97 protein-coding genes (2 of these 97 only partly in view) are annotated in these 115343 nt (G+C 45.1%); 38 read left to right on the forward strand and 59 right to left on the reverse strand.

Going from position 1 to position 115343, the window contains the following annotated elements; translation table 11 throughout:
* Both gdhA and ACVBDU_RS14405 read right to left on the reverse strand, forming a co-directional pair.
* Positions 1-163, reverse strand: the start of a protein-coding gene (gene gdhA, locus ACVBDU_RS14400) for an NADP-specific glutamate dehydrogenase (RefSeq protein ID WP_447180433.1). The gene continues 1181 nt to the left of window position 1, outside the view; 163 of the gene's 1344 nt are visible here — the first part of the coding sequence; it begins with the start codon at positions 161-163; its stop codon lies off the left edge, out of view.
* Positions 164-275: 112 nt separating this feature from the next.
* On the reverse strand, positions 276-1415 hold the full coding sequence (locus tag ACVBDU_RS14405; protein ID WP_447180434.1) for a cystathionine gamma-synthase: 1140 nt from the start codon (positions 1413-1415) through the stop codon (positions 276-278).
* A gap of 260 nt (positions 1416-1675) precedes the next feature.
* On the opposite strand from ACVBDU_RS14405, the gene ACVBDU_RS14410 reads away from it, so the two are divergent.
* Positions 1676-2446: a PdaC/RsiV family protein gene (locus ACVBDU_RS14410; protein WP_447180435.1), complete on the forward strand. Its 771-nt coding sequence runs from the start codon at positions 1676-1678 to the stop codon at positions 2444-2446.
* Here ACVBDU_RS14410 and ACVBDU_RS14415 read toward each other — a convergent pair.
* Positions 2436-2903, reverse strand: coding sequence for a DinB family protein (locus ACVBDU_RS14415; RefSeq protein WP_447180436.1), 468 nt, complete (start codon positions 2901-2903; stop codon positions 2436-2438). The genes ACVBDU_RS14410 and ACVBDU_RS14415 overlap by 11 nt on opposite strands.
* Before the next feature lie 409 nt (positions 2904-3312).
* Here ACVBDU_RS14415 and ACVBDU_RS14420 point away from each other — a divergent pair, with 409 nt between their 5' ends.
* Positions 3313-3675: an arsenate reductase family protein gene (locus tag ACVBDU_RS14420; RefSeq protein WP_447180437.1), complete on the forward strand. Its 363-nt coding sequence runs from the start codon at positions 3313-3315 to the stop codon at positions 3673-3675.
* A 91-nt stretch (positions 3676-3766) separates the two neighbouring features.
* On the opposite strand, the gene odhB is transcribed toward ACVBDU_RS14420, so the two are convergent.
* The 6 genes from odhB to ACVBDU_RS14450 all read right to left on the reverse strand — a co-directional run bounded on the left by odhB (position 3767) and on the right by ACVBDU_RS14450 (position 12286).
* Positions 3767-5008, reverse strand: coding sequence for a 2-oxoglutarate dehydrogenase complex dihydrolipoyllysine-residue succinyltransferase (gene odhB, locus ACVBDU_RS14425; RefSeq protein WP_447180438.1), 1242 nt, complete (start codon positions 5006-5008; stop codon positions 3767-3769).
* Positions 5009-5072: 64 nt separating this feature from the next.
* Complete coding sequence (locus ACVBDU_RS14430; RefSeq protein ID WP_447180529.1) at positions 5073-7916, reverse strand: 2-oxoglutarate dehydrogenase E1 component; 2844 nt, start codon at positions 7914-7916, stop codon at positions 5073-5075.
* 256 nt (positions 7917-8172) lie between these two features.
* Positions 8173-8523, reverse strand: a complete 351-nt coding sequence (locus tag ACVBDU_RS14435; RefSeq protein WP_447180439.1) for a hypothetical protein — start codon at positions 8521-8523, stop codon at positions 8173-8175.
* A gap of 80 nt (positions 8524-8603) precedes the next feature.
* Positions 8604-9878: a metal-dependent hydrolase family protein gene (locus ACVBDU_RS14440; protein WP_447180440.1), complete on the reverse strand. Its 1275-nt coding sequence runs from the start codon at positions 9876-9878 to the stop codon at positions 8604-8606.
* A 215-nt stretch (positions 9879-10093) separates the two neighbouring features.
* Positions 10094-11122 (reverse strand): UDP-glucose 4-epimerase GalE, encoded by a 1029-nt coding sequence (galE, locus tag ACVBDU_RS14445; RefSeq protein ID WP_447180441.1) that lies wholly within the window; start codon positions 11120-11122, stop codon positions 10094-10096.
* 30 nt (positions 11123-11152) lie between these two features.
* On the reverse strand, positions 11153-12286 hold the full coding sequence (locus ACVBDU_RS14450; RefSeq protein ID WP_447180442.1) for a DegT/DnrJ/EryC1/StrS family aminotransferase: 1134 nt from the start codon (positions 12284-12286) through the stop codon (positions 11153-11155).
* A 282-nt stretch (positions 12287-12568) separates the two neighbouring features.
* Here ACVBDU_RS14450 and ACVBDU_RS14455 point away from each other — a divergent pair, with 282 nt between their 5' ends.
* From ACVBDU_RS14455 to ACVBDU_RS14465, 3 genes are all read left to right on the forward strand, one after another.
* The gene (locus ACVBDU_RS14455; RefSeq protein WP_447180443.1) at positions 12569-13810 is read left to right on the forward strand and encodes a 3-deoxy-D-manno-octulosonic acid transferase; all 1242 of its coding nucleotides are present in this window, start codon (positions 12569-12571) and stop codon (positions 13808-13810) included.
* A gap of 90 nt (positions 13811-13900) precedes the next feature.
* Entirely contained in the window at positions 13901-14203 is a 303-nt protein-coding gene (locus tag ACVBDU_RS14460; protein ID WP_447180444.1) for a hypothetical protein, read from the forward strand.
* A 548-nt stretch (positions 14204-14751) separates the two neighbouring features.
* Positions 14752-16236: a cellulose synthase family protein gene (locus tag ACVBDU_RS14465; RefSeq protein WP_447180445.1), complete on the forward strand. Its 1485-nt coding sequence runs from the start codon at positions 14752-14754 to the stop codon at positions 16234-16236.
* Between the two features lie 172 nt (positions 16237-16408).
* On the opposite strand, the gene ACVBDU_RS14470 is transcribed toward ACVBDU_RS14465, so the two are convergent.
* The 4 genes from ACVBDU_RS14470 to ACVBDU_RS14485 form a co-directional block, all read right to left on the reverse strand.
* On the reverse strand, positions 16409-17236 hold the full coding sequence (locus ACVBDU_RS14470; protein ID WP_447180446.1) for a pseudouridine synthase: 828 nt from the start codon (positions 17234-17236) through the stop codon (positions 16409-16411).
* Positions 17237-17322: 86 nt separating this feature from the next.
* A complete protein-coding gene (locus ACVBDU_RS14475) occupies positions 17323-18231 on the reverse strand; it encodes a geranylgeranylglycerol-phosphate geranylgeranyltransferase (protein WP_447180447.1) in 909 nt (302 codons plus the stop codon).
* Between the two features lie 370 nt (positions 18232-18601).
* On the reverse strand, positions 18602-19540 hold the full coding sequence (locus ACVBDU_RS14480; RefSeq protein WP_447180448.1) for a mevalonate kinase family protein: 939 nt from the start codon (positions 19538-19540) through the stop codon (positions 18602-18604).
* A gap of 129 nt (positions 19541-19669) precedes the next feature.
* Complete coding sequence (locus ACVBDU_RS14485; protein WP_447180449.1) at positions 19670-20752, reverse strand: diphosphomevalonate decarboxylase; 1083 nt, start codon at positions 20750-20752, stop codon at positions 19670-19672.
* 175 nt (positions 20753-20927) lie between these two features.
* Here ACVBDU_RS14485 and ACVBDU_RS14490 point away from each other — a divergent pair, with 175 nt between their 5' ends.
* The gene (locus tag ACVBDU_RS14490; RefSeq protein ID WP_447180450.1) at positions 20928-21392 is read left to right on the forward strand and encodes a DUF4168 domain-containing protein; all 465 of its coding nucleotides are present in this window, start codon (positions 20928-20930) and stop codon (positions 21390-21392) included.
* Positions 21393-21547: 155 nt separating this feature from the next.
* On the opposite strand, the gene ACVBDU_RS14495 is transcribed toward ACVBDU_RS14490, so the two are convergent.
* From ACVBDU_RS14495 to ACVBDU_RS14505, 3 genes are all read right to left on the reverse strand, one after another.
* Positions 21548-22792: a BaiN/RdsA family NAD(P)/FAD-dependent oxidoreductase gene (locus ACVBDU_RS14495; RefSeq protein ID WP_447180451.1), complete on the reverse strand. Its 1245-nt coding sequence runs from the start codon at positions 22790-22792 to the stop codon at positions 21548-21550.
* A gap of 20 nt (positions 22793-22812) precedes the next feature.
* On the reverse strand, positions 22813-27195 hold the full coding sequence (dnaE, locus tag ACVBDU_RS14500) for a DNA polymerase III subunit alpha (protein ID WP_447180452.1): 4383 nt from the start codon (positions 27193-27195) through the stop codon (positions 22813-22815).
* Positions 27196-27446: 251 nt separating this feature from the next.
* Positions 27447-28208 carry a lysophospholipid acyltransferase family protein gene (locus tag ACVBDU_RS14505; protein WP_447180453.1) on the reverse strand — a complete coding sequence of 254 codons (762 nt, stop codon included), beginning with the start codon at positions 28206-28208 and terminating at the stop codon, positions 27447-27449.
* 65 nt (positions 28209-28273) lie between these two features.
* Between ACVBDU_RS14505 and ACVBDU_RS14510 the strand changes: the two genes are divergently transcribed.
* Both ACVBDU_RS14510 and trpS read left to right on the forward strand, forming a co-directional pair.
* Positions 28274-28510 carry a GlsB/YeaQ/YmgE family stress response membrane protein gene (locus ACVBDU_RS14510; RefSeq protein WP_447180454.1) on the forward strand — a complete coding sequence of 79 codons (237 nt, stop codon included), beginning with the start codon at positions 28274-28276 and terminating at the stop codon, positions 28508-28510.
* Between the two features lie 335 nt (positions 28511-28845).
* Entirely contained in the window at positions 28846-29814 is a 969-nt protein-coding gene (trpS, locus tag ACVBDU_RS14515; RefSeq protein ID WP_447180455.1) for a tryptophan--tRNA ligase, read from the forward strand.
* 64 nt (positions 29815-29878) lie between these two features.
* Here the strand turns inward: trpS and dprA are convergent, their stop codons facing one another.
* Complete coding sequence (gene dprA / locus ACVBDU_RS14520) at positions 29879-31027, reverse strand: DNA-processing protein DprA (RefSeq protein WP_447180456.1); 1149 nt, start codon at positions 31025-31027, stop codon at positions 29879-29881.
* Positions 31028-31196: 169 nt separating this feature from the next.
* On the opposite strand from dprA, the gene ACVBDU_RS14525 reads away from it, so the two are divergent.
* The 3 genes from ACVBDU_RS14525 to ACVBDU_RS14535 all read left to right on the forward strand — a co-directional run bounded on the left by ACVBDU_RS14525 (position 31197) and on the right by ACVBDU_RS14535 (position 33404).
* A complete protein-coding gene (locus tag ACVBDU_RS14525; protein ID WP_447180457.1) occupies positions 31197-32135 on the forward strand; it encodes an HU domain-containing protein in 939 nt (312 codons plus the stop codon).
* 217 nt (positions 32136-32352) lie between these two features.
* Entirely contained in the window at positions 32353-32862 is a 510-nt protein-coding gene (locus tag ACVBDU_RS14530; protein ID WP_447180458.1) for an acyl-CoA thioesterase, read from the forward strand.
* 29 nt (positions 32863-32891) lie between these two features.
* Positions 32892-33404 carry a DUF1905 domain-containing protein gene (locus ACVBDU_RS14535; protein ID WP_447180459.1) on the forward strand — a complete coding sequence of 171 codons (513 nt, stop codon included), beginning with the start codon at positions 32892-32894 and terminating at the stop codon, positions 33402-33404.
* Here the strand turns inward: ACVBDU_RS14535 and ACVBDU_RS14540 are convergent.
* The 4 genes from ACVBDU_RS14540 to ACVBDU_RS14555 form a co-directional block, all read right to left on the reverse strand.
* Complete coding sequence (locus tag ACVBDU_RS14540; protein ID WP_447180460.1) at positions 33401-34129, reverse strand: metallophosphoesterase; 729 nt, start codon at positions 34127-34129, stop codon at positions 33401-33403. The genes ACVBDU_RS14535 and ACVBDU_RS14540 overlap by 4 nt on opposite strands.
* A gap of 64 nt (positions 34130-34193) precedes the next feature.
* Positions 34194-35351, reverse strand: coding sequence for an ATP-binding protein (locus ACVBDU_RS14545; RefSeq protein ID WP_447180461.1), 1158 nt, complete (start codon positions 35349-35351; stop codon positions 34194-34196).
* Between the two features lie 91 nt (positions 35352-35442).
* Entirely contained in the window at positions 35443-36231 is a 789-nt protein-coding gene (locus tag ACVBDU_RS14550) for an SDR family NAD(P)-dependent oxidoreductase (RefSeq protein ID WP_447180462.1), read from the reverse strand.
* A 123-nt stretch (positions 36232-36354) separates the two neighbouring features.
* On the reverse strand, positions 36355-37233 hold the full coding sequence (locus ACVBDU_RS14555) for an aldo/keto reductase (RefSeq protein ID WP_447180463.1): 879 nt from the start codon (positions 37231-37233) through the stop codon (positions 36355-36357).
* 415 nt (positions 37234-37648) lie between these two features.
* Between ACVBDU_RS14555 and ACVBDU_RS14560 the strand changes: the two genes are divergently transcribed.
* The 9 genes from ACVBDU_RS14560 (at position 37649) to ACVBDU_RS14600 (ending at position 48298) form a co-directional block, all read left to right on the forward strand.
* Positions 37649-38449 (forward strand): DUF4382 domain-containing protein, encoded by an 801-nt coding sequence (locus tag ACVBDU_RS14560; RefSeq protein ID WP_447180464.1) that lies wholly within the window; start codon positions 37649-37651, stop codon positions 38447-38449.
* 352 nt (positions 38450-38801) lie between these two features.
* Entirely contained in the window at positions 38802-39803 is a 1002-nt protein-coding gene (locus tag ACVBDU_RS14565) for an AAA family ATPase (protein WP_447180465.1), read from the forward strand.
* A gap of 130 nt (positions 39804-39933) precedes the next feature.
* A complete protein-coding gene (locus ACVBDU_RS14570) occupies positions 39934-40800 on the forward strand; it encodes a DUF58 domain-containing protein (RefSeq protein ID WP_447180466.1) in 867 nt (288 codons plus the stop codon).
* 38 nt (positions 40801-40838) lie between these two features.
* The gene (locus ACVBDU_RS14575; RefSeq protein ID WP_447180467.1) at positions 40839-42503 is read left to right on the forward strand and encodes a hypothetical protein; all 1665 of its coding nucleotides are present in this window, start codon (positions 40839-40841) and stop codon (positions 42501-42503) included.
* Between the two features lie 2 nt (positions 42504-42505).
* A complete protein-coding gene (locus tag ACVBDU_RS14580; protein WP_447180468.1) occupies positions 42506-43507 on the forward strand; it encodes a vWA domain-containing protein in 1002 nt (333 codons plus the stop codon).
* 106 nt (positions 43508-43613) lie between these two features.
* A complete protein-coding gene (locus ACVBDU_RS14585; protein ID WP_447180469.1) occupies positions 43614-44657 on the forward strand; it encodes a VWA domain-containing protein in 1044 nt (347 codons plus the stop codon).
* Positions 44658-44695: 38 nt separating this feature from the next.
* Positions 44696-45655 carry a tetratricopeptide repeat protein gene (locus tag ACVBDU_RS14590; RefSeq protein WP_447180470.1) on the forward strand — a complete coding sequence of 320 codons (960 nt, stop codon included), beginning with the start codon at positions 44696-44698 and terminating at the stop codon, positions 45653-45655.
* 51 nt (positions 45656-45706) lie between these two features.
* Positions 45707-47485: a BatD family protein gene (locus ACVBDU_RS14595; RefSeq protein ID WP_447180471.1), complete on the forward strand. Its 1779-nt coding sequence runs from the start codon at positions 45707-45709 to the stop codon at positions 47483-47485.
* A gap of 30 nt (positions 47486-47515) precedes the next feature.
* The gene (locus tag ACVBDU_RS14600) at positions 47516-48298 is read left to right on the forward strand and encodes a tetratricopeptide repeat protein (protein WP_447180472.1); all 783 of its coding nucleotides are present in this window, start codon (positions 47516-47518) and stop codon (positions 48296-48298) included.
* A 64-nt stretch (positions 48299-48362) separates the two neighbouring features.
* Here ACVBDU_RS14600 and ACVBDU_RS14605 read toward each other — a convergent pair whose 3' ends face one another.
* Positions 48363-49247: a cation diffusion facilitator family transporter gene (locus tag ACVBDU_RS14605; protein WP_447180473.1), complete on the reverse strand. Its 885-nt coding sequence runs from the start codon at positions 49245-49247 to the stop codon at positions 48363-48365.
* A gap of 291 nt (positions 49248-49538) precedes the next feature.
* Between ACVBDU_RS14605 and ACVBDU_RS14610 the strand changes: the two genes are divergently transcribed.
* The 3 genes from ACVBDU_RS14610 to ACVBDU_RS14620 all read left to right on the forward strand — a co-directional run bounded on the left by ACVBDU_RS14610 (position 49539) and on the right by ACVBDU_RS14620 (position 52389).
* A complete protein-coding gene (locus tag ACVBDU_RS14610) occupies positions 49539-49850 on the forward strand; it encodes a hypothetical protein (protein WP_447180474.1) in 312 nt (103 codons plus the stop codon).
* A gap of 216 nt (positions 49851-50066) precedes the next feature.
* A complete protein-coding gene (locus ACVBDU_RS14615; RefSeq protein WP_447180475.1) occupies positions 50067-51710 on the forward strand; it encodes a SulP family inorganic anion transporter in 1644 nt (547 codons plus the stop codon).
* Between the two features lie 40 nt (positions 51711-51750).
* Positions 51751-52389 (forward strand): carbonic anhydrase family protein, encoded by a 639-nt coding sequence (locus ACVBDU_RS14620; protein ID WP_447180476.1) that lies wholly within the window; start codon positions 51751-51753, stop codon positions 52387-52389.
* Between the two features lie 70 nt (positions 52390-52459).
* Here ACVBDU_RS14620 and ACVBDU_RS14625 read toward each other — a convergent pair whose 3' ends face one another.
* The 6 genes from ACVBDU_RS14625 to ACVBDU_RS14650 form a co-directional block, all read right to left on the reverse strand.
* A complete protein-coding gene (locus tag ACVBDU_RS14625) occupies positions 52460-53869 on the reverse strand; it encodes a DUF4403 family protein (RefSeq protein ID WP_447180477.1) in 1410 nt (469 codons plus the stop codon).
* 328 nt (positions 53870-54197) lie between these two features.
* Positions 54198-54785, reverse strand: a complete 588-nt coding sequence (locus ACVBDU_RS14630; protein WP_447180478.1) for a DUF6252 domain-containing protein — start codon at positions 54783-54785, stop codon at positions 54198-54200.
* 47 nt (positions 54786-54832) lie between these two features.
* A complete protein-coding gene (locus ACVBDU_RS14635; RefSeq protein WP_447180479.1) occupies positions 54833-56377 on the reverse strand; it encodes a hypothetical protein in 1545 nt (514 codons plus the stop codon).
* A 129-nt stretch (positions 56378-56506) separates the two neighbouring features.
* Positions 56507-57283, reverse strand: coding sequence for a LytR/AlgR family response regulator transcription factor (locus ACVBDU_RS14640; RefSeq protein WP_447180480.1), 777 nt, complete (start codon positions 57281-57283; stop codon positions 56507-56509).
* Between the two features lie 52 nt (positions 57284-57335).
* A complete protein-coding gene (locus tag ACVBDU_RS14645) occupies positions 57336-59147 on the reverse strand; it encodes a tetratricopeptide repeat-containing sensor histidine kinase (protein WP_447180481.1) in 1812 nt (603 codons plus the stop codon).
* A gap of 46 nt (positions 59148-59193) precedes the next feature.
* Positions 59194-59718 carry a CvpA family protein gene (locus tag ACVBDU_RS14650; RefSeq protein ID WP_447180482.1) on the reverse strand — a complete coding sequence of 175 codons (525 nt, stop codon included), beginning with the start codon at positions 59716-59718 and terminating at the stop codon, positions 59194-59196.
* Between the two features lie 358 nt (positions 59719-60076).
* Between ACVBDU_RS14650 and ACVBDU_RS14655 the strand changes: the two genes are divergently transcribed.
* The 3 genes from ACVBDU_RS14655 to ACVBDU_RS14665 all read left to right on the forward strand — a co-directional run bounded on the left by ACVBDU_RS14655 (position 60077) and on the right by ACVBDU_RS14665 (position 62064).
* Positions 60077-60433 carry a hypothetical protein gene (locus ACVBDU_RS14655; RefSeq protein WP_447180483.1) on the forward strand — a complete coding sequence of 119 codons (357 nt, stop codon included), beginning with the start codon at positions 60077-60079 and terminating at the stop codon, positions 60431-60433.
* 170 nt (positions 60434-60603) lie between these two features.
* Positions 60604-61623: a phenylalanine--tRNA ligase subunit alpha gene (gene pheS / locus ACVBDU_RS14660; RefSeq protein ID WP_447180484.1), complete on the forward strand. Its 1020-nt coding sequence runs from the start codon at positions 60604-60606 to the stop codon at positions 61621-61623.
* A 45-nt stretch (positions 61624-61668) separates the two neighbouring features.
* Positions 61669-62064: a hypothetical protein gene (locus ACVBDU_RS14665; RefSeq protein WP_447180485.1), complete on the forward strand. Its 396-nt coding sequence runs from the start codon at positions 61669-61671 to the stop codon at positions 62062-62064.
* 88 nt (positions 62065-62152) lie between these two features.
* Here the strand turns inward: ACVBDU_RS14665 and ACVBDU_RS14670 are convergent, their stop codons facing one another.
* From ACVBDU_RS14670 to ACVBDU_RS14760, 19 genes are all read right to left on the reverse strand, one after another.
* Positions 62153-62785: a LysE family translocator gene (locus ACVBDU_RS14670; protein WP_447180486.1), complete on the reverse strand. Its 633-nt coding sequence runs from the start codon at positions 62783-62785 to the stop codon at positions 62153-62155.
* A 28-nt stretch (positions 62786-62813) separates the two neighbouring features.
* Complete coding sequence (locus tag ACVBDU_RS14675; protein ID WP_447180487.1) at positions 62814-64028, reverse strand: murein hydrolase activator EnvC family protein; 1215 nt, start codon at positions 64026-64028, stop codon at positions 62814-62816.
* Positions 64029-64058: 30 nt separating this feature from the next.
* Complete coding sequence (lolB1, locus tag ACVBDU_RS14680; protein WP_447180488.1) at positions 64059-64847, reverse strand: lipoprotein insertase outer membrane protein LolB1; 789 nt, start codon at positions 64845-64847, stop codon at positions 64059-64061.
* Positions 64848-64870: 23 nt separating this feature from the next.
* Positions 64871-65809: a tetratricopeptide repeat protein gene (locus ACVBDU_RS14685; RefSeq protein ID WP_447180489.1), complete on the reverse strand. Its 939-nt coding sequence runs from the start codon at positions 65807-65809 to the stop codon at positions 64871-64873.
* Between the two features lie 50 nt (positions 65810-65859).
* On the reverse strand, positions 65860-66870 hold the full coding sequence (locus tag ACVBDU_RS14690) for a sugar phosphate nucleotidyltransferase (RefSeq protein WP_447180490.1): 1011 nt from the start codon (positions 66868-66870) through the stop codon (positions 65860-65862).
* Between the two features lie 284 nt (positions 66871-67154).
* Entirely contained in the window at positions 67155-67589 is a 435-nt protein-coding gene (gene dut / locus ACVBDU_RS14695; protein ID WP_447180491.1) for a dUTP diphosphatase, read from the reverse strand.
* A gap of 94 nt (positions 67590-67683) precedes the next feature.
* Positions 67684-69156: a lipopolysaccharide biosynthesis protein gene (locus ACVBDU_RS14700; protein ID WP_447180492.1), complete on the reverse strand. Its 1473-nt coding sequence runs from the start codon at positions 69154-69156 to the stop codon at positions 67684-67686.
* 108 nt (positions 69157-69264) lie between these two features.
* Positions 69265-69756, reverse strand: coding sequence for a hypothetical protein (locus tag ACVBDU_RS14705; protein ID WP_447180493.1), 492 nt, complete (start codon positions 69754-69756; stop codon positions 69265-69267).
* A 412-nt stretch (positions 69757-70168) separates the two neighbouring features.
* Positions 70169-71029: an ATP synthase F1 subunit gamma gene (atpG, locus tag ACVBDU_RS14710; RefSeq protein WP_447180494.1), complete on the reverse strand. Its 861-nt coding sequence runs from the start codon at positions 71027-71029 to the stop codon at positions 70169-70171.
* A 48-nt stretch (positions 71030-71077) separates the two neighbouring features.
* Positions 71078-72655, reverse strand: coding sequence for a F0F1 ATP synthase subunit alpha (gene atpA / locus ACVBDU_RS14715; protein ID WP_447180495.1), 1578 nt, complete (start codon positions 72653-72655; stop codon positions 71078-71080).
* Positions 72656-72745: 90 nt separating this feature from the next.
* Positions 72746-73282, reverse strand: a complete 537-nt coding sequence (gene atpH / locus ACVBDU_RS14720) for an ATP synthase F1 subunit delta (protein ID WP_447180496.1) — start codon at positions 73280-73282, stop codon at positions 72746-72748.
* Positions 73283-73289: 7 nt separating this feature from the next.
* A complete protein-coding gene (locus tag ACVBDU_RS14725) occupies positions 73290-73787 on the reverse strand; it encodes a F0F1 ATP synthase subunit B (protein ID WP_447180497.1) in 498 nt (165 codons plus the stop codon).
* Between the two features lie 84 nt (positions 73788-73871).
* Positions 73872-74072 carry an ATP synthase F0 subunit C gene (atpE, locus tag ACVBDU_RS14730; RefSeq protein ID WP_072316888.1) on the reverse strand — a complete coding sequence of 67 codons (201 nt, stop codon included), beginning with the start codon at positions 74070-74072 and terminating at the stop codon, positions 73872-73874.
* Between the two features lie 49 nt (positions 74073-74121).
* The gene (gene atpB, locus ACVBDU_RS14735) at positions 74122-75198 is read right to left on the reverse strand and encodes a F0F1 ATP synthase subunit A (protein WP_447180498.1); all 1077 of its coding nucleotides are present in this window, start codon (positions 75196-75198) and stop codon (positions 74122-74124) included.
* A 99-nt stretch (positions 75199-75297) separates the two neighbouring features.
* Positions 75298-75729, reverse strand: coding sequence for a hypothetical protein (locus tag ACVBDU_RS14740; RefSeq protein ID WP_447180499.1), 432 nt, complete (start codon positions 75727-75729; stop codon positions 75298-75300).
* 108 nt (positions 75730-75837) lie between these two features.
* Positions 75838-76257, reverse strand: coding sequence for a bactofilin family protein (locus ACVBDU_RS14745; protein ID WP_447180500.1), 420 nt, complete (start codon positions 76255-76257; stop codon positions 75838-75840).
* Between the two features lie 32 nt (positions 76258-76289).
* Complete coding sequence (gene porW / locus ACVBDU_RS14750) at positions 76290-78818, reverse strand: type IX secretion system periplasmic lipoprotein PorW/SprE (protein ID WP_447180501.1); 2529 nt, start codon at positions 78816-78818, stop codon at positions 76290-76292.
* A 258-nt stretch (positions 78819-79076) separates the two neighbouring features.
* Positions 79077-79772 (reverse strand): ABC transporter ATP-binding protein, encoded by a 696-nt coding sequence (locus ACVBDU_RS14755; protein WP_447180502.1) that lies wholly within the window; start codon positions 79770-79772, stop codon positions 79077-79079.
* Between the two features lie 22 nt (positions 79773-79794).
* On the reverse strand, positions 79795-81279 hold the full coding sequence (locus tag ACVBDU_RS14760; protein WP_447180503.1) for a DUF5687 family protein: 1485 nt from the start codon (positions 81277-81279) through the stop codon (positions 79795-79797).
* 361 nt (positions 81280-81640) lie between these two features.
* On the opposite strand from ACVBDU_RS14760, the gene ACVBDU_RS14765 reads away from it, so the two are divergent.
* A complete protein-coding gene (locus ACVBDU_RS14765; protein ID WP_447180504.1) occupies positions 81641-82693 on the forward strand; it encodes a 2Fe-2S iron-sulfur cluster-binding protein in 1053 nt (350 codons plus the stop codon).
* 400 nt (positions 82694-83093) lie between these two features.
* Here ACVBDU_RS14765 and ACVBDU_RS14770 read toward each other — a convergent pair whose 3' ends face one another.
* The 6 genes from ACVBDU_RS14770 to ACVBDU_RS14795 all read right to left on the reverse strand — a co-directional run bounded on the left by ACVBDU_RS14770 (position 83094) and on the right by ACVBDU_RS14795 (position 90448).
* A complete protein-coding gene (locus tag ACVBDU_RS14770) occupies positions 83094-84206 on the reverse strand; it encodes a glycosyltransferase family 9 protein (RefSeq protein WP_447180505.1) in 1113 nt (370 codons plus the stop codon).
* A gap of 37 nt (positions 84207-84243) precedes the next feature.
* A complete protein-coding gene (locus ACVBDU_RS14775; protein WP_447180506.1) occupies positions 84244-84849 on the reverse strand; it encodes a DUF4254 domain-containing protein in 606 nt (201 codons plus the stop codon).
* 263 nt (positions 84850-85112) lie between these two features.
* Positions 85113-86462 (reverse strand): undecaprenyl-phosphate glucose phosphotransferase, encoded by a 1350-nt coding sequence (locus ACVBDU_RS14780; RefSeq protein WP_447180507.1) that lies wholly within the window; start codon positions 86460-86462, stop codon positions 85113-85115.
* A gap of 282 nt (positions 86463-86744) precedes the next feature.
* On the reverse strand, positions 86745-87731 hold the full coding sequence (locus ACVBDU_RS14785) for a UDP-glucuronic acid decarboxylase family protein (protein WP_447180508.1): 987 nt from the start codon (positions 87729-87731) through the stop codon (positions 86745-86747).
* A gap of 265 nt (positions 87732-87996) precedes the next feature.
* Positions 87997-89103, reverse strand: coding sequence for an SGNH/GDSL hydrolase family protein (locus ACVBDU_RS14790; RefSeq protein ID WP_447180509.1), 1107 nt, complete (start codon positions 89101-89103; stop codon positions 87997-87999).
* 7 nt (positions 89104-89110) lie between these two features.
* Complete coding sequence (locus tag ACVBDU_RS14795; RefSeq protein ID WP_447180510.1) at positions 89111-90448, reverse strand: AGE family epimerase/isomerase; 1338 nt, start codon at positions 90446-90448, stop codon at positions 89111-89113.
* Positions 90449-90588: 140 nt separating this feature from the next.
* On the opposite strand from ACVBDU_RS14795, the gene ACVBDU_RS14800 reads away from it, so the two are divergent.
* The 4 genes from ACVBDU_RS14800 to ACVBDU_RS14815 all read left to right on the forward strand — a co-directional run bounded on the left by ACVBDU_RS14800 (position 90589) and on the right by ACVBDU_RS14815 (position 99201).
* Positions 90589-93069, forward strand: a complete 2481-nt coding sequence (locus ACVBDU_RS14800; RefSeq protein WP_447180511.1) for a glycoside hydrolase family 9 protein — start codon at positions 90589-90591, stop codon at positions 93067-93069.
* 5 nt (positions 93070-93074) lie between these two features.
* Positions 93075-94058, forward strand: coding sequence for a glycosyl hydrolase (locus ACVBDU_RS14805; protein WP_447180512.1), 984 nt, complete (start codon positions 93075-93077; stop codon positions 94056-94058).
* Positions 94059-94514: 456 nt separating this feature from the next.
* The gene (locus tag ACVBDU_RS14810) at positions 94515-97655 is read left to right on the forward strand and encodes a SusC/RagA family TonB-linked outer membrane protein (protein ID WP_447180513.1); all 3141 of its coding nucleotides are present in this window, start codon (positions 94515-94517) and stop codon (positions 97653-97655) included.
* A gap of 4 nt (positions 97656-97659) precedes the next feature.
* Positions 97660-99201, forward strand: coding sequence for a RagB/SusD family nutrient uptake outer membrane protein (locus ACVBDU_RS14815; protein ID WP_447180514.1), 1542 nt, complete (start codon positions 97660-97662; stop codon positions 99199-99201).
* 608 nt (positions 99202-99809) lie between these two features.
* Here ACVBDU_RS14815 and ACVBDU_RS14820 read toward each other — a convergent pair.
* From ACVBDU_RS14820 to ACVBDU_RS14835, 4 genes are read right to left on the reverse strand one after another with little or no spacing between them, the layout of a single operon-like run.
* Positions 99810-100994: an AGE family epimerase/isomerase gene (locus ACVBDU_RS14820; RefSeq protein ID WP_447180515.1), complete on the reverse strand. Its 1185-nt coding sequence runs from the start codon at positions 100992-100994 to the stop codon at positions 99810-99812.
* Positions 100973-102169 carry a glycoside hydrolase family 130 protein gene (locus ACVBDU_RS14825; RefSeq protein ID WP_447180516.1) on the reverse strand — a complete coding sequence of 399 codons (1197 nt, stop codon included), beginning with the start codon at positions 102167-102169 and terminating at the stop codon, positions 100973-100975. The genes ACVBDU_RS14820 and ACVBDU_RS14825 overlap by 22 nt, the downstream gene beginning before the upstream one ends.
* 28 nt (positions 102170-102197) lie before the next feature.
* Complete coding sequence (locus ACVBDU_RS14830; protein WP_447180517.1) at positions 102198-104024, reverse strand: sodium:solute symporter family protein; 1827 nt, start codon at positions 104022-104024, stop codon at positions 102198-102200.
* Between the two features lie 25 nt (positions 104025-104049).
* Positions 104050-105177 carry a glycoside hydrolase family 26 protein gene (locus tag ACVBDU_RS14835; protein ID WP_447180518.1) on the reverse strand — a complete coding sequence of 376 codons (1128 nt, stop codon included), beginning with the start codon at positions 105175-105177 and terminating at the stop codon, positions 104050-104052.
* 169 nt (positions 105178-105346) lie between these two features.
* On the opposite strand from ACVBDU_RS14835, the gene ACVBDU_RS14840 reads away from it, so the two are divergent.
* Complete coding sequence (locus tag ACVBDU_RS14840) at positions 105347-106228, forward strand: helix-turn-helix domain-containing protein (RefSeq protein WP_447180519.1); 882 nt, start codon at positions 105347-105349, stop codon at positions 106226-106228.
* 39 nt (positions 106229-106267) lie between these two features.
* Here the strand turns inward: ACVBDU_RS14840 and ACVBDU_RS14845 are convergent, their stop codons facing one another.
* Positions 106268-107794: a S41 family peptidase gene (locus ACVBDU_RS14845; protein WP_447180520.1), complete on the reverse strand. Its 1527-nt coding sequence runs from the start codon at positions 107792-107794 to the stop codon at positions 106268-106270.
* A 53-nt stretch (positions 107795-107847) separates the two neighbouring features.
* Entirely contained in the window at positions 107848-108615 is a 768-nt protein-coding gene (locus ACVBDU_RS14850; RefSeq protein WP_447180521.1) for an AraC family transcriptional regulator, read from the reverse strand.
* Between the two features lie 540 nt (positions 108616-109155).
* Between ACVBDU_RS14850 and ACVBDU_RS14855 the strand changes: the two genes are divergently transcribed.
* The 6 genes from ACVBDU_RS14855 to ACVBDU_RS14880 all read left to right on the forward strand — a co-directional run.
* The gene (locus tag ACVBDU_RS14855) at positions 109156-109506 is read left to right on the forward strand and encodes a hypothetical protein (RefSeq protein WP_447180522.1); all 351 of its coding nucleotides are present in this window, start codon (positions 109156-109158) and stop codon (positions 109504-109506) included.
* Between the two features lie 2 nt (positions 109507-109508).
* On the forward strand, positions 109509-110372 hold the full coding sequence (locus tag ACVBDU_RS14860; protein WP_447180523.1) for a hypothetical protein: 864 nt from the start codon (positions 109509-109511) through the stop codon (positions 110370-110372).
* Positions 110372-111505 carry an adenylosuccinate synthetase gene (locus tag ACVBDU_RS14865; protein WP_447180524.1) on the forward strand — a complete coding sequence of 378 codons (1134 nt, stop codon included), beginning with the start codon at positions 110372-110374 and terminating at the stop codon, positions 111503-111505. Before ACVBDU_RS14860 ends, ACVBDU_RS14865 begins: the two co-directional genes overlap by 1 nt.
* Before the next feature lie 112 nt (positions 111506-111617).
* Positions 111618-112265: an OmpW/AlkL family protein gene (locus ACVBDU_RS14870; RefSeq protein WP_447180525.1), complete on the forward strand. Its 648-nt coding sequence runs from the start codon at positions 111618-111620 to the stop codon at positions 112263-112265.
* Positions 112266-112939: 674 nt separating this feature from the next.
* Positions 112940-114652, forward strand: coding sequence for a helix-turn-helix domain-containing protein (locus tag ACVBDU_RS14875; RefSeq protein WP_447180526.1), 1713 nt, complete (start codon positions 112940-112942; stop codon positions 114650-114652).
* Between the two features lie 58 nt (positions 114653-114710).
* On the forward strand, positions 114711-115343 hold the 5' end (the start) of the coding sequence (locus ACVBDU_RS14880) for a helix-turn-helix domain-containing protein (protein WP_447180527.1). Its footprint extends 1083 nt past the window's final position; only the first 633 of its 1716 coding nucleotides appear in the window; its start codon is at positions 114711-114713; its stop codon lies off the right edge, out of view.

The raw sequence follows: 115343 nt of genomic DNA on the forward strand, positions 1-115343 counted from the left end.
GCTCTACCATTCGCAACAAGATATTTTTTCCGTTGTAAATCTGCTGTTTCTTTATATATGGGATCACTGTTTCTGCAACCTCCTTTACAGCTTGCATAAATTCCGGTTCGTGGCCGTTTCGTTCTTCCACGAGCGCTAAAAATTCTTCAATTGTTTGTTTCATAAGTGTGTTGTATCAAAAAATAGAGTCAAATTGGAAAATTCGTAAAATATCGATGCAAATATACGATATAGTCAAAATCAAGGTGTTATTTTTTCAAATTATTAACGATGTATTACCCCAGTGCCTGTTTCAGATCTTCTATAAGATCGCTCACATCTTCTATTCCCACACTAAGCCTTATCAGCGCATCCGATATGCCCAGTTTTATCCTTTCTTCTGCCGGTATGCTGGCATGGGTCATACTGGCCGGATGGCCTGCAAGCGACTCTACACCACCAAGGGATTCTGCCAGGGTAAACACTTTCAGTTTTTCAACTATGCGGATAGCCTTCTCCGCATTATTTCCCTTTACCACAAAAGAAACCATGCCGCCAAAATCGCGCATCTGTTTTTTCGCAACATTGTGGTTCGGGTGGTTTTCCAGCCCCGGCCAGTACACTTTTTCCACCCCGGGATGCCCTTTCAGAAAAAGGGCTGTATCCCTACCGTTCTCGCAATGGCGCTGCATTCTCACATGAAGGGTTTTTATCCCCCTCAGCACCAGGAAACTGTCCATAGGGCCGCAAACAGCCCCACTGGCATTCTGTATAAAATATAGCCTGTCTGCCAGGTTTTTGTCTCTTACAATCAACGCCCCCATTACAACATCACTGTGCCCTCCAAGGTATTTAGTCGCCGAATGCATAACAATGTCTGCCCCCAGATCCAGCGGTTGTTGCAGGTATGGCGTGGCGAAAGTATTGTCCACGGCAAGCAGCAACCCTTTTTTCCGGGCTATGGCCGAAACTTTTTCGATGTCTATAATATTCATCATGGGATTGGTAGGTGTTTCTACCCAGATGAGTTTTGTAGCAGGGGATACCAGTTCTTCTATTTTTTCGGCATCTGCCATACCCGTAAAACGGAACCGGATGCCGAGACCTTCATATATCCTGGTAAACAACCTGTAGGTACCTCCGTAAAGATCGCTGGTAGAGATAACTTCATCTCCCGGTTTTAACAGTTTCAGGACTGCGTCAATCGCTGCCAGCCCACTGGCGAATGCCAGGCCGTATTTCCCGTTTTCCAGACTGGCAAAACCCTTTTCCAGCGCTGACCTGGTTGGGTTGTGTGTCCTGGAATATTCGTATCCTTTATGTCCTCCGGGAGTGGTTTGCGCGTAGGTGGATGTCTGGTATATGGGAGGCATTACGGCGCCGTAAGCTCTATCGTGTTCCTGGCCTCCGTGAATGGTCTTGGTATTGAACTTCATATGTTCTCATTTAATCCGGAAACTATGGATGTCTGCAATGCATAACCGGTAGTGCTACACAATACAGATCTGCCGTTGCCGGTATCCGTTACACAAAAATAGTATTTACTTTTTCCTATTCATAATAAAGAAGTATCTTTAGCTTATTATTATCTCTTGCACGGAACAATGAATCCTTTTATAAGGTTTTTTTTTCGTAAACCACAGAATATAAACACATAACACCCGAACTGAAACGCTTAATAAATTTAACGGACACAATGAAAGTGAAAAATAAACATTATCGACTCGGCCCCCTACCTGTTTTCTTATTCCTCATTCTGGCAGGCTGTGTCAAGAGCGATGAACTTTCCTATTCCTCTCACAAAATCGCTACGGATTCCGGGGATTGTGAGCAAAATCCGTGTGCAAAAGTAAAAGTGAGTTTCCCTACGGCAGTGGCCTCTACGGCGATAGCCGATAAGATCAACACTATAATCGACAATAAAATCATAAGCTATTTTATCATTGACCCCGATGCCAAAAAGGAGGAATCCATAGAAAAAGCCGTGGAAAACTTCAAAAGTGAATATCTTAAAGACAAAAAAATGCAACCGGATTTTGCCTTCGGCTATGAAGCGGACATCCAGGGAGAAGTACTTTTTAAAGGAGAAAAACTGCACAGTATTGCATTCTCGGCATTTATGTACACCGGGGGTGCGCACGGATATTCCAGTCTTACTTATCTAAACCTGGACCCCCAAACCGGTAAGGAATACGACAACAAAGAACTCTTTACCGATATGGAATCATTCAAAAAGATAGCCGAAAAAAAATTCCGGAAACAGGAAAAAATTCCGGAAGGCAGCAACATTAACAGTACCGGATTCTGGTTTGAAGACGATACGTACCAACTTCCGGAAAATATCGGCTTTACCAAAGACAATATCATCCTTCACTACAACGCCTACGATATCAGTTCCTATGCGGAAGGTGGCAAAACACTGGAAATCCCCCTGGAGGAAGCAAAGCCACACCTTGCTATCTTATAGCCCGTTTTAAGGCCAGTATATACCCCAGGTGAAGACCTTCATGCATGTTATTATAGGCCATAGCCGCATCTATATCGGTAAGGGTTACATGCATACTTGTGGTGTACGTATTGTATTCCGTAAAGAGGCCTTTTTGGTAATCCTCCTTGAACTTATCCGCATTATTCAGAAATATTTCCCGGAAATAGCGCAACTCCTCCTCCGTAACCGGTTTTTCCGGGTCCGGCGCGGTACCTTTTCTGTACTTGTTTATAACTTCTTCGTTAACATTACACTCTAGTCCGGACAGCCTGTAACACAATATCTGCTGCGATACTACAAGATGAGCCAGGTTCCACGCTATATTGTTGTTAAACCCCTCGGGGATTTTATTGATCTGTTCCAGGGACAATCCTTCAATGGTACTTAGTACCAGGCTCCTGGTATTTTTTAAAATATCCAGCTGTTTTTCGTACATCACTTATTTTTTTCCAAAGCTAATCGAATTCGTTTAAACTTTTTCCGGTTTGTGCTAAAAAGTAAACGGGTAAACAAGTTAAAGAGCTAAAAAAACAAGTTGATGAAAAAGTTTAAATTATCTTATGATTCAGGAATATTCCCAGGGCAAACGCATTAAAAAAACCATAATTGCAACGTTTAGGGTTTAAAATTCCAAGTTACAGTTACAGGTTACAGTTGCAGGTCCCAGCGAAAGGCACCTGGTCTCCCGGTCATCCTGACAATCCCTGTCCCTTCATTTCCCGACACCTTTAACTCATGGTCGCATTCTCACATTCTCAACTACTGTGCACATGATGTATTTACCATGCATTCCCTTTTTTTTCGTATCGGAAAAGTTATGCTACTTTTGCACAAACCATTCTTTTATGAACAAGATATATCACCTCAGCACCTGCGACACCTGCAAACGTATTATAAAACAACTTCAACTTCCGGATTCGTTTGTCTTACAGGACATAAAATCCGAACCGATCACGGTAAAACAGCTGGAAGAAATGAAAGAACTGGCCGGTTCTTATGAAAGTCTTTTCAGCAGAAGGGCAAAACTGTACAAGGAAAGGAACCTGGCAGAAGAAAAACTGACCGAAGAGGATTATAAGCGTTTTATCCTGGAACATTATACTTTCCTGAAAAGACCGGTAATACTGGCCGGCGGAAAGATCTTCGTGGGAAACAGCAAAAAAACTGTCGAAGAGGCCGCAAAGACCATTGCAGGAATGCAGGGCTAAGCCGCTACGCAAAAAAGAAACCCGGATTTCCGCCTGCTTAAAAACAGTTTCGGAAATCCGGGCTTTTGAAAGTCTTCGCCTTTACTTTTTATTACAATTCCAGTGCTTTTTTAACATTTCCGTCCATGAGCAGTTCTTCCGGACTCTCCAGGGCTTCTTTTATAGCCACAAGGAAACCTACGGATTCCCGTCCGTCAATGATCCTGTGATCATAGGAAAGGGCAACATACATCATGGGATGTATTTCTACTTTTCCGTCTACGGCAATAGGGCGCTCTATGATGTTATGCATTCCCAGGATACCGGATTGCGGCGGGTTGATAATAGGTGTGGATAACATACTTCCGAATACCCCTCCGTTAGAAATGGTAAAGGTTCCCCCGGTCATCTCATCTACGGTGATCTGTCCGTCACGGGCACGGATAGCCAGACGTTTGATCTCTGATTCGATTCCCCTGAAGCTCAGATTTTCTGCATTTCTTACTATAGGTACCATTAGGCCTTTGGGGCCTGATACGGCTACGGAAATATCGCAGAAATCATAGCTTATTTTGTAATCTCCGTCAATCATGGAGTTTACATCCGGGTACAATTGTAATGCCCTTACTACCGCTTTGGTGAAGAAACTCATAAAGCCGAGACCAACCCCGTGCTTAGATTTGAATTCTTCTTTATACTGATTTCTCAGCTTAAAGATCGGTGTCATGTTCACCTCGTTAAAAGTGGTGAGCATAGCTGTTTCGTTCTTGCCCGAAACCAGGCGTTCTGCCACTTTTCTACGGAGCATGGAAAGCTTTTTGCGTTCCTGTCCCCTGCTTCCGGGTCCGGGGGTACCCATAGAAGGTACTGATTTTACAGCATCATCTTTGGTAATACGCCCGTCTTTGCCGGTTCCTTTAACCTCATTTGCGGAAATTCCTTTTTCCTCTAATATTTTTTTAGCTGCAGGAGAAGCTGTGCCCGAGGCATATGTTTCTTTCTTTTCGGGCTGTGCCGGTTGTGCTGCCGGTTTTGCCTCTTCTTTCGGAGCCTCTTTTTTCTCTTCTTTCGCTTCCGGTTTTTCTTTTTCGTCTGCAGAACCTCCTTCGGGTTTGGCAGCGCTGGTATCTATCAAACAAACCACTTCGCCTACGGCAACCGCATCGCCTTCTTCTGCTTTGAGCGTAATGATACCACTCGCCTCCGCAGGAAGTTCCAGGGTTGCTTTATCCGAATCCACTTCCGCAATGGCCTGGTCTTTCTCTACATAATCCCCGTCAGAAACCAGCCATTCGGCTATCTCTACTTCTGTAATAGATTCCCCCGGCGAAGGAACTTTCATTTCTAAAATCATTGTTCTATAATTTTATTGGTCGTGTTCTTATTTTTAATTTATTATGCCCTTTGAAGGGGTATTTTTAATGTCCGTAACTGTTTTTAGCCCGGTAATCCCTGATGTTGTTATCCTTGCTTTTGTCAAAGACGTACTCTATAATTTCCTGATGCCGTTTTTTAGACCTTACGGCGCTTCCGGCGGCAGGAGAGGAATAAAATCTTCTGGAACATACCCTGAACTCCCTGGCTTCTTCCAGATGCATCAGCAAGTGGCTCCAGGCTCCCATATTCCGGGGCTCTTCCTGTGCCCACACTACGTCTTTGGCATTCTTATATTTACTTATAATTTTTCTTATCTCATCCGAAGGCAGCGGGAACAACTGTTCCAGTCTCACCAGCGCCACATCTTTCTCCCTTCCCTTTTCCTCACGGGCTTCGAGCAGATCGTAATAGAATTTACCCGTACAGAAAACCAGGGTTTTCGCATCACCGGCTTTTACGACAGTATCATCAATTATCGGCTGGAAAGATCCGTTCACAAGATCTTCCACACTGGAAACCGCTTTCGGATGACGCAGTAAGCTTTTAGGTGTAAACACCACAAGAGGTTTACGGAAATTGACTTTCATCTGCCTGCGTAACAGGTGATAGAAGTTGGCCGGGGTAGTACAGTCTGCCACATACATATTGTCTTTAGCGCAAAGCTGCAGATATCTTTCCATACGTGCCGAGGAGTGCTCCGCCCCCTGTCCTTCATATCCGTGTGGTAACAGCATTACCAGACCGTTCTGTATTTTCCACTTGTCTTCTGCAGCAGAGATATACTGATCAATCATAATCTGGGCGCCGTTACTGAAATCTCCGAACTGGGCTTCCCAGATGGTCAGCGTTTTAGGGCTGGCCATGGCATAACCGTAATCAAAGCCCACTACTCCGTATTCCGAAAGTAATGAGTTATAGACATAGAAATTCCCTTGTTTTTCATTCAGTTCGTTCAGCAACACTACTTCCTCTTCGCTATCCTCTACCTTAAGAACGGCATGGCGATGCGAGAAGGTCCCCCGTTCCACATCCTGTCCGCTTAATCTTATATTAAAACCTTCATCGAGAAGTGTCCCGTACGCGAGAAGTTCTCCCATCGCCCAGTCCAGGGTATCGGTTTCAAAGAACATCTTGTTCCTGTCTCCTATAAGTCTTTCTATCTTCCTGAGGAACTTTTTATCTTCCGGGAGCCTGGTGATAACCTCCGCTATCCCGGTAAGTTTATCTTTGGGATAACTGGTATCTACCGGTTTCAGCATTGCGTCTTCCCTTACCAGCTCATATCCTTTCCATTCATCCTGCATAAAAGGGGTGATCCGGGTGGTATTCTCTTTCCTGGATTCCTCCAGTTCTTCTTCCAGCAGTGTTTTATACCTGGATTCGAGCTCACTTATATACTCGTTATTTATAATACCTTCTTTAACCAGCTTCTCCACATAAATATCTCTTGCGTTTTGATGCTTGGCAATGGCTTTATAAAGTTTTGGCTGTGTGAATTTCGGCTCATCTCCTTCGTTGTGGCCATATTTACGATATCCGAGAAGGTCTATAAAGACATCTCTTTTAAAGGTCATACGAAAATCCAGGGCGAAAAGCGCTGCATGCACTACCGCTTCTACATCATCCGCGTTGACATGAAGTACGGGCGACAAAGTCACTTTTCCGACATCGGTACAGTAAATAGAGGAACGGGCATCGAGATAATTGGTGGTAAATCCTATCTGGTTGTTTACTACCATATGAATAGTACCTCCTGTCTGATAACCTTCAAGCTTGGCCATCTGCACCACTTCATAAACAATTCCCTGCCCGGCAATAGCTGCATCTCCGTGTACTACAATAGGAAGTACTTTGGAGAAATCATCCTCGTAATGGTTGTCCTGTTTTGCCCGTGTAATCCCTTCCACTACCGCTCCTACAGTCTCCAGGTGCGAAGGGTTGGGTGCGATATTCATCTGTATCTCTTTACCTGCTTTGGTCTTTCGTTCGGAAGTCCAGCCCAGGTGATATTTAACATCCCCGTCAAAAGCAGGGATCTCGTAGTCTTTCCCGTCAAATTCGCTGAAAATGTCCTTTGCGGACTTTCCGAAGATATTGGTAAGGACGTTGAGGCGGCCACGGTGTGCCATCCCCATAATAAACTGCTTCACCCCCAGATCTGCCGCCTTGTCTACAATAGCATCCAAAGCCGGGATAAGGGATTCTCCTCCTTCTAGTGAAAACCTCTTTTGCCCCACATACTTGGTGTGCAGGAATCCTTCGAACGATATGGCATCATTCAGTCTGCTGAGAATGTGTTTTTTCTCTTCGGCGGAAAAAGACGGGTGGTTGTCGTTGATGTTGAGTTTATTTTGTATCCATTGCACCTCTTCCGGTTGGCGGATGTACATATATTCCACCCCGATAGAATCACAATAGATGGCCCGGAGATGGTCTATAATCTCCCGCAATGTCTTGGTTCCAATACCGAGTATTTCACCGGCCTTGAACTCCATATCCATGTCCGCATCCGTAAGGCCGAAGTTTTCCTTCTCGAGAGTGGGAGCATATTGTCTTCTTTCCCGCACCGGGTTGGTCTTGGTGAACAAATGTCCCCGCGTACGGTAGGCATCAATGAGATCCACTACCCGGAATTCCTTCACGACAGTTTCCGGCACTTCCGCTTTTCCGGAAGCCCTTGCGGAAGAAGTTGTTTCAGAAACGGTTGCTTCGACGCCATCGGAAGCCACAAAGTCACCGGGAGCGGCACTTTCCACTCCAAAGTCAAATCCTTGAAAAAAAGCCCTCCAGCTGGGTTCTACGCTGTCGGGATTCTGTAAATACTGATCGTATAGGTCAGCAAAAAATGCTGTATGCGCTGCATTCAAAAAAGAATACTTGTCCATATTATCTTTTTCAGCTGTCTCGTTATGACAATTTTTTTTCAAAAATACAATATTTCAAATACATGGTATTAAAGTTTTGATACATTTATATATACAATTAGTAAGATTTTAACAAGTCGAAACAAAAACACAGCCACAGTAACTATATCCGCTTGTTTTGTGGGATTCCTGTTATTTCAGCCGCTAGATTCCGAGCCCCGGAAACGGAAAAACGGAAGGCATTCCGGAAGCTTTTACGGAACGTCGGAGAACAGCATCAGACCCTGTTCTTAAACCAGACTTTCTGCCATTCCCTCTTCAGAATAAGAAACGACACTTCCCCGGATATCTCTACCGTATCCAGCGCCTGTATACTTTTCACCTTCTTTTCGGGAACATCTATAATATAGAGCAGGTTCAGGTAATCGTTAAACCTTTCCTGAATAAGCAAAAAGACCGTTTCGTGCAGTGTCCTTACCAGTTTTTCCGGAGAAACGGTTGTTTCCAGGTCCATATGGATGTTAGCGGACAGAAAATCCTTATTCAACTGCATCACCAGCTTTTCCCATAACTGCTCCTTCCGGGCACAATCCAGCAGGGACGCCATATCTTTTACCTCTGGTACCACAACATTATTTTAAGTATGATGATTATTACGGCGGAGCGGGCCATCACTCCGTTCCGCCTGTTTATTACGGTTCCGTACTCTTATTTTTTATACACCACTCCTTCTTTCATTACAAAAACCACATTCCGGAGGGTTTCTATATTTTTGGTAGGGTCGTCGTTCACTGCGATAATATCTGCAATATACCCTTTTTTAAGTTGCCCGATCTGATCTTTCATACCCAACAGCATGGCCGGGGTAACGGTGGCCGACCGGATGGCTTCCGCCTCGGGCATTCCCGCTTCTACCATATACTGGAATTCTTTCGCATTATCCCCGTGTTTATACACCCCGGCATCCGTACCGAAAGCTATTTTCACCCCTCTCTTATAAGCTTTGGCAAAAGTACCCTGTATTTTCGGCCCTACTTCTCTGGCTTTAGGCACTACCAGGTCGGGAAAATATCCTTCGATCTCAGCTTTTTCCGCTACTTCTTTTCCTGCGATTATAGTCGGCACATAATAAGTGTCATACTTTTTCATCATATCCATAGTCTCCTCACTCATAAATGTACCGTGTTCTATGGTCTTTACTCCTCCCAGAATGGCGCGCTGCATACCTTCATCCCCATGTGCATGAGCAGCTACCAGCATACCGTAATCTGCCGCCGTTTCGGTAATAGCTTTAATCTCATCTAAAAAGAACTGGGGATTATGCCCGCTTTTTGCTACACTCAGCACTCCGCCGGTGGCTGTTATCTTTATGACATCCGCCCCGTTTTTATAACGCTGCCGCACTGCCTTCCGGGCTTCCTCGGGAGAATTTACAACACCATCCTTAGGCCCGGGGTCTCCCATAAGGTCTTTGCGGTTTCCATTGGTAGGGTCCGCATGCCCGCCGGTAGTGGCGATGGATTTTCCTGCGGAGAAAATTCTGGGCCCTATCACATATCCTTTTTTTATCGCATCGCGCAATGCCGTATTAATACCACTACCGCCCAGATCCCTGACCGTGGTAAACCCGGCCATCAGCGTTTTTTCGGCATATAAGGTGGATTCAAAAGCCACATCGGCCTCATTTTCGGTATATCTCGCCATGTAGCGCTTCGGATTGGTTTCGTGCTCCAGGTGCACATGCATATCCACAAGTCCCGGTAAAACGGTTTTGCCGGACAGATCTATGATGTCTCCGGTATTTTCCGGGGTCGTATAACCGTCTGCAACCTCTATTATTTTACCATCGGAAATAACCAGCGTTTTTTCGTTGAGGATCTTACCGTTCTCCGTATCGAGAATTTTTCCGCAATGCAGGTAGGTCTTTTGTGCCTGGAGTAAAGCTACACTGAAGAGCGCGGCACACAGAAGCATTTTTTTCATTGTTGTTCTATTTGGTTCGTTAATTCGTATGAACTACAAAACAGTCCTGTTTTCCGGAAAAATCGAAAATTCCTCCTGGCGGACTGTCCTGCTTACTCGTTGTTAGCTTGCAACAATTTAATCAAACTTCTGTAACATCCGGGCACCAAAGCCGTGTTTTTTCGGCATGTAATTTTTAATTTCCTCAAAATTACCGCCCCATTCATACCGATTTATCAGCTTCTTATTTTCTTTTCCCACTCCCAGGCCGAATGCATGGCCTCATCGAGAGTAGACTTTGCTTTCCATCCCAGCTCCGTATTGGCTTTGGCAGTATCCGCATAGGCAGCGGTAATGTCTCCGGGCCTGCGGTCTACTATTTTATAATTGAGTTTTTCCCCGGCAACTTTTTCAAAACTCCCGATCACTTCCAGCACGGAGCTTCCTTTTCCGGTACCTACATTATACACTTCGTAATTGCTTTTGTTCTCACCCTTCAGCAGGCGCTGTAACGCTACCACATGGGCTTTTGCCAGGTCTACAACGTGAATATAATCGCGTATCCCGGTACCGTCGGGAGTCGGATAGTCTCCCCCGAAAACAGATAATTGTTCGCGCACTCCGGCGCCCGTCTGGGTGATAAAAGGCACCAGGTTTTGCGGCACTCCCAGGGGCAGTTCTCCTATTTCCACGGAAGGATGTGCCCCGATGGGATTAAAATAACGGAGAGATATGGCTTTCAATTCTTTATATACATTACAGGTATCAGCTATGATCTCTTCTCCTATCTGTTTGGTATTTCCATAAGGGGATTCCGCTTTTTTAACGGGGGCATTCTCCGTGATCGGTAATTCGTCCGCCTGTCCGTAAACGGTACAGGAAGAACTAAAGATAAAGCAGGCCTCTCCCTTATCGCGAAGCTCCTGTAATATGTAGACCAGGGTATTGATATTGTTCTCGTAATACAACAGCGGTTTTTCCACACTTTCACCGACAGCTTTGGATGCTGCAAAATGGATAACCCCGGAAACGTCGGAATGTTTGGCAAAAAACTCCTTTACTTTCGGTTTTTCCCTGAGGTCTATCTTTTCGAACTGAGGGGTTTTTCCCGTAATACGGGTTATTCTTTCGAGCACTTCTATAGAGGAATTGGAGAGGTTATCGATGATTACCACCTCAAATCCTTCGTTCTGTAATTCCACCACGGTGTGGGAGCCAATAAAGCCAAGCCCTCCTGTTACCAGTATTTTCTTTTTTTCTGCCATTTTTCACGTAACCTTTATCGGGTTAATTCTTTATCGGTTTATAAATTCCTTTATTTTGGATGTAATGTATTCTATCTGCTCATCGTCCAGTTCCGTATGCATAGGCAGGGATATCACTTCTTCCACCAGCTTATTGGTCACGGTAAATTCTTCTTCTTTATATCTTTCGTCCAGGTATGCTTTTTGTCTGTGCAGGGGTATCGGGTAATACACGCCGCAAGGTATTTCGTGTTCTCCCAGGAATGCTACCAATGCATCCCTGTCCGCGCCTTTTACTTTCAGGGTGTACTGGTGGTATACGTGTGAATCGGCTTCTCCTACCAGAACAGGGGTTACTATTTTATCTTCCCCTTCAAATGCCTTGTTATATTTTGCAGCGGCCTCTTTTCGTTTTTCATTATAAGTATCCAGCAGGGGCAGTTTGGCACGCAGCACGGCTGCCTGTATGGAATCGAGCCGCGAATTTACGCCGACCACATCGTGGTGATAGCGCTCGTACATCCCGTGATTAACGACTCCTCTTATAATATGCGCCAGGTTGTCGTCATTGGTAAAGATAGCTCCGCCATCCCCGTAGCACCCCAGGTTTTTGGACGGAAAGAATGAAGTAGCCGCCACATCTCCTATGGCGCCGGTTTTTACCTTTTTACCATCGTTAAAGGTATAGGTAGCCCCTATCCCCTGTGCATTATCTTCAATAACATAGAGGTTGTGCTCCTTTGCTATTTCCATGATGACATCCATATTGGCACACTGGCCGAAAAGGTGCACCGGCACTATGGCTTTTGTTTTCGGTGTTATGGCTTTGCGTATGGCATCGGGGTCTATATTAAAAGTATCCGGTTCCACATCTACAAGTACCGGGGTAAGCTGAAGCAGGGCAATTACCTCTACGGTAGCTGCAAAAGTAAAATCGGCCGTGATCACCTCGTCTCCCGGTTCCAGACCAAGCCCCATCATGGCTATCTGAAGGGCATCCGTACCGTTGGCACAGGGAATAACGTGCTTTACCCCGAGATATTCTTCCAGTTCTTTCTGAAATCCCCTTACTTCCGGGCCGTTGATAAATGCCGTTGAGCTTATAACTTCCGCTATGGAACGATCTACGGTATCTTTGATAAATTCGTACTGACCTTTGAGGTCTACCATCTGTATCTTCTTCACTATATTTGTATTTAAATTACGCGCCGCACACGAAAAGCACCCGCTTCGTATAAAAGTTCATACTGCAGGTCATTCAAAGGAATACTATTCACACATCAACGGCTGAAAAACATCACTAAAAACCAAACAATATTACGAAATAAAGGAACGTCTGCCAATGAATGGGGAATGAATTTCTTCGATCCCGAAAATTCGGTTTTACTCCGCAGGTTTGCAGAAAGTAATGTATTTTAGCAGCCAAAGAACAGGATTCTGTCCCGTTCCTCAAATTCCGGTTACACCATGCTGTCTTTTATATACAACATCCTGATCTCCGTTACAGGCTTCCTGCTGAAGATCATAGCCTTGTTCAACAAAAAAATAAAACTTTTTGTCTACGGCAGAAAAACGGTATTTACCGATCTTCAAAAAAGAATAATCCCGGGCGACAGGATTATCTGGTTTCACACGGCTTCCCTCGGCGAATTCGAACAGGGGCTCCCTGTCATTGAAAAGATCAGAGCCGAATTCCCGGACCGCAAAATACTGGTAACTTTTTTTTCCCCTTCCGGATACGAGGTAAAAAAGGGCAGTAAAGCCGCAGATATTATTACCTACCTGCCCCTGGACACCAGGAAGAATGCAAAAAAATTCCTCCATATTGTAAAGCCCGAACTCGCCGTGTTTGTCAAGTACGAATTCTGGCCGAATTACCTTTCCGAACTCAGAGAACGAAAAATAAACACTATTCTTATCTCTGCCATATTCCGTAAAGACCAGTTGTTCTTTAAACCTTACGGCGGATTTATGCGACATTCTCTCCAAACATTCCGCCATTTTTTCGTACAGGATGAAAATTCCGCAAACCTGCTTAAAAGCACAGGCATAGACCGGGTAACCGTTAGCGGCGATACACGCCTGGACCGGGTAGAGGAGATCCTGCACCGGGACAATACGCTTGCGTTTATGGAAACATTCAAGAATGGTAAACTCTGCTTTGTAGCGGGCAGTACCTGGCCGGAAGACGAAGAATTGCTTACCGAAATGATAAACAATACTCCGCAAGGCATTAAATTTGCCCTGGCCCCGCATAATATAAAACCTGCACACCATGAGAACCTGCTAAAATCCATTCGCAAAAAGACCGTACTTTATTCCGAAAGAGAAAAATACCATTTACCGGATTACGATGTCATCATCATTGACACCATCGGGATATTGACCAGAATATACAGTTATGCCGATATAGCATATGTGGGTGGCGGCATGGGCACTACAGGACTACACAATATACTCGAACCTGCGGTTTTCGGGATTCCGGTAATTATCGGCAAAAACTACTGCAAATTCAAAGAAGCCAATGAGCTTGTAAAACTGGGTGGAGTACTTTCCGTTTCCGACAAAAACCAGCTTTTTGAGACCTCGCTGCAACTGATTAAAGAGGAATCACTCAGAAAAGAAACCGGGCAAATCAACTCACTTTATGTTAAAAAAAATACAGGTGCTGTAATCCAAATACTCCATTTTTTACGTATATCATTATAACAGGTAAGTTAAAGAGGGGTCCATTTGGAAAGAATGCGAATTAATTTTCCGGACTTTTCTATTCATTAACGCGTAAAAAACATTCAGATTATGAAAAAAGTATCTTTAAGTATGGTTTTATTGGCTCTATTTGCAATTTCCCTTGCATCCTGCAGGGACACCAAGAAAAAAGAAGACGCCGGAGATAAAATAGAAGAAACTATGGATGAGGCCGGAGATAAGGCGGAAGATGCCTGGGACAACACCAAAGATGCCGCCAAAGACACCTGGGACGACACCAAGGAAGCCACGGAAGACGCCTGGGATGAAACAAAAAAAGCAGCCGATACGGTAAAGAAAAAAGTCCAAAAGACCGGTGAGAAAATTGAAGAAGAAATTGACAACAATAAATAAATAAACTGAAAAATATTTGTACAGAAAAGCCTGCCGTAATGATACGGTGGGTTTTTTTGTGTGTGTCCGTAAGAAATTTGCAAAGTTTGCCGATAAATAAGTTTTTAACTGCCAGATATTTGCATTTTACATTTCTTCACAACCCTGCTTTGTATGTTTTGCAGATTTAATAAAAACGCTGACCTTTTCGGATACTCTTGTAACCTGTAAACCATAAAAAATATCCGGAAAAACATCCAAAACATCAGATATGCTCGTATCTAATGACAACAGTTATCCTGACTACCCCCGGCTAATTGACAAAGGTGTATCCGCTGTACATGTACGGTACACTTTCCCGTTCTTTTAAAACCTCGGGAAAGTAAATTCGGCGGATTTAAAGCACTGAAAATGAACATAAGGAGCAAGGAAGTACCTATATAACGAAGTACCAGATCGTTATAAAACCGGAATAGTTACCCGAAAAGTTTCGGGAACCGTAAAAGGTCCTATCTTTGCCGCCGTTAAATTTTGGGTTGGATATTCAAGTACAGTTTAAAAAAATCTAAATGGTGCTAACACTTTCATACATTGCCATTGCTGTATACAGCATAGCTTTATTACTTATTTTCTTTTACAGTCTGGCGCAGTTAAACCTGCTTTTCAATTACCTGGGACACAAACGAAAAAACGATGTGGCCCCCAAGTTCAATTTACTGGATTCCAGAGAGATACCTTATGTCACTATTCAGCTTCCTATTTACAATGAGGAATATGTGGTAGAGCGGCTTCTGGAAAATATCGCTAAGATAGAATATCCGCAAAACAAACTGGAAATACAGGTACTGGATGACTCTACGGACGAATCGGTAACCGAAACGGCCAAACAAATCGTTAAACTCCAGGAAACCGGGCTCGATATTCAGCACATCCGGAGAGAAAATCGCCAGGGCTTTAAAGCGGGCGCATTAAAGGAAGGCTTAAAAATAGCCAAAGGAGAGTTTATAGCTATTTTTGATGCCGATTTCCTGCCGGACAACGACTGGCTCAAGAAAACGGTAATCTATTTTAAAGATCCGGAAATAGGCGTGGTACAAACCCGTTGGGGACACCTCAACCGGGACTACTCTCTCCTTACCAAAATACAGGCCTTTGCCCTGGATGCCCACTTTACCCTGGAGCAGGTAGGACGTAACAGCAAAGGACACTTTATCAACTTTAACGGCACGGCAGGGATATGGCGCAAAGCGTGTATTATAGACGCCGGAAACTGGGAAGGGGACACACTCACCGAAGACCTGGACCTCAGCTACAGGGCACAGCTCAAAAACTGGAAATTCAAATACCTTGAAGATGTAGAAACCCCGGCTGAACTTCCGGTAGTTATCAGTGCCGCCCGTTCGCAACAGTTCCGCTGGAACAAAGGAGGCGCCGAAAACTTCCGGAAAACGGTAACCCGGGTTATCACTGCAAAGAATATCCCGTTTAAAACCAAGCTTCACGGTGTTCTCCACCTGCTTAACAGCTCCATGTTCCTATGCGTATTTACAGTGGCTTTGCTCAGCATCCCCATGCTCTACATCAAAAACACTTTCGGACATCTTGACTGGCTCTTTGAAGTTACCAGCTTCTTTATAGCAAGTACGATCATTTTATTCGTATGTTACTGGTTTACTTATAAAAATATTCAGGGCAGCGGATTTGATAATTTTATAGACTATATAAAAATGTTCTTTACTTTTTTCTCTGTAGCCATGGGCTTTTCCCTGCACAATTCCGTAGCGGTTTTAGAAGGGCATATGGGTAAAAGAAGTGAATTTGTAAGGACGCCGAAATTCAATATCAAAACTCTTGCAGACAGCTGGAAAGGCAATAAATATCTCCATGAAAAGATATCTCCCAATACCATGCTGGAAGCTGTTCTTGCCTTTTATTTCCTCTTTGGCATGTACAGCGCCATATCGCTGAACGATTACGGGTTGTTCCCATTCCACGTTATGCTGTTTCTCGGTTTCGGATTTGTGTTCTTCAAATCCCTGACCTCGAAAGTTTAGAAACGGGAATTTTCGGGGTATAAAACCCGAACCGAAGATAAAAAAACAGAAAAGGGCCCTTTAAATATGGCCCTTTTCTGTTTTTCATTAACCAGTCCGGATGACTTTTACACACTAAGTGTCCCGATAATTATCGGGATTAAATACTCCGTTCCGATACTGTGGCAGTTGACTACAGCATTTTCAGGTTAATAACCTCCTGCTGCGTAAGGGGACGCCAGTGCCCCCTGGGAAGGTCTTTCTTGGTAAGTCCGGCAAAAATAACCCGGTCCAGTTTAATCACATCATACTCCAGATGTTCGAATATCCTGCGAACGATACGGTTTTTACCACTGTGTATCTTGATCCCTACTTCACGTTTAGGTGTATTTTCTATGTAACTCACCTCGTCTACCTCAATGAAGCCGTCATCCAGGGTAAGTCCCTGTTGTATTTTTACCAGGTCTTCCTGCTTAAGGTTCTTATCCAGTTCTACGTGGTATATCTTCCGGACTCCGTGTTTAGGATGGGTAAGCTTTTTGGCCAGGTCCCCGTCATTGGTAAATAACAGCAATCCTGTGGTATTACGATCCAGCCGCCCGACAGGCAGCAATTTGGATTTGGAAGCATTAGACACCAGTTCCATAACCGTTCTCCGTCCCCGTTCGTCCTTCGTTGTGGTGATAAAGCCTTTCGGCTTGTTCAGGAGCACGTATTCTTTCTTCTCCGGGCGGATCACCTTTCCGTCAAAACGGACCTCATCTGTCAGCTTTACCTTATACCCGAGCTCGGTCACCGGCTCTCCGTTTACAGACACATTACCCGCAGCAATATAAATATCCGCATCCCGGCGCGAACAGATCCCCGCATTGGATATATACTTATTCAACCGTATTTCATCCGGATTTTTCAACAGGGGCTTTTTCCGTATCGGCGCATTACCCCTGGCATAGCTTTCCTTGCGTTCTCCTCCCTGTCTTCCGGATACCTTTCCTCTCCTGTTCTTATCTGTTCTGCTCATGTCCTGTTTTTTGGCAAAGATAAGATATTAGTCCTTAACTGCATTACACGTTATTTTTGAAAACCGGGAGCTTATCTTTTTAATCTTTACAGGATACGGTTCAGCACCAGGTCGATGTCTATCAGCAGGATACTGAACACCCCGGCGATAATGATAAATTTGAGAATGTTGTGCAGCACCAGGTAATCTTTCTTGGAAGACGCTTTCCACATCAGCACCAAAAACAACAGGAGCAACAGGAAACAACTATAAAAGAAAATGTCCATATGGCCTATTTCAAAAGTTGCTATCAGTAAATAAGTAGGGAGCCAGGTAATAAATGCCAGCAGTGTAATTATACTTTTGGAGGCCCTTTCTCCGTAAATAATGGGAATCGTTTTATATCCCTGCGCCAGGTCTCCCTTAATATTTTCAAGGTCTTTCACCATATCCCGTATCAGGATAATAAGGAAGAGGAAGATTGCATGTACGAAAATAACCGTTGCAAAATTCTTGTAATAAATAAATACGGCAAAAAAAGGAGTGATCGCCAAAACGGAGGAAATTATATTCCCTATCATGGGAATCCGTTTCAGCTTATGCGAATAGAACCACAGCGCAAAAATATATACCGAAAAAAAAGCTACCGCGCGAAAAGACACATAACTGGCAAAGATCACCGAAGCAAAATTAAGTATAAAATAGGATGTCAACTTTGTTCGTTGACTGATAAGGCGATCGAGCATGGTTTTTCTCGGACGGTTAATCAGGTCCTTTTCCGCATCGTAAAAATTATTGATAATGTACCCGGATGCAATGGCAAGTGCCGAAGCGGCTACGATAGCAAAAAGATTACCGTCCAGGGCCACCTGCATAAGCGGCTTTTCCGGAGCGAGAATATAAATGGAGGTGAGGTACTGGGCAATAACAATAGCGAGAATGTTATACCCCCGGACCACGGAAAAGATACTCAGAAGCTTTAACAATAGCAGTTTGTTTTTCCTGGATAGCTGCACATCTTCAATTTTTACGGCCTTATACGAAAATAAAACCGGAAACGGTAATGTGTGTTTCCGGAATAGATACGGCTAATATACGGAAAGCAATATTCTTTTCATACGTATTGCAGGGCAAACACATCATATACAGGGAGACAAAGAGACGAGGAGAACCTGAGATTTGTGGTGATTGATGAAGATCAAAGATATTGGGCGCTAAGTTGGGAGTTTTGCAGGGGAGGTTTCCCGTTTCAACTCCCTAACTAACCAACTCCGAACTAATCAACAACCGGGAAACCGGTAACCGGCAACAAACCTTAAACATAGAATTACGCAATTATGACACGTTTGTCCTAATACATATTACTTTCCCGATTATTTATGTAATTCAGAAGTTGTAGACCACTTCCAGGTTGTAGTCCTTAAGGGCTTTTCTGGCCCTATCGATATCCTGTGTAAAACCGAGAATATATCCTCCTCCTCCCGAACCGCAAAGTTTCAGGTAGTATTCGTTAGTCTCGATACCATGCTTCCACAGTTTATGGAACTGTGCGGGGATCATGGGCTTAAAGTTATCCAGGACCACGTGCGACAGTTGTTTGATATTTCCGAAAAGGGATTTTACATCTCCTTTTAGAAAATCTTCCACACAGGCGTCGGTGTGTTTGATAAACTGATCTTTAATCATTTTCCGGAATCCTTCCTGCTTCATATTTTCCATAAAAATATGGATCATGGGGGCTGTTTCACCGACCATACCGCTGTCCAGCAGAAAAACCGCTCCTTTACCGTCTTTCTTTTGGGAAGGTATGCCCGCAGGTTCTATATTATCTTTGGAATTGATCAGTATGGGAATGCTGAGATAACTATTCAGAGGGTCCAGTCCGGATGATTTTCCATGGAAAAAAGACTCCATTTCCCCGAATATATTTTTTAGTTTCAACAATTTATCCCTGGTAAGATTTTCCAGTATGGTGATCTTATCGTTGGCATATTTATCGTAAATCGCCGCTACCAGCGCACCGCTGCTACCTACCCCGTAACCCTGGGGTATACTGCTGTCGAAGTACATCCCTTCCGCCACATCTTCCTTCAGCTTTTCTATATCAAAAGTCACCAGGCCGGGCTTTTCGGTTTGCAGGCTCATCAGGTAATCCGCAAATCGCTTCAGGCTTAAATTAGATTCGGACACCTCTTTGGAAAGTTCTTTAGCAGTTTTCAGCGCCCCGTTGTAAAAGTTATAAGGAATGGACAACCCTTTGGAGTCCTTAATGATACCATACTCCCCGAAGAGCAGTATTTTTGAATAAAATAATGGTCCTTTCATCCTCTTTAAAATTTCGGCCTAAGCTTTATAAAGATACACAAATTTAACGGCGACAACAATTTTTATTGCATTTTAGTACTATTTTTCGCAAATAAATACTATTATCTGTCAGACAGATTATCGCTTTTTTTATAAAAGTCCGGCCCCTCCGCCAATTCGGTCGCAAATATACTGTCCCTTTTCACAATATGCAACCAACTCATTATTAATAAATTCCATCACCTCATTTTTTTCCTCTTCCGGGTATAAAACATGCACGTTTGCCCCTGCATCCAGGGTAAAACAAACATTAGAACCGGATTTCTTACGGAAATCCCATATTTTACGAATGACCTGCAGGGTCGCAGGGCTCATCAGTATAAAATACGGACTCCCGGTCATCATCATGGCATGCAGGGTAAGAGCTTCACTTTCCACGATTTTCGTAAAACCTGTCATATCTCCCTCACGAAGTACCTGTTGCAGTTTCGAGAGGTTTTCACCGGCCTGCGCAAAACGGCGTTCCGCAAAGGGATGTCCGTGCATAAGGCCGTGACCCGCAGTACTGCTCACCTGCTTTTCTCCCCGGTCTACCAGTAATATGGTATCCTGGTAGGTTCGGAATACGGGATGCACTTCTTCCGGGTAAGAAATACCGTAAAGATCTGTACTCCCGGTTACTCCGGGATGGCTTCCCCATACGACCAGCCCGCCTTCTATACTGCGGCATGCGCTACCGGAGCCGAGCCTCGCCAGAAAAGACGCTTTCCGGTAAAAATTCTCCTCCGGCATATCCGGGGACATCTCTTTTTCCATAGACATCAGGCATAGCGCCAGGGCACTCATTCCACTCGCCGAAGAAGCTATTCCGCTACTGTGGGGAAAGGAATTGGATGTTTCTATCGTAAAATGATAGTGCCTCAAAAAAGGCATATATTTTTCTATACGTCCGAAAAAATCATTTATCTTGGGTTTAAAATCTTCCCTTGCTTTCCCTTCGAAAAGCAGGTCAAAACCAAAACCGGAGGCCGGTTGTTTTCGCTTTTTGAAGCGCAGAGTTGTTGTCGTGGCACAAGTGTCCAGCGTAAAACTAACGGAAGGGTTTGCCGGCAACTGCTCGCCCCGCTTACCCCAGTATTTCACCAGGGCTATATTGCTTGGTGATCTCCAGGTAAAATTTCCCGTTTCTATGGTAGCCCGGTATCCGGAAGGCATAAAGTCCTTTTCTGTCATCAGTCCGTAAAATTTGTGCAAAGATAGTGCTTTCCATACTTTCCTACACCCAAAAGTACGGGAGTGATAAAATCCGGACCGTCGTTAAGTTACTGTTAAATTGAGCATAATTTTGGCATTCACTACATATTATTGTAGTTTCGGCCAAAAGAAAACAATTAAAATTCCTACAAAAATGAAATTTTCAGGCAAATTAAAATCTACTCTCATCTGTTTTTTAATGGTAGGCGCTACCGCTTTCGCACAAACAGCAGAGCAGAAAAAAGTAGATGTATCAGATGATGAACTGGGTAAAATAGCTTCAGCTTTTCAGGGAGTACAGGAAGTTAATGTAAAAGCCCAACAGGAAATGGTAAAAACCGTAGAAGACAATGGTTTTGACATAGATCGTTTCAACGAATTATACGAAGCGTCACAATCTCCCGAGAAAGAAGCAGAAGCCAGTACGGATGAAAAAGAAAAATTCGGCGTGGTAATGAATAAAATGCAGGAAATGCAATCCGGCTTTCAAAAACAGATGGAAGACGCCATAACCAATGAAGGTATTTCCCTCGACCGTTACCAGGAAGTTGCAGTAGCGCTACAGACCGATACGGAACTACAACAACGTTTACAGGCATTGTTGACACAACAGCAGTAACCCGCTCACCGTCTGGCAGACAACACTACAGAAAAAGAGATCGTCTGAAAAGCTATTCAAGCATTCTGTTCGGGGAAACATACGGGTCCCGGCCATACAAAGCCTTTACCTGTCCCCGGAACAACCGATTAAGTGCTTTTCGGACGTCTCTTTTCTTATTCTGTTTTTTCTCCTGACAGACCTTCTGTTATCGCCATAGCGGCCATATATCCCCCGGTCCATGCGTTCTGAAAATTAAATCCCCCGGTAACGGCATCTATATTGAGCACTTCTCCTGCAAAAAAAAGGTTCTTCCGGATTTTGCTTTCGAAGGTCTTAAAGTCTATCTCTTTCAGGTCCACCCCACCGGCAGTAACAAACTCTTCCTTAAAGGTACTTTTTCCATCTACGCAAAAAATGCTTTTGGTCAGTTGCCCGGCGAGGTTTTCCAGCAATCCTTTCCGTATTTCCGCCCATCGCATATCTTCGGAAATCCCCGATGCTTCCGCGAGTTTTACCCACAATCTTTTCGGAAGGTCAAAAGGTCCGGAAGAGAAAATATTCTTTTTCCCGCTAACTTCCTTGACATCTTTTAAAATCTCCATCGCTTCCGTAAAGGCAACCTGATGCAACCAATTAACTTCTATGGAGAATTTATAATCACAATCGTGCAATTCCCGGGCCGCCCATGCCGATAATTTCAGAACGGCAGGACCACTAAGTCCCCAGTGCGTTATAAGCAAAGGACCTTCGAAGGTCATAGGATTCTTTTGCCCTGACAACCGGATAGACACCTCCGCGGACAGTCCCATAAGCCCGGAAATACGCGGGTCTTTTATATGAAAAGTAAAAAGCGAAGGAACAGGAGGCACTATGCTATGCCCCAGTTGTCGGATGATATCCCACATTTTCGGACTGCTTCCGGTAGCTATGAGAAGTTTACGGCAGGTAAAATCACCTTTGGCTGTCACGAGCTCCCAACCGTTTTCCACGGATCGTACCTGTTTTATAGCATGCCCGGTACGGACCTTTACTCCACGTTGCACGGTTTCCCGGACCAGGCAATCGATAATGGTCTGTGACGAATCGGTTTCGGGAAACATACGCCCATCTTCTTCTGTTTTCAATGTCACCCCCCTGTTTTCGAAAAACTCCACCGTATCTCCGCTGCAAAAAGAATGGAAAGGCCCCAGCAGTTCTCTTTGTCCCCGAGGATAATTGGCTGCCAGTTCGCGCGGGGCAAATTCGGCATGGGTGACATTACATCGCCCGCCGCCGGATATTTTCACTTTAGAAAGCACTTCCCCGCTTTTCTCCAATATCACTATCCTTGTTCCCGGCAGGGCCTCCACTATATGGGCAGCGGCAAAAAAACCCGCCGCTCCGCCTCCCGCAATAATTACATCCGCATCTTTTGACATCCTTATCTCTTTGCAGGAAATTAGTTCAGCTTATACACCAGGTCACTCTTGCTCAGTTCCGTAAGGAGTTCGTTCGAAATACGCACCTTTTTCTTCCGGCTGGGCATGTAGAGTTTTAGTTTTTCATCCATTTTATACACTGTAAAGCTCAGCGCGTGATCTCCCTTATGCTCTTGTATGATGTCCCTGAGCACCCGGATCTTGGAATCTTCCAGGTCTTCGATATTAAGATGTATGGTCAATTTTCTTGCATAGGCCTCCATAACATCCTGCAACAACTGCATGCTGTTGAACTGCAGGCGGGGATCTCCCCGCTGACCGGTATCCCTGTTGACCCAGCCTTCGCGGATAAACACTTTCATATAGATAAAGGAATTCACCATCAGGAAATGCCTGAATTTGAGATATTCCTCTCCGAAGATCTTAAACTCGTAACTATCGGTATAATCTTCTACAATAAAAATACCCCATCCTTTACCGTTCTTGGAAGTCCTGTGTTGCACATCGGCTATGATCCCCGCCAGCGAAAGTTCTCTGTTGGTATAGTTCTCCAGTTCGTTCAGCAGACCTAAACTACCGTTGCAGAAATAACGCATTTCGGTTTTGAAATCGTCCAGCGGATGGCCGGATATATATATCCCTACAACCTCTTTCTCCCGTCGGAGTTTTTCCATGGTCCCCCATTCTTCACAAGGCGGCACCACGGGTTCGGGGATCTGTACTTCACTGGCTTCTCCGAAAAGGCTCACCTGTGAGGAGTTTTCGTTTTCCTGGTATTTGGCAGCATAACGCATTACTTTTTCCAGAAAAACAATACCATCACCTTCATCGTGAAAATACTGGGCGCGGTGCGTTTCATCAAAAGAATCGAAACCACCGGCAAGGGCGAGATTTTCAAATGCTTTTTTATTGGCAGCCCGAAGATCTAACCGCTTGGCCAGGTCAAATACGGAGCGGTACGGCCCGGATTCCCTGTTCTCCACAATGGTTTCTACAGCGCCACGGCCAACTCCCTTAATGGCACCCATTCCAAAACGTATGGCATTGTCTTTGTTTACGGTAAATTTGTAAAAGGATTCGTTTACATCAGGCCCGAGAACATTCAGCCCCATACGCTTACATTCTTCCAGGAAGAAGGAGACCGATTTGATATCGTTCATGTTGTTGGAAAGTACTGCTGCCATATATTCCGCAGGATAGTTGGCTTTCAGGTATGCTGTCTGGTAACCGATCCAGGCATAGCAGGTAGAGTGACTTTTATTAAAGGCATAACTGGCAAAAGCTTCCCAGTCTTTCCATACTTTTTCCAGGACAGCCCTGTCGTGACCGTTCTTTTCCCCGCCGTCCAGGAATTTTGGTTTTAACTGTTCCAGCAGGGCAAATATCTTTTTCCCCATCGCCTTCCGCAATACGTCCGCTTCACCTTTGGTAAACCCGGCGAGTTTTTGCGACAGCAACATCACCTGCTCCTGGTAAACCGTAATACCGTAGGTTTCCTGCAGGTACTCTTCCATTGCAGAAAGATCGTAAGTAATTTCCTCTTTACCGTGTTTCCGGTTGATAAAACTGGGGATGTATTCCAGAGGTCCCGGACGGTACAGCGCGTTCATGGCTATGAGGTCGGCAAAGACCGTCGGCTTCAGTTCCTTCATGTATTTCTGCATCCCGGGGGATTCGTACTGGAATATCCCCACCGTTTCCCCGCGCTGAAAGAGCTCGTATGTCTTTTGATCGTCCAGCGGAAAATCATCCGGGTTGAGGTCTATATCGTGCTTGTATTTCACAAGCTTTACCGTATCCTTGATCAGGGTCAGTGTTTTCAACCCGAGGAAGTCCATCTTCAGCAAGCCCGCACTTTCCACCACAGAGTTGTCAAACTGTGTAACGTACAGGTCGGAATCTTTGGCTATGGACACCGGGACAAAATTGGTTATATCGTCCGGGGTAATGATAACTCCACAGGCATGTATCCCGGTATTCCGTACGGAACCTTCCAGTATCTGTGCCTGTTTTATCGTCTGTGCTTCGAGATCAGCTCCTTCGGCAAGGTTTTTCAGTTCGTTTACCTTTAAGAGTTCATCCGAACGGAGACTGGCTTTCAGCTTATTGTCATCCAAAGAAAATATTTTGGCCAGCTTCATATTGGGAATGAGCTTGGCTATCCTGTCGGCATCTCCCAGGGGAAGGTCCAGCACCCTGGCTGTATCCCGGATGGAAGATTTGGCCGCCATAGTACCGTAGGTAATGATCTGGGCTACCTGGTTTGCCCCGTATTTCTCTATAACGTAATCCATAACCCTGCTTCGCCCTTCATCGTCAAAGTCGATATCGATATCGGGCATGGACACCCGGTCCGGGTTGAGGAAACGCTCAAAAAGGAGATCGTAAGCTATGGGATCGAGATTCGTAATGCCGAGACAGTATGCAACTGCCGAACCTGCTGCCGAGCCACGGCCGGGTCCTACGGAGACTCCCATATCCCTTGCCGCAGCGATAAAGTCCTGTACAATAAGAAAGTACCCGGGATATCCTGTACGTTCGATAACGCTCAGTTCAAAGTCGAGACGTTCCCTTATTTCCTCGGTAATCTCCGGGTATCTCCTCTTGGCCCCTTCATAGGTAAGATGCCGCAGATAGGCATTCTCTCCTCTTTTCCCCCCGTCTTCATTATCCTGTGCATCCTGGAACTGCTCCGGTATATTAAACTTTGGCAGTAACACGTCCCTCGCCAATTCATAAGGCTCTATCTTATCCACTACTTCCCGGATATTGGAAATAGCTTCCGGAAGATCGGCAAAAAGGGTTTTCATCTCTTCCCCGGACTTAAAATAATATTCCTGGTTCGGCAGACCGTAACGGTATCCTCGTCCTCTCCCGATAGGTGTAGCCTGTTTTTCCCCGTCTTTTACACAGAGAAGAATATCGTGCGCATTGGCATCTTCTTTGGTAATATAAAAGGTATTATTGGTAGCTACCATTTTTATGTCGTGCTTCCTGGCAAACTGCACAAGGACATTGTTTACCCTGTCCTCGTCTTCCTGTCCGTGGCGCATCAGTTCTATGTAGAGGTCTTCTCCGAACTGCTCCCTCCACCACAACAGGGCTTCTTCTGCCTGGTTTTCCCCGACATTCAGTATTTTACCGGGCACTTCACCGTAAAGGTTACCGGTAAGTACGATAATGTCTTCCTTGTATTTCTCAACAACTTTCTTGTCAATCCTGGGCACATAATAAAACCCCTGCGTATACGCTACGGAGGACATCTTTGCCAGGTTGTGATACCCTCTTTTGTTCTTTGCCAGCATAACTACCTGGTAACCGTTGTCTTTACGGCTCTTATCCAGGTGGTTCTCACACACATAAAATTCACACCCCACAATGGGTTTTATCTCTACTTCAACAGCCTCTTCTCCCTTCTCCACCGCCTCTGCATTCCTTGCTTTTACCGCCTTGTTATAGTTACCTATCTCTTTAACAAAATGAAAAGCTCCCATCATGTTACCGTGATCGGTAAGGGCTACAGCGGGCATTTTCTCACGGGCAGCGGCGGCAACCATATCGGGCAGGCTGGAAGTAGCCTGCAATACCGAAAACTGTGTGTGGTTGTGCAGGTGTACAAAGTCGAGCTTTTTGAGTTCTTCCTTGTTTTCCTCCAGTTCCTGCCTGGAAATATCCGTGCCCTGTTCTTTCTGTATCCTCTTGCGAATGGCATCGGAAGCAGCTTTCAGGTTAATGTGTTCCAGCCCTATAAGCTGTATCTCCTGCGGATTGGCTTCGCGAAATCTTTCAAAATACCCCGGGAGTACGTCAAGCTCTTCTTCGGTAAATCCTTCTCCTATACGGATAAGCTCAAAGAAACAGCGTGTAGTGGCTTCCACATCGGCCGTGGCATTGTGGGCTTCGCCAAATGCCTCTCCAAAGAGTTTTTCGTGGAGCTCGGTCAGCGTGGGAAGCTTAAATTTTCCGCCGCGACCTCCCGGTATACGGCAAAATTCCGCCGTGATTTCCGTACAGGTGTCCAGCACGGGCAGGGAAGAAAGGGGCGAATCCATTCCTTCCCGATAAAATTCGCACCCCATGATATTAACATCAAACCCTACATTCTGCCCGACTATAAATTTGGTTTTTCCCAGGGCGGTATTAAATTTTTCCAGTGTTTCCCTAAGCCTCACACCTTCTTCTTCAGCGAGCTCGGTAGATATTCCATGCACCCGTTCCGCATCAAAAGGAATATTAAATCCTTCGGGCTTCACAAGGTAGTCCCCGTGTTCTACGAGGTTCCCCATATCGTCATGTAACTGCCAGGCTATCTGCACGCAACGGGGCCAGTTATCCGTATCGGTTAACGGGGCATCCCAGCGTTTTGGCAATCCGGTAGTCTCGGTATCGAAAATAAGGTACATAAGGGTTGTGGTTTGTGTGGTCTGCCAGAGGCAGGATTTTTTACGATTACGGCCCGGTGGTATTTCGGCTGAAGGCCTTCGCTAAGGCAACATGAAATACGCGTAAACTTTTAACCGGACCTGGTCAACATGTCCGGATCCGGATAAAAAAACAATGTCCCGGACCCAAAAAATATGCAGGGTAAAATTACGGATTATTTGGCACCGGGAAAAGAGACATAAAAAGTAGTTATTAACGGAAAAACGAACTTTTACCTACCCTTCTCCTCTTCCGCTTCAAACGCATGCAACTGCTCGCCGATTATTTTCCTGGTTTGGGTCTTTAATTCCATACGGTCATTCACCGTAAGCCCGGCAGTTTCTATAAAAGTATGCACTTTTGCCCGCATAATCCCCGGACTACCGCTTAAAAAGGTATAGGAAAACCTCTTTTTATTATCCGCAAAGGTCATAGGCACTATGGGTATCTGGTAAGCTATGGCCAACCGGAAAGCCCCGTCTTTGAATTCGTCGAGAAATACATCTTCCTCCGGAACACCTCCCTCCGGAAAGATACAAATACTCAACCCGTTATCCAGGCGTTTTTTAGCTCGTTCATAAACCTCTGTACGGCTTTTTATATTGTTCCTGTCTACCATTATACATGCCCGTTTGTAAAAAAAACCGAAAACAGGTATTCTGGCCAGTTCCTTTTTCCCTACAAACACAAAAGGGTTCCGGGAAGCTTTTAACATAAGCATGATATCGGTCATACTCGTATGGTTGGCAATTAGCACATAGCTCTTACCGCGTTCTACTTCCTGCTCCCTTTCAATTACAGGATAAAACCCCATGCCGTACAGGATAACATTGGCCCAGATATTTCGTACCAGCCAGAAGAAATGATGGTAATACCTGTCGGACGAAGTAAGTACCAAAAACAGGGGAGAAAGAAGTATAATAGTACAGAGCATAAGTACATAGAACCATATTCGCCAGATAATTACAAAGGGGTATCGAAGTAATTTCATCATAATTCAAAGTTAATCTTTTAAAAAAAATTCATATATTTAGATGAAAACTTTTAAATATTCCTGTTATGTTATATGCAATTATTATTGGAGCCATCGCCGGATGGCTGGCCGGCAAAATTATGAAAGGCGGCGGATTTGGCGTACTTATTAACATTCTTCTGGGTATCCTGGGAGGATTTGTAGGAAACTGGCTTTTCGGGGTTATGGGCATCAGCATAGGCTCCGGTATACTCGGGGACCTCATTACCGGGATTATCGGTGCTGTCGTCGTCCTTTTCATTGTCGGGTTGTTTAAAAGATAGCTCGTCCCTCAAAAATTATGGTTCGAATTACCTTACCGCTTTTACAGTATAGCAAAAGCGGTTTTTCTACTTCCCGGCTGCCCTTCTCCTCCTACACTCTCAAAATTTATCTTCCATTCTGCGGCAAATGTTTTTATTTTGTTTTTATTTTGCAGGGCAATAATTCCCGCTTGTTCACAAAAAACGTTTGCAAAACGCTTTTAAAAACACCTCATCCGCCTAACGGCCCGGAAAGGTATGAAAAACATCCGTGAATTTGCGATACTAACAAACCCCGCGAAACACCGGTCTGCAAAAGATGACGACAGAGGTGTAATACGAGAGACTAAAAAACTATGGCACGAATACTAACAGGCATACAAAGTACGGGAACACCTCACCTGGGAAACATCCTGGGAGCAATACTCCCCGCGATACAAATGTCAGAACAACCCGGAAACGACTCTTTTTTGTTTATAGCGGACATGCACTCCCTGACACAGATAAAAAACGGAGAGGAACTACGACAAAACACCTATAACGTTGCCGCTACCTGGCTCGCTTTCGGACTGGATATAGAGAAAGTGGTTTTTTACCGCCAGAGCGATGTTCCGGAAACTGCCGAACTCGCCTGGTATCTCAGTTGTTTTTTCCCGTTTCAGCGGCTCACACTCGCCCATTCTTTTAAAGACAAGGCAGACAGGCTGGAAGATGTCAATGCGGGTTTGTTCAGCTATCCCATGCTTATGGCCGCAGACATTCTTCTGTATGATGCCGAAATCGTCCCCGTGGGGAAAGACCAGATGCAGCACCTGGAAATCACCAGGGATGTAGCCACCAGGTTCCACTCTAAAATGGGTGAAACTTTTGTTATTCCCGAAGGAAAAGTACAGGAAAACACCCAATATATACCGGGCACGGATGGTGGCAAAATGAGCAAATCGCGCGGGAATACCATAAACCTGTTCCTCCCGGACAAACAACTCCGCAAGCGGGTGATGAGCATCGAAACGGACAGTACCCCCCTCGAAGAACCCAAAAATCCGGACACCTGCAACGTTTTTGCCCTGTACAAAATACTCGGCACACCGGACCAGGTAGAAGCCATGCGTCAAAACTACATTAAAGGCGGGTACGGATACGGCCATGCCAAGCAGGCCCTTTACGAACTGATTGCGGAAAAATTTGCTGCCGAACGCGAACGCTTTCACTACTACATGAACCACCCGGACGAGATAGACCAGGCACTTGCCTTTGGCGCGGAAAAAGCCAGAAAAGTGGCAGGAGAAGTACTGAAAAGGGTAAGAAGTAAAATAGGATACTGAGAAAAGTATGAAGTTAGAAGTACGAAGCAGGAAGTCAACTACCCCGGGGCGCGAACTCCCCGCTTTACTCCACCGCTTCGAATAATTTTCCCGGAAGGGGCCTCACCGCTCCTTTCATTTCCATATTCAGGAGGGTAGACGACACTTTATAGACCGGGATTCCGCATTGCAATGCAATTATATCGAGCAATTCCCTGCCATTCTCACTAAGAAAATCATAGATCGTTTTTTCCACATCATCCAATTCCATAAAAAGACCGGGCTGTACAACCCGCGACTTCCTGTCATTTATCCCGGTATGTTCTTCCGGAGCCGGATCTGCCCGTAACTCCCGGTGCCAGCCCATCACATAGATCAGATCCTCTACCGAAGTGAGCATATGCGCCTTCTGTCTTTTGATCAGGTTATTACACCCCGTACTATACCTGTCGTCCGTCCGGCCCGGCACAGCAAATATTTCCCTGTTATAGGAATGAGCGATGTCTGCCGTTACCAGGCTCCCGCCTTTTTCGGCAGATTCTATAACAATAGTCGCTTCGGACAACCCGGCAATGATACGGTTCCGCCTGAGGAAATTCTCCCTTTCGGGCTTGCTGCTGCTCCAGAAGTCGGTAACAAAGCCTCCGTTGGACTCTACCTGCTCAACATATTGCTTGTGTGCTTTGGGATATACCTGGTTCAGGCCATGAGCCAGGCAGCCTATGGTCTGCAAACCGTTTTTCATTGCGGCTTTTTGCGCGGTTATATCCACACCATAAGCAAACCCGCTGACAATAACCGGATCCAAAGGCGCCAGTTCGGCAATAAGACGTTCACAGAAATACCTTCCATATGTCGTAATTCGCCTGGTACCGACAATACTGATCATCTTTTTCCGCTTCAGATCCATGCTCCCGGAACTAAATAACAATACGGGACCATCTACACAGTGCTTCAACGCTTCCGGATAGTTTTCATCTTCGAAATACGCCCATCCCACACTATTTTCTTCTATAAAACGTAATTCCTCTTCCGCCGCACGGAGGTTTTCAGGTCTGCGAAGATTTTCCGTAACATATCTGCCCACACCGTTTATCTTTTGCAACAGGTCCGGCCGTTCTTCAAAGACGGCCCTCGCACTTCCGCAATGCGCAATAAGCTTTTTGGCAGTGATATCTCCTACTTTCGGGGCATATTGCAATGCGAGAATATAAAGCAATTCGGTTGCACTCATAACTTGGTTGGTTATCAGGTGTTTTAAAACAGAATTCTTTTTGGGGATGGTGGTATACCCCGTAAAAATAAGAATATTCTCCCAACCTGAACACCTGCAAACCACAACTGTTAATAAATTTTTAATCCCTCTTCTTTTACAACCCGGAAAAAATCGCCATCTTTGTTTTATGCAGTTAGATCACTACATCAGCGAGTTATTATACAGGTATTCATGCGTTACCGTTCCGGAATTCGGTTCATTTTTAACCCAGTTCAGGTCCGCAAGGATACACAATCATACTTTTTTTCCACCTTCGAAGGTTATTTCCTTTAACGCCCAACTCGTTTCCAACGACGGATTACTGATAAAACACATTTCCGAAACGGAAGGTATTCCGTACGAAGAAGCGACAAAAAACGTAAAGAAAGCTGCTCTTTCCTGGAGAGTACCGCTGGAGCAGGGAGAAAAGCTATTGCTGAAAAACATCGGTCTTCTCTGGCTTAACAAAGAAGGGAGCATACAATTCCAGCCATTCACCGAAACGAACTACCTGACGGATTCTTTCGGACTCAGTTCCGTAAGTTCGCGGGAGATTACCAGGGAGCTCCTCAAAGAGGAAGTGGAATTACTGGAGGAAAAAGTCCCCATACTTTTCACCCCGGAGAGACGTACACGAAAAAGGTCTTACCTTAAATACGCCGCTATTCTGCTGCTTTCTGTTTCTGTTGGCACCATAGGATACCAATCCTTGAAAATGAGACAACAAAAGGAACAGTTGCAAATACAGATGGCCGAACAGCAAGCACAGGAACAACTGCAAAAAACCATACAACAGGCCACTTTTTTCGACACTACACCCATGAGCCTGCCCTCCATTACACTTAAGGCAACGAAAAAACCTTTGTATTACGTAGTGGCAGGTGCATTCCGCGTGGAAGAAAATGCAGAAAAGAAAATGGAAGAGCTTTCGGCTAAAGGATATACCCCGGAGCGTCTCGATCCCACAAAATACGGCTTACACCAGGTAACCTTCGGAAGCTATACGAACGCCAGGGAAGCTATTAACTTTCTGAACAAGGTCAAACCCGAAGCTCCGGAAGCATGGCTCCTTATCTCCGAAAATTAACCCATACGCCTGCAGTAAAATACACCTCCGCCCCCTCTCCTGTCAGAGACAGGAAAGGAATATTAACAACCAGTTTCCGGCAACTCCTACACGAAGCCCGGGATATGAAAAACACATGTTAGACACTCCTTTTCTCGTGCCTTCCAAGAGGTCATAGGCTGTCATCTCCGATACATAATTTTTGTACATTTGCAAAAATTCATACACTTACACTACAATGCAAGCAAAAACTCCAGGAGAATCCAGAACTATAATGACCGACCTTGTCCTGCCCAGTGAGACAAATCCTCTGAACAACCTCTTCGGAGGGGAATTACTGGCAAGAATGGACAGGGCTGCCAGTATTGCTGCGCGAAGACATTCCAGAAGAATCGTAGTTACCGCATCCGTAAACCACGTGGCCTTTAACAGGGCAGTCCCCCTGGGCAGTGTGGTTACCGTAGACGCTGCGGTATCCAGGGCCTTTAAAAGCTCCATGGAAGTTTTTATAGATGTCTGGATAGAAGACCGGGAAAGTGGCTCCAGGACAAAAGCCAACGAAGCCATATATACGTTTGTAGCGGTAGATGAAACAGGGAGACCTGTCACCGTCCCTTCCATAAAACCGGAAACCGACCTGGATAAATCACGTTTCGATGCGGCTTTACGTCGTAAACAACTCAGCCTGGTTCTCGCGGGCAAGATGAAACCCAATGACGCCACGGAGCTAAAAGCACTCTTCGTATAATTACGGCAAAGCTATTATAAACCTTGCCTATGGAAACCTTTTCTTCCGTCCTGGTAAAAATCGATTCCCCGCTATGGACACTCATTGCCCCGGTACCGGATGCCATAGCAAAGACATTGATCGCAAAGACCACGGATAAAAGAGTACTGTGCACCATGAACGGCAAGGTGAAGAAACATTGCGCCCTCATGCCCAGAGGGGACGGCTCGTATTATATATTGATAAACAAAAAGGAATTAAAGCAGCTCGGGCTGCATCCGAACGAAGAAATACACCTTGCACTGGAACCGGACACTTCCACCTACGGCATGCCTATGGACGACGAGTTCCGGGCAGTTCTGGATTCCGATCCCGAAGGAGAACATTTTTTCGAAGCACTGACACCAGGGAAAAAGCGGACCCTTCTCCATATTGTCCATACCGTAAAAGACGGACAGCGAAAAATACACCGTTCCGTCATTATCATAGACCACCTCAAAATGACAGGCGGAAAAATAGATTTCAAACTACTCTACCGGCAGTTTAAAGAGCGAAAATTTTAATTTCTCCCGTTCTCCCCGGGATACAATTCCCACACCGGATCGCTTTGCCAGAATACTTTACTATCCACATCCATAATGGTAAGCGGACCCTTAAAGGCCGCTCCGGTATCTACATTCCAGATATTCGCCGCATTTACCGGGGTCATTTTCCCAATTCGTGTAACGGGGGTATGCCCTATATAGATTTCGTTGTAATGCGATAGCCTTGCCGGATACCGGTATTCTTCCTTATCCAGGGAAGTATCGAGAGACAATGCCATTTCCCACAGGGTCCTGTCCCAGTAAAACATTTCCGGGAAATACTCGTGTTCCACTCCCCGGAGATTTGTAAAACCGGCATGCAGAAACAACCTGTTTTCGGCATCCAGGTGGTAGTTATGCAACCGATCTAAAAAATCCATGTGCCGCTTCCTGGTAGCTTCCCCTATACCCCGATACGCATCTTTGGTGGCCTGCCCGCCATGGTACAGCCACTGCTCGTTACTCTCCCCCTTCCGGAGCCATTTATAACAAAAATCGTCGTGATTTCCTTGTAGAAACAAGCACGTACGGGTATTTTCAAGCTCCAGAAGAAAATCTATAACCTGCGGAGATTCGCTCCATCCGTCTACATAATCCCCCAGAAAAACCAAAGTATCTTCTTTCTTAATTTCCACTCTTTCGAGAACCTGCTCCAGTGCCCGCAGAGCTCCGTGAATGTCTCCAATAACAAATGTCTTACTCATTTTAATCTTTTCTGTTCTGTCCGTACATCCCCAGACTCTTTCCTTAAAGCCGGAAAGGATATATTTAACTATACTTCACTTTTCGCAATACCCTCAGCGACTCTTTCAGAGATTCGTATACGCTACGGTCGTATTCTTTCACAATTCCGCGGTATTTTTCCAGTTTTTCTTTAGCATCTTCAAATCCGTTCAGCGCACATATCAAGTAGGTTGCCGGCAAGTTTTCCACATCTTTTTTTTCGGCAGCACCAAGAGAAATCCCTTTCTTTATTTTCTCCAGCAACACATTATTGGTATTATACACGTGATGCAGTAATTTCTTGTCGTACTGCGGGGGTTCAAAAATAAGAATACTGTCTATTTTATAGGAACCGTTATCGTTAAACGTTATAGTTACGGTTTCCAGCGGGTAGTATTTCCGCTGATGATTGAGTCCCAGGTGTATGTATTCGGTAGTAGAAAAGGAATTGTCATCCGTTTTTATCTCCACCTCATCCAATGCAGAGTAAAACAACCGTACCTGTTCATTAATAAGTTCTATATCCACCCGCGAATAATAAACTTTCTCCGTTCCCTTGACTCCGGGCTCACTTACCTTTTTGGTTATTCCGGCCCAACAGACCACAAATTGCTCTTTGAACACCTTGTAATGGGATTCCAGGTCCCGGTGCTTATTGTTTATAAAATCTATGACCCCGTTCAGGGTAAGTTCTATGTTATTCCGGGCATGCTGCTCTATCTCCGCTACCACTTTGGAATTGGTGTCCTTTATTTTTATATCGAACACCTTGGGCATACTCATACTGCCGTCCCTGAAGAAAACAGACCCGCCATAATATTTCCAGATATTCCTGCGCAGGGAGCACAGCTTTCCGTTGGACCGTATGGTCACCAATCCTACGACTTTGCCTTCGGGCAGGTGCGGGAACGGAATATTTTCATAGGAAATAAGGGGAGGATTATCCAGGTAGGCATTGACGAGATTCTGTATTTTGCTGTCGTCAAAGAAGTCGGTCCCGACTATAATATTATCTTCGTCCTCCACTCCCACCACGATAAAGGAGTTATTATTGGGATTGGAATTTGCAAGTGCACAGACATGTTTCAGAAATTTAGCCTTCCCTTCTCTTTCGCCAATATTGATGAAACGCTTTTTATCGTAAAAGCTGTTTTCATCGTTATGTGCCAAAAGGTTTTTTACTAAAAGGCGTTTGTTAATCATGGCTGTCTTGTAACACTGCCGGACATTTCCACATCAAAACGATCGTTTCCAACCATTGCTGCGAAATCTCATCCGGGCATTTTTTTCTTTTTTACATATTCGTTTTATGCACCAGTTTACTACTGGCCTGCGCTGTCGGAAACACCAGCAGATCCGCAATGTTTACATGGTAGGGCCTGGTAACCACAAACCGGATAATATCGGCTATATCCTCTGCCTGAAGAGATTTAAACCCCTGGTACACCGTATCCGCCCTGCCTTCGTCTCCTTTAAACCTGACTTTGCTGAATTCGGTTTCCACAAGCCCCGGATGTATGGCCCCGACCCTTATCCCGCTTGCATTCATGTCGATCCGCATTCCCTGTGTTATGGCATCTACGGCGTGTTTACTGGCGCAGTATACATTGCCGTCTGCATACACTTCTTTAGCCGCTACGGACCCTATATTAATTATATGTCCTTTTTGCCGGTTAACCATTTGCGGCATTACCGCCCTGGAAACATACAAAAGCCCCTTGACATTACTGTCTATCATAGCATCCCAGTCGTCCATATTTCCGGACTGAACAGGATCGAGCCCATGGGCATTGCCGGCATTGTTTACAAGTATATCAATTTCCGAAAATGACACGGGAAGGCTCTCTATAGCTTCAAAAACTTCTTTCCTCCGGCTCACATCGAACTGCAGGGTATGTACATCGGTAAAACCAGCCAACTCTATTTTAAGATTTTCCAGACGGTCCGGTCTCCTGCCACATAGCACCAGCCGTATCCCTTCCCGGGCAAAAGCCCTTGCCGTAGCTCTTCCTATACCGCTGGTTGCCCCCGTTATAAGGGCTGTGAGTTGCCGTTGTTTATCATCGTGTTTTTCCTCATTCATCGTATTCTGAACATTATTCTGTTGTTAATCTGTTTTTATATTATCAATCAACTAACTCGGGGCAATCCCGATAATTATCGGGATCAGGACAGGCATTGGGAAATAAGACCCATTTAATGGGATTTACGGAACTTTGTGTCCCTGGCTGGCTACGAGTAACGAAAACCAATCTTCTGTTTCCATATCTACCTCCGGAGCTTTTACCGCATTGATTATCCGTTCCGGGGAGGTTGTACCTATCACCGGGTGTATCCCTGCCGGATGTTTCAGTATCCAGGCCAGCAAAAGCTGGTCGGCCGAAACGCGATATTTCACCACCAGGTCCATTAAAAGTTGCTGTATCCTGTCCGTTAGCTGTGTTTTCTCACGAAATGTTCTTCCCAGAGGGCTCCATGCCATAGGAAGTATCCCTTTCACCATCAAATAGTCCAGGGTTCCGTTATGCATGGCATCAAATTCGGTAATGGAAAATTCTATCTGGTTTGCACTCACCTCTACAACGGCCCCAATAAGATCCATCTGCGAAGGGGTAAAGTTTGACACCCCGAAATCTTTGATCTTACCTGAAAAACGCAACTTCTCCACCGCCGTGGCTATTTCACCCGGGTCCATCAAAGGACTCGGACGGTGCAGCAATAACAAGTCCAGGTAATCCGTACGGAGGTTACGAAGCGACTGTTCTACGGATTCCACAATATAGTCGGCCGTATAATTGTAGTGCTTTATCTTATTGTCCCGATTTTCACATACGTACTGAATTCCACACTTGGAAATCAACTGAATATCCTCTCTTGCGATACTACTTTTCGCATAAGCTTTCCCGAACTCTTCTTCTGTTGTATATCCGCCGTAAATGTCGGCATGGTCAAAAGTAGTTATCCCATTTTCCAGGCAATGGTACATACGCTCTTCCATTTCTTTCCCCGATAGCTTTTTCCCCCAACTTCCCCAGGTCATCGTACCTGCAATAATCCTGGAAAATTCTATTTTTTCATCTTTCATAAAAAAACGATTGTTTACGGCTGTCCTCAAATTACGGTAAATACCGGCACATACAACATGCCAGGTTAACCGTTATCACGGTGAACTATTTTACGATTTTTCCGGTTCGTATCACATTCCCGTGTATAAAAGTAACACTTTATTCTATAGGCATCCGTGAACAATATATTAAAAATTAAACCGTTTCAACATAAGATTCTCACATGTGGAATTACTTATTGAAATGATCGTTAACCTTTTTAGAAAATTTGTTTTTTATAATTAGTTAAAGAGTTGATAACACCGGTAAACCAAAAAATACAGGTATTTTCTCAGACAGTCTCTTAACTTTTTTACTCGTTCCCTTTTTAGCTGTCTTTACAGTAACCACAAAAAGCTTAACGACGAGTTCATTAACTAACAAACACCAGACATTATGAAACATTTAAAATTCCTAGCGATTGTCATGTTTTCCGGCATGTTTCTGATTACTTCGTGCAGCGATGACGATGACAATAACGAACAAACAGCCAGGGTATCGGTTAAACTGACAGATGCTCCCGGCGATTACGAAGCCGTTAACATCGATGTACAGGATGTACAAATCAAATGGGAAAACAGTGACGGAGAAGACAATTGGGAGAGCATAGGCCCGGTTGAAGCTAAGGTCTATAACCTTCTGGAACTTACCGGAGGAATCAATGCCCTTCTTGTTGAGAATGATATTCCCGCGGGAAAATTAGAGCAAATGCGCCTGGTACTGGGAAATGAAAATAGTCTTGTTATAGACGCAACGGAAATTCCGCTTACAACACCAAGTGCCCAACAGTCGGGTTTAAAACTTAATATACATGAAACTCTCGAAGCGGGTTTTACCTATAATTTTATACTTGATTTTGACGTAGAACAATCTATTGTAAACGCCGGAACTTCCGGTCAATTTATTCTTAAACCGGTAATACGGGTAAGTACGGAAGTTTCATCCGGAATTATTACCGGCACAGTATCTCCAGCGGATTTTCAGGTGTTGGCTTCGGTAGAAACCGGCGAAGGAGAAATTATTTCCGCTTACACCGATACGGATGGTGCATTTTCACTTTACGGTGTACCGGAAGGCACTTATACGGTAACTTTACTACCGGATTCCGAATCAGGGCTATCTGTGGTAAACATTGAAAATATAACTGTCACGAACGGAGAAATATCGGATATCGGCACTATAGATCTCGACATGTAAAACAAACAAATCCGGGAAGGGCCTGAAATTGTTCGTACGAGGCACCTTTCCGGATTTCTTATTCCCATCAATTATAAAAGAAGAGCGTAAACCCGCCGATAAAAAAACAACCCACGATCAAACACCCCTTCCTATTCCGATTTATTTACTTATTTCCTTAAATTCTTCTCTAAAATTTCCCGGAAATTATTCACGGTCGTTAATTTATCATAATTTTTTGCAAAGAGTACGTTATTAGCGAAATACTATTTTATTTTTTAACTATAAATTAACTGTCCGGTTCTAAATTAATTTTTCAATTTGCATCGTAATAGCTAGGTTTAGTATATTCACGGCGGAAAAAATTAAATCGATGGAAGATAACAGGACTTCAGATATTGGTCTTATCAATGAAAAAATACAAAAAGAGAGTGCTTTTGTCGACCTATTGACCTTGGAAATGAACAAGGTCATTGTGGGGCAGAAGCACATGGTAGAACGGCTGTTGATCGGGCTTCTGGCACAGGGGCATATTCTCCTGGAAGGAGTTCCGGGACTGGCAAAGACCCTAGCCATTAATACGCTTGCCAAAGCAGTGCACGGTAGTTTCAGCAGGATACAGTTCACCCCGGACCTGCTTCCGGCCGATGTGGTCGGAACTATGATCTACAACATTAAAGAAAATGATTTTTCTATCAAAAAGGGGCCTATCTTCGCGAATTTCGTCCTGGCGGATGAAATAAACAGGGCTCCGGCCAAGGTGCAGTCTGCACTTCTGGAAGCCATGCAGGAGAAACAGGTTACCATTGGAGATGAAACTTTCATCCTGGACAAACCATTCCTGGTAATGGCCACCCAAAACCCGGTAGAGCAGGAAGGTACTTATCCGCTTCCCGAAGCACAGGTAGACCGTTTTATGCTGAAAACCGTCATAGACTATCCGAAACTGGACGAGGAACAACTCATTATCAGGGCCAACCTGAAAGGTGCTTTCGAACAGGTTAATCCCGTAGTTTCCCTGGAGCAGATACTCCGTGCTCAACAAGCAATGCGGGAAGTTTATATGGACGAAAAAATCGAAAAGTACATTCTGGATATCATTTTCGCAACACGATACCCGGAAAAATACAAATTATCCGATATAAAACCTCTCATCAACTTCGGGGCTTCACCAAGGGGAAGTATTAACCTGGCCAGTGCGGCCAAGTGTTATGCTTTCATTAAGCGCAGGGGCTATGTAATCCCCGAAGATGTAAGAGCGGTAGTTCACGATGTCCTTCGCCACAGAATAGGTATTACCTACGAAGCGGAAGCCGAAAATATAACTTCTGTGGATATCATCAATAAAATTGTAAATGAAGTAGAAGTTCCCTAGAAAATGTCGGTCTTATATTGCAAAAGATGACTATTTTTTCTCCTAAGGGAATAATGAAACAGATAAATACGTCTAGCTCCTGAGTTAGATCGTAAAAAACCCTCCCCCGGAGGGAACAGGAAGGGCCAGTATGGATACCAAAGAACTACTTAAGAAAGTCAGGAAAATAGAGATCAAGACACGCCGGTTGTCCGATCATATCTTTGGAGGCGAATACCACTCTACCTTCAAAGGAAGGGGTATGACATTCAGTGAAGTCCGCCAATACCAGTTCGGTGATGATGTGCGTAATATAGACTGGAATGTCACCGCCCGGTACAACGAACCTTATATTAAGGTATTTGAAGAAGAACGGGAACTCACTATGATGCTTATTGCAGATGTGAGCGGCAGCCAGTTTTTCGGTACCACTGCACAGTTCAAAAACGAAATAATCACAGAAATAGCTGCCACCCTGGCTTTTTCTGCCCTGCAGAACAACGACAAGATAGGACTTATTCTTTTTTCCGATAAAATAGAGTTGTACATCCCCCCGAAAAAGGGAAAATCGCATGTACTCCGCATTATTCGCGAACTACTGGAATTCAAGTCCGAAAGCAAAAGAACCGATGTTGGCGAAGCCCTCAAATTCCTGTCGAACGTAATGAAGAAAAAAGCTATCGTCTTTGTCCTTTCGGACTTCATGGCCGAAGATTACAACCACACCCTGAAGATCGTAGGTAAAAAACACGATATTACCGGTATCCGTGTGTATGACAGACACGAGGAGAGCCTTCCAAACCTGGGGCTTATCATGGCCGAGGACGAAGAAACCGGAGAGCTTGTCGCCGTAAACACCGGGTCTAAAAAAGTACGGAACAATTATGCGGCCTATCACCAAGAACGGGTAAGTTATTTCCAGAATTCCTTTACCAAGAACGGCGCCGGGATACTGAGCAACAGGGTAGACGAAAGTTATGTAAAAAAATTACTGGGATATTTCAAAAGAAGAACGTAAAGCAGTACAGGCCACAGGTAAAAATTTAAGAACGTTTCATGATCAAAGATCTTTTCACCATAAAAAAAAGACTTTTTCTCCTTCGTAAAGGAGCAGGGGCGCTTTTGGCCGCAATGCTCCTCTTTGCACCGATACGTTCCGTTGCCCAGGATGCTCCCAGGGTGACTTCCGAAATTGATTCTACCCGGATGCGGATCGGTGAACAACTGCACTTCGAAATTGCCGTGGATGCGGATAGTACGGCGCTTGTCGTATTCCCGGAAGGACAGACTTTCAGTCCCCTGGAAATGGTGAAAGCTGCCGACATAGACACCTTTCGCAACAAAGACAGGGTAAACCTCATACGAAAATACGCGCTTACCCAGTTCGATTCCGGCCACTATACCCTTCCCAGACAAAAAGTTATTGTCAACAACAAGGAATTTTATACCGATTCCCTGCAGATCATGGTGAGTGATATTGCCGTAGACACTACTGCACAGAAAATGTACGATATAAAGCCACTCACGGAAGTATCCGGGAATTATTCCGGATGGGTCCGGTATATTATCTGGGCTATCGTAATACTGGCCATTGCCGGAGCGCTCATATACTGGTTTTTCATTCGTAAAAAACCTCTTACCCAGGAAGAAAAAGAAGCTCTTCTCCCTCCCTTCGACAAGGCTTTGCTCGGGCTTAAAAAACTGGAAGAATCCCGTTACCTGATACAATCCCAGTACAAAGAATACTATTCCGAACTCACTAATATCGTCAGGGCTTATCTCGAAGAAGAAGTTCATATTTCCGCCATGGAAAGCACCACCGAAGAACTGGTGACCAAACTGGAAATGATGCAACAGGCCGGAAGGCTGAACCTGGAAAAGGACACAATAAACAACTTTAAAAACGTACTGCAGAAAGCAGACCTGGTGAAATTCGCAAGGTCCAGGCCCGATACGCATGTCGCCGAAGAGGACCGCAAGGTCATAGAAAATGTAGTAGTACGGACCAAAGAAGCCATTCCGGAACCCACGGAAGAAGAATTGCTGCAGCGCGAAGAATACATAGCCGAACTGGAGCGAAAACGCCGCAAAAAAAGAAAAATCACCATAGTAATAGCAGCAGCCTGCCTGTTACTTCTTGCAACCGGAGGTACTGTTGTCTATTACGGCTTTACCCAGGTTAAAGATACCGTTTTCGGACACCCTACCCGCGAACTGCTCAACGCCGAATGGGTAACGAGCGAATACGGCTACCCTGCCGTTGTACTGGAAACCCCGAAGGTGTTGCGACGAACCGAAGTAGAACTGCCCGATGCCCTTAAACAGATTATAAGTACCAACCAGACATTTAGCTATGGCGGGCTTATCGGCAATTTTCATATTTCCGCAAGTGTAACCACTTTTCGCGAAGGTGTGGAATTCAACATGGAAGATGCCATACAGGGATCTGTCGGCACTATGGAACAGCAGGGAGCGAAAAATATCATCGTCAAGCAAGACGAATTCACCACGCCTTCCGGGAAAAAGGGAATTAAAGTTCACGGCAGTATGGACATTACCCTTCCCGGCAGTGAAAAAACCGTAAAAGGAGAATACATCATATTGAATTTTAACGAAAAAGGAGCATTCCAACAGGTCATTATTATTCACAGACAAGATGACCGTTATGCTAAGGATATCGAGAACAGGATCGTGAATTCCATCGATTTTAAAAACCAATAAAAATGCTGGAGAACATTCAATTTGCCAATCCGCAATTCTTCTGGTTGCTTTTATTGCTTCCTCTGGCTGTCGTATGGTATTTGCTCAAGAGGAAAAAGGAAACGGCCTCCCTGAAGATATCGTCCGTAAAAGGTTTTAAAGCCGGCGGTTCCATATTACCCCGGTTAAAACCGCTGCTTTTTGTTATGCGCCTGCTCGCACTTGCAGCACTTATTACGGCAATGGCCAGGCCGCAAATCCTGGATATATCTTCCAGGACCAAAACTTCCAGGGGAATCGATATTGTTATGGCGCTCGATTTTTCCTCCAGTATGCTGGCAAAGGACCTGAAACCCAATCGCCTTATAGCCCTCAAAGAAGTAGTGGCCGAATTCATAAAAAACAGGCCCACCGACAGGATAGGCCTGGTGGCCTACGCGGGAGAAAGTTATACTCCTATCCCCGTCACCAGCGATAAAGCACTGGTGTTGAACACACTGGAACAATTGGATTTTCAAACCCTGAGAGATGGTACCGCCATAGGTATGGGACTGGCGACGGCTGTAAACCGTCTTAAAGACAGTAAAGCAGAAAGCAAAGTAATTATCCTGCTTACGGACGGTGTGAACAATACAGGAGTTATAGAGCCCCTTACCGCCACGGAACTCGCCAAAGAATACCGGATAAAAACGTATACCATAGGACTGGGAACCAACGGCATGGCAATGACCCCCGTAGCATACAACCCCGACGGTTCTTTTCGCTACGGCATGCAAAAAGTGGAAATCGACGAAAAATTGCTGAAAGATATTGCCAAAGAGACCGGGGGTAAATATTTCCGGGCGACCAACAACAGGAAACTCGAAGAGATATACGAAGAGATCAACCAACTGGAGACCACCGAAATAGAAGAATTCAAGTATTATAATTACGATGAAAAATTCCGGCCGCTGGCTTTACTTGCAGGAGTGTTATTGTTTCTCGAATTATTAATGCGTTATACAGTATTCAGAAGTTTTGTGTAATTTGATAACCTGTTAACCGGATTGGCAAGATGTTTGGACAACCGTACAAAAGAGCGTGAAACAGACGCCGGAACGATGAACGATAGATAAACCATAAACACAACGGATGTACGTACTGGAAGAAAAAATATATTTTTATCTGCTCGCCATAATTCCATTGGTGGTGTTGCTCTTTCTTTTTCTGCAATTGTGGAAGAAAAGAACGCAGAAAAAATTTGCGGATACTTCTCTGCTGAAAAGGCTGAGCCCGGACACTTCCACCTTTAAACCCCTGCTGAAGCTCATTACCCTGTTGCTTGCCTTCACCTGTATGGCTTTTGCCCTGGTAAACCCGAAAATAGGCACAAAACTCGAAACGGTAAAAAGAGAAGGAGTCGATATCGTGTTTGCCGTAGACGTATCTAAAAGTATGCTCGCGGAAGATATTACCCCAAACAGGCTGGAAAAAGCCAAACGGCTAATTTCCGAGGTCATCGACCAGCTGGCAGGCGATCGTATCGGTATTATTGCTTATGCGGGAGAAGCCTTCCCTCAACTACCGATAACCACCGATTACGCGGCAGCCAAAATGTTCCTCCAGGGCATGAATACAGACATGCTCTCTTCGCAGGGAACCGCCATCGGGGAAGCTATTAACATGGCTCAAGGCTATTTCAATGATGAAGAACAGACCAATAAAATACTGGTTATTGTTTCCGACGGTGAAGACCATGAGAAAAGTATAGACCGGGCTATAGACGAGATCAATCAAAAAGGCATCCGTATTGTTACCATAGGTGTAGGTACTCCCAAAGGAGGCCCTATTCCCATAAAACGAAACGGCATTACCGAGACCTACAAAAAGGACCGGCAGGGCGAAGTGGTGATTACCAAACTGGATGAAGACACCCTCAAAGAAATAGCCCAGGAAAGTAACGGGGAATACATTGACGGCGGAAACACTTCCGATGTGGTCTCTTTTATGAAGGACTACCTCGGCCAGATGGATAAAAAGGAATACGAAACAAAACAGTTTGCCGACTACAAAAGTCAGTTCCAATGGTTTTTGGGGGCAGCTATTTTATTTTTAATTTTAGACCTCCTGTTTCTGGAAAGAAAGACCGCCTGGGTGCGGAAGCTTAACCTGTTTAATGAAAAGAATGAAAAATAATGCCCGTTTAACCTGTTAACTTCTTAAATTACCAAAAGATGACTGTTTTTTCCATGTATAGCGCCACAACCATGTATCCCTCCCACACCAGGAGAGCAACAAGGGTATACGGGCTTACCGCTACCTTGTTTTTCTCTTTTGTTCTCAGCTATGCCCAGGAAAAAGGAAAAGATAAGGACGCAGAAAAAGCAATTCAGGCATCCGAAAGTCTCACTTATGAAGCTAATCAGAAGCTCGCCCGGGACGATTTTGAAGATGCGGAAGTCAGTTACAGAAAGGCCATAGCCAAAAATGCCGAAAATGCTACTGCCAGATACAACCTGGGAAATGCCTATTATCGCAGGGAAAATCTCGGCGAAGCATTTACCCGCTACAAACAGGCAGGGGAAACCGCAGGTACCCGGGAAGAAAAGCACAAAGCGTATCACAACCTGGGCAACGTGTTTATGAAAAACAAAGAATACCAGAAAGCGATAGAAGCTTATAAAGAAGCTCTCCGAAATGACCCTGCGGACGAAGAAACCAGGTACAACCTTGCACTGGCCAAAGAAATGCTGGAGAAAAATCCGCCCGAAGACAATAGCGACGATAAGGACAACAAAGACCAGGATCAGGACAAAGACAAACAGGATCAGGACAAAGACAAACAGGATCAGGACAAAGACAAACAGGACCAGGATAAGCAAGATCAGGACAAAGGCGGCGAAGACAACAAAGACCAGGGAGACAAAGGAGATGATGAGCAACAGCAACCGGAGGACGATAAGGAACAAGGGGACAAAGGAGATGATGAACAGGGTGAAAACGAAAATGATCAGGATGAAAAGGGCCAGCCGGAAGAAGGACAGGGAGAACCACAGCCCGGACAGAGCGAACTGTCTCCGCAACAAATACAGGCCCTGTTAGACGCCATGGGCAGAGAAGAAAAACGGGTACAGGACAAGTTAAACGCGAAAAAGGCCAAAGGAGCAAAAACATCGACCGAAAAAGACTGGTAATCTTCGGAAGTGATCCGGCCATACCGGGAAATTAATGCCATTTAGAACACTATGATCCTAAAAAAAAGCATATATATACTATTCGCACTACTGTTATTTACGTCGCTTTGTTTTGCACAGGAAGAAACAGTTCAGTTCGAAGCCAACGTCAGCAAAGAAAAGCTGGGGGTTAACGAGCGGTTGCGTGTAGATTTTAAAATGAACAAGGACGGGGATAACTTTACCCCTCCGGATTTTGAAGGCTTTACCGTAGTCATGGGACCTAACCAGTCCGTAAGCCACTCCTGGATAAACGGCAAACGCAGTTTTTCCAAAACCTACTCTTATGTTCTGGCCCCGGTAAGCAGGGGAAAATTTACCATCAAACAGGCTACGATAGAAATTAGCGGCAACACGTATAAAACCATGCCCGTAACCGTTGAAGTTATGGCTGCCGTGGACAATCCGGGTGAAGAAAACAGCCCGGCGGCCATTGCAGAAGACAAACTGCACCTGGTAGCAGAAGTCTCTAAAGCAGCCCCCTACCTCAACGAAGCGATTACCGTCGTTTATAAACTTTATGTAAGTCCGGACACCAACGTATCCGACTTCCGCCCCCTGGACAACCCGACTTACAACAATTTCTGGAGCCAGGAAATAGAAATTCCGCGTTTTGAAGTCAAGAATGGCACCTATCAGGGAAAACCCTATCGCTATGTCGTTCTCAAACAGGTAGTATTATACCCGCAGAAAAAAGGCCAACTGAGCCTGGAGCCCCTTTCCCTGGATGTGACGGTAGACGTGCCTACCAACAAGAGAGATATATTCGGAGGACGTCTTTACACCCAGGCCCACAAAACGGTCTCTGCCGGAAAACGGACTATCAACGTCAAAGCGCTTCCAGAGCAGGGCAAACCCGCAAATTTCAGCGGTGCGGTTGGGAAATTCAGCTTTAAGGTAACTCCTTCCAAAAGTTCTTTAAAAGCTTCCGAATCGTTCCAGTTAAGGGTAGAAGTACAGGGAAAAGGTAATTTTAAGCTGTTTTCCCTTCCAAAAATGGAACTTCCCAGCTCTATGGAGGTATACAGCCCGGAATTCAAGGAAAACATTTCTACCTCCCTCTCCGGTATGTCCGGCTCCGTCTCGGATAACTACACGGTAGTACCGCAGTTTAAAGGCCAGTATACCATTCCGGATATTACATTCTCGTATTTCGATCCGTCAACGGCATCCTATCAGACCATCCGTTCGGAACAGGCTACCGTAAATGTAACGGAAGGCCCGTTGCAGGCAACTGCTGCCGATCCGGGATTACCCAGAAATACCAAGCAAAGTGTTATTGCCGCCGACAGCCAGTTCCGGTTTATCAAACTTTCCCCTTCCCTGAAACCTGTGGAAACCAGTGATCTCTTCGGATCCGGTTTGTTCTACACCCTCCTGTTATTACCGTTTCTCTTTATTCCGATTGCCATATTTGCCATAAAAAAGAAACAAAAGATTTCGGCGGATGTACAGGGTAACAAAATACGGAAAGCAAATAAACTCGCCAGGAAATACCTGTCCGAAGCACGTAAGGCCCTGGGCAAAAAAGAAGATTTCTATATTGCGCTCGAAAAGGCCCTGCACAACTATCTGAAGGCGAAGTTACATATCGAGACTTCTGAGTTCAGCAAAGAAAAAATAACAGCGCTGCTCCACGAAAAAGAAGTAGACCCGCAAAGCACGGAAGGCTTTATAGGCCTTCTCCAAAGCTGTGAACTCGCCCGGTACACTCCCGCATCGGAAGTGACCATGCAACAGGATTACGAAAAAGCAGTTGCCGTAATTTCTCAGATGGACAAGCAGATCTGAAGCACAATAAACAGGAAACTGCTACGATAAATGATATTAAGAAAGTATAACATGAGAATAGCGACTATAGTCATAGTATTACTCTTCCACTTCTCCGGTTTTTCTCAGGAGACCCCGTCACCGAAAAAGCTATTTGACGAGGCTACCTCCATGTACAATGACGGAAAATACGAAGAGGCCGCTGAAAATTACCTGGCCATTCTGGACCATGGCCAGCATTCTGCCGCGGTATATTATAACCTCGGAAATTCTTATTACAAACTGTCCCGGATACCGGAAAGCATTTATTACTATGAAAAGGCATTACAGCTTTCGCCGGACGACCAGGACGTTAAAAACAATCTCGTATTTGCCAGGAACATGACTATAGATGCTATAGAACCTCTTCCGCAAACAGGGTTTTCCAGATCCTGGAACAATCTGACCGGGAATTTTCATTACAATACCTGGGCAGGGATTGCCATTGGATTTGCCTTTCTGACAGCACTATTCTTTCTTTGCTACTACTACCTCAACTCATCTGTCCAGAAAAGAATATTTTTCGTGTCGAGTATTGCTTCGGTTGCCTGTATGATAGGAAGTGTATACATCGCATATTTCCAGTTCCACAAAAACACGAATACCAGCTTTGCCATTGTATTTGCCAAAGAATCCCAGGTAAAAACCGAACCTAATCCCAGAAGCGAACAGGCTTTTCTGCTTCACAGCGGTACCAAAGTACAGATACTGGAAACACTGGATGACTGGAAACACATAAAACTGGTTGACGGAAAAACAGGCTGGCTGCCACAGGGAGACGTAAAAGAACTTTAATAAAACCTCAGGGCAAGGCATTCATCCGTTTCCGGCAACATGGCTTTCTTCTCCGGATCTGTAACTAATCGGTAAGATTTTCATCAAAGGGCTCTACATGAATAAGTATATGCTCCGTATCCGGCATTTCCTCCTGCAAAGCATCTTTCAGGTCATGGGCGAGTTTATGCCCTTCTTTCACCGTAATTTCCGCATCCACTATAGCATGTAAGTCGATATGGTATTTCATTCCGGTCTTACGGATATAACATTTTTCCGTAGCCAGTATACCATCTACCTGTGTGGCTATTTCCCGAACCCGTTTTATACGCCCTTCGTACACTTGTTCGTCCATCACTTCACCAAGTGCCGGCCTGAAGATCAGATAACTGTTATAAATAATAAAACCGGAAGCGAAAAGAGCGGCCCAGTCATCGGCAGCTTCATATCCGTCACCCAGCAAAAGAGCCATCGATATCCCTATGAATGCGGCAACCGAAGTTATGGCATCACTCCTGTGGTGCCAGGCATCGGCCCTCAGGGAACTGCTTCCTGTTTCCGTACTTCGCCGCATTACGAAACGATAAGAGATCTCCTTCCATAAAATAATTGCGCCCAACACGATAAGTGTATAAGGTTTTGGCTGTTCGTGCGGCGTACTTATGTTTTTTATACTTTCATGAGCAATGACCGCCGCCGAAATAATCAGGAAACCCACCACCACGAAAGTAAGCAAAGGTTCCGCCTTGCCATGTCCGTAAGGATGATTTTTATCCGCAGGTCTGGCCGCGTATTTCAGGCCTAATAAGACCAGGAAAGAAGAAAATACATCTGTCGTGGATTCTATTGCATCTGCTATAAGAGCGTAAGAATTCCCCAGAATTCCGGTAACCCCTTTTATAATGGCCAGGGCAGCATTACTGAATAAGCTGAAGTAAATTGCTTTTACTGCTACACGTTCCCTGGTCATTTACATTTCCTTTTTGGCAAATTTATAAAATCCGGGAGGGCGGTGCCCCTTTTTACTGAGATATTATCCAATTACACCGTACAACACATATAAAAGAAGTTTATAACAAAATACTTCGATAAAGTATACAACGTACACGAAAAACCACAACAAACTCATTATCAATATGGTAAAATACTGTGTTCCCGGTTATCAACTACCTAAAAATACCTCTGCATCCGCAGTTTTAAATGTTCCTTAACACTAGATTAAAAAAATCCTGTTATTTTTGTAACTTATAAAAATCAACTCTTGATACTTAAGAACGGAACATATAAAAGCATTGCCATTTCTTTACTGGTCCTTTTCGGGGTTTTCCTAATTACTCCCGCAATTGTTACCATTATAGAGAAAAATGCTGACGTTTCCATGTTCTATTCTGCTACAGAAGAAGAGAGCAAGGAAACGATAAAAGTTATGGACGATCGTATCATAAAAAGTATGCATGAAACCTGTTTTCTCCTTTCCTCTCTTTTTAATGAAAGTACTTCAACGGGTTATGTGGAGATTCTCCACAATTCTTTTCTGGTAGATAAATTCTGCCCTCCCCCCGAGTTCGTATAATACCTCTTTTTTCACATAACAACTCTTTTTATCATCGGCCGGACAGGTAAGCGTTTGTTTAATGAACAAATACACCGTTTCACCGTCTGTCCCTGATCATTTCATTTAACCTTTTTTATTCCTGTCCGACAGGTTGGTTAGGAGTTTTCACCACGTTCTCCGGAATTATATTTCCGGCACGGAACATATGTTTCATTTCAAAAAAAAATAACTCTTATGAGAGATAAAATGCCCTTTTTTGCAAACCTGAAATCCGATTTCGCAGCAGGTCTTGTTGTTTTTCTGGTTGCTTTACCACTGTGTCTGGGAATAGCCATGGCTTCCGGCGCACCGCTTTTCTCCGGTATTATATCCGGTATTGTAGGTGGTATTGCCGTAGGTTACTTAAGCCAGTCGCACGTAAGTGTTTCCGGACCGGCTGCAGGTCTAACCGCTATTGTACTGGTAGCTTTAACAGACCTCGGGGCTTTTAATATATTCCTTATGGCTGTGGTAATTGCGGGTCTGTTACAACTTGTACTCGGATTTATCAAAGCAGGTACCATATCCAACTATTTCCCCACCAACGTCATCGAAGGTATGCTCGCCGGTATCGGTGCTATTATTTTCCTGAAACAGGTGCCTAAGGCACTCGGATCTGATGTGGAAATAGGTTCCGGCCTGGCAATTTTTACAGATCTTATCGCATCTTTCCAGGACGTAAGGCCCGGAGTAATCATAGTAACCCTCATATCGCTCGGTATCCTTATAGCCTGGGATAAAGTAGATACGCTGAAAAGGCTGAAACTGATCCCCGGAGCCCTGGTCGCCGTAATCACCGGTGCTCTCATCAATGAAATGTTTATTTTGTCCGGTAGCTCCATGGCCATCACAGCAAATTACATGGTTAACCTTCCTGTCCCCACTACTGCAGAAGAATTCCAGGGAATGATATCGCTTCCCAGTTTTGCTTCCGTGACCAATCCGGATGTCTGGGTTGCAGCCATAACCATAGCCATAGTGGCCTCTATAGAGTCACTGCTTAACCTGGAGGCTTCGGTACGCCTGGACCCCTTTAAGCGTTATGCCAGCGCCAACAGGGAACTCAAGGCACAGGGAATAGGAAATGTGATTTGCGGTCTCATAGGAGGTTTACCTCTTACTACCGTTATCGTAAGAACCTCAACCAATATCAATGCCGGTGGTAAAAGTAAAGCTTCTGCGGTAATTCACGGTATACTTCTCCTGGTCTGTGTCCTTTCCATTCCGTTTGTACTCAACAGGATACCCCTGGCCACACTGGCAGCAGTTCTGCTGATTATAGGATATAAACTGGCCAAGCCGGCTACATTTCGCCATTTCTGGTTAAAAGGTAAATACCAGTTCATTCCTTTCCTGGCTACTTTCGGCGCCGTGGTTTTCACCGACCTCCTGAAAGGAGTAGCTCTCGGAATGATTATCAGTGTGATCTTTATACTGCGGGGAAACATCAAACGAGCATATTTCTTCCGCAAAGAAGAATACGAAAGCGGAGATATCATACATATGGACCTTGCACAGGAAGTGTCTTTTCTGAACAAAGCCGCCATAAAACTCACATTGAACCATCTGCCCGAAAATTCTAAAATAGTGATTGACGCTTCCGATACCGTCTATATAGCACACGATATCCTGGACCTCATCCAGGAATTCAAAACCGTGACTGCCCCGGAAAAAGGTATCGAAGTGGTGCTCACAGGCTTCAAAGATGCCTATCTACTGGACAATAACGAGGAAATATCCAACCACGTCTCTGTAGAGCATGACAACATGATGTCTTACCGCAAAAACGGCAGTACATCTCACAAAAAGGTAATCTCCGAGCTGATTAATGACAAATAGCACCATAAAACAAGATAGTAAATCCCATAAAAATACCTATATGAAAGCACATACCGCAGAAACTCAGGCCACGGTAACCCCGCGTAAGGCTTTGGAATTTTTGAAAGAAGGTAATCAACGATTTATACGCAATCTCCGCGCGAACCGCGACTTACTGGAGCAGGTAAACGCCACCAAAAACGGACAATTTCCCTTTGCGGTGATTCTCAGTTGTATTGACAGCCGGACTTCGGCCGAACTGATTTTCGACCAGGGCCTGGGCGATATTTTCAGCGCCAGGGTAGCCGGAAATATAATAAATGAAGATATACTGGGTAGTATGGAATACTCCTGTAAGGTAGCCGGCTCAAAGCTGATCGTGGTGCTGGGCCACAGTAAATGCGGAGCTGTAACCAGCGCCTGTAAAGGGGTAAAATTGGGAAATATAACAGCCCTATTGAGTAAAATGCAGGACTCCATCGCGGAAGTAGGCAGAGAAAAACCGGATGCAGACACTGGTTCGTCCGATTTTGTAGAAGCTGTTGCACACCACAATGTAGTGCATACCATGGACGAAATACTAAAGCGTAGCCCGGTACTGAATGAAATGTTCGAAGCCGGGGAAATAGGCATCGCAGGATGTTATTACGATGTGGAATCCGGAGAGGTCGAGTTCGTCAAGGAGATTATTCCCGACTAATTCTCTTAAGGTAGAAAATAAAAACCGTCGCATATTTTGGGTTCAATCCAACACAAGGCGGTTTTTATTTTTACTCCAAACCATCAATAGTAACAGAAACCTTGCCTTTGAGCTTGATAAAAGCGACCATAGCTGTGGGCGATAATTGGATTTTATCCAGTTTTATCTCCTGGACGGATCCGTTTACAAAAACACCTTTCACAGGAGAGTAGTTTCCAAGATAACGCTCCACACTCTCTTTACCCTCCTTTAGGTTAGGTTCTATTGAATACCTGCATTTTTCCTGCAATTGGAGTAATATACGGTTTCCAGCCAGCCATTGTGCTGACTTTAACAACGCGTCCTTTGTGTCCAGTACATAATCCAGCTTATCAAAAAACACTTCCCTGGTGGCCTCATTGTACTGCGGATATCCGGTTAAATAGAGAGTGCCGTTAACACTTCCCACCACATCCAAAGCTATAATTATCTTCCCTTCCTTTTGCCAGATATCCACAGCTTTCACCATTATTTTCTTTCTGCCATCTCCGAACTCATACCCCTTAAAATTCTTGGTAAGGATTCTTGATGCATCTTTATAAGACGATATTGCAGCTATACTGGCCGTAACAGATTCAGGAATTTTACTTACCGGTTTTAACACAATATTTTCCTTGTCAAACTTCGACACGGGCTTCTCCCCGATAATGGTCTCCATAGCACATTTCATTCCCATTTTAAAAACTATGGCCTGGTCTATTAAGGATGCATCTGTCGTATACAACTCTTCCGGAATGATCCGTAACCAACTCTCATAAGTTTCACTCATTTGAAAGGGGGTGCATATTTTTTCGAGGGCATCTAATACATTGGGTTTAAAATCCAGGGATTCTTTTATAGCATGGTCTATATTTCCTTCAATAACCGTTTTTAACAAAACAACTGCTGAATTGACCAGACCGGTAACAGGTAGTTTTTGTCCCATGACATTCATTGTCGGTTCTTCGTTCCATACCAGGGATTTTAATTTTGTATTTGTTCTCAACTCCCAATTGACCAGTCCTACATCACTGATAAGGGTAACAGTGCCATCCAAAGAAATATCCCTGATATCTTCGAGGGGCAACCCGAATGTATTTGCATTGAACCGATATTGTATCCATGCCTTTAACGGCAGTACGGTTTTTAGCTTTCCGTTCTCGTTGGTTATGGAAATCTCCCGGTCCTTCCAAACTTTCATTTTAAGGTCGTCGTCCTTAAAATCCGTATCCTCATAGATAAATCCTTCGAGCGAAGTATTTGTTATGCGCTCTACATCTTTTAGTTTTATGGCAACGGGAAGATTGATAAACGAATATGTATTTTCATAAACCAAAGGAACTACATTTCCCGGCTCCGGTTTCAGGGTTTCTATTTTTTTTGATGAGGAACAGCCCACCAGGCCCAAAAACAATAAAAAAAGACATGAAGAAAATGCTCCCGTGCGCTTATGATTTTTCATTGACCTATAAAATTAAGATTATTTAGAAACGACCTGAATTTTGTTTCTAAAGATAGAAAAATCAACATAAACCTATCATAATATGCCTGAAGTAATAGAAAGATGATTATCAGCAGAAATTATTGGATACTACCCTAAATAGTGACTTCCCCGCCATGACCGTTCGATTGCGGTTTTTGGGTGATACCCGGATCAATACACTACCAAATTTAAACAGTTTCTACGTTTATGCAACATTCGAAACACTGTTAAACCGCTGTATTTCAGAGAATATACTCTATCTTAAGCGCCCCTATTGATTTAAATCAGTCATGAAGAATTCCCGTATTTATTCCATTGTAGCCCCCATTACCTTATAAATACCTATTTCACTGAATTCACCCTTAACGCCTTTAATTTTACCATTGGATTCCTGCACGGTAAATTCATATTTTCCCGAAATGGTATTAGGATTTCCTTTAAGATCGAGATCGGAGACTGTAACGGAACCTTCTTCTGCCATCATTTCGCCAAATAATGCTGTACATATAACTTCTTTCTTCTCAATCTCTTCGCCTGCTGCTGCCCGTTTCATATAGTTCCCCGCATCGTAGGTCCCCTCCTTGAGGGCAGGTACTCTGAAGTGAAACTGAATATTGATATCGCCCTCTTCCGAAGAAGCCTCTAATATTAAAATACGCTTTGTGCCCTCACCTGCCATCAACTGGGCATTGAACCCGGAACTATCATATTGTTTTCCATCAATTCCTATACTGAAGGAGCCATTCTCTTCTGTACTTCTGGTTACTTCTTCATGTTCTTCTACTTCTTTGCTTATTTCCCTTATAGCCTTTATTCCCTCTTTCTGTTCTTTGTTTAAACAGGAATTCAGGCCGATAAGAGCGACGAAACCGAATAAAACGGATTTTTTTATCATTGTTCTGGTTTTGGTTTTTGAATTAAAATGCAGTGATCTGTATTTTTTTATTGTTCCTTATATTCACTAAGACCTATTCTCTGTTTACTGGTATTCCCCGGTTGTCCGACATAAGACGGAAGATCCGGAGACTTGCCTTCGTTATCACCACAACCTCCTTGTAAAGCACAAATAGAATTTATCCACATATCCATAGTCATCTTAAAATGTTTTCTCATCCAGTCCGATCTACCCTTAAAGTCCGTAGGGTTCATTGCCGACTTCAGGGCGTCGTAAATTCTCTTGTTTAAGTCCGCTTCATTCAGGTATTCTTCGGTGGGCTTAACATCTGTCAACTCTCCCGCCTCATCTACATATCCTTTGTATTCTTTGTATTGGTCTATCCATTTTTTCATCTGTTGATACCTTTCTTTCATCTGTTCCCAGGTGGGTTTTTGAGTTTCCTGTACGGAGAAATCAGAGATCGTACCAGGCATGTCGGGCATATATGGTCCATGCCCCTCAAAACCCGGTTGTTTCCTTTCTTCGGGATTGGGGGTCATCTCCATGACCCCGGCCAGTTCACTCAGAGCCCCCCGGAACATCCATGCACCGTTCTTTATTACCTTACGCTCTCCGGGCTCTTGCCCTGTAAAAGTAATCGTCTCCATTTTCCATACGGGCACATTGGACCGGCCATATGAAAATACAGTTTCACCAGCTTTATCGTTATACTGAATTTGTATCGAATTTCCTTCATAGGAAATAGTGGTCACCCTTCCTTTTTCATCTTTAACAATATCCAATTGGGCAGGCCGGTATAGCTCTATATCTGTCTCGCTATATCCCCTGGAATTACTCCGTAAATAAAAACCCTGACCTATATAAGACCAAATTCCCTTGTCAATAATTTTACTGCCCGGACCCACGGGTGCTATACCGGTTTTTACGGCTATGGCTTCCAGTTCACTATATTTTAACTGTGTCGATTGCATCTTGTCCCGCAATGACATATACGTATTTGTAAGGGACTTTATCTCTTCGGGCAGATGTTTATTGGTAATATTCTTTACACTTACCTGCAGGGTCAATATTTCTTTGGCGGTCAATAAAGGTTTTACCCGGGACTGAAAATCCAGGGGATAATCAGAAAATTTCGCTCCTGCCTCTATCCCCCAGATAAGGGTTTGTACATCCGGTTGGGGTATCTCCGGAAAATCAACAGACTTTTTCAAAATAGAATTTATAATCCCGGCTTTTAATCCTTTAAGTTTTGCTATCTGATATCCATCTCCCTGAGTAGGTCCGTATACTCCTGCCTTCAGGCAATATGATCTCACAGTAGCTTTGTAGTAACCGGGCTTTAACCGGAAATTATCTATAGTGTCCGCCATTTCCGGATCAAAAAAGTCCTTATCAAACCAATTGAATCCGTACAAAGTATCGTTTATGGATGTGGTTATTGCAGAACCGGGTTTCCAGGCATGAGGATCTACTTTAGTGGTTATTTTCTGAACCTCTTTGATTACTTTTTTAAATATTTGAGCCTGGCTCTTTATGGGCAATACACAACAAACCACCACAACAAATATCACCTTAAACGGACTGTTCATCACACAAATCTTTGGGTTCTGTGGTGTAAAATTAGCCGATATATCCTATAAAAACGCGGCACCCCCAATTGTTTTAGTATTTTGGGTGTACTGATGAGGTATTATGAGGAATTCCTGAGTATTCAATCCTCACAAGGAATCAAAAAACAAAAGCACCCTTGCCTTTTTGCTTTTGGAAACAGGGATGCGCAATCCATTATTTAAGACAAGGTGTTCTTCCTTTTTGCGATACATATCTACATGAGAAAAATTGACCAGATAAGATTGGTGTACTCGTATAAAACCAAGTGGAGAGAGTTTTTCTTCAAAAACCTTTAAAGGCTGTGATACCACGATTTTTTTATCCGGCTCCAAAGAAAAAACCGTATAATTGTTGTCTGCCTGTGCATAACAAATATCTTTTGCCTTAATGATATAGATCCGGTCAGAGGTTTTCAGGACAATCTTTTTTTCTGAACTTCCTTCTTCCCTGTAATTCTGAAAAAAAGCTTCCAGTTGCAGGTAATATGTCTCCTGTTGAAGGGTATCGATAACTCTGGCCACGGCATTTTCCACGTCACCGGGTGTTACGGGTTTAAGCAAAAAGTCCAGTGCACTGAAGCGAAAGGCCTGCATAGCATAATCGGCATAGGCGGTAATAAAGATAACTTTGAAGTTGTGTTCCTTTTTCCTGTAAAGCTTTTCCAGCAACTCAAAAGAATTGCCATCCGGAAGGTTGATATCCAGAAGGAGAAGTTGCGGTTGCACTTTGCCGAACATCTCTTCGGCCTCTTTCAGATCTCCCGCTTCGTACAAAAACAGTGTTTTGAACCTTTTCGTTAGTACGGCGGTTATGAACTCCCTGGACCGGGAATCGTCTTCTACTAAAAGACAGGATATTTCTCGAGCGGGTATAGGTGTTTCCATATAAATCTTACTCTTTTACAATCACTCCGAACCATTCCGGATTTTATGTGCGTCATCCCTCGAGGACCGGCAGGTATAAGATAACTCTGGTCCCCGGAAACTCCGGATGTTCTCTGAACGGCAGTATCTCCAAACTGATCTTCCTCTTGTTCACCTTGTTGAATTCATTTATCCTCTTGTTTACGATCTCGCTCCCCATAGAACGGTGAAGAGCATTAGCCTTTTGTTTGTTCTGAGGATACAGGCCTTTCCCGTTGTCACATATCGTTATCTTTAATGAGTTCTCTTCTTTTACAAGATCGACAGAAATCCTTCCTTGAGGTACGTCCCGCATCCCGTGGATCACGGCATTTTCCACAAAGGGCTGCACCAGCATTACCGGTATATTCAGGTCTCCCATGTCTTCCGGTAATTCATCAGGCGTAATTTCATAAGTAAAATCGTCCTGATGGTTAAGTTGCTGAAGTTGTAAAAAATTACGGATCATCTCCACTTCTTTTTCCAGGGCTATGGTATCCCTGTCCGAACTCTCCAAAACAGAACGTATCAACCTGCCAAAGCTATTCAGGTATGTCATGGAAGCTTCGGTCTCATTCTTAAAGATAAAATTCTGTACACTCTGCAAGGCGTTAAAAATAAAATGCGGATTAAGTTGTGCAAGCAAAAAACGCTGCTGCATCCTGGATTTTTCCAGGGCCTGGCGGATCCGGGTTTGCTTCAGCCATATATAAACCAAAACAGCAAACAACACTAAGAGTGCCAGAGATATACCTACCAGGACCCGTTGCCTGGCAATCAGCTTTTCCTGAAGCCTGCCTTCTGCCTGAAGGAAATCTATCCGGGCCTGTTTTTGTTCGGATTCGTATTTTTCCGTGAGTTCCGCCACCTTTCCCCTATAGTCCAGCTTTTGCAGGGAATCCCTTAACTTATCGCGCTCTTCGGCATACTCAAGGGCTTTGGGAAAATCCTCCTGTTTCTTTGCCACACTCTTCAGGTTTTGCAGTACCAATACCCGGTCTTCACCGGTTGCCTGCTCCAGGGCCCTCCGATAATACGTGCCGGCCCGGTCATACCGACCGGACATCTCATAGGCACGCCCCAGATTGTTATAGGTTGCCGCCGGGCTTCCGACCGAAAGGCTGTCCTTTATACGCAATGCAAGTTCTCCCGCCGAAATGGCTTTTTCCCATTGTTCCTTTTCCGTATGTATATTACTGAGATTGGTATACAAGACCGACCGCACGTATTCCTCCCCGAATTTTTCCGCCAGGGGTATTGCCTTTAAGATCATTCCTTCGCTGGCATCTCTTTTGTCCCGATCCAGGTATAAGGCCGCCAGGTTTCCCATAACGTGAAGCCTTAATACATTTTCTTCATCCAGAATACCCAGAGCACTTTCCAGGTACTTTTCCGCTTCATCAAAATCCTTCAGCTGCGCATATAATGCTCCCAGGTTTACATAGACCTTCCCTATATCGGAAGGATGCCGATTTTTATCCAGGTATCCCAATCCTTTCTGATAATGGTCCAGCGCCTTATCGTATTCTTTTCGCACCTGAAGCACCGAACCCAAACCGTTATAAAAACGCCCCGTATACAAAGAATCTCCATACTTATGCGCCATGGATAAACCTTTCGTATACTGCTGTTCCGCAGCTTCCGGTTCCCGCTTCTGCATAAATCCCGCTCCGGAACGAAATAAACTGTCCAGAATATAGGTGTTATCCACATTTTCCTGCCAGGTTGGCGAGAATCCGGGAATGGAGCCGGCATTCACGGACAAACAAAAAAAAGTCAGAAAAAAAACCACCGAGATCCTTCGGATGGGAAGAAGTTTATACAACGTATGTAAATATTCTTTCATGTTCTGAAAATGAAACCCGGAAAGTACCGGTAATTACCTTCCCGGTCTATGCACTATCGTCCGATATATTTATTATTTGCGTGTCCTTACTTTCCCTGAGGACGTAAAAGAACAGCGCTTCTCCTATTTTCTTCACCGGATTATAGAGTATTGAAGTCCGCTTTTTCTCCGCATCCACAAAACTTATCGCATTATCCGTAGCTTCGAAAAAAACGAGGAGTGCGCCGAGTATCACTATTACTTTTAAACCTCCGAAGAGCCCGCCAAGAATACGGTTCAACAAACCTAAAGCTGCAAAATCGGCGATCTTTGTCAATAACTTTCCCGCCAGCGAAACCACAATGATCACCGCACAGAATACCAGGATAAAGGCAGCGAGGTTTACATACCGCTCCTCCCAGTCTACATGTCTGGCCATATAATCCCCCACCTCATACGAGAAATGAATGGCACAGTATATTCCGAGTATCAGGGCTACCAAAGATGCTATTTCCACAAAAAGGCCTTTATACAGCCCGCGGATAATACCGAATACGATAAGCAGCCCGATAACTATGTCTATATAGTTCATTCTTCTTTCTTAATAACGTTACCAAATATATGCAAATAATACTTTGGGCCGGATTCAACTCCAGGGCAAACGCATTAAAAAAACTGTAATTGCGACGTTTAGTTACAGGTTTAAAATTCCAGGTTTCAAGTTTTTCAGGGCGAACCTGCAACTTGTAACCTGTAACTCAAAATTCTCAGCCACGGACTGTAACAGGGTTACCGCCTACCAAATTACCGCTCCTCTTCTATATAGTACGCTTACCCCGGATTCAACTCTTTTTTACCAACTGTATATAGAAGCGTGTTCTTCTCTTTAAGTACTGCTTTACGGAAAGCGCGAATCTTTGTAACTTTACTGCTTTCTAATTCAAGCAGACATGTCGAGAGATGAAAAATTAAAGGAGCGCTGGGGTATCCTGGTACAAAAACTATCGGGGAAATTTGCAGATGGAGATCCCCTGGACATTGACGCCATTATATATCTTATCGGGGTACAGGAACTGGGACAACTGGGGCGGAAATTTAAGAAAGACGACAAGATAAATCTCATGCACATTGCCATATGCCGGCTCCTGGAGCCTTATGGGTATTACGACTTTGACTATATAGACGAAGACGGGTGGCCCCATTACAAAACAAAAGAAGAACTTCCCTTTCTCAAGGCCGGAGAACAATCTGTATTGATGAAAGAGGCCATCGTACAGTATTTTGTAGAGAAAGAATTTATAGAATAAGCAAAAAAAAGTAAATTTGCCTCTCTGTTAAAGACCGGTGGCAAATTTTCCGTATTCCGGTAAATTCCGTTACTACCCCGACCATAAGGAATTTCAAAGCCTTTTTTCGGGATATACCGGGAAGACCGGGAAGCGATAAAGATTTTCCGCATCCAAAAAAAAGTTGCTCGATGATAGACAAGATTAAGGAATACATAACCCGGGTAGAGCAATTTACCTCTTCCGATATGGGCGAAATAGAGGCTTTCCGGATACAGTATCTCGGTAAAAAAGGGGTACTCAACGATTTTTTTGCTGCTTTTAAAAATGTTCCGAACGAAGAGAAAAAAGAATTCGGACAGGTGGTCAACCAATTGAAAAATGCCGCACAGGACAAAGTCAGTGCTTTAAAAGAGACCCTGGAGAGAAAAAACGGTCAAAAAAGTATATACGGAGACCTCACACGGCCTGCTGAACCGATTGCCCTGGGCTCACGCCACCCCATCTCTATCGTTAAAAACCAGATCATAGATATTTTTTCGCGTATAGGGTTCAACGTGTCCGAAGGACCGGAAATCGAGGACGACTGGCATAACTTTACCGCATTGAACCTCCCGGAATATCACCCGGCCAGGGATATGCAGGATACTTTCTTTATCCAGACCGATCCAGATATACTGCTCCGTACGCATACATCGTCCGTACAGGTCCGGTACATGGAAGAGCACAAACCTCCAATACGTACCATTTCCCCGGGAAGAGTATACCGCAATGAGGCCATTTCCGCCCGTTCGCACTGTTTTTTCCACCAGGTGGAAGGTCTGTATATTGACAAAGGTGTTTCTTTTGCCGACCTGAAACAGACATTGCAATATTTTACTACGGAAATGTTCGGAAAATCCAGAATACGTCTCCGTCCTTCTTATTTCCCTTTTACGGAACCCAGTGCGGAAGTGGATGTATATTGGGGACTGGAAACAGAAACGGACTATAAGATGACCAAAGGTACCGGATGGCTGGAGATTATGGGATGCGGTATGGTAGACCCCAACGTATTGCAGAATTGCGGTATAGACCCCAAAGAATATTCCGGATTTGCTTTCGGTATGGGAATAGACCGTATTGCATTGTTACTGCACCAGATACCGGATATCCGCATGCTCAGTGAAAACGACGTACGCTTTTTGAGCCAGTTCAAATCCGTTTTATAAGCTACCTCCTGAAAGACGGTAGCCGCAATAACGATTTCTGAGATTATGAAGAAAGATATTGAAATCCCCGTTGTAAAAGACGTATATGTTGCTGTGGTCCGGGAGTGGAACGAGGAATTCCTTTCGAAAGACTGGTATGCCTACATCATAAACCATAAAAAAACTCCTATAGAAATGGTTCTGGTCGTATCCAAAGGATATGACAACGACACCAGGACTTCCGTAATGCGCCACGGCATAGGTATTGTCGGCGCAAGGGATTACGCCAAAATAGAACTGGTACAGGAAGACGTTCTGAAACTTGACAACGAATTCTTCGTGACTTTCTTCTCCGAAGGGAAACTCTTCGAAAAAAGGTATGTTTTCCCAAAAAATACTATCCGGGAGAGCGCTCTTGGCGACCTTCCCGTAATGGAACTACAGGGCATACTCGCCGAATAACAGTTATGGCGCTTTTTAGTTGGTAGTCCGGTAGTTGTCAATTGCACTTCCGGGCCGAAGAATGGCAAAAAAGCCGAAGAGAAAGACCTTATTTTGCTTTCGTAAATGCCATTTTTACGGCAAGTCCGGTGAGTACGCTGGCCATAAACCACTTTTGCAGACGTGCCCAGAACGGATGCCTGGAAAACCAGGCCGACATCCGGGAGGCAAAAAGCACGATAAGGAAATTCACGGAAAAGCTTATCAGTATCTGTACAAAACCCAGCTGGAAACTCTGCCGGAGTACCGAGCCGTATTCTGGTTTTATAAATTGCGGAAAAAAGGATAAGTAGAAAACCGCCATCTTTGGGTTGAGTACATTGGTAAGAAAACCGATGTGGAACAGTTTCCTTCCCGAATCGCGTTTCAGGGTCCTGTCCGGGCTAAAAACGTTGTCTTTCGATTTTACGGCTTTATACGCCAGGAACAGCAAATACCCCACCCCAAGCACCTTTATCACCATATAAGCGTATGGAACGGCAAAAAAAATGGCTGTCAGGCCAAAAGAAACCATGACAATGTGAAACAGGAAACCACAGATAACCCCGAAAAGAGAAATAATCCCGGCTTCTTTTCCCTGGGAAAGGGAACGGGATATAAGGTATACCATATTAGGCCCCGGGGTAAGGACCATGATCAGGGCTGCAAGCGAAAACAGCAGTAACGTATCTGTAGGCAACATTTTATAAGGAGATATTGATTTCTTTCCTCTACATGCGATAGATCCACTCTTCCGGGTTTAACCGGTTAGCATCCCGGTACAAGAAGAACTTAAGTTCGGTCTTTCCGCTGGACCGGCTCGTAAATATTTCACCAAGTTGTGTTTTGGCTGAAATTTTCTGTCCTTTCTTTACATAGATCCTACCGAGATTGTAATAAGTAGTAATATAGTTTCCGTGTCTCACCTGCACCGCTTTATTGGCTCCCGGAACCGCTATTATTGCGGAAACTTCCCCGTCAAAAACCGCCCTGGCCCTCTCTCCTTCCTGTGTGGCTATGATTACCCCGTTATTAAAGTTCTTAACCGCAGGATACACCGGGTCGGAATATTCTCCATAGCCTTTGCTCTTCACCCCTTTTTCCACCGGCCAGATCAGTTTACCTTTATTTGCAGCGAAATTATTGGCTATCACCTTGGCTTCCGGGGTCAGTGCAAAAGTAACATTACTGGTACTTTTACCTGCTTTTTTATTGGATTCGGCTATAGCTTCGCGTATCAGCCTTTCTATTTGCCGGTCTATGGCCTGCGTTTCCCTGCGTTTTTTTGTTATCTGCGAATTATACTGCGATTCCTTTTTTCGTATACTGGCAATGAGAGACTGTTGTTCGCGCCTTTCTTTCTCCAGTGATTCCTGCTCTCTTTTATTTTCGGTAATCAGCGTTTCTTTCTCCTTGCGCTGTACGATAAGTTCTTTGTTGAGGTTTTGCAGTTCCAGGGTCTTTTCCTGTATGGATTCTCCCTGTTCTTTGCGATAATCCGCATACTGTTTCATGTATTGCAGGCGTTTGTACGCCTGGAAGAAATTTTCGGAAGAGAGCAGGAACATCAGGCGGTTTTGCCTGGACCTGCTTTTATAGGTATGTCTTATGGTTTCTGCATAATCTTCTTTCAGGCCGGCCAACTCCTTTCTGAGATCATCGATCTTCTTCATATTGTTATTCACCTGGCGGTTGAGAAGGTTGGCCTGACGATTGGTTACCTGTATGAGTTCCTGTCGTACCCGGATCTTTTGATTCAGGTCTTCCACTTCGGTAACTACGTTCTGTCTTTCCTTTTTCTGCTGGGAAAGCAAGCCGTTGATCTGCTTTATCTCTTCCTGCAAACGCGCTCTTTTAGCCTCCAGTTCCTTTTGTTCCCTGGTCTGTGCATTTCCAATACCAAAAGAAAGGAGGACAATCACCAGTAAAAAAATACGTTCTTTCATTATGCAGACTACAGTTTAGCGTATATAGGCCTACCTGGCACTGTCTAAAGTTATCTCCTTATATCCCTTGGGAATGCTGTAAGGGAAGGTCAGTTCCCGATTGAATTCCACATTCCTGTACTTTATGTCTATATTGGTTTTTCTACCGTCTTCTTCCACGGAAATCCCTATCTCATCCGGAAAAACTTCTTTTTCCACCAGTTGATAGGTTTTATATTCGACATTCAGTATCCTGCCTTCTGCAGGATCGGCAAGCAATTGCCTGCCCATTCTGAAATTGGCCGGTTCTACCTGGAACAGTACCTTGAGCAGATCCATTTCATTAACGGGCTTTAACTGGTAGTTATTGTTCACTATCAAAGAATTATAATCTCCTTCATGAAGATCGAACATTGCCAGGCCAAGCAACAGGTTCTGTACTTTTTCGAAATTGAGTTCCGTACCGAGGAAATTGCTCAAATAGGAAAAATCACCGTCAAAATAACTGTTGTCCAGTTTATTGTAAAAGCTCACCCTATCCGGGGTTATATATACTTTGGCCAGGTTCATCGTAGCGCTCAGCCAGATTGCCTTATCTTTTTCCAGCCGAAAGCTAAGGTTCAGTCCCTGCGAAGTATCGCCATTATCATAATCCACTTTCATTCGTCCAGCAACGGTTTGGAATTCCGGTGCATTTTTGTAATGCCTTTTAATGATCTGCCTGGCCGAAAGGTCGCTGACCGCCTCTCCTTCCGCTATGGCTTTGGTGGTTTTGCACGACTGTAGCAACAAAATAACCACTACAGGCAACACAATCCATATTTTCTGTATCTGCTTCATATATTTTCCGGTTACACCTGTATCTATTTTTTCATTTTCCCGGAATATTCCAGGGCTTTTTTATTATCTCCAAGCGAATTATAAGCTATGACAAATTCCCTGTAGATATCATTTTCCAGCCGGGTATCGTCTATCAGGTAGTCCAGGGCGGTCTGCAAAGCGGTTATGGCTTCTTTATGTCTTTTCAGGCGGTTCAGGGCATGGGCCTGGTCGTAATACAGCTTCGGCTGGGAGGGATACATTTCCAGGGCTTCCGTAGCTCGTTCCAGTACTTCACGGTGGTTAAAAAGCTTTTTATAACTCTCTATTTTCCGGTATATTTCCTCCAGTTCGTTCTTCTCCCCTGTTTCTCCGGATGCACTTGTTCCCGGCTCATTTGACGGTTCGGAAGTATGGTTCCGCAACCTGGTGTTTATCCATACCTTCTGTTGCTCCCGCTCTTCCGATTTCCCGAGCCCGGCATTCAGTTCCTCTATTAGTTCAAGGGCTTCTTCATATCTTCGCGTATCCATATAAATACGAACGAGATTCTCCTTGTACTTACCGTTGGACTTTGCCAGTCGCTGCCCCACTTCAATGGCTTTATCCGTTTCCCTTCTCGCTTCGTAAACACCAAACAGGGCATCCAGATACCATATTTCCGGGTTCTTTTCTACCGCGGCAAGCAGGTAAGTCTCCGCCTGGTCATACACTTTCATTTCCACATAGTTACGACCCAGTTCATAATCTACCACATCATTGTCCGGTTGCAGTTTTTTACACTTCAGCAGTTCCTCTACGGCTTTATCGTAATTTTCTATACCTTTCTGCTTCAGTGCTTCAAAAAAATGTTCCTGGAAGTCATCGGAGTGCTCTTCCGTAGATATCTCAGCGCTTTCCACAGCCATAGCAGGCTCCTGCCCGTAACTCCCGTAAAGGAAATACAGTCCGAAAATTGCCGTTATGAAGATCTTTGTTCTCACCTCTCAAATTTATGGATTCCCGCGAACTGTACCAGCACTCCGGCACTTATTTATTCCAGTACGGAATAATCTCCTATGCTGACACTGGTAAATGAACCATCGAATTTTGCATAGTTGCCTATCATGGCATTGTCCAGCTCCGCATTTTTAAGGATGGCCCTGGTTTGTACCAGGCTGTTTTTTATAACCGTATTTTCCACGAAACAACCGTCTCCCAGGGAAACATAAGGACCAACCGTGGTATTCTTCAGCACCACGTTCTCCCCGATATAGCAGGGTGGTATAATCTCCGAGTTTTCCAGGTCTACCGTATCGGATACCATACTTTTCCCTTCTTCATGAAGAAAACCAAGCATCCTGGTATTGGTTTCCACAGTAACCTGTTTGTTGCCGCAATCCATCCATTCGTCCACTTTTCCGGGAACAAATTTCATGCCTTTCTCCATCATTCCTTTTATACCGTCATTTATCTGGTATTCTCCGCCGTGAATGATATTTTCATCCAGCACCCGTTGCAGTTCCGCTTTCAGGACACCTCCATCTTTGAAATAATAAATACCGATAACTGCCAGGTCGGAAATAAACACGGCGGGTTTCTCTACCAGTCCGGCTATTTCCTTATTGTCATTGAGTTCCACTACCCCATAGGCTTCCGGATTTTCCACCTGCTTAACCCATATAACGCTATCCGCACTTTCATCGAGGGTAAAATCGGCCTTGAAAAGTGTGTCTGCATAGGCAATCACACAAGGGCCCGAAAGCGAATCGGCGGCACACATTATGGCGTGACCCGTTCCGAGGGGTTTGTCCTGGTAATAGATAGTCCCTTTCGCCCCCAGGCTTTTCGCGATGGAGATCAGGGTGTTTTCTATTTCCCGGCCAAAATCGTCTTTGATAATAAATGCGACTTCTTCGACCTTCTGTTTCAAAACTCCGGCTATATCCTCCACGAGTCGTTGTACAATAGGTTTTCCCGCAATGGGGATAAGCGGTTTGGGAACCGTAAGGGTGTGCGGACGAAGGCGCGAACCCCTGCCTGCCATTGGTACTATTATTTTCATGTGTGTTGTGTTTTTTATACCGGGAACCGTATTTCCGCAGATCCTCCCTCAGAGGGTAACGGAACTCTTTTCCCTGTATTCATTATTAATACATGACAAAAATCGAATTTCAGTAATTCCTCTCCCAAAAGCTTTAGGGCTGGGGATAAACTGATTTTCCGGTTAAATTATGCAAACTGGATTTTTGTCATGCACTAAACGTATTCATATTATAGCATTCGTTCGTATTATATTTTCTTCCCTTGCTTCCGGCCCTGTCATATGGCGGAACAAGGAGCATGCACCTACTTTACTCCCGTACTTCCAAACCCGCCTTCACCGCGTACGGTTTCCGACAAAGTCTCCACTTCATTCCATTCGGCCCTTTCGTGCTTAGCTATGACGAGCTGTGCGATACGCTCCCCGTCTTCCACCACAAAATCCGTATCGGAAAGGTTTACCAGGATAACCCCTATTTCTCCGCGATAATCCGCATCTATGGTACCCGGGGCATTGAGTACGGTAATCCCTTTCTTAATCGCCAGTCCGCTTCGCGGGCGCACCTGCGCCTCTATCCCTACCGGCAACTCAATAAACAACCCGGTCTTTACCAAAGCCCTTTGCAGGGGTTTTAACAGTACCGGTTCTCCGAGGTCTGCTCTCAGGTCCATTCCGGCCGAAGCCGAAGTTTCATAGTTAGGTAACGCATGTTTGGACCTGTTAATTATTTTTACAGTCATTTTTTTATGTTTTTTACTCCGGGGAGACAATCCTACTGTACTTCTCCGGTTATTGGTTTATTACTTAATGAAATCCTGCCAGCTTTCCGTTACATTACCCGGAACGGTATTTTTGCAGGAATATTTTTTTCAGCTCTCTCCTTTCCAGGAAGAATACCAGCGCCAAAAATACTAAAAGTAGCCCGCTTCCTACAATAATGTCGCTTTTAAATACATAAAAGGAAAGAAAGGAGAAGAAAACGGAAACAAAAAGGTACGCACTTATTTTTTTTATATTATACGGCACGGGATAATGCTTTTGTCCCATTATATAGGAAATAATCATCATACTTCCATAAGCTGCAAGGGTAGTTATAGCGGAGCCTTTGTAACCTATTAACGGGATAAGAATAAAGTTGAGTACCAGTGTAATCACCGCCCCGGTAACGGATATATACGCCCCATAACGTGTTTTATCGGTAACTTTATACCAGACGGACAGATTGTGGTAAATACCGAGACACAGGTTGGCCAGGATAACCATAGGCACGATACCCAGTGCTTCCCAATAGGTTTCATTGCGTATAAGCAATACTTTCAGAACATCAATATACACCATGACCCCCAGTAATATACAGGAGCCGAAAATGACAAAATACTGTGCGATCAACGCATATGTTTCGGGAGCATTCTTATTTTTTGCATAACTGAAGAAAAAGGGTTCCACTCCCAGCCGGAAAGCTGTGGCGTAAAGGGTCATAAATGTGGCTATCTTATAACAGGCCGTATACACCCCTACCTCTCCTTTGGCTATATCGTCGGGCAGAAGGTAATCGAGTAACAGCCGGTCGAAAACCTCGTTTACGGTATATGCCAGACCGGCAATGAGAACAGGCCAGGCATAGTCCATCATACGCTTCCACAACACTTTGTCGAAATGCCATTTTATATTCCGGAATCCAGGGACAAGAACAAGGAAGGTCAGGGCACTGGCTACCAGGTTGGAAATAAATATATAGGCGATCTGAAAGTCCTCTACATACAGGTAATTCCAGACACCTTCTCCTTCTCCCGAGGCGAGTGACGGAAGAAGTACCAGAAAGAAAACGTTAAGCCCAAGATTAACGGACACATTGCCTATTTTGATATAGGTATATACCAACGGCTTCTGCATGGCCCTCAACCTGGCAAAAGGTATAATGGCAAAGGCATCCAGGGCCAGTATCCATATGGTATATACGATGTACTCCGTATCTATTCCCGCCCATTGTGCCAGCAGTCCCCGCATGGAAAGTGCCGTAAGAAGGAACAATAAAGTAGTAAATACAATGGAAGAAAAAGATGTACTCACTACCCTTTCTCTGTTCTCTTCCGCATTGAAAAAGCGGAAAAAAGCGGTTTCCATACCATAGGCCAGAATCACATTAAACAGGGCTATCCAGGAATAAACGATGTTAAGTTCGCCGTACTCTTCCTTGGGTAAAATATCGGTGTAGAGCGGCACCAGGATAAAATTGAGCATCCTGGGCAAAACCGTTGCCAGTCCGTAAATAAATGTATGCTTGAAAAGTTTTTGAAGTGCACCCAACAGTTCACCGGATTTCTGGGGGATAAAAGTATGGAAAAGTACTGAAAAACCCTAACCACCGATCTGCGTAATCCAAAATCACCGGATTTGCTGTTTCAAGAAACCCGCTTATTCCTCCGGAGGATTCACCACAGGTTTTTCTTCTTTTACCCCGGATATGCGGAAATACCCGGTTCTCCCTTTTTCGGAGTAACTTACTACGGCCTCTCCTTCTGCCAGTTCAAACGGTATGGATTGGGGAAATTCCGGGGGTCGGTTGCCTACCTCTTTTACGGGATCGGCGTGCATAATAATATCCGGCTTTTGCCGGTTTGTAAATCGGCCTATATAAACCAGGTAATTGCCGCGCTGTACTTTTTCGAGTTTTGCCGCCATACCCCGGTAATACACACTGTCCAGAAATATATCGCTGCCCGAAATAACAGGAATAAAAATATTGGTCCCGGATAAGGGCTTTCCTTCGGTACGCCAGTTCTCAGATACAACATCTCCCAATTGCAGCGCCTCCGGCTGTGCGGATAACACTTTCCGGGAGTTTGCACACTGCGCAAAAGCGGAAATCACAAAAATTCCGGTAAGAATCTGTATAACTGCTCTCATAAATATATCCGTTTAGTCAACTATTCGAGGCATCCCGCTAACCGGGAGACTGCAAAATGATCTTTTAGCCCATACTTCGCTTCCATCTGAAAAGTCCAGATGAGACCTGTATGTAAATATACCCTTTTCAAATTTGATGCCATTTTTATCCGATCCTTTTTTTGGGTCTTATACCCTATGATTTAAATTCATCGATTCCGAAATGACCGGATAACCCTGTGCTCCGATAGCTACAAAATCTAACAGCTTCCGGACTTGATCTCCTTTTGCCTCACACGAAACGGGGAAGAAAACGACACTTACAAAAAAACCCGCAGGATCGGAATCTTACGGGTTCTATTATATTTGAAAAAGAGGGATTAATCTTTTTAACAAGCTCCGGAAATAACATCCGGCCTGCCATACCAGTGTTTTAACCGTTCAGCGCCTCCGCACCACCCACGATTTCCAGTATCTCATTGGTAATCGCAGCCTGTCGGGCTTTGTTATAGGTTAGTTTTAACTGGTCTCTGAGTTCCTTGGCATTATCCGTCGCTTTGTGCATGGCCGTCATACGCGCTCCGTGCTCCGAAGCAAAAGAATCGCGAATAGCTTTGTACAACTGCGTTTTCAGAGATTTAGGGATCAGTGTTTCCACAATCTCTTCTTTCGAAGGCTCAAAAATATAATCGGAAGCCAGTTCTTTATCTCCGTCTACGGGAACGATAGGCAAAAACTGTTCGTTTCTCACTATCTGGGTTGCAGCATTCTTAAAATGGTTATACAACAGTACGATCTTATCATAAGACCCGTCTGCATACATAGCCATCAACCGTTCGGCTATCTCCGATACACGATCAAAGGTCAGGTCATCAAAAACTTCATTGTGGTTCTCTACAACGGTACAGGATTTTCGAAGGACATCGTTTCCTTTTTTACCAACGGTAACGAAATCTACCTGCTTGCCTTGGTAAGTAGCTCCGATAACCTGCTTTGCTTCCTTAATAACATTGGTGTTAAAAGCGCCACAAAGCCCACGGTTGGAAGTAATGGCCACAGCAAGTACTTTATTCACCTCTCGTTCTTCGGCATAAGCACTACCGGAATCGCCTTCCAGCGTAGCACTGAACCCCTGCAACAACTCGGTGAGTTTCTCTGCGTAAGGCCGCATAGCAGTAATAGCATCCTGTGCTTTTTTCAACTTTGCAGCAGATACCATTTTCATGGCACTGGTAATCTGCATCGTAGATGATACCGATGTTATTCTCCCGCGTATTTCTTTTAAGTTTGCCATATTGTTAATTCGCTAATTTGCCAATGAGTCCATTGGCTAATTATCACATTAATTATACTTCCCCGAAAGCTCCTTAGCCACGGAACTCAGTGTATCCGTAACTTCATCGGTAAGCTTGCCCTGCTTTAACAGGTCCAGGATATTCCTGTGCTTCGCGTTCAGGAATTCTATATAATCTCTTTCGAATTCTTTTACTTTATTCACGGGTACGTTTCTCAACAGGTTTTTGGAACCCGCATAAATAATCGCTACCTGATCTTCCACAGTGTAAGGATCATTTTGTGCCTGCTTCAGTATTTCCACGTTACGTCTACCTTTCTCAATAACATTGAGTGTAGCCGCATCCAGGTCGGAACCGAACTTGGCAAAAGCTTCCAGTTCACGGAACTGGGCCTGGTCGAGTTTCAGTGTACCGGCTACTTTTTTCATGGATTTTATCTGTGCCGAACCTCCGACACGCGATACGGAAATACCCACGTTGATCGCGGGACGAACCCCGGAGTTGAACAGGTCGGATTCCAGGAATATCTGTCCATCGGTAATAGAGATCACGTTGGTAGGAATATACGCGGAAACATCACCTGCCTGGGTTTCGATAATCGGCAGGGCGGTAAGGGAACCTCCTCCTTTCACTATAGGTTTTAATACAGCCGGGAGATCGTTCATCTCTTTAGCGATATTATCATCGGCAATCACTTTTGCCGCACGCTCCAGCAACCTGGAGTGCAGGTAAAACACGTCACCGGGATATGCTTCACGTCCTGGCGGACGACGCAATAACAGGGACACCTCACGGTATGCCACAGCCTGCTTGGACAAATCATCGTATATGATCAGCGCAGGTCTTCCGGTATCCCGGAAGTACTCTCCTATCGCAGCTCCTGCAAATGGGGCATAAACCTGCATAGGTGCAGGATCGGAAGCGTTTGCCGCCACGATGGTAGTATATGCCAGAGCACCTTTATCTTCGAGTGTTTTGGCAATACCTGCCACTGTAGAAGCTTTTTGTCCTATAGCTACATATATACAGTATACGGGTTCACCCGCATCATAAAATTCTTTCTGGTTCAGAATGGTATCGATACAAACCGTGGTTTTACCGGTCTGACGGTCACCGATCACCAGTTCCCGCTGTCCTCTACCTACGGGGATCATGGCATCTATAGCCTTAACACCTGTTTGCAGCGGTTCGTTTACCGGCTGACGGAAGATTACTCCGGGGGCTTTACGCTCCAGGGGCATTTCATACAGTTCTCCTTCGATGCTTCCTTTTCCGTCGATAGGGTTACCCAGGGCATCCACTACACGCCCTACAATACCTTCTCCAACTTTAATGGAAGCGATTCGCTGGGTACGTTTTGCCGTGGCTCCTTCTTTAATTTCTTTGGAAGGTCCTAACAATACCACCCCAACATTATCCTCTTCCAGGTTAAGTACAATACCTTCCAGGCCGGACTCAAACTCCACTAATTCCCCGTACTGGGCATTGGAAAGTCCGTAAACCCTTGCGATACCGTCTCCCACCTGCAGGACTGTCCCCACTTCGTCCAGGGAAGCTCCCGCTTCAAACCCGGATAACTGCTTCTTCAATATTGCTGATACTTCAGCCGGATTAACTTCTGCCATCTTTATTCTTGGTGTTTAGTGACCGGACACCGGTCCTGCGGTAAGCAGGGATATCCAGCCTCATTTTTTTAATTGTACTATATATTCAAATTAATTATAGGAAAACTTTCTCTTCAGATCGTTGAATCTGCTGGTTATACTCGCGTTGTACTGCAAATCGCCGATACGCAGAATAAAACCACCTATTATACTTTCATCCACTACATTTTTCAGTGTTGCTTCCTTTCCGGTAAGTTCCTTCACTTTCTGCAATACTCCGGCTTTCAGCCTGTCTGTCAACGGAACCGCCGTGGTAACCACAGCCAGTTGCTTTCCGTAGCTTTCATCATAAAGGATCACATACTGCCGGGCCACTTCAGCCAGAAGGGCTATCCGGTTATTTTCCGCAAGAACTCCTATGAGATCCGCAGAAATCTTGTTTACGGAAGCAAATATCTCCTGCAGCGCTGCTTTTTTTACCTCAGACTTCACTACCGGGCTTTTTAGCACAAGTTGCAGATCCCTGCTTTGGGCAACCGTATTTTTCACCAGGTCCATATCTTCGTATACGGCCTTTATAGCGTCCTTTTCGCGGGCCAGTGCCAGGACGGCCTTCGCATAACGTATAGCTGCTCTTGTTCCTGCCATGATCCGTTTAGTTTAAAGTAGTACCTACTTCTCCGAGCATGTTTTCCACCAGCTCTAATTGTTTGTCTTTATCGGACAACTCCTGCTTCACCACCTTTTCGGCAATTTCCACGGACAGGCTTGCTACCTGGTTTTTCAGTTCGGCCAGGGCCGCTTTTTTCTCTCCTTCTATAGCCAATTTTGCCTGGGCAATAATTTTGTTCCCCTGCTCCTGGGCTTCTTCTTTGGCATCCGCTAAGATCTTCTCTTTCATCTCCCGTGCTTCTTTCAGCAGTGTATCTCTTTCCGCACGTGCTTCTTTGAGAATACGCTCATTATCCGCCTTGAGGTTCTGCATTTCCTTTCGGGCCTCTTCGGCTGCGGCAAGGGCATCGTTGATAGAGGTTTCCCTGTTTTTTACTGCTCCCAGTATAGGTTTCCACGCGTATTTGCGCAATAATACCAGCAGGATAATAAATACCAGTACCGTCCAAAATATCAAACTTTCAGGATGCGTAATATTCATTTTCTATATATAGTTTAAGTCCTTTACGTACAAAAAACAAAAACCACCCCGTAACCAACCGTTACGGAGTGTGTTTTTCTTTAATTAACCTTTCATCAGAGCTACAACCACTGCAAACAGCGCAACACCTTCAATAAGGGCTGCAGCAATAATCATGGCAGTCTGAATTTTCGAAGCCGCTTCGGGTTGACGTGCAATAGCATCCATGGCAGAACCACCGATCTTACCGATACCAATCCCTGCAGCAATCGCAGCCAATCCGGCTCCTATTCCAGCTAAAATCATAATTGAAAATTTATATAGTTACTTAATTAAACTCCAAACAAAATTCTTCCTAATGATGGTCTTCCACAGCCTGACCGATAAACAGTGCAGAAAGCAGGGTAAACACATAGGCCTGTAACGCCGCTACCAGCAATTCCAGCACAAACATGAACAAGGCAAATGCAATGGACACGGGTGCTACCGCAGCGGTTTTAAAAATAAATATCAGTGAAAAAAGGCTCAGAATCACAATATGCCCTGCGGTAATATTCGCAAAAAGACGCACCATAAGAGCAAACGGCTTTGTAAACATCCCCAATACTTCCACGGGTATCATAATAATGAGCAAAGGTTTTGGTACGCCGGGAGTAGCAAATATGTGTCCCCAGTAATTCTTATTCGCGCTGAATGTGGTAATCAGAAAGGTAAATACCGCCAGTACCCCGGTAAACACAATATCATTGGTAAGGGTCCCGGAAAAGGGGAAAAACGGAATAAGTCCGAACAGGTTACCCAGCCATATCAGGAAAAATACGGTAAGCAGATAAGGCATATACTTTTCGTACTTTTTCTTTCCGATATTGGGTATAGCTATTTCATTTCGTACAAAAAGGATCAGGGGCTCCATAAATCCGGCCAGTCCTTTGGGTGCTCCCTGGTTTTTCCGATAAGACTGAGCCACAGGTATAAAAATAAGCAGCATCAGGGCAGCGGAAAGAAACAGCGTAAATACGTTTTTAGTTATAGAAAAATTAAGCGGCCTGCTATTGGTCGGATGATGCTCTTCGTCAAAGGAAAGCGTCCCGTTTTCGCCGGCATAATAGATCTCATCGTGATACCGTACGAATTTCATTCCTTTTTTTTCCACAACCACTTCTCCGGCTTCGTCATGATGAAATTCCCCGGACATAAAAGTCACCAGGCCATTCTCTGTCCATAGAATCACAGGAAGGGGGACGGATATATCACCGGCAATGTGAAAATCATGCGAATCGCTGATATGGTGCATGATGGTTTCGGTAGGATCGAAAGCTTCTTCCGCAGAATCATCCGAATGGTCGTTATGATGTTCCTGGGAAAACACGGATGAAGAGATCAACAATGTTAAAAAAGCTATAATTTTGACAGATTTTCGTGCTATCGACATATCTTTATTTGTAAAAATACCTGGTCTCGAAATTTTGGCGCAAAGGTAGAAATTTAATTAACAATTCCTTGTTTATAAATAAACATTTTTTCGGATTTTTCATTCCTGGTCCTCCTGAACGAATTTTACCACGTAAAAGACCTCTATTGTTAAATAAATAAAGTAAGGGACAAAGAATGCCAGGACATCTCCGACAAAACTCCCCTCCTGCCCTATAAGAGGCCACAAAAAAACTACGGAAGCCATCATCCTCAACAAACTACACCCCATAAAAACATACCCTGTCTTATCGGCAGACGTTCTGCTGATATAGAGCAAAAACAGATATATAAGAAAAGTTACCGTAAAGTGGAAAGCGTAAATGGCAACGGTAGAAAGTTGAAAATCATACCCGGTAATTCCGTATGTAACAAGTGCATACTGCAACCCGCATAATACCGCGGTAAGAGGCAGTACTAATTTTAAAAAGGCAACCACATGTCTTTTCATCCGGATATTGAGTTTGGTATACGGCCCGCAAATATAAGTCATATCCCGGAATCTTTGCCTTTCCCTTTCGGAATGCCCTCTCCCGCCTCACTGCCCGACGAGGCCGGAAAGAACAATACAGTAATCACAAGTCTGTAAACACCGGGGATATCAAGCAATTTTGCCTGCTTTTTCCGGTTCTGCCACGGGCTTGTTAAGCGGTTTTATCTCCGCACCTTTCATAGTGCAACTGGCGTTGAATGCCGCTCCCGGATCTACAGCCAGCCTGGACGCAACCACATCGCCCTGAATAATCGCCGAAGACTTCAGCGACAATTGTTCTGTAACCAGCAATTCTCCGGTAAATTTGCCTTCGATATCGGCATTGACGCATTCTATCTTACCGTTAATAAAACCGTCTTTTCCAATAACGATCCGCCCGGAAGACTTCACATTGCCCTCTACCTTTCCGTCTATACGGATGTCGGCATCGGAAACAATATCACCGGTAATCCGGGTGTTCTTCTCAATACGGTTTGCCTGCGGAAAAGTTTCCGTAATTACTTTTCCTTTTTTGGATTCTGAAAACATTCGGGGTAGGTTTAATTATTATAAAATTATGTTTATGGTTCTTGCTGTATTCCTTTATTTCTGAAGGCGCCGACGTTTTTATGCACCTGTACTGTCCTGTAATCGGGGCTCAAAATAAGGAAATTTTCGGTGTTGATCACACATTCTTTGTCATTATTGATCAATTCCCTGTATGCCTTCGCATCTTTACTGTTCCTGAGCCCGTGCACAACCACGAATGCGGTGTCCTTATCATAAACGTCCCAGGATACTTTCAGGTTCTTGAAATAAGGGTATTTGAGAGAGAAATATTCCATGTTCTCCATGAGTTCTCTTGTTCCCACGATATTGTTCTTTTGAACCGGAAGAATAAGTTTCCAGCGTCCCGGTTCTTCTTCTCCTGCCATAAAAGCATCTCCGCCAAGTGCAGCGGCTTCATCCAGCTTCCTCTGGGCTTCTTTGCCCACATCGTCATTCGGATAATTGAGAGCTATGGCATTAAGCGCTTCCCGGAAACTATCCAGTCCGTACAACCTGCCCAGGCTGGTAGCCCGGAGCATTTCCATTCGCGGTATGATCTCTTCTCCGGTATGTTGTTTTATATATTTTTCTGTTTCCTGCAACACCGTTTCGTACTGCTGTGTTTCGAATTTCTTGTAAAGCGAGGTAAAATAGGTCTCCGGATCATTTGCTTCCCCGGCCAGAACGGCTTCCGGGTTTTCCAGTATTTCCGCATACCTGGACCCGGGATGGTTTTTAATGATATCTTCTTTCGCCCCTGCCATTTTATCAGACCCTTCTATTTCGTATAACCGAAAAAGATGGTACTTGGAGGGCAATACCAGTTTTTCTTCGGGGTCGCTGTCCAGTACGGTTTCCAGTTTTCCGATAGCCAGGGGATATTCTTTGAATTTTTCCTTGTAAATAAGCCCCAACTGGTAGTTAGCAAAATCCCTTTCCGTCTTCAGGCTGTCCAGTACCTGTTCGTCTGTCGGCAGGCGGTCCAGATAAAAATGGACATCATACCGCTCATCCGGTGTCATCGCCACTATTTCCGCTTGCGTTTCTTCTGCACTATCCTGTCGGGAGATCATACTTTTATTGGAAAGCCTCCAGTTATCCTGTAACTCCCGGTCTCCCCACATCTTCCGGAACGAAGTTTTTCCGTGCCCCAGGGCAATCTGGTTATAAAAGTAAAATTTTCCTCCTTCCGTAGCCTGTCCTATGGTGTTTATCTGTTCGTCAAAAGGATTAAAGCTCCCGTTTTCGGCAGCCCTTTCCTCTTCCTCTCTTCGTTTCTCATCTTCTGCACGTATTCCTTCGATATATGTTTCAAAATAGGCCACACGTTCGCTTTCGGGCAAAGAAACCAGGTGGAGTATACTGTCGTTTACATAAACAATATCCTCGTAGCGGATAACATCTTCCAGGTTGTCCCGTTTCTTTTGTATAGCCCTTATTTTCCGGCGGTCGTCTTTAAGCTGTATCAACGTACTGTCGTAATAGGCTCCCGCATTTTTATATTCGTTCCGGTCAAAATTCATTTCTGCCAGTTCTTCGTAGCACATCGCTTTCAGTCTCCAGTCATCCGCATTGGCTCTCAGGGATTTATTGAGATATTCTTCGGCCAGCCGTATAGAGTCGGACTCTTTGTGAAAGTCTGCGATATAGTGATATATCTTATCCAGAAAAGGGCGGTTTTCGCGGTTGTTTTCCATCCTGTCCAGGAATTCCAGCCTTTCTTCTCTTTCCGTGCTATCGGAAATCTCCGTATTGCGCATTTTCTGCAGTTCGGCGTTTATCATATACGTCCGCGGCGACTTTCGCTTCAGGGCAATGACCTTACCGTAAGCCAGGTTGGCACTGTCCTTGTTTTCCAGGGCATCGTAGAGCTGCCCTATGATATAGTTATACCTTCCTTTTTCTTCATTCTTTTTGGTAAGGGTCGCAGCAATCTTCAGTTTACGTACGGCGCTGTCTTTATGTTGCAGATTTATATAAGCCTGGGCCATTGCCGCACTGACATCGGCATACTCCTGCTCTTTCAGTTCCGTACCACGCACAAAATCCTTCAGGTTTTCCAGCGCCAGTTCTTCACTTTCCAGGCGTATGTTGGTCTTTTCTCTCCATATTCTAGCCTGCCGGTATTTATCGCTGTCCGGGTACTTATCCAGAATATAATTAAATGCCTCCATAGCGGGGATGAATCGTTGGTCGTAGTACCTCCCGATACCGAGCAACAGATAAGCCTCATCCATTTGCGGGTTGCGCTCTCTTCCCCGGATGTTCATTCCGTGTTTTTGTATGGCTTTGGCGGCTTTTTCCTCGGCCCTTTCGAAACTGGGGTTGTTCGCCCCGCCGGAAAGCGCTTTTTCCTCGACCACTTCCATACGTTCTACGGGCAGCACATCCCAGAAATTGTCAGTATACGAAGTTATGAGTCCTTCCCTGCCTTCGTTCAGGGCATTTTTCCCGTTATACAGAACATTGTATTTGGAAGTAAGCGCGTGAAAATTGCGGTTCAGAAAGGCATCTTTTTCGGTGGAACAGCCGGTAACGGCAAAAAAAGATACGATTGCCACGAAACAGGCTAAGCAGGATATGTTAATTACGGGCCTCAAATCTCAAAACTTTTTTATCTTTTTTATGATCGGGGGATGCCATGAAGAAATTTCACCGATGTTCCGGCAAAACCGCACAACATCCATTCCCGGGACACCTTGCGTTCTCCGGCCGATCGGAACAGCCACACAAGGTTTATACGGGTAAAAATACGTTTCTTTTTCGATTTGAGTAAAAAATGAGCTCTTTTATTGCGCTCTTCCAATACGTTACCGGGATCATCCGGCAAAAATAGTCTCCAGTTCCTTCAGTGTTTCCGGTGTTGTCTGCATGTCCCTGGTTATCTCTCCTTTATCCAGCACCACTATGCGTTTACAGACATCGGTTACGTGCATCAGATCGTGACTGGATATCAACACGGTAACTCCGTTATTCCCGGCCAGTTCGCGTACAATTTCCTTCAGGCGTATCTGGGTTGTGGGATCCAGGTTCGCAAAGGGTTCGTCCAGTATCACCACTTTGGGGTTACCGATCAGCGCGGCTATAATTCCGACTTTTTTCTGGTTCCCTTTAGAGAGGTCTCGCAGGTATTTATTCCGTTTGAGGATCTCCCCGTTAAAAAACTGCTCGTATTTCACCAGGAAGGCATCCACATCGGCCCGGTTCCATCCCCGAAGTTCTCCCGTAAAATAAAAATATTCTTCAGGGGTGAGATATCCTATCAAAAAACTCTCGTCGATAAAGGCCGAAGTATATGGTTTCCACTCTTCACTCTTGTTCACCATAACCTCATTATTGACGATATACCCGGAAGTAGGCCGGATAAGATCGAGCAAAAGACTGAAAAAAGTGGTTTTCCCCGCCCCGTTATTTCCCACCAGCCCCAGGCTCTGGCCGGAAGGAACAGTAAGTTCTTCGATACGGAGCACTGTGGTTCCGTTATAGTTTTTTGTAAGATCGTTTACTACTATCATATTGTATTTTTTAATTACCTGCCTAACTGTCTTTTTCTTTAAAACCGCTTATCGCCACATATTTCCGTTTCTTGTACAGGTTCCCAATGGCAGTCATCACATAATCCCGGCCCATAATACCCGCAATACCCATCAGGGCAAGAACGGAAGAGGCCGCATCGAACGAAATAAACTTATAGCACAGGTACCATATCAGCAACGGGAGTATCAACAGCGGCAGTACAACTATAAACTGTGCGGCACCGGTACCCTGGTAGTTGAGAAACGGGCTTTTTTCGAGATCCACACGCTTTTTATTATAAGCCCCGGCAAAGAGCAACACCGGGATATTCACCCCGATATTATACAGGGCACAAGCCGTATTCAGCACTACGATATCCCAACCGAAATAGGCATAAGGCAGGCTGAGCAGGTACAATACCACCACACTGAAAGCCATAAGCCCTGCTTTGGAGGCCAGGTATTTTTTCAACGGAATGTTCTGGGACATCATCATGCCGTAATAAGGACTGTCCCAGGAGGGAATAAACTGTCCGAAATTTATCATAAAAGCCCCGGATATAAATATCCCCACGAATACGTACCACGCAGGCATATCACGGTATGTGGGGTTGGTGTAAAATATCAGTCCGTAAGCAAGGAAAAACAGGGATAACCATACGGTACTTTTCGGGCGTTTGTTTCGCCATATGAGTTTCAGGTCGAGTTGCAGGAAGGGGGCGATATCACCAAACTTTCGTACCCACCCCATATCGGAAGTCCTTACCTGTCCTGCTTTGCTCTCCAAAGATGCATCCAGGTAGAACCGTTTGCGCAAAGCGGCATAGTTCCAGGTATACAAAAATACCGGAAGCAGGACGGGAATACACACCGTATAAGGATGTGCCACCAGGAAATCGAGCATCTTCCCGAAGAAAACACTGCTCTCAAACACCTGCAAACGCTCCAGTACGGTCAGAACCACGGCTACAAGAACAAAGGGGAGCAAAGTCTTTACCTCTCCGGCAAACTTTTTCTTTAAAAGAAAATTCAGGTAATTGACCCCAATTACCAGGCTCAGCATACAAACACTCCAGGCAAACATACCCCCCATGCTGTGGTTTCCTTCTACCGTACAAAAAACAGCAAACGGAATAACCACCAGTAAAGGAAACAGGTTAAAAAGGGAGAAAAGACTCTTCAGCAAAAGATAGTGAATGGCTTTCCCTTTACGCACAGGTAAAATGAGCAATGGCCTAATGTCCACAACAGGGAGTGTTTGTATAAAAAAGCGCACCAGCAAATCCGCGGAGATCCAGTAGATCACCAACCGGTTGGCTACGGATAGCTGTTCTTCTCCCGGGTACAATTCGGAGAGCAAGGGATACAAACCCACACCGAGCAGCAAAAAGGAAAGTATAAAGTACAGCGCTAGAAAACCCATTAAAATACGAATGGCCAGATCTTTCCCGAGACTGGCGGAGCGAAAAAAGGATTTCCATTGCAGGGAAACAAAATGCTTTATCATTTTAAACGGGTTTAACAATACATAGGTATCTGCGGCAGAGGTTTTGTTACACCAAATTTAACATTTTACCGGAAACCTCTTCCCCGAAAAAATAGCGCCCCCACACTTCGGAAGGGAAAACGGGACATACAGGACCTCAAAATAATACTTTTGCATCAAAACAACATCATTTCCCCTGTCCTTTTTATAGTATTACATTTGTTCCTTTGCCATTTTCGTATGCCGGAAAGGGGTATATAGTCCTACGTATTTCGCAAACAAACCGGCATTCCCGCCATGCGTATCCCGTGGTAAAACAGTTTAGTCTCCGGGCTTAAAAAGCATGTAACTATTTTATGTACATTTGCCGAAAAATTGTGTTATGTTGCATTTTCACCCTCTACGTGTTAGCAAAATAGAGAGAAATACACTTCAGTCAGTAACGATAACTTTTGATGTTCCCGAAAACCTGCGCGATACCTTTGTACACGAGGCGGGACAACATATCACCATAAAAAAGGAATTCGACGGAAAGGAAATCCGCAGGTCTTATTCCATCTGTACTTCTCCCGGGGAAGGGACACTTTCCGTAGGGATCAAGGAAATTCCGGACGGTACTTTCTCCCGGTACGCCAATCGTTCGCTACGCGAAGGAGATATTCTGGAAGTACATCCCCCGGAAGGGCACTTCACTTTTACGCCGGACGCCTCAAAGTCCAGGGCTGTGGCCGCTTTTGCTGCCGGAAGTGGTATTACCCCGGTAATCAGTATCCTGAAAACACTCCTGGAAAACGAACCGCAAAGTAAATTTGTTTTGGTATACGGTAACCGAAGTGCTGCGGAAACCATGTTTTTAAAGGAAATAACCGGACTTATTGCCGGATATCCCGAAAGACTAAGTGTATATTTCACCTATTCCAGGGCCGAAGAAGACAATGCCCTTTTTGGCCGTATAGAACATGCCACGGTGAATTATGTAATCAAAAACAAACAAAAAGACACTACTTTCGACGCTTTCTACCTCTGCGGACCGGAGGAAATGGTAAACACGGTTTCCGATACCCTAAAAGAAAACGGTATTGAGGAAAACAAAATAAACTTCGAACTTTTTGCTTCTTCAAAAGAGGAAAAAAAGCTGGACGAAAGCCTGGAAGGGCAAACCAGGGTAAAGGTTGTGGTTGATGACGAAGAATTCGAATTCAACATGCCCCAATCAGAAAAAGTACTGGACGCCGCACTCCGAAACGAGATAGACGCTCCTTATTCCTGCCAGGGGGGCGTATGCAGCAGCTGCCTGGCCCGGGTAACGGAAGGAGAAGTTAAAATGGTAAAAAACCAGATCCTTACCGATGCGGAAATTGCGGAAGGCCTGGTGCTTACCTGCCAGTCGCACCCCATTACACCTACGCTGTCTATAGATTACGACGATGTTTAAGTAGTATTCAGATTTGAGATCTTAGATTTGAGAATAGCTGGCGACCGGATGACGGGTGGTTAATACATTAATCCGGAAATTGAGGTATTCGGGTAAGGGGATAACCGGTTATTCTTGATCCGAAATTACCGGTGATGCGTTAATTTTTCAAAACACCATTTAACTATTTGACCAAAAGGAAATTATACTATTTTTTTTGTTTTTTGACCTGATTTTAGGTATATCACTTTTAAAGTCTCACAGAGCTCCTCCCTTTTGATAAAGGGAGGTGGCGCACCATAAAGTGTGACGGAGGGTTAGAAAGCCCAGGCCAATAGGAAAACATGAATGCTTAGGAATAAACCTAAGGCTTGGATTGGGTCAAACTCCCCGCTTACGATCAAAGACCGGAAGTACCTCTCTATATCCCCTCCAATATTTTTTTCACAACCGCATCCGGAGCAATGGTGCGCATGACATCTTCGTATCCTTCGGGGAATTTTTTGCCATATACGGAAGTGGGTATATGCGGATATTTTTCCCGGTCCGGAAGTAATGCATTATTCATATCCTGCCCCAACGGATAAAACCCGGCATACGGGTGTGTCACTCCCCACAAGGTAATCGTCCTGATACCGTACATGGCCGCGAGGTGAGCATTGCCACTGTCCATGGCCACCATAACATCCAGGTTGGAAATAAGGCTGAGTTCTTCCCCGAATGACAGTTTTCCGGCGACATTCACCACATGGGCATACCGGGCCTGCAGTGCATCCAAAGCCTGCTTTTCTTCTTTTCCCCCACCGAAAAGCAATAGGGTGTACTCTCCTCTTTCATTCAGCTTACCAATGACCTCCTCCATCAGGTCGGCCGGATACATTTTTCCTTTAAACGCCGCGAAAGGAGCTATCCCGATCCTTTTACGGCCTGCCGTCAAAAGCTGTTCTGTGGCGGGAGTAAGTTCCCGTTTTCCGGAAAATACCGGGCGGGACATATCTATGCCATACCCTAGTTTTTCAAAAACATCGGTATAGCGTTGATGCGTGGTTTTCAGCGGAGCAAACACCTTATTTCTCTCCCTGGTCAATGCTTTTTTCTCTCTGCGCCCTTTATCTATCTGTACCACCCGGCATCCGCCTGCCAGGAAAAACAGCTTCAGGATATTGCTTCGCAATACATTGTGCAGATCGGCCACAACATCTACTCCCGGCGCTTTCAGTTCCCGGTAGAGCCTGTAAAGCCCCGGAATTCCCTTGTGTTTTCCCCTGATGTCCGCTTCGAAAAAGGAAACCCCGGGAATACCTTCAAACACAGGCCGGAAAAATGCTCTCGAGACTACCGTTATACGCAGGCAGGGATGCTGTTTTATCAATGTCTGTAATACAGGTACCGTCATGGCCACATCGCCCATTGCAGAAAGCCGGATAACCAGTATCCGGGCGCCTTCGCGCCTTTCTGTTCCGGTAGCCAAAGGAGCGGAAATACTTCCGGGCACCACCGGGTGCGTATTTGTACTTGCTTTTTCTATCGCCAATATTTTTTATTTTGCAGACCAGCCAAAAGGGAAACCCTTATTTTTTATTCTGATATAGTACGGGGTTTAGCTCTTCATCGTTATACATCTTCATCTGCTTATACACTTTCATGTATTTGTACCCGGTCTCTATAGCTTCCAGGAGCTGGTCTATAGCTAAGGAAAGATCTTTTTTCTGCTCCAGGAGTATTGCCAGTTTTTCCCTGCACCTCGCCTTGTGCTCTACCGTAGCTCCTTTGCGACCGGCCTCTTCCTCCATATGGTATATTTTCAGGGCCAGAATAGACAAACGGTCGATAGCCCAGGCAGGGCTTTCGGAATTGATCGTAGCTTCCGGTTTGGGCTGCACATCTTTATATTTGTCCAGGAAATAGCTGTCTATAAACTCCACCGTATCCGTACGATCCTGGTTGGAGGCATCTATTTTCCGCTTCAGGTCCAGGGCATCCGCCGGATTGATATCCGGATCACGGATAATATCCTCATAGTGCCACTGTACCGTATCGATCCAGTTTTTCCGGTATAGCAAATGTTCTATCTGATCTTTGGGATAGGGGTTTTCAAAGGACTGGTATACATCATCTGCTTCATGATACTTTTTTATACTCTCTTCAAAAACTTTATATGCTAAATCACTAAACATCATTTTCTTTTTTATCAGGTTTCTATTTTTTTCTGCTGTGAATATGCACAGATACTTTTTTTAATCCCCATCACGCGCTGACTTCAGTCTTAAGACACTATCAAAACGTTTAGTACATGACAAAAATTGTTTTAACCTTGTTTCCTGGAAAATCAGTTTTATCCCAGTCCTAAAGGGAGCCCGATTTTCTTTGATTTCTCCATAGCTGTACCGGGTCACCTCATCTCCCATCTATCACCTCCACAAAGATAATACAGCCGGGACTAATAAGCTTTTTCTTCACCCTGGATGGCATTCAGCACGGTCTGCCCAATGATCTTTATATCTAGTGCAAGCGACCAGTTTTCAATATAAAATATATCGAATTTCACCCGGTTTACAATATCGGTTTCTGTTTCTATTTCTCCCCGGTATCCGCGGGTTTGTGCCAATCCTGTTATACCGGGTTTTACAAAATGCCGCACCATATACTTGTCTATCTGTTGCCCGTACAGGTTGGTGTGTTTTACCATATGCGGCCTGGGCCCCACAACCGACATTTGCCCGAGGAAAACATTGTAGAACTGGGGCAACTCGTCAATGCTGGTCTTCCGGATAAATTGCCCTATACGGGTAATCCGCATATCCCCTTTTGTCGCCTGTTTATTATCCGCATCTTCTGTCATGGCCATGGAACGGAATTTATAACAATAAAATTCCCTCGAATTGATCCCGTGGCGCCTTTGCCGGAAAAACACGGGGCCGTTCGATTCCAGTTTTATGATCAATGCCAGCAGGGGCGTAAGCCATGACAACAACAAAAGGATTACCACCAGGGAAAACACCACATCAAAAAGCCTTTTTACGAAAGCATTCAGAGCATCGTCAAGAGGAATATCCCGCAATGACAGAATAGGAATATAATCGTAATATTCGAATTTCAGCTTCTTTGCAAAGATGTTCTTATTATCCGGGATAAACTTCAGCAACTTCATATTGTTATCGGCAAAGTCTATCAGTTCGGAAAGTTCCTGGTCCTTTACTTCGGCAATGGAACAATAGATCTCATCTATATCGTTATCCACAACATACTCAAAACACTCCCCCAGGAAGTGCTCGTTCCGTACGAAAAACTGTTTCTTAAATTCGTATCCGAACTCAAGCCTGGAATTAAAAACATCTATAAGCTGCTCGGCCTTCTTATTATGGCCTATTACCACTACCCTGCGAATATTTCCTTTAAAAAACGCCCTGTAACGCAACAGTAATACATACGTAAATATCTTGAGCGTAGAAATAAATACAAAGGTCAAAGCAAAATACTCCGCCAGGGTAAGCCGGCTCATATTCGGTTGCTTGAAAAAGCCAATAAAGGCATACAGTACCAGAAAGAAGAAAACGAATTGCTGGAATATAAGAGACAGTACCCTTGTAAACTTGGCATATCGCTGTACCTCATAGAACTCCGTTTTCAGAGAAATAACAATCCATCCCAGCGACAAATAAGCCAGGAAAAGGTAGGGCTGCATAAAATTGATAGGCAACAGCAGAGCCAGAATATTAATTATACACAAATCCATAAAATAATTTATGGGTTTTATGTACCTGGAATATCGTCCTGCCTTATATTTCATCTGCTTTGTGTTTTAAACAAAAAATTATTTCTGTTCAGTACATGACAAAAATTTAATTTCGATAATTCCTCTCCCGAAAGCCTTCGGGATTGTTACCCCAACCCGAAAGGGAGCCTGATTTTCCGAGAAACCCGGTTAAAACAATTTTTGTCGCGTACTAAAATCCTTCTGTCAGTTTATTACGTCCCCAAGTTTAAGGGTATTCTGCAGTACAACCATCCCCGCAAACCACATCGTTCATGTCATAGATGCAAGGACCGGCCATACGTTGCGATACCGTACTTATCGTTTGATATGCGAGGAAAAATCCTTGTGTTCTTTTTTGTCGAGTTCTTCGGGGGAAAGATTTTTAAAATACGCATAGGTTTTCCGCATACCTTCGGACCTGCTAACCTTTGGTTCCCAGCCCAGTACCTCTCTTGCCCTGGTGATATCGGGCTGTCGTTGCATGGGATCGTCCTGGGGCAAAGGCCGGTAAACGATCTTTTGATCGGTCCCGGTAAGTTTAATAACTTCTTCTGCAAATTCTTTAATACTTATCTCGTCCGGGTTCCCGATATTCACGGGGTTTGTATAATCACTCAGCAACAGGCGGTATATCCCTTCCACCTGATCGTCTATATAGCAGAACGAACGTGTCTGCGATCCGTCGCCAAAAACAGTGAGGTCTTCTCCCCGGAGTGCCTGTCCTATAAATGCCGGGATCACCCTGCCGTCATTGAGCCGCATCCGCGGACCGTACGTATTGAATATCCGTGCAATACGGGTTTCCATACCGTGAAAACGATGATAGGCCATAGTCATGGATTCCTGGAACCGTTTGGCTTCGTCATACACTCCCCTCGGACTTATGGTATTGACATTCCCGTAGTACTCTTCGGACTGCGGGTGCACCAGGGGATCTCCGTATACTTCGGAGGTAGAAGCTATCAATATCCTTGCCTTTTTGTCTTTGGCCAGTCCCAGAAGGTTGTGTATCCCCAGAGAACTCACTTTCAGGGTCTGAATGGGTATCTTGAGATAATCTATAGGACTTGCCGGGGATGCGAAGTGCAGAATATAATCGAGCTCACCCGAAATATGGACAAACTTGGTAACGTCGTGATGGTGAAATTCGAAATTCCCCAGGGGAAGGAGGTGTTCGATGTTGCGCATATCGCCTGTAATCAGGTTATCCATGCCTATGACATGAAACCCTTTGTTCACAAAACAATCACACAAATGCGATCCGATGAACCCGGCTGCCCCGGTAATGAGTATTCTATCCATGGTCTTTTTTGTTCTCCGGAAGGCCTGTCCCTGCATTTTAATTCAGCCAGGTCCGGCGCCAGTTTTCCGAGGGCCTAAAGATAGTATATTTTTAAGGATCTTATAAATGGCTTGCTGCAAGTACGGGCCGGGATCTGGTAAACCCCTGCTCCACAACCCGGAACCCGGTCTAAGCGCAGCCATTCCATTCCCACGCCGGGATGAACAGCTTTGTCACGGTGGGTTTACAGGCATCTGCATCCGGGCCGGACTTATCTATACTCCTTTATTCTACGGACTTTTGTATATCCGACCCTAGGATATTGCGGTAAAACGGTAATAATTGCAATGCCATATTACGGTCGTTTTCTATGGAGGGGTGTCCGTCGCATCCTTCTATCGCCAGGGGGGTAAAGTAAAATATATGTATATCCTCTCCCTTTTCTTTAAAATGTTGCCGTATCCTGTCCAGGCCGTCTTGTAATATCACCGATTTTTCACCGGTAACCATAGGGCTATCCAGTAATGCGATCTCCGCACCGGGTTTTACAGAGCGGATGTGCTCTACAAAACGGATATAGGTTTCCGTAAACCGATCGGGGTCGAATGCCGCTCTTTCTTTTTTGCCATCCCCTTCGGAAAGATCATTGGTGCCTAAACAAATACTTACGAGGTCGGGCTGAAACTTCATTTCGGAAAAAGGTTTGGAGGTATCGGTATCCAGGTACAGGTTATCATAAACCCGGGGTATGGTAGGGCCATCACTATTCCAATTGCGATATATACCATAACCGGAAACGGACGACAGCAAAAAATCGCAATCCAACGCGTTGGCAGCCAGCGCGGCATAGGAATAAAAGGCGTTGTGCTGATCGTACCACTCCCCTTCACCACAGGGAATGGCCATGGTATCATTACCATATCCGGAGGTAATGGAATTTCCGATAAACTCTATCTTCAACCCCGGCCTTTCCGGAGCTTGCCGTATAGACCCGGCACCAATACTTTCAACAATAAGGTTTCCCGTACTGGCTTCGGTCGCTTTATATATCTCTACCAGGGTATCCTTCCCGGACAGTGCTAATTTTATACGATTCAACGTATCTCCGTCTACCCTGTACCTTTTTCTGTATTTCTTATTGACTGCCAGGCTGATGTAACTATGCTGATCTTCCCGGTCGTTCCTGCAATAGATTTCCAAAGCCTCCCCTTCGGGCCGGAAAGCTATTCTGGAAGCTGCACTTATAAGTACAAGACCGGAATCTATGGCTTCAACCCTTCCGGACACCTGGAAATGCCCGCTGTCCGTTGGCAGGTAATATACCAGGCCCGGCCTCTCCGTACACGCCAGTATACCGAATACCGCCAGGAGTATCGCAACAACTTTTTTCATGGACTATTTATTGATTATTTTTCTCTAACAAATGTACGCAATTACTAAGCGCCCGAAAATTGTGATACGTAGCTTTCCAGATATGCCCTTTGGGATCCATTTTTGTTTCAGGACGGGTATCCATTCCCCATTCGTACCAACCTCCGTGTTCCGGATCGGAAATATCGGAACGGACATATTTCCAGAGTTTCAGAAAATAATCCCTGTAGAAGCGTTTGTCATCGGGAAAAGCATAACTCATAATCAACAGGGTATTAAGTCCCTCTGCCTGTGACCACCAGTTTTTGTCCTTGTTTACAATAGTAATCGTATCCCTGCCCTCAAAGTAATATCCCCCGTCATAAAATCCACCTGTTCCGGTATCCCAGCCGGTATCGAGGGAATGATCTACCATTTTTTTACCTACCTGCAATGTCTTCTCCCTGTCATTTCTACCCAAAGCATCCGATGCTTCCAGCATCAGGTAAGCTGTTTCCACATCGTGACCGAAAGATACATGGTCCAGGTAATAATGCTTATTTATAACCTCTTCCGCCTTATCTCTGAAAGATACCGGAGACCAGTCTTTTTCGAAGAACAAGGTCATATAACCATCTTCTGTCACTATGGTATCCCTTATGAGCAAAAATAATTCCTCCAGCCGTTGCCGTAACAACGCATCCGGCCATACGGAGTACAATTCGGTAAAGGCTTCGAGCAGGTGTATGGAGCTGTTCTGGTCTTTATAACCTATATCGGAAGCAGATGGTATGTCACCGGTCCGTTCTACGGGCTTTCCGTCCACTTCCATATGCTGAAAATAGCCTTTATACACCGGGTCATGGCTGTGCGCTTCCAGCCATAGAAACGTTTTTTTCGCGAGTTCCAGGGCTTCCTCATCTTGCGAAGCTTCGTAATATGCCGCCAGGGCATAGATGGCAAATGAGTTCCCGTAAGCGGTTTTGGCTTCTCCCGGTCGTGATATGGGTTCACCTGCTTTGGTTACCAGGTTATGAAAACCTCCGTGTTCTTTATCCCACATTTTATCCCTCAGGAAAACAAAACCGTGCCTGGCATACTCCAGGTATTTCTTATCGCCATAAAAGAGAAAGGCTTTGGCAGTGGTCCAGATATGGCGGGACTGGGTAACCACCATTTTGTCATGGCGCCTCCCTACGTTAAAATCATATGTTATTTCACTGTAAAACCCCCCATCTTCATTATCTACTGCGAGGGGATACCATTTGTCCACCAGGTTTTCCCTTGCTTCCCTGCGGAAAGCATCCGCAAGATCGCTATTCGTTTGTTGTGCCCGTAGCATATAACAGCACATCCCCAGGAGCACAAAAATGATTTTCTTCGTCATTGTCACAAAATTAATGCGATAAATATAAAAACGATCTCCCGAACATGTTTCATCCTGAAAAAATACTACCTAATTTTGTTAAAATAGTATTAATTGAAGCTGTACGGTTTATTATAGTTTTACCTAAAATTTTATTTCCGATGAAATCTCATATCCTTATATGGGTTGCCCTGGCAATGTGTATTATGCCCGTCCGTGCCCAGGAAGCAGACTCACTTTTTCGCATAAACCAACTGGAATACCTGGAAAGAAGGGGCGCTAATGTAATGCTGGCCCACGATTTTTACCCGGAAAGCCACCAGGGTGGTGTGGGTATTATTCAAAATGACATCCGTATAGCGACCAACGGCGACCTTCGACTGGAACCGACACCCGGGCAATGGCAGCCTGTTCCGAAAGTAGGGGAAAGACAGGTAAACCGGAAAGATTCCACCATTAGTGTCCGCATGCATTATCCGGACCCCGGTAAGGACAGAAAAGGCTTTAACCCTATCGTGTACCCCGACCTGAACATGTCCTACACCCTTAAAATCAAACCACAGGGAAAATCTTTCCTGATCACCGTGGACCTCGATGCCCCCCTTCCGGAGGAATGGGAAGGAAAAGTGGGGATCAACCTGGAACTCTTTCCCGGTATTCTATTTGGCAAATCCTATTACATGGATAACGACTTCGGTATTTTTAATCGCCAGGCCAACGGTCCCGGGTATTATGATGAGGGCGGCAAATACCGGATGCGTCCTATGGCCGAAGGCAAAACCCTGGTCGTCTGCCCCGAAGTTCCTAAACAAAGGCTGACTATTACCAATCTCAAAGATAACCGGCTTCAATTGCTCGACGGCAGGGCGGAGCACAGCAACGGGTGGTTTGTGGTTCGCTCACCGGTACCCGCAGGGGACACCAAAAATGCCATTGAATGGCTGGTTACGCCCAATGCCATAGAAAATTACACCTACGATCCCGTAGTACAGGTTTCCCAGGTGGGATATCATCCCCGGCAAAGCAAAACAGCCATCATAGAAAAAGACAAACGGGACAGCGTTCCCGGGAAAGCGACCTTGCTCCGGATAGAACCCGACGGCAGCCTTAAAAAAATGATCGAACAAACTCCCGAAAGCTGGGGAGATTTCCTGAGATTCCATTACGATCGTTTCGACTTTACCCATATTACCGAACCCGGCATGTATATGGTACGGTACGGCAATTACACCACCGAACCTTTCCGCATAAGCCATGATGTTTACGACAGAAATGTATGGCAACCCACCCTGGAATATTTTTTACCGGTACAGATGTGCCACATGCGTATTAACGACAGGTATAAAGTATGGCACGGAAGATGTCACCTGGACGATGCCAGGATGGCCCCGGTAAATCACAATCACTTTGACGGGTACATTCAGGGCCCTGAAACACTGACCACCTTTAAACCCGGCAAGCATGTTCCCGGCATAAACGTCGGAGGCTGGCACGATGCAGGGGATTATGACCTCCGTGTGGAATCACAGGCCGCTACCGTTCAGGGACTATCGCGTATATATGAACTTTTTGGCATTGACTACGACAATACTTCCATAGACCAGGAAACCCGGACCGTAGAAATGCTTCGGCCCGATGGCAAAGCAGATATCCTGCAGCAGGTAGAACACGGTTTGCTGTCCATTGTAGGCGGGTATAAATCTCTCGGGCGTTTCTATCGCGGTATTATTGTTCCGGAAAAAAGACAGTACGTACTGCTCGGTGATCCGTTGAACCACAGTGACAATGTGCCGTATACCGGGGAAAACCCCGCTGTTCCCATCGGGCAGCCCGGGGCACCGGACGATCGCTGGGTGTTTACCGAAGACAACCCCTCCCGGGAACTCCACACTGCAGCCGCCCTGGCCACCGCCGCCAGGACAATGTCCGGCTACAATGATAAACTTGCCGGAGAATGTGTGGAAATAGCCGAAAATATATGGACCATAACCACTCCCGAAGATCCCTTACAAAAAATTGAACTGGCTGTAGAGTTACTCCTGACTACAGACAAAGAAAAATACGCCCGTTTTCTGACAAATAACCAGAAGGTAATCACGGAAAACATCGCCGGCACCGGGTGGCTCACAGGTATGGTACTCCACCGGATAAAAGACAGGAAATTCGTAAAGGCTGTTACAAAGGCGGTAGAACAATATTACCACGAAGTAGAGCAAATGAGCCGAAAAACTCCCTATGGTATGCCCTACGAACCCGATATATGGGGTGCCGGATGGGGCATACAGAATTTCGGTATGAAACAATATTTCTTTCATACCGGTTTTCCGGATATATTTCCGGAAACCTATATGCTCGACGCCCTGAATTTTGTTCTGGGAGCTCATCCCGGAGCTAATACCTCTTCCTTTGCTTCGGGTGTAGGGTCGCGTTCCTTAACCCAGGCATACGGAATAAACCGGGGAGAAGCATCCCATATTCCCGGGGGTATAGGATCGGGTACCGCCCTTATACGTCCCGATTTCCCCGAACTCCTGGAATGGCCTTACCTCTGGCAGCAAACCGAGTACGTACTGGGAGGAGGTACTACAGACTATCTCTTCCTGGTACTTGCCGCCGATCATATACTGAATAACAAAAAATAATTTTTATGACCAGATACCGTTTCGTTATTGTATGGATCTCCCTGGCTTTCGCACCCGTCTGCGCGCAACAGCCTGTAAATAAAAACGCCACGGAAGAAGCCCGGCAGTTATTATCCTATATATATACCCTCGGAGACCAGATTCTCACCGGGCAACACAGTTACAATGAAAACCCGTCCGGATTTTATAATGACGCACAGAAAATCACCGGGAAATACCCTGCCGTATGGGGCACCGACCTCTACTGGAACCAGGAGGAAAACCCGGGAGACCGTATTGTAGACGAAGCTTTTAAAATGCACGAAAAAGGAGCAATTATTACCATCATGTGGCACGTAGGCCGTCCGACGGACGATGCCCCCTACAACTGGCAGGAGAGTGTGCAGAAACCCATATCCGAAAACGACTGGAAACAACTGTTAACACCCGGATCCGGCATACATAAACGATGGCTTGCCCAGGCAGATACTATTGCGAAAACCCTGAAAAAACTACAACAACACCATATACCGGTGTTATGGCGCCCTTACCACGAAATGAACGGTGTCTGGTTCTGGTGGGGCAACAAACCGGGCAAGGACGGTTATATCAAACTTTGGAAAATGCTTTACAAACGTCTTACGGACCACCATAAACTCAATAACCTGATCTGGGTATGGAATGCCAACGGGCCGAGGGATATCCCTTACGACGAGGCCTATGATTACAAAAAATTCTACCCTGGTGCCGACTATGTGGACATTCTGGCTACCGATGTATACCATTACGATTACGAACAGAAGGATTATGAAAACCTGCTCGGGCTCGCCGCCGGAAAGCCCATAGCCCTGGGAGAAGTGGGAGAACTGCCCAAACCGGAAATCCTGGAAAAACAACCCGGATGGTCCTGGTTTATGATATGGTCGGATTGGTTACACACCGCCAATACAGTAGAACGCGTAAAAAGTATGTACGACTCCCCAAAAAGCATAAGCCGTAACGAAAAATAATTCACCAGCCCGGCAAGTATGTAAACGGGCCAACACGAATTCATTTCCATGCAGGGCCACTTCCATATCCCGATAATTGGGACCGGGATTATCGGGATATGGCCAGGCGTTGGGAATAACAGTTATTTGACAGGGTTTAAATAAATGCTACAGAAAAGACAATATCCTATATGAAGTAAAAAAAGACAACAATACCCCTGATAACATTCTACAAAGGCCAAAATCGAGCATCTCCGAACTTTAAACCCTCTATATTATCATTAATAAAAAAAATCATATAATATTTTGACAAAATAGTATTAAAACCCCTTCCGGGTATTATTTACTTTTGGATCATCCAGATTTGTTGTAGACAAAACCCATAACACAAACCTGCATTTTAATTCATCCCAAGTGCTTCATGCATTCAGGACAGGGATTGTATTTCTTAAATCGTTTAACCAACACACAATAAATATGACAAAAATAAATTTTGCTTTTTGTTTCGTATTTCTGCTGGCCATACATCTGGCACACGCACAGAGCAGGAATATTACGGGTACGGTAACCGACACAAACGGCACACCATTACCAGGGGTTAATGTAATACAGGAAGGCACCACCAAGGGCGTGGTCACCGATTTTGACGGTAACTACAGTATTGACGACATTTCACCTGAAGATCGCCTGGTATTCAGCTACATCGGTATGGAAACGCAAATGGTAGCCGTCGGGTCTCAAACCACGGTCAACGTGACCCTGCAGGATGCTGTAAGCAACCTGGACGAAGTAGTGGTTATTGCCTACGGAAGCTCCACCAAGAGGGATCTCACCGGGGCTGTCGGAACGGTTTCGAGCAAGGATATCGAAAAATTCCCGGCTACTTCCGTAGACCAGGCCCTGCAGGGCAAAACCGCGGGGGTACAGATCACGCAGAACTCCGGTAGTCCGGGGTCTTCTATTTCCGTTAATATCCGGGGAATAGGATCTTTCGGAAATAACCAGCCCCTGTATGTAGTGGACGGTTTTCCCACACAGGATATTTCCTTTATCAATGTCAACGACATAGAATCCATCTCGGTTTTAAAAGATGCTTCGGCTGCCGCCATTTACGGGGTTCGTGCCAATGCGGGTGTAGTTATCATACAAACCAGGCACGGGGACAGGGACAAACTGAGCGTCTCCATAGATTCCTGGGTAGGAACGCAGGCCAAACCCAAGGAGATTGAAATGCTCGATGCGCAAACCTTTGCCGGTTTTGCACTCCGAACGGGAGAATCCCAGAACAAACAGGTACTGGACGAATGGAGAAACCCACAGGACCTCACTAATGTAAACTGGCAGGACTATGCTTTCCGTACCGGCTTCCGCCAGGGGCATAATGTGAGTATACGAGGAGGTGGTGAGAAAGCCCGCGCCGCCCTGAGCATCGGGATGATAGACGAAAAAGGGGTCATTATCACCTCATCCAACAAAAGATACAACGTAGGTCTCAATGCAGATTTTGACATCACCGATAACCTCACGGTCCGTGGAGATCTCAAATACGCCTATTCCGAAACATTTCAGAACCTGACACAAGGGTATTACGGTTTTACAAAACTCTACACCAATGCTCCCTACCTCTCTGACCGCACAGGGACCAGCCTACCCTATGACAAGAACGGAAATTACGGGGCATTTACCGACTCTGCCCTGTTGTCAACCAGCAATAACGTGCTGGCCTCCGCAAAACAGAACGACAACGACAACGGCCTTAACAACCTGCTGGGGAATTTCGCCATAGATTACGCTTTCCTCGACGGCTTTAAGGCCACGGGGAAATTCGGTTTCCGGACACAAAACTACGCGGGTTGGTCATTCCTTCCGAAGTATAACCGGGGAAGCAATAACAACGACAACAATCCTGCCGCGGTATACGATATTACCCAGAATACTTTTAACGAATATATTGCGGAAGGACTACTCGAATACAAGAAGAATTTTAACGAGGACCACCATGTAGAAGTCCTGCTGGGCGTATCCGCACAAAAAAACAAATTCAAAAATGTTTACGTAAGCGCCCGCGGGTTCCTCAACAATTCCATTCGCGACCTGGCGGCCGCAGACGAAGTCACCAACCGGTCCGGAACCTGGGGTACCTCTACCTTTGCCAGTACCTTTGGCCGTATCAACTATTCGTATAAAGGGCGGTACAGCATTACCGGGACCGTACGTAGAGACGGTGTGGGAGATAAGTTTGCCCAGGACAATCTTTACGGTACTTTTCCGTCAATAGCTGCGGGCTGGAACATCGACCGGGAAGAATTCATGCAAAATTCCGGTTTTGACCTGCTGAAACTCCGCGGAAGCTGGGGAAAAACCGGGAACAGCCAGGGTATTGCCCCTTTCCAGTTCCTCTCTTTTTATACCGGGGGTACCTCCACAGATGATTCGGGTTATGTGTTCGGAGGACAACCTGTGGCCGGACTGGCGCCGCAAACCCTTGCCAATCCCGGCCTGGTTTGGGAATCGCAGGTACAAACCAACATAGGCCTGGATATAGAACTTCTGGACCGACGTCTTTACTTTACCGCAGATTACTTTGACAAATCGGCCAACGACTTCTTACTGAACGAAACCATACCTTCCCAGAACGGGTTTACCAGCAGGGCGGTAAATGCGGGAAATGTAGTAAACCGCGGACTCGAATTATTAGTGGGCTACCGCAAGAACAGCGGAGATTTCCAATGGGATGTATCCGTTAACTTCACCACCATACACAACGAGATCACCGAGTTGACCGACGACCAGGATTTCATAAGGTTCGAAACCAATTTCGTACCCGACTTTGTGGATAACTGGAGTGGGTTCACCCGTTCGTATGTAGGGGGTAACGTGGGTACTTTCTACGGTTATCGCGCCGATGGTATTTTCCAGACCCAGGAAGAGATCAATGCGCTTAACCAGCAGGCCCCGGAGGGCGTTTACCAGGAATCTACAGGAAGTACCCCCGTAGCTCCGGGCGATCGCAGATTCAGGGACCTCAACGGGGACGGAAAGATCACTGCGGCCGACAGGGAAGTTATCGGTTCACCTTTCCCCGATTTTTACGGCGGGCTTAACTTCAACGGCTCGTATAAAAATTTTGAACTCGGTCTCTCCTTTTACGGCAGTTACGGGAACGATATCCTGAACTTTGCAAGGGTGGAGATGGAAACCGCCGGAGGGTACGGACTGGACAATTCCTATTCCAACATCAGCAGGAAATATTACGACAACCGCTGGACCCCGGAAAACCCATCGGAAAAATATGCAAGAGCCGTTGTAGAGGATGTCAACAAAAACAACCGCGTCTCCGATCATTTCGTGGAAGACGGATCTTTCCTCCGGCTACGGAACATCCAGCTCGCTTATAACCTGCCTATGGAAAAAATAAAGTTCCTCGGCCTCGCTACGGCCAAAATATATGTCAGCGCACAAAACCTGTTTACCATCACCGGATATAGCGGTCTGGACCCAGAAATAGGGGAAGTTACCGATATAGACGGCAATGGCGGCATACAGTCCAGGGGAGTCGATTTCGGGGCTTACCCTTCGGCAAAAACATTTACAATGGGTGTAAATCTAAAATTCTAAGCAGATGAAACGACGAAATCTCAATATACTGAAAATAACGGCAGCCACCGTATTATTGGCGGCAAGTGGCTGTTCCAAGGACTATCTTACGGATGACAAGTACGATGGCATCAACAGTGAAATCGTATTTGACGACCCGGAAACTGCCGCTGCGGTTGTAACGGGTGTTTATGACACTTTCCAGGGCGGCCCTGTGGAATATCTTACCAAAGCCATTTTCTATCCCGCCAACTTTCTGACCCAGGACTTTCTGAACATCGGGTCGGATACGTTTTTCCAGACCTTTCAGATCCCGGTAACCTTCCCGGCATTTAACGCCATGTGGACCCAGAATTATATGGGGATCGGACGGGCAAACAATGCCATTTACAATATTGAACTGATGATCGAAAACGGGAAAATAGAAGAAGGGTACGGCCGCAGGCTTATAGCCGAAGCCACTGCGCTGAGAGGCGTACTCTACACGCTTCTCGCTTCCGACTTCGGCGGTGTTCCCGTGGTACTACAGACCGCCGAACTTATAGAAGACCCCAAAGCTCCCAGAAACACCCAGGAAGAGGTTTTCCGGCAAATCGTAAAAGACATGGAAACCGCCATACCGGACCTGGAATGGCAATACGGGGCCAGCGACACCGGTAGAATCACCAGGGGAGCGGCGTATGCCTATATGGGTAATGCCCATATGTGGCTCGGCGAATACGACAAGGCCATAGAAGCATACAAAATGCTCGAAGGACACTATTCACTGGAAGACGATTTTCTCCAGGTTCACGCCAACAGCAATCAAAACGGTAAAGAATCTGTTTTTGAGATCCAGCTCTATGACGAATCCGGCGACCTGGGATGGGGAAGAAATGACAACGTAACCTTTATACAGTCTTTTACCATGCCCAACGAGGTAGGAAACGGCGGCGGATATGCTGTTCCTACAGAAGCCCTTTACAAGTCGTTCGAGGAAGGGGATGAAAGAAAATATGCTACGGTAATAGGCCCCGGCGACGAACATCCCGATCCTGAAATCCATATCTCCGAATACCCTAATATACAGGAAAACTTCGGAGGTATCAACACCCTGGGAACCGAAGACAACCCCTGGAAAGGTACCGACGGCCTTGCCGGAAGAGAGGGGTACTACGCGGTAAAATTATGGCGAAACCCTAAAGTAGACGGATGGTCCGGACCCAATATCTTCGGCGGTCAGAACCTCATTTTCCTCCGCTACGGACAGGTCCTGCTCAGCCTTGCCGAATGCTACCACCGGGTCGGAGATGACGGCACCGCGATGGAATACCTGATGATGGTACGAAACCGTGCCAACCTCACTTCGGAACCCACCGGGCAAATGATAGACAATATCCTCGATGAATACCGCCACGAACTGGCAGGCGAATTCTCCCTGTGGTTTGTCCTTCGCAGATCCGGTGAACACATGAGGTACGTCCGGGAAAAATTCGGGATCACCATTCCAAACGGGAAAGACCTGATGCCGATACCATTGGAACAAATAGATGTAAACCCCAACCTGGAGCAAAACCCGGGGTATTAACCTGAAATGCTTGAAGTATAAATACCGGGCACAGACAAACCCGGGAGGCGGCAGTACCGTACAGGTATGAAAGCTTTCCGGTTTTTTACGTCAGCCGGTGAAACCGGAGCTGCAGGACGGTATCCGGTTTATACGGCACCAAAAGAGGCGGCTTAAAAGACTTTAACTGCAAAGGATGCACAAAGTTGGTTAAGAAATGGGCATCTGGTCAGGGCAAACGCATCATAATTGCGTAATTCCATTTAAGGTTAAAAGCTTAAGGTTTGTTGCCGGTTACCAGTTTGCCAGTTTTCCGGTTGTTGATGAGTTCGGAGTTGGTTAGTCAGGGAGTTGAAACGGAAACCTTTCCTGTAAAACTCCGGAACTCCCAAACGTAGCTCCCGTCATCAGTCGCAGTAAAACACTATAAATCACCAATTCTCCCGGTCTCTGAGCCCTTCGGCAAAGCCAGGGACCAAACCTGGAACCCGGAACCTGCAACTTTATCTCCCGGTCTTCCATTACTCGTCATCTGCCTCCCTGTATATGGTGCGTTTGCCCTGGACATTCGGTTACTACCTGTTTAACTCTTTGATTTCTTTGTGGTTTTGACAAAAGTCCGCAGTTTTTCAGCGCTGTAATCGTTTTATCAATTCCATACAGGCCCGTGAATTGTGGTAAGGGCACTTCCAGAATCCGGCCTTGTCTTCCTTCATCTTCGAATGATCCGCATATTCGCCCCAATACCATTCGCCGTGTTCATGGTCACGGATATACTCTCGGATGTATCCCCAGTTTTTTCGTACCATATCCAGGAACCTCTCTTCTCCCGATACCTGCCAGGCATTGACCATGCCAACCAGCAGCTCTGCCTGCGGCCACCAATGCTTTTCCTTTACGAGGGTTCCCGTTGCAGGATCATACTCATACCACAATCCGCCGTCGGTGTCTATTCCTTCTGCGGTAGCTTCGGCAATCCGTACCGAATATTCCCTGAACTTCCGGGTATATGTCTCGTGCCCGATAGTTTCGGCACACCAGAGCAAGAGCCATGCAGCTTCTATATCATGCCCGTAAGAGATCACATCCGGCTTTTCGTTCCAGTTCTCATCGAAAAACAATTTCAGGTGCCAGGTCTCTTTATCTATCATATATGCGTCAAAAACATACAGCAGCTCCTCTATGCGCTTTTTCAGGGTAGCATCGGGCCAAACAGTAAAGAGGCCCGCATAGGCTTCGATAACATGAAGATGGGTGTTCATCGTTTTCTTCTCGTTGGCATCCTTTGTACTCAAACGCAGGTCTTCGCTATGGCCCCAATCCCGCGTAAAAGCCTCGTAATATCCTTTTCTGGCAGGGTCGTAACTGTGCTTTTCTATGTCGCGAAAGAGGTCTATGGCCATTTCCAATCCTTCCCGGCAGCCTGTTAGTTCGTAATACGCTGCCAGGCCGTAGATGGTAAATGCCAGGGCGTATACCTGCTTTTTGGTGTTTTTGGGCCGTCCGGCTGCCGTAATACTCCAGAACACACCCCCGTATTCCGCATCCAGGAAATGCCTTTTAATCTGGTCGAACGCCATTCCGGCAAAGGGCAAACATCTTTCATCACCGTAGTGCAGCCCTGCCGCAGAGAAAGTCCACAGAATACGGGCATGCAGGACTACTCCTTTATCCGCATCGGGACAAACTTTTTCGCTGTGGTCCACCCGGCCGACAAACCCGCCGTTTTCCGTATCGACAAGGGCTCTCCAGTACTGCAAAACAGCGTCCAATTCCTTCTCACAGGCTTTTTTTAGCTCTTCTTTACCTCCCATTGTTCTTTTAAAGCTTTGTTTTTACGTACCAGCGCTATAATATTCCGTACCGACCCTCCGGAAACAAACGTATCTGCCGGGGTATTTTTGACATAATCGAGCAAACGGTCCACGGACGATACGGCCACATGCGATCGCGTATCGGAAGAAGCGTAATAGATATATACCGTACCATCATCGTCACATATCCAGCCATTGGAAAACAAAACATTGGATACGTCGCCCAGTGTTTCCGTATAGTTGGGCGCCATAAAATATCCTGCGGGCTGGTAAATGACCCTGCCAATATCGTCCAGGTCTGTCATGAACATATAGAGTGTATAGCGCAGCCCGGCTGCCGTATTACGCACGCCGTGTGCCAGGTGCAACCATCCTTCCGCAGTTTTTATGGGGGCCGGCCCCAAACCGTTTTTCAGTTCGTAAACCGTATGGTACACTTTATTGTTTATGATCTGTTCGTCCATTACCACCGGGTTTGTCATGGTATCGATATAACCCAGCCCGATTCCACCGCCGCTGCCTACATTGATAAAACCATCCTGCGGACGGGTATATACGGCATATTTTCCGTTTACAAACTCGGAATGCAAAACCACATTGCGCTGCTGCCCGCTATCCGAGACCAGGTCGGGCAGCCTTTCCCAGTTTACCAGGTCTTTGGAACGGATAATCCCCGCATTGGCCACAGCCGAACTGGTGTCTCCGTCTGGGGCATCCGGATCTTTTCGTTCCGTACAGAAAATACCGTATATCCAACCGTCTTCATGCAACGTCAGCCGTACATCATACACATTGGTATCCGATTCTTCCGTTTGCGGGATTAGCACGGGTTCATCCCAGAACCGGAAGTTATCCGTACCGTTCGGACTTTCCGCAATAGCTATAAAAGATTTCCTGTCATACCCTTCTACCCGTACGGCCAGTATGTATTTTCCTTTCCACTTTATCGCTCCCGGGTTAAAGGTGGCGTTTATACCTATACGCTGTTGCCCGAAAGGATTGGTTTCCGGGTCCAGGTCGTAACGCCACGGTATGGGGGCATGGTCTGCCGTAAGGACCGGGTTTTTATATCGTACGTAAATACCGTTTAAATTATCTTCGGGAATATTCGGTTGTTCTATAAGAGATTGATGTGATGCCCTAATCGCATCGATATTAGGAATACTTTTCGCCATAACTTAAGTTAAATAAATTCGTTTTTAATTAATCGGTTACTTTCTTTATGTTGTTCCACCAGGTATACTTTAATATGGATACGCATATGGCCAGTATGCCCAGGCACAAAAAAAAGTTCAGGTTTTCATGCAAAATGAGATATAGCGGCAGAACAACCAGCAATGTCTGCCCGATGGTCCCCACCACCACATTAAACATATCTCTTCCGAAGTTTTTATTGCGCCGAAAAGCCGGGTCGTTTTCCTTTATCCTGGCATAGACCGGGCCCCAGAATCCCCACGGGCGGGTCTTTTTGTAAAAATTGATCAACGTTTCTTCATCCGTTGCAGGGGCTATATATGTTCCTATAACGCATCCAATAATGGAAATGACCAGAATAACCGGGAAGTAATAGAGATCGAGCGTATCGGTAAACAGGGGGAAAACAAGGGCGGGAATAATTCCGAAGAGCATTCCGAAAAAATACCCCTGCCCGTTAAAACGCCACCAGTGCCATTTCAGCAGGTTAGACATTACATAGCTACCGTAAAGGGCCGAGACGATCCACTGCAAAACCGAATTGACATCCTTGACAAAAAATCCCAGTACGATACTGATCATAACCACGATAATCCCCGTTGTGTAGTTGATCTTCTTAATGGTATTGGCGGACGCGTACGGATTGTAATATTTCAGATAGATATCGTTAACCAGATAAGCCTGGGCAGCATTGAGCGTTCCTGCAAATGTAGACATGAATGCCGCCAGCAAGCCCGCCAGCAAAAGTCCGAGCAAGCCTACCGGTACAAATTGCTGAATAGCGGCAGGGAGTATTTTTTCGAAGTCAACCACCCCCGCGGTTTCGAGGTGGAGTTTGTCATAAAACAGGATAGCCAGAACGGTAAACCCACCGATCATAAGATAGCGCGTAGGCATTAAAGCCACATTGGCAAAAGCACTCAGTTTACTGGCTTCCAGGGGAGATTTGGCCGAAAGTATCTTTTGCATGTCGTAATTGGGAGCCGGGCCGGCGATACTGGACAAAATACCTTTAAAAAGCATCAGCATAAAAAAGATGCCGAACAGGGAATACCCATCCGAGGCAATCTTATCGTTGAGTTCGGGTATGATATGTTCCCAGTCCAGGTGAAGTTCCCATCCGAAAAACGGGTTCATCCAGCCATCGGGTACGTCGAGGGCATGGTCTTTCAGCGCCATCCATGCTATAACCGCGATGCTTACCGAAGAGATGGTCATAATAATATATTGCAGCACATCGGTCCACACAACCCCGGACATCCCTCCCATTATAGTATAAAACACAGCAAAAAAGGTAAAAACAATGCCGTAAAAGTGAGGAATATACGCTTGTGGAAGGTCAAAAGGCAGGTAAGGCCCCACCCATTCCCACGGAATAAAAATAGCCACGAATTTCCCCAGCCCGATAAAGCCGTAAGCCAAAAAGCCCAGGCAGCTCAAAATAGCAAAGACCACGATAATGATATGCGATTTTTTACCGCCTTTTCCCTTCCCGAACCGGAAGAGTATCCATTCGGCCCCCGTCGTTACATTCGACCGGCGCAGCCACAATGACAAATACACCATTAAAAATACCTGGTTAAACACCGGCCATAGCCACGGAATCCAGATACTCTTAAAACCGTACACCACGGTTAGCGTAACCAGCCACATCGTACCCGAAATATCGAACATCCCGGAAGCATTGGAAAGCCCGAGCATATACCAAGGCAGGGATTTACCTCCCAGGAGATAATCATCTTTACTCTGTTGTGCTCTTTTCCGGAGCAGGAGCCCTATGACAATGGTACCTATAAGATAGAGTACGATGATGAGAATATCTAAGCCTTGTAGCATAAAATTGGTGTCTGCTTAATTAATATTACTGGAAATCCGACAAAAAGAGGACATCCCTTTTACGGTAAAAATCTTTAAAATCGCCGGAAGTAATTTCACCCGGATACGAAGAAAAAAAATGTTCCCCGTTATAGTTTCTCCACACCAGGGCCCAGGAAAGGCCGGACTTTCGGATAGCAGGATACAGCACCCTGGTCCACCACTCCCTGTGTTGCCCGAAGCGGATATTTCCGGTCTCGGTAAGGGCGTAGGGCTTGTGTAAGCTATCCCCTGTCTTCCTCAGGATATCGATATTGCTTTTCAATTGTTGCGAAAAAACAGTATCGCCTTCGTGATTATATATGTCTACGCCCAAAATATCCACATAACAATCTCCCGGGTAGTATTTTAAAAACTCCGCCCGGTCCGTAACCGTATTGGGCGAATAGGCAAAGAGAATATTTTTTAAATCGAATTCGTGCCTGTACGTATAGACCAACTCCCGGTAAAGCTGTTTGTATTCGTCTGCGGAGCAGCTTGCCCCTCCCCACCAGAACCAGTTGCCGTTCATTTCGTGATAAGGCCTGAAGATTACAGGAACGGGACGACCTTGCTTATCGCGAACCGATTGCAGAAAACGGGCGGATCGCTTTAACCACTCTTTATACTGCCCGTGCAAATCCCCTCCCTTAAGAATATGGTGAACTACGCGTGTAGTGTCCCAGCTATCCTTCCCGGTACCGGGATGGTCCGCATGCCAGCTTACGGTAATAATCCCTCCTTTTTCATGAGCCCGCCGCATCATCAATCGCATCGTATGAAAAGGCACACTATCCAGGTTTTTCGAAGCATTTAACTCGATATGCCCTATATCGAACCCGTATACCAGGGGTTGATCGCCGGTAATTTTGTGCACATCCGATATAAAACCGGGAGTAATGCTATCGCTTTTCCAGCCAACCCCGTAAGCAGGCGCATCCTGCTGCCCGAATGCGACACCTTTTTTGCGCATTTGCTCCAGTCTGTTTAACAACAAAACAGCATTGTCGGACGAAAAACGTGCAAGAGTCGTCCTTTCGGTAATACTATTTTTACAGGATGCTAAAAATATCAGCATCAGAAAAGCTCCCACCGGATAACCAAATGAATATAGTCTTATCAACCCTTTGCCCATATTTTTTATATTTACCAAAATAATTGCGGATATTTTATTTCCAACACTTTTTCCCACCTTGAATATGTGACATATTTTCGAAAAAACACAGAATTCCAAAAATAAAGTGAGAAAGTAAATTACGGTAATATAATTTTGTCATTTGTTTATATGATATTTTCTTGCAGATATGCAGCACAGCTATAAAAATATCCATAGAGAAATTACTCCTTTGGCGCCGGAGGACAGTTTCCTGGTTTTTGACCGGGTCAAAGATGATTTTGATTTCCCCATTCACTTTCACCCGGAATTAGAGCTCAATTTCATAGCCAACGGAAAAAATGTACGCCGTGTTATAGGCGATCACATGGAAGAAATCGATGATCTGGAACTAGTTCTGGTCGGCTCCAATTTGTCCCACGGATGGGAACTTCACAAATGTACCAATACGGATATCCGCGAGATTACCATTCAGTTTCACGACAACCTGTTTAGCGAAAGTCTCCTGAACAAGCGTATTATGAAGCCCATCAAGGATATGTTTGACCGGTCTGCACACGGCATTCTTTTTTCCAGGAAGATCACGGAAGAGATCATGCCCAAAATATTAAAACTTTCCAAAATAGACAGTATCGATTATTTCCTGGAATTAATATCCATACTGCACGACCTGGCCACTTCGCGAAGGCAACGCCTGCTTTCCTCCAGCACCAGTAATTTTCAAAATTTTGAAAACAGCGATAAGATAAAAAGGGTATATGAATATGTACAAAAGCACTATACACAGAAAATAAGCCTTAACGAAGTTTCCGAACTCGTTAATATGAGCCCGGTTTCCTTTAACCGGTTTATAAAAAAACGAACCGGGAAAACTTTTATAGACTACGTAAACGACACCAGGATAGGATATGCCACCAGGTGGCTTATCGAAAAAGACCTCAGCGTGGCCGAAATTGCCTATGCCTGCGGATTTAACAATATCGCCAACTTTAACCGGGTATTCAAAAAACTGAAACACTGTACGCCCACGCAATACCGGGAAGAATTTTCAGGAATTAAACGGGTGTTGTAGGCTGCCCGGGCATAGAGTACCCTCCCGTAAGACCTTATTTTACCTTTTGCCCCCTTTTATCAACCTCAGCACAAACGCCATCTGGGTATCTTTATGCTCCAGGTAATCTTCAAAAGATTGCGATACGTTATAATCGGGGATAATGCCCCGGTTGTACACCTGGTTGGCCTTTTGCGGCACATCCTGCTCCAGGTTGACAATAGAGAAAAAGGTTTCCAGTCCGGATTTTGGCAGGATATATCCCAAGGGCGTATGCCCATTGTGCCCGTAATATCCGCCCATAGCTTCTTCACCTACGGTAACGGTATTGGCATTTCCCGCTACCATCGCAGCAAACAGGCTGCCGGCAGATGCTACCCTGGGGCTGATCAACAGGTAGATATTCCCCGTAAAGGCATTTTTAGCCGGGGTGCGAACCCGGTGGTCTTCACTGGTGTCGTCTTCATAAAAACGGCCTTCCTTTTCTACCGGGAATTCCTCCCGGAGCATGCGGTTATACTTCCCTACTCCCAACGGGCGTAAAAAAAACGGGATCTTACTGTAAGCATACCGCAGGTAAGGCACTTTTTGAAAACTCACCCAGGCCTGCCTGTTTTCCTGAAAGTTCCTGCCGGTAAGGTACGAATATGTCACCAGGTCGTTCGGGTCCGTTCCTCCCCCGTTATAACGGACATCTACAATGAGGTTTTTAATTTTCTGCTGCTTTACGGAGGTAAAAACACTGTCCAGGAAATGCGCGTAGTGTTTGTGCGATTCGGAGTTCTTTTCTCCAAGGGAAAAAGAATTAACGGTCAGTAAGGCAGTAACGCTATCTATCCCGGTAAAGGAATATATTTCGTCCTCTTCCCAATCCTGGTAATTGGCTTCATCGTCCGGGAGGGAATACCTGTTTTTTACATTTTTGTAATAGTCCCGGTAACCGACACTTTTTAAAGTTCTGCACTGTTCCTCTTCCGAACCATGAGGTATAAAGCATACGGTAAATGTCTTTTCCTGGCCGTAATGCAGGCGGTAATACCTGCTGAAGCTATATTGTATCCCAATAATTTTTCCGGTGATATTTATACCATCGGTTGTATAGTATTTATTCAGGTTGGCTATAATGTCTTCCACGGGCCTGCCGTTAACCGACAGAATCTCCGCTCCCGGGGGAATTTCCGTACCTTCCATATTCAACACCCACTTCCCTTCAACCGGTTTCACCGGGTACGGAAAGTATCCCGAAGTTTCCGCCGCCATAGATTTACGATACTTTAGCGGTAAAGAAGTGTCGTTGTGCAGACTTCCTTCAAAATCCGTCAGTTGTACGATAATATTATAGAAATCCCGGTAGCTTCCGGATCTTTCTACCTGTGCTTCGGCCCAGGTATATATACTGTCTATTTCTCTTTCGGTACGGTATTTATACAGGCCGGAGTTGGCTTTGAGGCGTATGTTCTTAAAGATTTCCAGGTCTTTTCGCATTTTGGACCGGGGAAAACTATCGTCTACGGATTGTGCATAGCCCGAAAAGCAACATATTAACCACAACAGGAAAAGCGGAGAATGTATTTGTACTGTCTTCATAAGCACAAAAGTACCTGTCTGGTAGTAAACGGACTTGTAAAATCTTGGCGATTTTATTCGCCCGGAAGCAGGCTCTTCTGGTAGGCGCTGGGTGATATGCCGACAAAGCGCTTGAAGGTCCTGGAAAAATGCGGCAGGTCGGTAAAACCGTAATCATAGGCTATCTGAGTCAGTTCCGCATGTGGAGTAATATCTCCTTTCCCGGCAAAGATCTTTTTCATCAACACGTAATGCATGGGTGACATGCCGGTAGATACTCGGAATTTTTTGGCAAAACCGTATTTGTTGCCATTGGCCACCCGGGCCAGGGCTTCCAGGCTGAGATTACCGGTAATATTCCCTTGAATGAATGCCATGACCTCCCGGAGGTCGGCGGGACTTAACTCAGAATAATCCTCTTCTTTTCCCTCTGCAAAAGGACGCAGCGATGTTGCAAAACAAGAAAGCAATGCTTCCCGGTTTTGCGCTTTAACGGTTGCCAGGTTGTTTTTCAGGGCCACAAACCGTTTTACAGCTTCGTCATTGCGAATATTCCTTTCCCGAAAAACAACATTTTTACCGCCAAAAAGATACTTCATCCGTTCTCCCGAAATATAGATCGTATCGAAATCCAGTTTTATTCCCGGATCTGCCAACGGGTTAGCATGCACCTCATACGGATTGGTAATGGTAATACTCCCCGTTTCCCCGTAAAGTTTTTTCCCGTCCATCGCTATGGTTTCCGTACCGTTATGGATCAGGGAAACACAAAAAGTGTCATGATAGTGCTCCGGGAAAGCGGCAGCCTGGTTACGGATGGATATGTATTCGAGGTCGTTCAAGATTATTTTTTTGATCTTTTTTGATTTTTTCTCTGTACTGCTTCGTATTCTACCTTTCCGATTACAGGGTCCACTAACTCAATAGTTTCTTTATTCCGGAGTACCCCTATTTTAGCTCCACACCTCAAATAATATGTTTTCCCATATTCAATATCAATCGGCACCCTCCCTTTTTAATATTTCCCAATTCGGTAGCTTCCGAAGGTTTTTTTCCTCTAGTCCCAATACTATCACTTCAATATCCCTATCCGAAACATTTCTTGCGGAAGTTATATTGGTTTTTATTTTCGGGGAACAAGCAACCGTTAATATTATTATCGTTGCGATTAGCTTTTTTTCATGGTATCGGAAATCATTTTTTTAGTATGTAACAAAAATATCGTTATACTGAATTTCCGGAAAAACTGTTTTCCCTCCCCAATATAGACTTTTTTCCAAAACCTTTCTCCCGATAGACGGAAATTGCCAAAAAAATCCCTTATTTCGGGGAGGTGTTTAACCGGTATTTCCCCGTAAATTTGTGTTCAGATAATAAAAATTATGGAAGATCCTAAAACCAGCGGCGCTTTCCTGGAATCCCTGAAGCGCAATAACGACAAAATACGCGGCGACCGTGCCGTGGCTATCGTAGAAGATGCCCAGATTATGTACAAAAGAGAAGCGGAAGACCTGGCCCTGATGCTCAAAAAGCTGAAAAGGGAACAGGAAAATATGCTCGATCTCAGTCCGACGGATGCCAACAGCCTGGTGCTGGCTTCCGATTTCGACGCCAAGGGCTACGTGGGCAAAGACCTGGAAATGGCCGTAAAGATCCGCAACCTGGAAATCAAACTGGAACTGGCTGTTAACCGATATGAATATCTCTTCGGAGAAAAACTGGAAATATTGTAATTATGGGAGGAGGAAAATTTAGTTACGAGGCGTATTCCCGTCTCCGCGTCAGCAAAGGATATGACAACAAATCGAGAGAGCAGATATTTACCTCTCGCCGGATAGACCCGGGCATGGACCCGGCTACCATACAGGTGCGCGAATCCCGCGATTCGGAGGAGCACCCCGAGTCGCTCTCCATTATCGTAGCCCTGGACGTTACGGGCAGCATGGGATTTGTTCCGGAGATCATTGTTAAAGAAACCCTGCCCGACCTCATCGGTTCGCTTATGCAGGCCGGTATTCAGCATCCGCAGGTTTTGTTCCTGGGTATAGGAGATTATATTTACGACAGCGCCCCGCTACAGGTAGGCCAGTTCGAATCTTCCGCCGAGCTGCTGGACCGCTGGCTGACCAAGGTATACCTGGAAGGCGGTGGTGGTGGTAACAACCACGAAAGCTACAACCTGGCACATCTCTTTGCCGCCAGGCACACCGCTATAGACTGCTGGGAAAAACGAAAACAAAAGGGCTTTTTGTTTACCATAGGCGACGAACCGGTAGCACAGGAAATCCCGGCAGACATTATCAAACGCCTTACCCCGGCCGATGAGGCGGCTACGGTGACCACCAAAGCGATTATCGAGGAAGCACAGGAAAAATACCACGTTTTCCACCTGCACCTGGAACACAACGAAATATCCAAACAGGACTACCGCAAAGGAAACTGGAAAGAGCTCCTGGGCCAGCAGTTTATAGAAGTGGAAGACTTCCGTAATGTAGCTAAAAAAATCGCGGAGGTCGTTATTGCCCACCATTCGTTTACACCCGGTACGGAGAGCACAACGAAGGCCGGAGACGATATCGAAGTAGAAGATATGCTGTAATGCAAACGTGTTCTGTAGTTATAGATCTTGGTTTCGGCGATGCCGGTAAAGGACTTACCACCGATTACCTGGCGGGCCGAAACCCGGAATCTACCCTGGTTATCCGTTTTTCCGGCGGACACCAGGTAGGCCATACCGTTACCCGGGGAAACTTCCGGCACACTTTTAGCAATTTCGGTTCCGGGACCCTTCGCGGAGTGCCTGCCTTATACACGGAGCACACCACACTTTTTCCCCCGGCCATCGCACTGGAATACCAGGCTCTGAAGGCGTATCGCCCCAGACTATTCTTCCACCCCCTGGCCATGGTAACCACCCCTTATGACATTGCCTATAACCGTGCCGTGGAAAAGGAAAAACAACACGGTTCCTGCGGACTGGGATTTGGCGCTACCATAGCCAGAAATAAAGAAGAGGTGTACTTTTTTGCCAACGATCTGTTGTTCCCCTGGGTGGTAAAGCAACGGCTGCAAAGTATACGCCGCTATTACGAAACCCTTCTCGGCAAACAGGATAATACACCTCTGAAAGCACTTTACAGGGAAGAACTGAATGCCTATGACGAAGCCGGCTTTATAGCATACTGCGACCTCATCCGTCCCCTGTATACCATTGCGCTGCCACAAGAGCTCCTGCCAAAATACGCGCACCTGGTATTTGAAGGAAGCCAGGGTATACTGCTCGACACCAAACACGGCATGCACCCGCATACCACCTGGAGCCGAACCACCTCGGAAAACGCCCTGCAACTCCTCCGTTCCATGGAGGGCGACATCCCGGAAACAGATATTTACTACGTAACACGCTGTTACCAGACAAGACATGGCAACGGCCCCATGAGCAGCAGTAAAAAGGTTACCCTCCGGAACTGTGAAAACGAAACCAATACGGAAAACGAATTCCAGGGGAAATTCCGCACTGCAGCCCTTGACCCGGAACTGTTGCGCTATGCCCTTTCGTGCGATGCCATATCCCACCACGGCCTGCCCGTTACGAAAAACCTGGTCGTCACCTGCCTGGACCAGCTCCCGGAATTCCGGGTAGAAAAGCTTACGGAGAAGCTGGATGAGAAATTTGTACAGGTACTGGGCAGCTATGGCCCGGACAGCAAAGACCTGAAGAGGTTATACTAATCCCTGTTTAAAAAAGAAATATCCGCACAACTATTTTAACAGAGGCTGACAATAGTCATGTTTTGCATATTTTTTCATGGATAATTTTGGGCATTCATTAAAACAATAGTCCATGAAAAATTTAATATTAAGCGCCTTATTGATTACGGCATCGTTTTCACTCGCAGTAGCGCAGGAAAGTAATAGTTCATCGTTTAATCCCTGGCAATTCCGCCTTCGCGGTGTAGTGGTAACCCCGAGCGAAAGTGCAACCATAGGTACCATTGGCGGTGATGTGGATATTTCCACTACAGTGATCCCGGAAGTCGACATCACCTACTTTTTTACCAAAAACTGGGCGGCAGAACTTATCCTGGGCACTACGAAACACAAGGTGGAAGCCACCAATACTGCAGCGGGAAACATCGACCTCGGCGATGTATGGCTGTTACCTCCAACACTTACGTTACAATATCACCTTACCAAGTCGGAAAAATTCAAGCCTTACCTCGGGGCCGGGGTAAACTATACCATCTTTTACAATGCGGATGAAGGCCCCGTAGCGGACAAAGTGGAATACGACAATGCCTTTGGCTTCGCTACCCAAATAGGATTGGATTATATGATCTCCGACAAATGGTTTATAAACCTGGATATCAAAAAAATATTCCTCCAAACCGATGTCACCGTAAATGCCAATACCGCACTTGGAGCCACCGTACCTGCCAATGTGGACATTAATCCGTGGCTGATAGGACTGGGAATCGGGATAAAACTATAAGGCAGAGATAAGTTGTTGGTCCTTGGGGTTCCGGAATTTCGAGCTGATAGCGTCTGCCCCCTCCGTCCTTGACCCCGGCCCTAAAAAGGCAATGTCATTTAGTTAGTGTTATAATAGTCTGAAAAAAATGTATGTCCTATATCTTATTAAAAACCAAAAAGGCTCCTCCCTTGTGATGAAGGCGCCGTGCTGAGCCAAGTCGAAGTAGAGGTCCCCGAGCGTAGCAACGGGGGGAGGGTTTTGAAAGCCTAAAACATAGGAATCATCCCAAGCGTTAGGGCAAACACGCCAAAGTCTGGGCTGGTCAAAACTCCCCGTCCCGCAAAGCGGTCCACCCCTCTTCTCCCGATAACCATCGGGATGAAGAGAGGTGCCCTTAAAAGGCTATCAGAAATGAATAAATCTGCTTAACTAAATGACATCGCCTAAAAGGTGGAACGGAGAGAAATCATTATATCAAAAAGCCAGGAATACACTAATACTTGTTTAATACTCCCCCGGCGGGACTCCTGGGGAGCTTATTCTTTGATTTACTTGTCCCCGTGCTCACCTTTTTTCGACGGAAGAAAGGTGAGCTTCTTTTAGATAATACTCTTTACCTTCATCCAAAACACCAAAAAACTACCAACTTTATCCGGTTTCCCTTATTTTTACCCTTTTCAAGTAGAATAACAATGAAAGCCCCTAAATCTGTTTGTGTTATTTTGGTTTTGATCCTTGGTTTTTACAGCAATGCCCAGGAGAAAATACAGGACACCCTCCTCTATAAAAGCTATGACGATCTCAATACCCTGTTTTACCAATGGTTGCCAAAAGATATCCTTACGGCTAAAACAATTGTCAATGCCTACATAGAAAAAGCCAGGAAAGAAAAAGATTCCATCCGTATGGCTAAGGGGTATTATTACTACGCCACCGATTTTGATGCGGAAAATGGATTACGCTATGCCGATACGATTATTGCACTTACAGAACATACGGACGATAAATTTCATCCTGCCGTAGGTTATTTATTAAAAGGATATTGGCACTACCAATTAAGTAATTATAAAAAAGCAATGGAATATTATCTTATCGGTTATAAATATGCCGTGGAGAGAGATAATATTAAAATGCAGATACACATCCGTCCTATGATGGCTGCTCTTAAAAATCGATCCGGGAATCATCGAGAAGCTCTATTGATTTATACAGAACATTTACATGCTCTTAAAAATCAACCAGAATATAGGAATCTATATAGTAATGACCCTAACCTTGGTGACTTATTTAATGAAAATATCATCCAAGCTCAATACAATATCGGACTTACCTATTTATTATTGAAACAGCCCGATTCCTCCCGTATTTTCTTGCAAAAAGCAATAACAAAAAGTTTCCGACAAAAGAATCTTTTCCTTTACTACGAAATTCTTTCCAGTAGTGGTTCCATGGAATTCTACGATGGTAATTTCCTGGCTGCCCTGGATAGTCTTAACAAGGCTATTCCTTATTTAACAGATGGACGAAATTTTGCCATGGCACATTACTACAAAGGGCGATCCTATCAGGCCTTAAACAGAAATAGAGAAGCTTTATCCATGTTCTTGAAAACCGATTCGTTAGCAGCAGAGATTAATTATAAATTTCCGGAACTCAGAGATGCTTACGAATATCTTATAGATTATTATAGTGGTCGGCAAGAAAGAGATAGCCAACTTGTATACATCGATAAACTCCTCGAACTAGATAAAACATTACTGGAAGAACGTATAATCGGCGGAGAAATCGCCCGGAAATACGATACCCCCGAACTCCTGAAGCAAAAAGAAACCATCATCCGAAACCTGGAAAACCGTCACAAAAAGAATGCCTGGTATAAAGGAGGGCTCCTGGTCGCTGTGGTGCTCTTAACTGTCTTCCTGGGTTACTACTATAAAAAACAACGCACCTTTAAGAAACGTTTCCGGGAGCTGGTTAATCAGAATACTCCCGATGAACAACTACCTCAGGTCCGTAAACAAGAAAAACAAGACAGCGGTGTACCGGAGGAGATCTTTAAAAACATAGAAGCGGGACTGGAGAAATTTGAACGTAAACAACGCTTTACAAATCCCGATATATTGCTAAAAAGCCTGGCCGACGACCTGAATACCAATTCCACATACCTCTCCAGGGTTATCAATACCACCAAGGATATGAATTTCAGCCAGTACCTGCATCATATCCGTATCAAACACATCGTGGAAAGACTTAAAAACGAAGAAAAACTAAGACAGTATGCCGTTGAAGCCATCGCGCAGGAAGCCGGGTATAAAACCGCACAGTCCTTTACCAAAGCGTTTTATAAGGAAACCGGGATTTATCCTTCGTATTTTTTGAAAAGGTTAAAAACAGGAACCCGCTAAAAAATATTAATTTTAAAACCGCTATATCCTGCATCTCATCGATAAAAGAACACAAAACATGAAAGCCTACAAACCTGTTTTTCTAATGCTTATGTCCTTACTGTATTGGTGCGGATACTCCCAGGAAAAAATACAGGATACACTGCTCGACAAAAGTTACGATGAACTCAATACATTAATTTATCAATGGCTACCTAAAGACACCATTACTACCAAAACCATAATAAATAGCTATATCGAAAAAGCCAGGGAAGAAAAAGATTCTATCCGTATGGCGAAGGGGTATTATTACTATGCTGTTGAATTTGGTCCCGAAAATGGATTACGCTATGCCGATACCATTATTGCACTTACAGAACATATAGATGATAAATATTATCCTGCTATAGGTTATTTGTCAAAAGGGTATTGGTATTATCAGTTGGATGATTATAAAAAAGCTATAGAATATTCTCTTATCGGTTATAACTATGCTGTGGAGAGAGGTAATATAAAATTGCAAATGTATATCCGCCCCATGATTGCAACATTCAAAAGTAGGGTCGGAGATCATAGAGGTGCCCTTGCCATGCATAAAGAACACTTAAATGCGCTGGAAAACCAGGTAGAATACAAAAAAAATTACAGTAATAGTGTAAACCATAGTAATCGACTCTACACTAGTCACTTAATAGCTATACATAATTTATCC

The organism is Sinomicrobium endophyticum, assembly GCF_052983315.1.

Excerpts from the sequence above, each read along its gene's own strand:
- ACVBDU_RS14875 (WP_447180526.1), top strand. The coding sequence starts at position 112,940 with ATGAAAGCCCCTAAATCTGTTTGTGTTATTTTGGTTTTGATCCTTGGT.
- ACVBDU_RS14795 (WP_447180510.1), bottom strand. The coding sequence starts at position 90,448 with ATGACGAAGAAAATCATTTTTGTGCTCCTGGGGATGTGCTGTTATATG.
- ACVBDU_RS14805 (WP_447180512.1), top strand. The coding sequence starts at position 93,075 with ATGACCAGATACCGTTTCGTTATTGTATGGATCTCCCTGGCTTTCGCA.
- ACVBDU_RS14820 (WP_447180515.1), bottom strand. The coding sequence starts at position 100,994 with ATGGGAGGTAAAGAAGAGCTAAAAAAAGCCTGTGAGAAGGAATTGGAC.
- ACVBDU_RS14590 (WP_447180470.1), top strand. The coding sequence starts at position 44,696 with ATGACTGTTTTTTCCATGTATAGCGCCACAACCATGTATCCCTCCCAC.
- ACVBDU_RS14830 (WP_447180517.1), bottom strand. The coding sequence starts at position 104,024 with ATGCTACAAGGCTTAGATATTCTCATCATCGTACTCTATCTTATAGGT.
- ACVBDU_RS14760 (WP_447180503.1), bottom strand. The coding sequence starts at position 81,279 with ATGATAAAGCATTTTGTTTCCCTGCAATGGAAATCCTTTTTTCGCTCC.
- ACVBDU_RS14470 (WP_447180446.1), bottom strand. The coding sequence starts at position 17,236 with ATGAGCAGAACAGATAAGAACAGGAGAGGAAAGGTATCCGGAAGACAG.
- ACVBDU_RS14550 (WP_447180462.1), bottom strand. The coding sequence starts at position 36,231 with ATGAATGAGGAAAAACACGATGATAAACAACGGCAACTCACAGCCCTT.
- dnaE (WP_447180452.1), bottom strand. The coding sequence starts at position 27,195 with ATGTACCTTATTTTCGATACCGAGACTACCGGATTGCCAAAACGCTGG.
- ACVBDU_RS14495 (WP_447180451.1), bottom strand. The coding sequence starts at position 22,792 with ATGTCAAAAGATGCGGATGTAATTATTGCGGGAGGCGGAGCGGCGGGT.
- ACVBDU_RS14485 (WP_447180449.1), bottom strand. The coding sequence starts at position 20,752 with ATGACAGAAAAGGACTTTATGCCTTCCGGATACCGGGCTACCATAGAA.
- ACVBDU_RS14775 (WP_447180506.1), bottom strand. The coding sequence starts at position 84,849 with ATGTTTAGTGATTTAGCATATAAAGTTTTTGAAGAGAGTATAAAAAAG.
- ACVBDU_RS14635 (WP_447180479.1), bottom strand. The coding sequence starts at position 56,377 with ATGAACAGTCCGTTTAAGGTGATATTTGTTGTGGTGGTTTGTTGTGTA.
- ACVBDU_RS14585 (WP_447180469.1), top strand. The coding sequence starts at position 43,614 with ATGTACGTACTGGAAGAAAAAATATATTTTTATCTGCTCGCCATAATT.
- ACVBDU_RS14505 (WP_447180453.1), bottom strand. The coding sequence starts at position 28,208 with ATGATGAAATTACTTCGATACCCCTTTGTAATTATCTGGCGAATATGG.
- ACVBDU_RS14605 (WP_447180473.1), bottom strand. The coding sequence starts at position 49,247 with ATGACCAGGGAACGTGTAGCAGTAAAAGCAATTTACTTCAGCTTATTC.
- ACVBDU_RS14670 (WP_447180486.1), bottom strand. The coding sequence starts at position 62,785 with ATGTTGCCTACAGATACGTTACTGCTGTTTTCGCTTGCAGCCCTGATC.
- ACVBDU_RS14420 (WP_447180437.1), top strand. The coding sequence starts at position 3,313 with ATGAACAAGATATATCACCTCAGCACCTGCGACACCTGCAAACGTATT.
- ACVBDU_RS14675 (WP_447180487.1), bottom strand. The coding sequence starts at position 64,028 with ATGAAAGAACGTATTTTTTTACTGGTGATTGTCCTCCTTTCTTTTGGT.
- ACVBDU_RS14855 (WP_447180522.1), top strand. The coding sequence starts at position 109,156 with ATGGAAGATCCTAAAACCAGCGGCGCTTTCCTGGAATCCCTGAAGCGC.
- ACVBDU_RS14510 (WP_447180454.1), top strand. The coding sequence starts at position 28,274 with ATGTTATATGCAATTATTATTGGAGCCATCGCCGGATGGCTGGCCGGC.
- ACVBDU_RS14555 (WP_447180463.1), bottom strand. The coding sequence starts at position 37,233 with ATGAAAGATGAAAAAATAGAATTTTCCAGGATTATTGCAGGTACGATG.
- ACVBDU_RS14615 (WP_447180475.1), top strand. The coding sequence starts at position 50,067 with ATGAGAGATAAAATGCCCTTTTTTGCAAACCTGAAATCCGATTTCGCA.
- ACVBDU_RS14580 (WP_447180468.1), top strand. The coding sequence starts at position 42,506 with ATGCTGGAGAACATTCAATTTGCCAATCCGCAATTCTTCTGGTTGCTT.
- ACVBDU_RS14815 (WP_447180514.1), top strand. The coding sequence starts at position 97,660 with ATGAAACGACGAAATCTCAATATACTGAAAATAACGGCAGCCACCGTA.
- ACVBDU_RS14640 (WP_447180480.1), bottom strand. The coding sequence starts at position 57,283 with ATGGAAACACCTATACCCGCTCGAGAAATATCCTGTCTTTTAGTAGAA.
- odhB (WP_447180438.1), bottom strand. The coding sequence starts at position 5,008 with ATGATTTTAGAAATGAAAGTTCCTTCGCCGGGGGAATCTATTACAGAA.
- ACVBDU_RS14755 (WP_447180502.1), bottom strand. The coding sequence starts at position 79,772 with ATGATAGTAGTAAACGATCTTACAAAAAACTATAACGGAACCACAGTG.
- ACVBDU_RS14575 (WP_447180467.1), top strand. The coding sequence starts at position 40,839 with ATGATCAAAGATCTTTTCACCATAAAAAAAAGACTTTTTCTCCTTCGT.
- ACVBDU_RS14600 (WP_447180472.1), top strand. The coding sequence starts at position 47,516 with ATGATATTAAGAAAGTATAACATGAGAATAGCGACTATAGTCATAGTA.
- atpH (WP_447180496.1), bottom strand. The coding sequence starts at position 73,282 with ATGGCAGGAACAAGAGCAGCTATACGTTATGCGAAGGCCGTCCTGGCA.
- ACVBDU_RS14655 (WP_447180483.1), top strand. The coding sequence starts at position 60,077 with ATGTCGAGAGATGAAAAATTAAAGGAGCGCTGGGGTATCCTGGTACAA.
- ACVBDU_RS14465 (WP_447180445.1), top strand. The coding sequence starts at position 14,752 with ATGGTGCTAACACTTTCATACATTGCCATTGCTGTATACAGCATAGCT.
- ACVBDU_RS14545 (WP_447180461.1), bottom strand. The coding sequence starts at position 35,351 with ATGATTAACAAACGCCTTTTAGTAAAAAACCTTTTGGCACATAACGAT.
- ACVBDU_RS14440 (WP_447180440.1), bottom strand. The coding sequence starts at position 9,878 with ATGAAAAAAATGCTTCTGTGTGCCGCGCTCTTCAGTGTAGCTTTACTC.
- ACVBDU_RS14595 (WP_447180471.1), top strand. The coding sequence starts at position 45,707 with ATGATCCTAAAAAAAAGCATATATATACTATTCGCACTACTGTTATTT.
- ACVBDU_RS14740 (WP_447180499.1), bottom strand. The coding sequence starts at position 75,729 with ATGACTTATATTTGCGGGCCGTATACCAAACTCAATATCCGGATGAAA.
- ACVBDU_RS14560 (WP_447180464.1), top strand. The coding sequence starts at position 37,649 with ATGAAACATTTAAAATTCCTAGCGATTGTCATGTTTTCCGGCATGTTT.
- ACVBDU_RS14790 (WP_447180509.1), bottom strand. The coding sequence starts at position 89,103 with ATGAAAAAAGTTGTTGCGATACTCCTGGCGGTATTCGGTATACTGGCG.
- ACVBDU_RS14810 (WP_447180513.1), top strand. The coding sequence starts at position 94,515 with ATGACAAAAATAAATTTTGCTTTTTGTTTCGTATTTCTGCTGGCCATA.
- ACVBDU_RS14415 (WP_447180436.1), bottom strand. The coding sequence starts at position 2,903 with ATGTACGAAAAACAGCTGGATATTTTAAAAAATACCAGGAGCCTGGTA.
- ACVBDU_RS14625 (WP_447180477.1), bottom strand. The coding sequence starts at position 53,869 with ATGAAAAATCATAAGCGCACGGGAGCATTTTCTTCATGTCTTTTTTTA.
- ACVBDU_RS14865 (WP_447180524.1), top strand. The coding sequence starts at position 110,372 with ATGCAAACGTGTTCTGTAGTTATAGATCTTGGTTTCGGCGATGCCGGT.
- ACVBDU_RS14690 (WP_447180490.1), bottom strand. The coding sequence starts at position 66,870 with ATGAAAATAATAGTACCAATGGCAGGCAGGGGTTCGCGCCTTCGTCCG.
- ACVBDU_RS14800 (WP_447180511.1), top strand. The coding sequence starts at position 90,589 with ATGAAATCTCATATCCTTATATGGGTTGCCCTGGCAATGTGTATTATG.
- trpS (WP_447180455.1), top strand. The coding sequence starts at position 28,846 with ATGGCACGAATACTAACAGGCATACAAAGTACGGGAACACCTCACCTG.
- ACVBDU_RS14490 (WP_447180450.1), top strand. The coding sequence starts at position 20,928 with ATGAAATTTTCAGGCAAATTAAAATCTACTCTCATCTGTTTTTTAATG.
- ACVBDU_RS14870 (WP_447180525.1), top strand. The coding sequence starts at position 111,618 with ATGAAAAATTTAATATTAAGCGCCTTATTGATTACGGCATCGTTTTCA.
- ACVBDU_RS14725 (WP_447180497.1), bottom strand. The coding sequence starts at position 73,787 with ATGAATATTACGCATCCTGAAAGTTTGATATTTTGGACGGTACTGGTA.
- ACVBDU_RS14430 (WP_447180529.1), bottom strand. The coding sequence starts at position 7,916 with ATGGACAAGTATTCTTTTTTGAATGCAGCGCATACAGCATTTTTTGCT.
- ACVBDU_RS14535 (WP_447180459.1), top strand. The coding sequence starts at position 32,892 with ATGGAAACCTTTTCTTCCGTCCTGGTAAAAATCGATTCCCCGCTATGG.
- ACVBDU_RS14630 (WP_447180478.1), bottom strand. The coding sequence starts at position 54,785 with ATGATAAAAAAATCCGTTTTATTCGGTTTCGTCGCTCTTATCGGCCTG.
- pheS (WP_447180484.1), top strand. The coding sequence starts at position 60,604 with ATGATAGACAAGATTAAGGAATACATAACCCGGGTAGAGCAATTTACC.
- ACVBDU_RS14825 (WP_447180516.1), bottom strand. The coding sequence starts at position 102,169 with ATGGCGAAAAGTATTCCTAATATCGATGCGATTAGGGCATCACATCAA.
- dut (WP_447180491.1), bottom strand. The coding sequence starts at position 67,589 with ATGACTGTAAAAATAATTAACAGGTCCAAACATGCGTTACCTAACTAT.
- ACVBDU_RS14840 (WP_447180519.1), top strand. The coding sequence starts at position 105,347 with ATGCAGCACAGCTATAAAAATATCCATAGAGAAATTACTCCTTTGGCG.
- ACVBDU_RS14705 (WP_447180493.1), bottom strand. The coding sequence starts at position 69,756 with ATGAGAGCAGTTATACAGATTCTTACCGGAATTTTTGTGATTTCCGCT.
- ACVBDU_RS14645 (WP_447180481.1), bottom strand. The coding sequence starts at position 59,147 with ATGAAAGAATATTTACATACGTTGTATAAACTTCTTCCCATCCGAAGG.
- ACVBDU_RS14835 (WP_447180518.1), bottom strand. The coding sequence starts at position 105,177 with ATGGGCAAAGGGTTGATAAGACTATATTCATTTGGTTATCCGGTGGGA.
- ACVBDU_RS14745 (WP_447180500.1), bottom strand. The coding sequence starts at position 76,257 with ATGTTTTCAGAATCCAAAAAAGGAAAAGTAATTACGGAAACTTTTCCG.
- ACVBDU_RS14620 (WP_447180476.1), top strand. The coding sequence starts at position 51,751 with ATGAAAGCACATACCGCAGAAACTCAGGCCACGGTAACCCCGCGTAAG.
- ACVBDU_RS14565 (WP_447180465.1), top strand. The coding sequence starts at position 38,802 with ATGGAAGATAACAGGACTTCAGATATTGGTCTTATCAATGAAAAAATA.
- atpA (WP_447180495.1), bottom strand. The coding sequence starts at position 72,655 with ATGGCAGAAGTTAATCCGGCTGAAGTATCAGCAATATTGAAGAAGCAG.
- lolB1 (WP_447180488.1), bottom strand. The coding sequence starts at position 64,847 with ATGAAGCAGATACAGAAAATATGGATTGTGTTGCCTGTAGTGGTTATT.
- ACVBDU_RS14480 (WP_447180448.1), bottom strand. The coding sequence starts at position 19,540 with ATGAAAGGACCATTATTTTATTCAAAAATACTGCTCTTCGGGGAGTAT.
- ACVBDU_RS14540 (WP_447180460.1), bottom strand. The coding sequence starts at position 34,129 with ATGAGTAAGACATTTGTTATTGGAGACATTCACGGAGCTCTGCGGGCA.
- ACVBDU_RS14525 (WP_447180457.1), top strand. The coding sequence starts at position 31,197 with ATGCAGTTAGATCACTACATCAGCGAGTTATTATACAGGTATTCATGC.
- galE (WP_447180441.1), bottom strand. The coding sequence starts at position 11,122 with ATGGCAGAAAAAAAGAAAATACTGGTAACAGGAGGGCTTGGCTTTATT.
- ACVBDU_RS14410 (WP_447180435.1), top strand. The coding sequence starts at position 1,676 with ATGAAAGTGAAAAATAAACATTATCGACTCGGCCCCCTACCTGTTTTC.
- ACVBDU_RS14650 (WP_447180482.1), bottom strand. The coding sequence starts at position 59,718 with ATGAACTATATAGACATAGTTATCGGGCTGCTTATCGTATTCGGTATT.
- ACVBDU_RS14845 (WP_447180520.1), bottom strand. The coding sequence starts at position 107,794 with ATGAAGACAGTACAAATACATTCTCCGCTTTTCCTGTTGTGGTTAATA.
- ACVBDU_RS14455 (WP_447180443.1), top strand. The coding sequence starts at position 12,569 with ATGCTGTCTTTTATATACAACATCCTGATCTCCGTTACAGGCTTCCTG.
- ACVBDU_RS14460 (WP_447180444.1), top strand. The coding sequence starts at position 13,901 with ATGAAAAAAGTATCTTTAAGTATGGTTTTATTGGCTCTATTTGCAATT.
- ACVBDU_RS14860 (WP_447180523.1), top strand. The coding sequence starts at position 109,509 with ATGGGAGGAGGAAAATTTAGTTACGAGGCGTATTCCCGTCTCCGCGTC.
- atpG (WP_447180494.1), bottom strand. The coding sequence starts at position 71,029 with ATGGCAAACTTAAAAGAAATACGCGGGAGAATAACATCGGTATCATCT.
- ACVBDU_RS14765 (WP_447180504.1), top strand. The coding sequence starts at position 81,641 with ATGTTGCATTTTCACCCTCTACGTGTTAGCAAAATAGAGAGAAATACA.
- ACVBDU_RS14405 (WP_447180434.1), bottom strand. The coding sequence starts at position 1,415 with ATGAAGTTCAATACCAAGACCATTCACGGAGGCCAGGAACACGATAGA.
- ACVBDU_RS14530 (WP_447180458.1), top strand. The coding sequence starts at position 32,353 with ATGCAAGCAAAAACTCCAGGAGAATCCAGAACTATAATGACCGACCTT.
- ACVBDU_RS14665 (WP_447180485.1), top strand. The coding sequence starts at position 61,669 with ATGAAGAAAGATATTGAAATCCCCGTTGTAAAAGACGTATATGTTGCT.
- atpB (WP_447180498.1), bottom strand. The coding sequence starts at position 75,198 with ATGTCGATAGCACGAAAATCTGTCAAAATTATAGCTTTTTTAACATTG.
- ACVBDU_RS14570 (WP_447180466.1), top strand. The coding sequence starts at position 39,934 with ATGGATACCAAAGAACTACTTAAGAAAGTCAGGAAAATAGAGATCAAG.
- ACVBDU_RS14785 (WP_447180508.1), bottom strand. The coding sequence starts at position 87,731 with ATGGATAGAATACTCATTACCGGGGCAGCCGGGTTCATCGGATCGCAT.
- dprA (WP_447180456.1), bottom strand. The coding sequence starts at position 31,027 with ATGAGTGCAACCGAATTGCTTTATATTCTCGCATTGCAATATGCCCCG.
- ACVBDU_RS14780 (WP_447180507.1), bottom strand. The coding sequence starts at position 86,462 with ATGAAATATAAGGCAGGACGATATTCCAGGTACATAAAACCCATAAAT.
- atpE (WP_072316888.1), bottom strand. The coding sequence starts at position 74,072 with ATGATTTTAGCTGGAATAGGAGCCGGATTGGCTGCGATTGCTGCAGGG.